This is a genomic window from Deltaproteobacteria bacterium, from assembly GCA_020848745.1.
Lineage (GTDB): Bacteria > Desulfobacterota > Binatia > UTPRO1 > UTPRO1 > UTPRO1.
The window spans coordinates 57,672-173,014 of record JADLHM010000098.1 but is presented as its reverse complement, the minus strand read 5'-3'; the positions used below and the strand labels follow the sequence as shown (position 1 = coordinate 173,014).

The window sequence follows — 115,343 nt, the reverse complement described above, 5'->3', positions numbered from 1 at the left end:
CGGCGACGCGCTCGGGGTCGCAACGCTCGCGACCGACGAGCGCGCGACCGCGGTGCTCGTGCTCGCGCGCGCACGCGCGACGGGTCCGTTCACGGCGGTCGATCTCCGACGGGCCGAGGCGTTGGCCGGCGACCTGCGACCCGCCTTCGCGACCGCGCGCCGGATCGAAGCGCTCACGCGCGAGCGGGACGCACTCGCCGCGGTGCTCGATCGGCTGCCACTCGGTGTCGCACTGCTCGCCCGCGACGGCCGCGTCACGCGATCGAATGCCGCGGCCCGGGCCATGACCGCCGCCGGCGACGGCATCCTGGTCGAGCGGGGTCTCCTCGCAGCAACGGGCGACGCCGATACGACGCGGCTGCGGCGCGCCGTTCGCGAAGTCACGTATGGGAACGCGCCGATCCTCATGCCGATCACGCGCCGCCGCGGCGGATCGCCGTACTTCGTCCGGCTCGCCCGGCTGCCGACCGAAGGGCCCGAGAGCACCGATGACGCGCCCGTGACCGTCGCGATCGTCGCCGACCCCGACGGGGACCTCGCGGAGGTCGCGCCCGTGCTACGCGAACTCTACGGCCTCACCCCGGCCGAGGCCGACGTCGCCCTGCGCCTCCTCGCCGGCGCTCGCGTCGAGACGATGGCCCGCGCGCTCGGCGTCTCGGTCAACACGATCCGCACCCACCTCAAGCGCACCTTCTCGAAGCTCGGCGTCGCGAGCCAGAACGAGCTGACGCGGGTGCTCGCAAGAGGGGCAGTTGCGCTCGTGATCACACCGGCCACGGGATCGAGTGCGTGATGGCCCGAAGCCGGCGCTCGCTCGGTGGATACTCGTAGCGCCAAAAGCCGTTGCGGCCGCAGTCGTCTCGCAGCTACGATCCTCGCCATGCGGCCCCGCAAACGTGACGGCAGGAGGTAACGCCATGGCCAGTCTCCCCCTCCCGGAGCCTCCGGGCTTCAGCAACCTCACCAAAGCCGACCAGATACGCTACCTCCAGGAGCTTTGGGACCGCATCGCCGATCAGCCGGGTGAGCTTCCCGTGCCGGAGAGCCATCTGGATCTCGCCGAGCAGCGCTTGGAGGCGTATCGGAAGGAACCGCACCTTGCTCGGCCAGCGCACGATCTCCTCGAGCGCCTGACGAAGACGTCATCGTGACCAGCTACCGGCTCGTCACGGAGCCGGCGGCCGATCTGGATGTCGAGTCTGCGTTCGTATGGTACCAGCACGAGCGTTCCGGCCTCGGGCTCGAGTTCCTCGACGAGCTGCGCCGCACCTACGAACGGATCATCACGAGCCCTTTCCGATACGGCGAGCTCAGGGCGGGGATTCGGAGAGCGCTGCTCCGTCGCTTTCCCTACGCCGTCTACTATGCCGCGGCGGGATCGGGGAGCGCGAGTAACGCGCCCTTCCCCTTCACTTGGATCTTGGCCTTGCCGTCGCCCCCCGCTCCGAGCTGCACTTCCATTGCAGCCGCCGCTTGGCGGGATCGGCCGGTGCGCGCAGCGGGAGCGTCCGACGAACCCTGGACCAGTGCGATCGCCTCCAAGGCGACGTTGCCAACGCCGGCATTGGACGCCGCCCAACTTCCGCCCGCATCGGAGCTGATCGCGATTCCCTGACCGCCCGTGCCGATGAGCGTTGATCGCATCCGAATCCGGGTCTAAGACTGGCCCCATGGACGACACCTCGATCGAGCCGATCACGGTTTTCAAGACCCGGAGCGCGCAACTGGTTCGACGCGCGCGTCAGGAGCGGAAGCCGATTCTCATCACGCAGAACGGCAAAGCCACGGCGGTCTTGCAAGACATCGACAGCTTCCGGGAGCAACGCCAGGCGCTCTTGCTGCTGCGGTTCATGGTGCAGGGCGACCAGGAGCTGAAGAGAGGGAAGGGCGTTTCGGCGGCGCGCGTGACGGCTCGCTTGCGTCGCAAGCTCGCCGAACTGGCGCGTGAGTGAGCTGCGGCGGGTCGAGTGGTCGCCCATTGCGATTACGGATCTCGAAGACATCCTCGAATTCATCGCCAGACGCGAAAGCCCCGAGAGAGCGAGGGACGTCTATGCGGGGATGGCCCGCCGCATCGCCTCTCTTACGACGCATCCCCGGCGCGGTCGCGTCGTGCCGGAGCTGAAGCGCATCGGGGTCACGGCCTATCGCGAGCTGGTCGTCGCTCCATACCGAATCTTCTTCAGGATCGACGGTCCAGTGATTGGAATCGTCGGCGTTCTGGACGGTCGAAGGGACATCGCCGAGGTGCTCGCGATGCGAGGATGGAAGGAATGAATGGCCTGATCAATTCGCCTTGTCGACGAAGCTCACGCCGTCGTTCTTGAGGAAGGGCGCGTCGTAGACGGCTTCCCAGCACATCTCTTGGGCGCCGCCGCCGCGCACGAGCTGCACGCGAATCGGGCCGGCCAACGCGGCGAGCGGGGGCACGTCCAAGAGGACGCCCTTGGCCTTGAAGCTCAGCTTGGTTTTGCCCTCGTCGCCTTGGGCGAGCTTCAGCTGCGCTTATCGGAACCCGACCGTGCAATCGTCACCCAAATGGTGACAGCCTCACGCTGCTGTTGATCATTCATGACGTGAATGATTGTCATTCACGCCCATCAAACCTCTGCCTCGGCTCGATGTGCTCGATGCCGCGCGCCACGACCCAGACGCACTGATCGGCGGTACCAATCCCGTCACGCTCGACGAAGTGCAACGCGAGCCCGCGCTCCTCCGCACCGTCAAGCGCGCGATCGATCGCGTCCATGTTCGTCGTGCCGTAGTCGAGCTCCGCGACGAAGGCGTTGTACGCGCGGCACGGTCGAGAACCGTGTTGCTGGGGTCGCCCAGTTGACCGTCAATTGGGTTCGTCATCGGTATTGAAAGACAAGACGGCTCAGTCCGCTTTGTCCTTGAAGGACACTGCGTCATTGCTGATCGCTGAGGGGAATGTGTACTCCGCTCCGAAGCAGACCCCGCCGCTCGCGGCATGAAGCTGGACCATGATGGGAGACACGAGTGCCGCTAGATTGAGGTCGGGGAGGTACGAACCCTTGCCTTTGATCTGGATCTTGGCTTTGCCGTCCACGCCTTCGGCGATCTGAAGCTGCGTAATCCCGCTCGGCGTCGCGTCCTTGTCTTTGTATTTGTAACCGTTCGGACTATCCTTCCAGCAGTCCTTCCCGGCGCAGATGCCCCCTGCCGACGCGGTAAGTTTCGCCCGTAGACCCGCACCGTCGTAGAGGCAGACGACATAGTTATCCATATGTAGAGGATCCCCAAGCTCCGCCTTCGTCGTTGCCGCACCGGTCAGCCATTTCCACTGAAACGCATCTTTATCGTCAGGGGTCTTGTTCGTGAGTGCAAGGTACGCCTTGCCACTGACGGTCGGCGTCCTACAGACCTGTGGCATCGCAGCACATTCAGTCGTTGCGAAGGTCCAATCACTGGCTGTCGTCGTGAGGACGGTGAGCATTGCGTCGTCCCCGACCAGGGTCCGGTTTGCAACACATGGGTCGGGGACGGCGCTGGGGGCGCCCGTACACGCGGGCACGGCGATCCCATCCTTGAACACAACGATCGTCGTCTCGTCCTGACCGCTGGGAATGATCGCGCCGTCCAAGCGAAAAACCAAGCTCAGCGGCGCCCCGACGCTCGCAGGTGGCGCCATGATCTGCACCTCTTCACCAAGGAGCGCAAATCCGGGTGGGGACGAGGTCTGCGATTCGCGCTCGGTGATGTCGATCGATCCTGGGTTCGGTGAGGTTACGGAGCTTTCTACTACGTCGTTCGCAGTCGCTCCATCGCCTTCGTTGTCCGTAGTGATGGTGGCGTTCGCCCCGACCACCCCGCTCGCGACGTCGTTGGTCTCATAGCGTGCGAACCCGAAGTTCTCGCCACCTGCCAGACCGGCCGCTACCAGTTTGTCGTCGTCTTGCAGGAGAAGGGCATTGGCGTACGCCTGCGATCCCGACGCGGTCGTCACGGTTCCGCCGCTGCCGAACGTGCCGTCGAGCGTACCGTCGGAGTTGTAGCGTACGAGCGCGAACTGAAGCACACCACTGACCTCGGCCAAACCACCCGCGATCAGCTTGCCGTCGCTCTGCGTGACGACCGCATTGGCACCTGCCGCCGACCCTATCGCGGTCGTCACGGTCCCGCCGCTGCCAAAATTCCCGTCGAGCGTGCCGTCGGGGTTGTACCGTGCAAGTGCGAACTCGTTCGTTGGGCCTACCGAGGCGTAACCCGCCGCAACCAGTTTGCCGTTGCTTTGGAGCACGAGCCCCAAAACACCCGCGTAAGATCCGAAGCTGGTTGTCACGATTCCGCCGCTGCCGAAGGTGCCGTCCAGCGTGCCGTCGGCATCGTAGCGCACGAGCGCAAAGGCGAGACCGTCGGAGGAGCGTCCGGCGGCGACGAGCTTGCCGTCGTTTTGCAGGACGAGCGCGAAAGCGGTCTGGGGCCCAACTGTCGTCACTGTGCCGCCGCTGCCGAACGTGCCGTCGAGGGTGCCGTTGGGATTGTAGCGCGCGAGCGCCATGTTGCTGCCGGACCCCCCAGCTACCACGAGCTTGCCGTCATTCTGCTGCACAATTGGAAATGCTCCACTATCTGTACCACCAATCACGGTTGTCGCTTTACCGCCGCTCCCGAACGTGCCGTCAAGGGTCCCATTGGTGTTGAAGCGCATGACGACGATGGGTCCGGGCGAAGGCGCGTAGTCAGTGCCTGCCACGACCAGCTTTCCGTCGCTTTGCAAGACAATCCCATGCCCTTCCATGTACGACCCGAATGTCGTTGTGACGGTGCCTCCGGATCCGAAACTGCCATCGAGCGTCCCATTGGTGTTGTAGCGAGCGAGCGCGAACTCCTGATCGGCTCCTACGTATGTGTACCCAGCCGCTACGAGCTTGCCGTCGTTTTGAATGACGAGGTCCACAATTCCGGAGAATGACCCGAGAACGGTCGTTACTTTCCCGCCGGTACCAAACGACAAATCCAGATCGCCTGGGTTCGCCGCGACCAGCGTGGGCCACCCCAAGAGCGCCAGAACACTCGCCCTGACGACACACCGTCTGGCTCCACGCCCCAGACGGATGAGGTTACAGACAACTTCGTCCATCACGCGTGCGCACGGTCCCATCGGTAGTCCTCCTCGCGTTGTGGTGACGCGGACTCATCCCGAGCGAAAAAGGGGGTCGAAATCCGCGTGAGAGTATTCAGCTTGAATCAACGCCCCCTTCGCGTTCGTCGTCGTGACATCCTCAGGCGCTGCCGTGAGCCGCGCCCGCACCAACCGATTCTCTTGCGCCGTCTTCCGTATTCGTCGCACCTGCTTCATGGGTGTGACCTCCTTGATGAGACATCGTTCCTCGCGAGAACGTCTCACCGTTGTGGGAGGTCACCACCCACTTTTCAACTGAGTCTGGCACTCACCCCTCCACCACTTGACCAACACGACCGCGACTCCGCACCGGCGGAAGCATCTTGACGGATGTCGGAATACTTGCCCTTGTCTCGCGCCGCCCAGCATTTGCGAAGCACCTTGGATCCCTGTGCGTGGTACTTCTGCATGGCCTGCACGAGCGCCTTCTGGCACGCACCGATCCCCTTACTGCCGGACGGGAGCACGAGGTCAGTCCATACCGAGTTGCCCAAAAGCTCGATGCCGGTGCGTTGGGTCTGCCGGAGACGACGGCATGTCGTCATTCGGGCTTCGCGCGGTCGTCGACGGGATTGGAAGGTCATGTTGCGATTCTCCGCGCTCTGGTGTCGTGGCGACTTCGTCTGCGGACGAACTCGAGGAACTGCCGATCAGCCCTCACAACGATCACGGCCACGCGCTCGCGACGGGCACGAGCGGCGTGCGCGCCCACGCGCTGCGCGTCGCGGCGTCCGCCGCGGTGAGCCCCGGCGCGTCGTAGTACAGCACGCGGATGCCGTTCAGGTAGTTGCCGAGCCCAAAAGGCTCGGTGTCCGCGATGCCGCCGTCGACGTAGGCGCCGCTCGCGCCGAACGACGACGTGTCGTCGCCGGTGCAATTCATCGAGCTCGCGTCGTCGCGGTAGAAGGACGTCAGCGTGACGGTGAGATTCGTTTCGACCCAGCCCGCGACCACGAGCGAGCCTTGCGGGCCGGTGACGAGCTCCCAATCGAGCTCACCCGGCGTCACCACGTCCGGCGTGCCGTCGATGGTGACGCCGCTCGGGTTGTTGTCGTTCGCGTAGGTCATGCCGGACGCAGCCGCGCTGTAGTCGTGGAAGACCATGATCGAGGGGATACCGTGCACGCGCAGGAAGCTCGTCTCGTCCTCCCGGCCGCGATAGTAGAGGTGCTGGCGTTGCGAGCGCGGCCCGCTGTTGGCGCCGACATAGGAACGGATGGCGCGCACGGGCCCGGCACGGTTCGCGACGAACGCGCCTTCGATGTCGGTCGAGCCGTCGCGGCCGGTGAACGAGTCCTCCGTTCGGAAGCAGTTGTCGGGCCAGAACTGCGTCTTGTGGCGGTCGAGGATGTCGACGCCGGTCGCGCCTCCCTTGACGATGTGCAGCTCGTCTTGCACCCAGCGGTCGATGAAGTGACGCGCGTAGACGTCGGTCGTGATGGTGGTGTCCTCGGGGTTCGGATCGGTCGTGAGGTTGTACGTCGTGAGATACGGCCCCGAGAGCAGGTCGAAATCGTAGGTCACGTACTGCTCGCCGGCCGAGGGATCGAGCGCGCCGGTTTGCTGGAAGAGGTAGACGTATCCGGTTCCGCAGCTCAGGGGGTCGACGATCGTGAGCTCGAGGCCGGTACCGGCGACGACGTCCGCCGGCGCGGGCGCCATGCCCGCCCTCGCCGCTCCCGCGTCGGCCGCCATGAAGACGATCTCGTCGTCGGCGTCGATGGTCGCGTCGGGATCGGGTCCCGTGAAGGTCCCGGCGTCCGTGTAGTCGAGCCGGGTGAAGCCGCCGCCGCAGTTGCCACCGCACCAGGGGCTGCCCCCGGCGTGGTCGTAGACGTCATCGAAGCTGACGACAGCGCGCTCGTCCACCTGCACGGGCACCTGTTCCCATCCGCCGTCGTAGCGGAAGGCCACGAGGTCGGCCGGCGCGATACCGTTCAGGCTCGCGATGTCGGCGCCGGTGAGCACGACGGGATCCTCGGGCCGCGCGAGCGCGCCCGCCGGATCGAGGATGCAAGCCTGGGTGTCGATGAAGACGTCGGCGGCGGCCTTGAGCGTCGTGCCCTGGGTGCCGGGGTTCGCGCAGTCACCGGCGGCGGCGCCCTTGTCGAGGCAGCCCTTGAGGCCATCGACGAGCTTCGCCGCGGTCTTGGCCGTACACCCGCCCGGCGCGTTGTCGACGGTGCCGGTCTTGCCGGCGGCCTTCGCGTAGCAGCCGGTGATGCCGGCGACGTACTTCCCGACGCACTTGTTCTTCGCGGCGTCGCACTTGCTGCCGCCCGGGGTGGACCCGACCACCGTTGCGACGGTGCCCCCGTACGCGAGCGTCCGGGCCGCGAACCCGGCGCCGTTCCCGGTGCCGCCGGTGCAGGACGGGTACTTCGTATCGAGCTTCGCGAAACCGTCCGTCAGCTTGGCGCTCGCCTTGGTCACGCACTCGCCGGCGAGCGGGTCGTCCTTCGCCGCCGCCTTGCTCTGGCACCCCGTCTGCGCGGCGGCGTCCTTGCCGAGCGTCTTGATTTTGCCCGCGAGGCATTTGTCGACGGTGAAGGTCGCCCGGTAGGCGTGCGCGCGCGGCGCGATGATCGCCGTTGCGAGCAGCATCACGGCAGCGAGGCGGCAGATGGTGACGCTCATCGTGTTCCTATTCATCTTGTTCATGTCCGAAGAGCCTTTCCTCGATCCGTTTCGTCATTGAATCGTGCGCCATCGTTCTCATCCAGTGTGACGGACTTTCGATTCCAGGCAGACTGGAACGGGAAGTGGTATGGCATGAAGCAGGTGCGGCCGATCTTCGTCGACGAGGCAGATGCGATCGTCGTCGTGACCGTGTACGTCTACTTCTTCTGAAGGAGCCATCGTGAAGATCACCTACGACCACGCCGTCGACGCGCTCTACATCCGCTTCAAGGACACCCCCGTCACGACGCAGCATCTCGCCGATGGCATCGCCGCCGACTACGACGCGGATGGGCATCTTGCGGGGATCGAGATCCTGGATGCCGCCAAACGCCTCGGCGACCCCGGGGTCTTCAAGGACGTGATCCTCGAGGAGGTATCTGTCGAGCGGTAGCATTCGCGTAGGCCTCGTTCCTCGAATCCTCAATCCGCCTTGGCCGCGAACGCAGCTGGATCGTTCTTGCTTGGGCTGCTGTATGTCGCGCCCCAGCAGGTGCCGTTCGAGGCGCGGAGCTGTACCGTGACCGGTGGCGTGATGGCGAGGGGTATCGGCAGCGCAAGGCCTCCGCCCTTCCCCTTCAGCTGGATCTTCGCCTTTCCAGCGGGGACGCCGGCCTTCAGCTGCAACTGCTGCACGCCGTCGGCGACGCCCGCCTTGTCCTTGTAGCTGAAACTCCCGGACTTGGCGGCCCAGCACGCCTTCCCGGCACAGGTGCCGGCGGACGGCACGGCCAAACGTAGATACAGGTCACCCGCATCGTAGACGCAGAGCGTGTAGTCGGTGATCGCCGTCGGATCGCCGAAATCGCCGCCGCTCGTCGCCGCGCCCTTCAGCCACTTCCATTGCAGCTGATCCTTGGCCGCATCGGCCGCGTTCTTGATTTGGAACGACGCCTTACCGCTCTGGATCGGTATCCGACAGTCGAGACGTGGAGCCGACCCGCAGACATCGACCGCGAAGGTCCAAGTGCTCGCCGCCGAGGTCAGCACGACGATCTCGATGTCCTCGCCGTTCGCGTGCAGGCCGCGGCTGGTCACGCAAGGATCGGGCGACGCTTCCCCGGCGGGACCGGTGCAGGCGAGCACCTCCGCGCCGTTGCGGAAGACCGGAATGTTCGCGGGCGTCAGGCCCGGCGCTAGCGACGGATCGATGGTGAAGGCGAAGCGTAGCGGTGCTGCGGCGGTCGACGGCGGCGCGGTGATGATCAGCTCCTGGCCGAGGAGCCCGAAGCCCGCACCACCAGTGCCGCTCGTCGGTTGACGCGTGATGCTGACGGTCCCGCCGGTCGGCGTCGTGACCCCGGTCTCCAGCGGATCGAGCGCGGTGGCCCCGTTCCCTTCGACGTCGCTGCTCACCGTACCCGCGGGCACGGCGGTATCCGTCGCGGTCTTCGGCGTCAGCGTGCAGTTGGCCTCACAGCCGTCTGCGTCGCCGTCGTCGGCGTCGCCCGCGTCGCATTGCTCGTTCCCGACCCGGAGGCCGTCGCCGCAGACCGCGGCGCAGACGCTCGGCGAACCGGGACAAGTCCAGCCCGGCTCGACCGTGCACGTTCCCGTGCAACCGTCGAGACTCCCGAGATCGCCGTCGTCGCAGGCTTCCCCCGCATCGAGGGTCCCGTTGCCGCAGATCGCAATGCACACCGACGGCGTCCCCGAGCAGGACCAGCCCGTCTCGACGTGACAGCCGGCCGAGCAACCGTTGCCGTCCGTCGTTCCGCCGTCGTCGCACTCTTCCAGGCACCCCGGCGAGATGTTGCCGTCACCACACAGGGAAGACGTACCGACGCACTGACCCACGACGCACTGATCGCTTGTCGTGCACGCGCTGCCGTCACTGCACGGGCCGCCATTTTGCGGCGCCGGCTCGCAAACATCCTGCGCCTCGTTGCACTCACCAGTCGCACACGTCCCCGAGGTCGCGGAACAGTCGCGCGGTCCGCCCGCCACACAAGCCGCCGAGGAGCACGTGTCGCTCGCCGTACAAAACAAGCCGTCCTCGCACGGACTCCCGTTGGCCTCGTCGGCGCACGACGGCGCACAGCAATCGCCGGTGAAGCCGTTGCCGTCGTCGCACGCTTCCCCGGGGTCGAGGAGACCGTCCTGACACACGGGAACCAGGCGCAGAACACCCGAGCCCGAGGTGGCGACGAAGAGCCGACCTCCCGGCGCATCGACCACCATGTCCAGCGCATGCGCACCCTCGAGCTCGTGTCGACTGGTCACGAAGCTCCCGCTGACGAGCCGCGCCACGACGACGGCGGTATCGGCGGCAGCGTACAGGCGATCGGGTGCGGCCGGATCGACCCACAGCGACCCCACGGTTCCCCCGCCCACGCTGAAGGCGAGGCTCCATATCGCGCCTCCATCACTGGTTCGGAAGACCGCGTTACCGCTTCCGGCGTACACCACGTTCGGTTGGGTCGGGTCGGGTGCGACGGCGAAAGAATCCCCCACGAACGCGGTAGGAGACCATGTCACGCCGCCGTCGACGGTCTTCTGCACGCCCGAGGAGCCATTGAAGACGGCTGCGTAGATCGTATTGGCGTCGATCACGGCGATGTCTTCGACGATGCCCGTTGGCGGAGCGATGTTCTGCGACGTCGCGCCACCATCCACGCTGCGCACGAGGGCGCCGCCATACCCGTAGAGCCCGCCCGGAGCGAGCTCGACCCGACGCCCGCCGAGATTGATTGGCCCCCAGGTCAGACCACCGTCGGTGGACTTGTTGGTGGCTCCCCATCCCGAAGCGTAAAGAGTGTCGCTGTCGTTGGGATCGATCGCGATGTCCCAGAAGACGTCGTCGGTGAGGCCACCGATCGGAAGGCGCTGCCACGTCACACCCTCGTCCGACGTTCGGTACAGTCCCCTCGCCGCCTCGCTGGCTGCGTACAGAATCGACGGGTTCGAGGGATCCAACGCCACACCCCTGGCGATCCACGGCGGCCCTTCGAGCCCCCATGACGCGCCGGCATCGTCGGTGATGGCGACGCCGAAGTTGTTGAGGCCAGCGATGAGACGCGCGGGATTGCCGGGCTCGAGCGCGATGGTGAACACGTAGCTTCCGTCGAAAACGAGGTTCCAGGAGTTGCCCCCATCGATGCTCTTCGCGACGCCGTCGTACCCGGCGACATAGACGGTGGTACCGACGGTCGGGTCGATCGCGATCGCCTTGACGATCCGGCCCGCGACCCCGGATCCCGTCAGCACCCAGCTCGACGCGCCATTACCCGATACGTAGACCCGGCCATCCGCCGTGCCCGCGTAGAGATGGGTGGGATCCGTCGCGTCCACGGCGACGGAAATCAGTTGGGTCGTCGCGACGCCGGTGTTCGCGGCGGTCCAATTCGCACCGCCATCGATGGACTTGATGATCCCGTTGTCGCCGGTCGCCGCGTACAGGACGGACGCGTTCATCGGATCGACGGCAACGCCGTAGATATACCCGATGTTGGACGCCTGAAGACTCCAGGTGGCGCCACCGTCGAGGCTGCGCCTGATGCCCCCGGTTCCACTTCCGAGACTGACGTACATCGTCCCTGGGCTCGACGGGGCCGCCGCCAACACGCGACACCCGGACACGCCGGCGTATTGCCACGTCGTTCCGCCGTTCGTCGATCGGTAAACGCTGCCATTGGCGGCAATGTCCGCCGCTACGCAAGCCACCATGACGCCCGGATTGCCGCTGTCGAACACGATCGAGAGGAAGACGCGTGCAGAGGACGCCTCCCAAGGGCCATCCACCCGAGTCCAATTGACGCCGGCGTTCGTGCTCTTGAAGAGACCATCGACTTCGGGACCGATGTAGATGGTGTCGGTATCGGCCGGGTCGAATGCGATGGACAGCACGCTACCGCTTGGTGGTCCATCGCCCTCCCAGACACCTCCCACAGCGATCGATGGCACCAGCATCGCGAGATACGCGAACGACAACACGACGACCAGAGCAGGAGCATTCGGGGTACGACGTTCGGTCATCGACTTCTCCCACGAGCAAGTGAACGTAGTTTGCGCACCCTCAGTCCGCCTTGTCCTTGAACGTGACCCCGTCGTTCTTGATGACCGGCGGGAACGAATACGTCGCCCCGAAGCAGACGCCGCCGCTCGCGGGCTTGAGCTGCACGGTCAACGGCGACGTCAGCGTCGAGAGATCCACGTCGGGCAGGTCGAGACCCTTGCCCTTCACCTGGATCTTCGCCTTGCCGGCGGCGCCTTCGCTGAGCTGGAGCTGCGTGATGCCGCTCGGCGTCGCCGCCTTGTCCTTGTACTGGTAGCCCTTCGGCTTCTCGGCCCAGCACGGCTTGGTCGGGCACACATCACCGGCCGGAGCAGTGAGCGTCGCGAGGAGACCCGTGCCGTCGTAGAGGCAGAGCACGTAGTCGTCGGTGGTCACGGGGTCGCCGAAGTCGGCCTTGCTCGTCGCGGAGCCGGCGGACCACTTCCACTGCAACTGATCCTTCTCGTCGGGCGTCTTGTCCGTGATCGCGAGGAATGCTTTGCCGCCGACGATGGGCGTCCGGCAGATCTCGGGCGCCGCCGCGCAGAGCGGGACGGTCGTCGGAGTGACGGTCGGCGTCGCGGTCGCGAGCGGCGTCGGCGTGACGGTGCCCGTCGGGGTCGGCGTCGGCGGCTCGGGCGTGCTCGTGATCGTCGCGGTCGGGGTTGCGACCGGGGTCGGCGTGACGGTGACGGTCGGGGTCGCGGTCGCCGTGGGCGTCGTCGTCGCGCTCACCGTAGGCGTCGGGTCGACCGGCGTCGCAGTCGTGGTCGGCGTCGGCGTGACCGTCGCCGTCGCGGTCACGGTCGGCGTCGGCGTCCCGACCTCCGGGCCTATCACGTCCCAATCGCTCGCCGCCGACGTGTACACACCGAGCTGGATGTCGTCGCCGGCGGACGTACGCTGGAAGACGCATGGATTCGGGCTGATCGGCGCCGGCGGCACGGCCGAGCAATCGGCGACCGTGACGCCGTTTCGCCGCACCACCACGGTTGCCGGCGTCTGACCCACGGCCGCGCTCGAGTCGACGCGGAAGGCCAGCGTCAGCGGATCGCTCACCGAGCCCGCCGGCGCCGTGATCTGCACCAGGTTGCCGAGCACCGTGAAGCCGGGAGGCGGCGCGCCTTGCGGCGTCGTCTCGAGAACGGTCACCTCGCCGCCGGCGCCGCCGGCGGGCGTCGTGACGGCGGTCTCTACGGGATCGGCGGCCGTCGCGCCGTCGCCCTCGCCCGTGTCGGTGCTCACTTCCGTCGCCGGCCCGACGTTCTGGATCTGGACCTCGTCGGCATAGGTCATCGTGCCGTTCAGGCTCATGCGCGCGAGACCGGGAAGTCCGACGACGTTGTTCACCGCCGACGCGCCCATCGCGCTCAGACAGAAGAGGCTGCCGAGGTTCGTCGGGGTCGAGGCGTTGCCCGAGCGCGCCGTCGCAGTGCCCGATACGGAGATCGACGAGCCGACGGCGCCGCCGCCCGTGTAGCATCGCTGGTTCGCGGCGATGCAGGTTCCCGTCAGCGGACAATCGGCGGGGCCGAGACACCCGCGATACTGCTCCGGCGCGGCGCACCGGGTTTCGATGGGGCCGATGACGCATTCGCCCTCGCCATCGACCGGCGCCGTGTCGATGCAGTCCGACCCGGGCGTGCTCGTATCGTCGTCGCATCGGTCCGGTTTCGCCGGCTCGCCGGGTCTCGCACAAGAGCCACCCGGGCATGCGCTGGGGGTGGTGCACGCCGCACCGTTGTTGGAACCACTGAGGCAACGTCTGCCGCCGCAGATCGGGCCGATCGGCCCGGCCGGATCGGGACAGTCGGCGTTGCTCGAGCAAGGCTCCGCATTCCCGTTGTTGCACGTATCGCAGTGACAGTACGCGCCGGGCTTCCCCGTGCACACCGGGCTCGCGGTCGAAAGCGTGCGCGAAGCGCCCGCCGTCGCGGCGACGACGGTCGGCGGCATCGTCCCCATGAGGTCGAATGCGCTCGGCGGACAATCGAAGCTCGTGCTGCCGAAATCGGGAATCGGCGAGGTCGCATTGGCATCGCAGGCGAGACCGTTCCGAGCGCCGCCGTTGCACGTCCCAGCGAGCACGTTGTCGTTCGGTGTGGCATCACCGACGCACTTCGGACAGGGCTGCGTCGTGCTGATGGCGGTGTAGATCTTCGAGCTCAGCCCGATCGACGCCGCGAGCGCTCCCGACTCGATGTTCACCGTACCGCTCACGCTGCCGTTCACCTCGTTCACGACGCACGCGCCGACACCGGCGCCCGCGATGGGATTCGGCGGCGTTGCGTAGAACCGGCACACACCGCCGCCGCCCGTACACGGCGTGTCGTCCGTGCACTTGATCGAGGTGTCGTTGCTGCACCGTCGATTGCTGCCGCCGGCGTTCGTGATCAGGCTGGTGATCGCGCACTCACCGCAGCTGCCGAGCGTGCTTCCCGCGCAGCCGCTGATCCCCATGCGGAGCGACCACCCAATGACCGGCAGGTCGTGCAAGCTTGCCGTCCAACCAGCGTCGAGCGTGCTCGTATTGTCCGCCTGGTAGACGAGGGCGCCGGGACATCCGGTTGCAGCCTCCGTATTGGGCAGACACATGCTGAGACTCAGCGCGATCACGACACAGCTGAGCACCGCACACGAAACGATACGCCTGACGGACATGTCTTCCTCCAGAAACGGCATGGATTCTCTATCGACGCGTGTGGGCGGGGGCATCGAGTGGCCCAAGTCGTCGCGTGGACGTTACAGCCGTGACGGCGATCTTTCGTCACTCATCTGGTGACGGCCGGGGCTATAACGCGGAGAATTCATGTCTCGCCGTCATGGCTCGGGCTAACCGATGTCATCTCGGTACGAGTCGCCTCGTCGAACGCCCAGCTTGGCGTTCTTCCGCCTCAGAGCCGAGGCAGGACGTCGAAGCCTTCCCGTCGGGCGGCATCGCCCAGGCGGCCGTCGAGCGTGACGAACGCCAAGACATCCGGCCGTTCGTCACAGGCCACCAACGCGGCAGCGAGCTGCAGCGCATCGGCGGCGCGGAGAGGATGCACGGCGAGAAGGCGTCGCGCCCGTCGATCGACGTGGGCAGCGTCTTCCACCGTGGTCCAGACCTTCTCGAGCACGGCCAGACTCATTTCGGCCGACACGCGAACGGCCTCGTCGATCTCGCCAGCCCGTCGACGATGCCAGAGTGCGGACACGACTTCGGTGCCAGCGAGTCGCCACGCGAGGATCGCGGAATCCTCATCCAGGAGCGAACGGACGCTGCCGCTCGCCGGCTCGTAGAGCAGCAGGGGAACGAGCGCCGAGCTATCCCAGAATCTCACCGGCCCTCGCGCCGCTCTTCGAGCAACGCTTCCACGACGCTCGTGCGGGCGCGGGGCAAGCGACGCGTCACGAAGTCCTTCGGAAGGCTTCCGGTCCCGCGACGGACGATGCCCTTGCGTTCCAAGTCGTCGAGGATGCCGTCGAGCTCGTCGCTGCCGCTCGCCGTGCCTTGCCCGATCGGCACCAGCTCGGCGACGGCACGATCGCGATCGAACACGCGGACGACACCTCCCCGTCGCACGTAGTGGAGATAGCGGCTCAGGTTGTTCTTTAGCTCGGACACCTTGGCCTGCTTCACATGGCCATGGTGGCCTCTAGTGCCGACGGGGTCAAATCTTGTCCGCCGCTACCCGAGTCGCAACGCCGCCGGCCCACTCAGCACTGCACGAATGAGCGCGCTCTGACTCGCCACCTCCACCTTGGAGTACACCCGTTTCAGGTGCGTACGGACGGTGTTCGTGCTGCTGCCAACCTCGGCCGCGATGCTCGCAACCGAGTGGCCGCGGACGAGCAGGGCCGCGATCCTCGCCTCCGCGCGCGTCAGGCGGTGCAGCGTGCGTAGGGTGGTTTCACAGACGGACACCGCGACGTCCGGCTGGTGGAGAAAGAGCACGAACCCGCTTGCGCTCGCCCCCGATCGTCCGTGCGTATCGGCGACCAGCACCGTCAGCTTCGGCCGGGGCGAATCGCGCGAAACGTGCATCGCGCCGCGCACGTGGAGGCCCTCGGCCGTCGCGCTCGGGCAGGCGTCCTCGAAGAAGCGCGCGAGCGCCATGGCATCCTGGCGGCGCGCCGCGACGATCCTGCCGCTCCTCAGCTCCAGGCCCTCACCCTCGGCGAGGATGCGCCGCGCCAGGCCATTGGCCGCTCGCAGGCGCCCCTCGACATCCAGCGTCACCACGCCCATCGGAAAGAGATCCAGCAACCGCCCGTCCGGCATCGCGCTCAGAGACCATGGCCGGGAGATCGGAGCGTCACCCATCTGGTGACGACAGACGGCGCGCCCGGGCCGACGCCTCCAACCGCCCGGTAGACACCCGGCAGACACGCGCCTTGACCGATCTCGATCCAACCGGGTAGCACCGACGCTCCTGTGCCGAGCCCCCTGGACGATCCTTCGCGGCACCCCGACCGGCATCCGTTTCCGAGGATCACGTGTGCCGTAGCGCTCCTCGTCATTGCGCTCCTGACGCACCCGTCCGCCGCCCACGCGACCTGCGACGTCATTCCCGGAACCCAGCAATCCTTCGCGAGCACCCTCGCCACCACCAACCGTCCGTTCGCGGAGCCGGGCGACTGGGTGCACTTGAGCCGCGACCCCGTGTGCCATGCAGCGTCGCCCGGGTTCGTGCCGCCGGCGGCGAACCAGGTCGTCACGCTCGTCTTCACGCCGCCCGGAGGCGCGCGCCACGTGGTCGTGCTGGCGACCGACTGTGCCGCACTCGAGAGTCGGCGCGTGAGCTGCGAGGCGCGGAGCGACGTCGCGACCGCGACCTGCGTCACGGCCAACGCAGGCGGCCAGCCGACCGACCTCGTCGTGCCCGACCCCGACCATCTGCGCTTCCGCTTCCCGGACACCGACGGGCTCTTCGCGGCCTGCACCGGCGGCGCGACGCCCGGCGCGCCGTGCCTACGCAGCAGCGAGTGCGGCGGCGGCGCCTGCACCGCCGGGCAGAACGATGACCGGACGCTCACGGGTCCCTTCACGCTCGCCGTGACGGGCGCGCCAGCCGATCTGCCTTGCGAGCTCGCGAGCGCAGCGTGCGGGGACGTCCCCGGCCTCCTCGCGTGCGTCGACCGCTTCTTCCGTCCGACCGGCGACGCGTGCGCGCCGATCCCGCACGACGTCTTCCCGAGCTTCACCGCGCTGCCGCCGCGGAACGACTTCCAGGCGCTCTGCACGACGCCGAGCCCGCCGTGCACGGGAACCGTCGACGAGCTCCGTTTCACGACCGACGCCGACGGCAATCTGCTGCTGCCGGTCGACATGCGCGGGGTGCTGGTGAACCGCGACCAGGTACCCGTCGCGCGCCTGCTGCGCGGCGCGACGCTCGCCGAAGCGTTCGCCACGAGCGGCCAACCGGTGCAATTGCCGGGCGACGCCTATCTGGGATCGTTCACGGCAACGGGCGCCCGCCTGCCGCCGGTCTTCGAGCCGCAGGCGGATCCGAGTGCCGGCGATGCGGTGACGCTCTTCGGCACCGCCGACGCTCCAGGCAGCGTGCTCCGCATCGCGCGCCGCAGCCCGACGATCCTCACCTGCGCCAGCGGCGACGCGGAAGGGCTGCCGTGCGCAACGGCCGGCGATTGCCCGAACGGCACGTGCGGGGCGTTCACCTGCGAGGGCGGCGGTAATGCGACGGGCCCATGCATGACCGGTGCGGATTGCCCGGGAGGCGTCTGCCGCGAGGGTCTCTTCGAGTTCCGCGATCGCCTCCTCGCCGCCGTCGGCCCGGTCGTGTTGCGGCTCGGCGCCTGCCTCGGCGGTGCGACGCCGCTCGCGTCGTGCGCGAGCGACGCCGAGTGCCCGCTCGGCCAGTGCGGCAGCTTCGCGCTCGCCGCGCTCGACCCGGTGCCGCTCGACGGCCTCGCCCAGACCACGGTTGCCAACGCCTTCGTCCTCAACGAGGCGATCGAGAACCAGGACCTGAACGGCGACGGCGACGCGGTCGACGACGTGCTGCGCCTCGGGGATCGGCAAACCGGCGCCCTATACCCGACTGGCGCCGGCGGCAGCCTCGGGCGAGCGGTGGCACGCATCCGCCAGCCGCCGTTCAGCTTCCCGGCGGTCGCCGCGGAAGGCGAGGTCGTCGCCGCGCTCGAGCCGGAGCCCTCTCAAGCGAACATCGACCAGAATGGCGATGGAGACGTCGCCGATCTTCTATTGCGAATATTTCGTGTGAGCGGCGCCGCCGTCGAGGTGCCGATTGCCGGGCTACGCGCGCTCGACGCCGCTCCGGTGATCGACGGGCGAAGCTTCACCGTCTCGAACGGACTGGCGTTTACACGGGCGCCCGAGTTCGCGAATGCCGCCATGACAACCATCCTCGTCAGCCGCAACCTGGGCGGCGTACCCGCGAATTCACAGAGCCGAATCCCTGCCGTATCGGCCGACGGGCGCTTCGTCGCCTTCGACGGCACCGCGAGCGATGTCGTTCCCGGCGACACGAACAACGCGCGCGACGTCTTCGTCATGGATCTGCAAACCGGGGCCATCGAACGTGCGAGCGTCGCCACGGGCGGGGGGCAGTCGAATGGAGACAGCGAACGTCCTGCCATTTCTTCCGATGGCCGGTTCGTTGCCTTCTACAGCAACGCGACGAATCTCGTCGCGGGATCGAACGGCATGCTGCAAGCCTTCGTGCGCGACCGCGCGACCGGCACGACCGAGCTCGTAAGCCAGAACTCCGGCGGCGCCGCGGGAGATCTGCCGTGCGAAAGTAGCCCCGCGATCTCCGGCGACGGCCGGTTCGTCGTATTCGCGAGCGATGCCCGCAATCTGGTTCCCGAGGATGTCGGGCTGGACAACGACGTCCAGGACATCTTCGTGCGCGACCGTGGTAGCGGAACGACGGAGCGCGTCAGCCGCGGCATTGGCGGCGCGCAGCCCGACAACAACAGCCAGCAGCCCGACCTTTCCGACGACGGGCGGTTCGTCACGTTCCTGAGCATCGCGTCGAACCTCGTCGCCGGCTCGTCCGGTTACAAGATCTACCTGTTCGACCGCGACACTGGATCGACCGATGTCGTTTCGGTCGATCCGAATGGCGGTGGGGCCAACCATGTGAGCGGGCAACCGCATATTTCGGCAGACGGGAACGTCGTCGCCTTCCTCAGCATGGCGAGCAATCTCACGCCGGGCGATACCAACCAGGTGTTCGACGTGTTCGTCCGCGACCGGCGGGTCAGCAAGACCGATCGGGTCAGCATCGGAACGGCGGGAGAGCAGGCGAATGGAATGAGCATTGACATCGCTCTCTCGCGCGATGGCCGATTCGTGTCCTTCCTGAGCACCGCCACGAACCTCGTTCCGAACGACACCAACGGCGTGCAGGATGCCTTCGTCCACGATCGCCAGACGCGCCTCACCCACCGGGTCGCCCTCACACCCACGCATGCCGAGTCCAATGGCGAATCGCACGCGACGACCGTGTCGAACGGCGGCCGCGTCGCCGGCTTCGGGAACGAGGCGACGAACCTGGTGGCAGGCGATACGAACGCATCCCAGGACGTGTTCGTTCGGACCGCAGCCCCCCTCGATCTCGCTCACGACGTCACCGGCGACGGGGTTCTCGACGACACGGTGCTGCAAGTGCTCGACGGCACCACCGGAATCGTCGTCGGTCCGCGGTGCCCGGCTACCCAGGTCACGACCCACGAGGGATCCGCCGCCTTCTTGCGCCCGGAGGCGGCGGGGCCCGCCGCGGGATGCCCCGCGGACACGCCGAGCCTGAACGGCGACGCGGATCAGCTGGACGACGTCGTCCATCTCTGGAGCGGCGGCACCGTCCAGAACCTGGGACGAGCGGCGACCGCCGTGGCCCTTTCGTCGGCGCACGTCGCCGCGCTCGTCAGCGAAGCCGGCTCGGGCGTGGCGCTGAACGGCGACGGCGATGCGAGCGACGCCGTCGTGCACGTGTGGGCGCGGTCGGGCGGCCCGTGGGTGAACGTCGGGCAAGCGGCCGACGAGCTCGCCGTGGCGGGTCCGCTCGTCCCGTTCCTGACGAGCGAGGCCTCGCAAGGAGCGGGATCGCTGAACGGCGACGCCGACACCGGCGACAGGGTACTGCAGATCTACGATGCCGCCGCCGCCGCGATGGTGGTGGCCGCAACCACGTCGCCACGCGCGGTCGCTGCGGAAGACATCGTCGTCGGTGGCGCCCCCGGCGCCGAGCTCGTCGCCTTTCGTACCAGCGAGGCCGCCGAGGGCGACACGATCCTCAATGCCGATGGCGATGCCGACGACGACGTCCTGCGGGTCTACGACGCCGCGACCGGTAGCATCATCGACACCGGCTCGGCGGTCACACCGTGTCGCCTGGAGGCTTGCGACCCGCGTGTCCCGTATCGCGTCGGCCGTGACACGGTGCGCTTCTTGACGCTCGAGGCCGACCAGGGAGCCGACCTGAACGACGACGGCGACACCCGCGACCTCGTGCTCCAGGTCCTCAACGTCCGCCAGGCGGCGGGCGCGGGCGGCGGTGCCATGCGCACGGGCGGGCGTACGATGCGCGTCGCGGCGGCCGGCGCGGAATCCGTGCTGCATCCCATTGCATCGGTCAGCGCCGGCATCTGCACCACCACCGGGGAATCGTGTGCCAGCGACGCCGACTGCGCCGGCGGCACCTGCTTCGTGCCACCCGGCGGCTGCACGCGAAGCCTGGGTATCCCGTGCGATCCGAATGCTCCCGGTTCCTGTGGAGCCGGCAACTTCTGCGAGCCGGGACCGAACGTCTGCAAGCGCGTCGAGGGGCCGTGTACGAGCGACGCGAGCTGCACGGCCCCTGCCGTCTGCGTGAGCGCAGGCAAGGATTTCCAGCGACTCGCCGCGCCGCTCGCCGACCCGACCGGTGACGGCGTCGCGCTCACGAGCGGCGGACGTTGCCTCGACCCGAGCCCGACGAGCTGCACGGACGACGCAGACTGCGGGGCCGGAGAGCTCTGTCGCGACGAGCTCTGCCGGCGTGATCACGGCGCGTGCCGCAGCGACGGCGATTGCCCGAACGGTGCGGCGTGTCACCAGGAGCTCGTCGTCACGGCCGCGGCCGACGCGGACGACGACGAGCTTCCGGACCACGTCGACAACTGCCCGGACGTCCCGAACATCGACCAGGAGGACGACGACCTCGACGGCCTCGGCGATGCCTGCGAGCCCGCGACGGGCCCGACGCCGACACCGGTTCGGACGCCGAATGGTGCCTGCGCCGCCACCCCGTTGGCTGGGTGCCGGCAACCCATCGCCATCGGCAAAGCGTTCCTGACGCTCAGGAACGCAGCGGAGGACCGCAAGGACGGCGTGCAATGGAAGTGGACCAAGGGAGCCGCAACGGCGGTCGCGGACTTCGGTGTACCGACCGCACCAGGGGGCACGTCCCATACCTTCTGCATCTACCGCGCCGATCACCCCATCCTCGAAATCCCCTTGCCCGCACATAGCGATTGCACGGGGGCACCGTGCTGGCGGGTGTCGTCGAGCGGCTTCCGCCATCGTGACCTGTCGTTCGGATCGGACGGGCGCCTGCAACTCGATCTCAGGGGCGGACCGGACGGCGGCGCGAAGATCGCACTCAAGGCCTCGGGCAGCGCGTTGGCCATGCCGGACCTGGCGCCGTTGAGCCCGGCGCTCACCGTGCAGTTGCAGGCGACCAATGGCCGGTGTTGGGGAGCCACGTACGGTGCGCCGTTCACGAAGCACGATACGAAGCAGCTCAAAGCTCGGTCGGATTGACGACTGCCCGTCCGCCGCAAGGTTCGGAGACCCCCCATGGATGAGCGGAACCCTCTCGACAGCAGCGCCTTTCGTCCGAGCTCACGCGCACGGATGGCCAAGGCTCACCGGCGTCGTGCAGTCGCCATCGCGGCACATGTCGTCCTCCTCGTGCTCGCCGCGCCATCCGCGCACGGGGCGTATCTGGGTTTCGTCGGCTTCGAGCAGGACGGCGTCGCGGGAGTCGACGGCATAGCGAACCCGTGCTCGGTGGCGCTCAGCCCCGACGGCGCCCACCTGTATGTCGCCGGACGCGGTGACCATGCCATCGGCGTCTTCTCCCGAGACGTAGCGACCGGCGCGCTCACCTTTCTCGAGCAGCAAAAGAACGGTGTGGCGGGCGTCGAGGGGCTCGCGGGTGTCCTTTCCGTCACCGTCAGCCCGGACGGCAAGAACGTGTACGCCGCCGGCCCGTTCGATCACTCCGTCGCGGTGTTCGGTCGCAACCTCGCCACGGGCACGCTGTCGTTCGTCGAACGCAAAGTAGACGGTATCGGCGCGGACGGTCTCTCGGGAGCGACGTGGGTGGTCGTCAGTCCCGACGGCGCGCACGTCTATGCCGCCGGCGAACTCGACAACGCGATCGCCGCTTTCACCCGGAATCCCGCGACCGGAGCGCTGACGTTCGCGGGCGAGTACCGCGATGGAGTAGCGGGCATCGATGGTCTCCAGCGGATCCGCGGGATCGCAACGAGCCCTGACGGCGCGCACGTGTATGCCGCGGGGTTCGGCGACGACGCGATCGCCGTCTTCGGCCGCAACCCCGCGACCGGTGTATTGACCTTCGTCGAACAGCAGAAGAACGGCGTCGGTGGCGTCGGCGGGCTCGATGGCGCCATCGCGGTCACCGTGAGCCCCGACGGCTTGCACGTCTACACCGCCGGGCGCTTCGACCAGGCGGTGTCCGTCTTCGCCCGCAACCCGACGACGGGCGCGCTCTCGTTCGTCGAGCAACACTCCGACGGCGTCGCCGGCGTCGACGGCCTCGGCGGGACCATTCTCGTCGCCGTCAGCCCGGATGGCAGCCACCTGTACGCCGCGAGCGAGCTCGACCACGCGGTCGCGGTCTTCGCTCGCAACGCGACGACCGGCGGCCTCACCTTCGTCGAGGCGCACACGGACGGCGTCGCCGGTGTGGACGGCCTCCGGACCGCTTTTTCGGTGACCGTGAGCCCCGACAACGCCTACGTTTACGCAGCGGGAGTCGCGGACAATGCCGTGGCGATCTTCCGGGCACTCGACGTCGTCCCCGGCACTCCGACCGCGACGCCCACGGCATCGGAGACCCCCGCGACACCCACTGAGACCGCCACCCCCACTGAAACGGCCACCGCCACCAGCACGCCGACTCCGACCCTCACTCCGTCAGCGACCCCGACGCCCGACACACCATCCCCGACGCCGACCGCATCCCCTGCCTGCGGCGATGCCATCCTGGGAACGGGCGAGCAGTGCGACGACGGCGACCTCCTCGCCGGAGACGGCTGCGATGCCGCGTGCCGATACGAGCAGCTCGTCCCGGGCAAGGGGGCATCGTCCACCGACTGCCTCGCCGAATGGGCCGTCGTGAATCCCGCCAATACCCCGTACCTCGACCACAAGGGCGTCCCGAGCTTCAAGCAGCGCTGCACCGACGGCGACGCCTCCTGCGACGCGGACGGCACGGCCGACGGCGCGTGTCGCTTCCGCGTCGCGGTGTGCCTGCACGTCGCCGACCCGAACCTGCCGCTGTGCGGTCCGCAGCCCGACCTCGGACGCTACACCGTCCAGAAGCCGCGGCCCGATGGCAGGCGGGCGATTGACGCAGCGAACGCCGTGGCGCTGTTGGGCGCATTCCAACGTTTGAGCGCCGCCATTCCTGCGGGCAAGCACGGCAACGAGCTGGCGTTCGATCCGGTGATCTCCGGCAGCGCGCCGAGCGTCTGCACCACGCCGGCGGAAATCACAGTCGCGCTCGCCGGGAAGCCCAAGGCACAGGTCACGTTGAAGGGCCGCGCCGAGAGCGTTCCGGCGCCGACGAAGGGCGTCCGAGACGACGACAAGCTCGTGCTGCGTTGCGAGGCGCCGTAGAGGCGCGCCACAGCGAGTGTCGCGACGGCCTCGCGGCCGCCGCGACGGAAACCGCCTACTTCGCGCCGAGGCTCCGGACCTTGGCGCGCAGCGCTTTCACGACGTCCGGCTTCGACTCGAGATCCGGGTTGCCGGCCATCATCGGGCTCAAGTTCACCGCCGGGCCGCCCTTCACGATCACGAGTTCGATGTGCTTGTCGTCGACCGACGCCTGCCACTTCTTGTCGCTCATGTCGCGCGGCTTCGGGTTGAGCGGCGCGGATGCCGGTCCGTCGCCCTTCCCGCCGGCGCCGTGACACAACGAGCAGCGCGTCGTCCACACCTGGTCCGCTTCCGTGACTGCAGCCGCCGGGATGTTCTCCGCCGCTTGGGCGGCGGTGGCCATTGCCAGCGCTGCTACGGCCATACCGAAGATCCGAACTCGCATTCGCTCCCTCCAATAGTTGATCGTTGAACGGCGTTGAGGTTCTACCCGGATCGCAAAGGTCGTGCCGCACCGCGGCCAACCCCGGCGTCCGGCGTTTCGATCCCTTACCTCATCCGACGAGTGGCGTCATCCGACGGCGGGGAATCGTTCCGACACGGAGCGCAGCCCATGCCCACGCGGCGTTCGGGGGCGCTCGGCACCATGACGCGGAGGGGCGCTCAACCAACCGCTACCAGTCCGTCGGTCGGTAGTTCCGCAGGAACTTCCCCCACACGTGCTCGCCCGTATTGAAGCCGGCGATGATGGGGTCGACGATGCGCGCCGCGCCATCGACGATGTCGAGCGGCGGGTGGAAGCGGTGCTCGGCGGTCTTGCGGGCGGCGACCTCGGCCGGGTCCTCGTCGGTCACCCAGCCCGTGTCGACGCTGTTCATGTGGATGCCGTCGTTCACGTAGTCGGTCGCCGAGGTGCGGGTCATCATGTTGAGGGCGGCCTTCGCCATGTTGGTGTGCGGATGGCGGGTCGTCTTGAAGCGGCGGTAGAACTGCCCCTCGACGGCCGACACGTTGACGACGTGCTTGTCGCGCTCGGGCGTCCGCAGCATGAGAGGCTTGAGGCGCGCGTTCAAGATGAACGGCGCGATCGCGTTCACGAGCTGCACCTCGAGGAGCTCGACCGCCGGCACGTCGGCGAGCAGCATGCGCCACGAGTTCCGGTCCCGCAGGTCGATCTGCTGCAGGTCCTGGTCGAGGCAGCCTTGCGGAAAGAGCGCCCGCTGTGCGGCGAGCTCCTCGGGGAGGAGCCGGACCTGCGAGAGCGCGGCCGCGTGCGTGAGGCCGACCGCCTCCGGCAGCTCGGCGCGGTCGACCGCGGGGAGATCGGCGCCGGCCTCGGGCAGCATGTGGTACTGGCGCACGCCCTCGTACGCGCCGAGAAGCCCGCGCACGTCCCCCGGCAGCGTGCGCAGGGCGGCGGCTTCGCCCGCCATCATGTGGCGATAGAAGTCGGGGGGACGCCGCACCGTCTGGCACGCGTTGTTGACGATGAAGTCGAGCCGGTCGCGGGTCGCGAGGAGGTGGCAGCAGAACGCCTCGACGCTCGGCGTGTGGCGGAGATCGAGCCCGAAGATCTCGAGCCGGTCGCCCCATTCGGCGAAATCGGGCTCACGGGCATAGCGCAGCGCCGAGTCGCGCGGGAAGCGCGTCGTCACGATCACCCGCGCGCCGGAGCGCAGGAGCTTGATGCCCGCCTGGTAGCCGATCTTCACGCGGCCGCCCGTCAGCAGCGCGACCCGGCCGCGGAGGTCGGCAAGCTCGCCGCGCTTCGTCCAGTTGAGCTCGGCGCAGGGCGGGCAGAGCTGGTCGTAGAAGCGGTGGAGCCGCGTGTAGTGCTCCTTGCAGACGTAGCAGTGCTTCGCGTCGACGTACGTCGCTCCCTCGTCGCCGGACGGAGGGAAGACGTTCGGGGTCGTGAAGACGACCTCGCGGCGGAGCTTCCGGATGCCCGTCTCCGAGAGCACGCGTTCCTGCCGCTCGATGTTCGCGCGGCGCCGCTCGCGCCGCGCCGCCTTGGCCACGTGTCGACGGACGTGCGCCTCGGGCCGAGACACGCGCCCCGCCGCCTCGAGGAGACGCACGCGCTCCGCCTCGGAAAGACACGCGAGCTTGGTGCGGTCGGCGACGAACGACTCGAGGACCTCGATCGCGGTACGCAGCCGCGCCTCGTCACCGGACGCCGGGTCGGCCGTGGGGTCCTCGCGGGGCTCGGAAGCGGGGGGACGGGTCATCCGGGCGAGTCTATGGTGCGCGGCGGCGCACGGCCAGCCGCCGGCCCGGGATGGCGCGAACCGTCATCGGGATGACGGCGCGTGACGCGTCGCACACGATGCGGCGCGGCGGCCGACGACGGATCGCCGGGTTGCGCGCCCACGCGACGGCCCCACCATCGGGCATGGCGTTTGCTCTCTTCGGAGCGTGCCGTCGGTCCCGGCCTCCCCTCGCAGCCTCGTGGCGCGCTTGAACGCGGGCATCTTCGACCTGCCGACGGAGGACCTGGTCGAGATCTCGGCCTGGCTCGACATCTCGCGCTGCCTGACGGCGGCAGTGCTGACGGCCGTCGCGATCGTGCTCGAGCGGACGCTCCTCCCCGACCTGCCGATCGGCGCGCTCGTCGGGCTCGCGACGGCCGAGATCCTCGTCACGGTGCCGTACCGGCGGTGGCTGCGGAGCGGGCGGCGGCTCGGCCTGCTGATCTACACGCAGTTCGCCGTCGACATCGTCGCCTTCAGCTACGGGCTCTCGCTCGCGCCCGAGCTCCCGAACGAGTTCCACTTCCTCTACCTGATGGTCATCGTCCCGTGCGCCATCTTCTCGCTCCTCTGCGGGCTCGTGATGGCCACGCTCTCGACGATCGCGCACCTCTGGCTCGCGCCCGCGCTCGAGTGGTCGCTGCCGGTGCTGATGCCGATCCTCGTCTTCTTCCTGGTGGCGCAGCAGAGCCGCTTCTACGGCGACCGGCTCGTCGCCAAGAACCGCGACGCCGAGGCCGGCGCCCGCATGACCGAGGGCCTGCTCACGGTCGTGCGGACCCTCGTGTCGACGCCGACGAGCAGCTCGCTCCTGCAGCGCGTAACCGAGATGACGCGCGACCTCACCGCGAGCCAGTGGGCCTGCGCGCTGGTCCGCGATCCGCAGCGCGCCACCTACCGGGTGATGGGCCTCGCCTCGCGGACCGGACTCTTCGACGAGGAGATCCGGAGCGTCGAGTTCCATTCGGCGGGCCTCGACGCGGTGCTCGCGCGGCACGCGCCCGAGGCCTGCCTCGCGGTGCGCGCGCCGGCGGAGTCGCCGATCCCGCCGACGCTGAGCGAGCGCTGGACGATCGGACCGTTCGTCGGCGCCGTTCTCCGGCGCGGCGACAAGGGCCTCGGCATGCTGCTCGTCGGACAAGACGACCCGGCCACCGCGTTCCTCCCGGCGACCGAGCGGCTGCTCCTCGGCATCGCGCACCAGACGGTCCTCGCGCTCGACAACGCCCGCCTCGTCGACGAGCTGCGCGCGGCGAGCTCGCTCAAGTCGGAGTTCATCTCGACGATGTCCCACGAGCTGCGCTCGCCGCTGAACGCGATCATCGGCTACACCGATCTCCTGCGCGACGAGGCACGCGCCGCGGGCGCGGCCGATCCGGAGGCGGCGGCGCGCGAGGACACGCTCGGCCGCGTCCGCTTCTACGCGCTCCAGCTGCTCGAGATGATCCAGGCGACGCTCGACGTGAGCCGCCTCGAGGCCGGACGCCTGCCCGTACACCCGGTGCTGGTCGCGCTCGACGATTTCGTCGCCGAGCTCCGCGCCGGCATCCCGGAGTACTGGAGAAAGGACGACGTCGCGCTCGCATGGACGGTCGCCGCGCACCTGCCGGTCGTCGAGGTCGACGCGCCGAAGCTGGTGACGGTCGTCCGCAACCTCGTGCACAACGCGCTCAAGTTCACCGAGCGCGGGCGGGTGGAAGTGCAGGTCCGTCTTGACACGTCGCTCCCCGAGCCGGGCGGCTCGCCCGCCGACACGCTGGTGCTCGCGGTGATCGACACCGGCATCGGCATCCCGCGCGAGCAGCTCGACGTCGTCTTCGAGATGTTCCGCCAGGCGGACGGCTCCGACAGCCGCCGCCACGGCGGCGTCGGCCTCGGCCTCTACATCGTGATGCGACTGACCCAGGCGCTCGGCGGCGCCGTGCGCGTCGACAGCATGCCCGGCCGGGGGAGCACCTTCAGCGTCACGGTGCCGGTGAAGCGCGCCGCGGCGGTCGAGCCGACCCGCGCCGCGAGTTGAGCGCCGGCGAACGAGGCGCATGCCCGCCGGCGAACGGGTCGCCTGCCCGTCAGCGCAGGCGGCGGAGGCGGACGGCCGTCCGCGGCGGCCTCCGCCGGAGCGCGCGCGCGCAGCCGCGCGCGAACTCGCGCGCCATCACGCGCCGCATGGCCCACTCGGCCGGCGGGCTGCCCAATGGAGCGCCCGGTCGAAGTCGAGGTAGTGCCCGCACGCCGTGCCCGGCGCCGCGAGCACGATCCCGGACATCCGCCTCGGCGCACCGCGCCGGGCGCGCCGCGCGGACGGCGACCCGGCGCGCGTCACCGCAGGAAGAGCCGCGCCGCCGGGTTGTCGGTCTCGTCCGCGCAGCGGAAGCCGAGCTCGGCGAGGGTCGACGCCAGCGCCGCGCGCTCCGCCGCCGGCGCTTCGAACCCGCAGAGCACGCGCCCGTACGCCGCGCCGTTGTTCCGGTAGTGGAAGAGCGAGATGTTCCACCGGCTGCCGAGGCTCGTGAGGAACTGCATGAGGGCGCCGGGACGCTCCGGGAACTCGAAGCTGAAGAGGATCTCGTCGTGCGCGAGCGGGCTCCGGCCGCCGACCATGTGCCGTACGTGCGTCTTCGCGAGATCGTCCTCGCCGAGATCGACGCATGCGTAGCCCCGCGCGCGCAAGCGCTCGGCGATGGCGGCGGCCTCCGGCCGCCCGCTCACCTCGAGCCCGACGAAGACGTGGGCTTCGGCACGCGTCGCGAGCCGATAGTTGAACTCGGTGACGCTGCGCTCGCCGATCGTGCGGCAGAACTCGAGGAACGATCCCGGCCGCTCGGAGATCGTGACGGCGAGGATGGCTTCGCGGTGCTCGCCGATCTCGGCGCGCTCGGTCACATACCCGAGGCGCGTGAAGTTCATGTTGGCGCCGGACGCGATCACGACCGCCGCGCCGGGCGCCAACGCCGCGTCCTCGCGGGCGCGCTTCAAGCCGGCGAGCGCGACCGCGCCGGAGGGCTCGAGCACCGTCCGCGTTTCTTCGAAGACGTCCTTGATGGCCGCGCAGATCTCGTCGGTCGACACGACGACCGTGCCGTCGAGGTGGCGGCGGCAGATCTCGAACGTGAGCGCGCCGACCTCCCGGACCGCGACGCCGTCGGCGAAGCGCCCGACGTGGTCGAGGACGATGCGCGTTCCGGCCGCGAGCGAGCGCGTCATCGCGTCGGAGTCGTCGGGCTCGACCCCGATCACGCGCACCTCGGGGCGCACCTCCTTCACGACCGCGGCGATTCCCGCGGCGAGGCCGCCGCCGCCGATCGGCACGAAGATGGCGCCGAGCTCGCGCGGCGCCTGGCGCAGGATCTCGAGGCCGACCGTCCCCTGCCCCGCGATCACGTCGAGATCGTCGAACGGCGGCACGACGGTCATGCCGGTCTCCGCGGCGATCGTCGCGGCGTGCACCGCGGCCGCGGCGTAGTCGTCGCCGACGAGCTCCACCTCGACGCCGTAGTGGCGGACGGCCGCGACCTTGATGGCGGGCGTGGTGCGCGGCATCACGATGCGGCAGCGCAGCCCGAGGCGCGTCGCCGCGTACGCGACGCCCTGAGCATGGTTGCCGGCCGACGCGGCGATTACGCCGGCGGCGCGCGCCGGCGCGTCGAGGTGCGCGATCCGGTTGTAGGCGCCGCGGAGCTTGAACGAGAAGATCGGCGTCAGGTCCTCGCGCTTCAGCAGCACGTCGCACCCGAGCCGCGTAGAGAGCCCGGGCGCCGGGTCGAGCGGGGTCGGCTCGGGCAGGACCTCGGCGACGCGCGCGTTCACGACCCGCTTCACCATCTCGTGCATCCGGAGAGCGTAGCGGATTCCGCGCGATCGCGCCGCCGCCGAAACGGCGGCGCCGTCGATTGACGGTCCCGTGGCGCACCGACATAAAGAAGCTCGAGGCGAGCGTCAGCGACGCTCCGCACGGGTCGGAAACGCGGCGGAATGCGGGGCGCGGCCCCGCGAGGAGGTGGAGATGCGGAGGATGTTGAGCATGCTGTTGGCGGCGCTCGTGCTCGCCGGCGCGGGGCGCGTGGAGGCCCGCGACTTCGAGACGATCGGCGCGCCGCTGGCGATCGGCGATCAGCTGATCTTCTTCTACGACGCGCGCCACGACTACACGACGTTCCTCGCCATCCGGAACGTGAGCGGCGACGAGGTCCGCGTGAGCGTCCTCTTCTACGGACCGACCTTCAGCACGCCGCTCTCGAAGGCCCTGACCCTACCGGGCGGCGCGCTCGAAATCCTGGACGTCGGGGCGCTCCGCGAGGACGGGCTCAACGCGCAACCAGGCGTCGCGATCGCGACGGCCGTGAACCTCGGCGGACAGCCGGTCGCGAGCCGCGCGCTCACCGGCAACTTCACGGTCGCCAACCTGTCGATCGGATCGGCGTTCGGGGCCGCCGCGGCGGCGCGCCTGGCATACCAGGACGACGGCGATCTCGCCGACATCGGCGACGTCATCGACGGCTCGAACAACGCCCGCCTGCAGAACATCCGCCCGAGCTCGGCGCTCCTCGCTGCCTACTACGATCCGCGCTCGCTCGGGCCGGTCGCCGACGGCGGCAATCAGCTCGTCTTCATCAATTTCGAGGACGACTACCAGCCACGCTACGGGGCGACGATCGGCTCGACCACGTGGAACCTCTCGGCGACGCGCAGCAACGGCGCGGGCATCAACTCCACGAGCTTCGTCGCGACGGGCGTCACCGTATCCGACCTCGCGTCGGTCGCGGGCGCGGGCGTGAACGGCTCGGCCGGCAGCATCACGTTCCTCGCCGAGAACGACACCCAGAACCTGAACCGCCTGGTCTACTTCACCGAGGCGCTCGGGACTTTCGGGACGGGCTATCTCCTGCCGCAGGTGACGCCGCGCTGACCGGCGCGGCCCTCCCGCGGGGACGCCGCGCCGGCCGCGGCGCCGGGAGCTCCAGCGTGGCCCCGACGTCGTAGATCACCCGGCCGTCCGCGACGCGCGCGAACTCGGGCAAACGGTGCGGAGCCGTGTGCCCGCCCGAGTCGATGTGGAGCACGCTCCAGCCGGCGACGACGAGGCGGTCGGCGATCATTCGCCGGTGGCACTGCCACCAGAGCGCCTCGGCGCAGAAAAAGGCCGTCCGCGCCAGGCCCGCCTCGCGCTCGAGCTCGACCAGCGCCGTCGCGAACTCGGGCGTGTCCATGTAGTCGGCGTAGGCCCGGAACGCCGGGACTTCCCAGGCGACGTGCGGCGACGGCGCGCCGGCGCGACGACGGCGACGGCCGCCGAGACCGGGCATCCAGTGGTACGCGATGTCGCGCGCCTCTGCGCTCAGATGGAGGGCTTCACGGCCGAACTGCGGGTGGCGTCGGGAGCCCGGGATCGACCGGACGTCGCAGAGCGTCCGGATCTCGTGCCACTCGAGGAAGCCGAAGAAGACCTCGGCGGAATGGGTCGAGTGGCCGATGGTCCAGATGGTGCGCCCGTCCGCCATCACCAGCACACCAAAGCAAACGGCGGCGCGCTACGCGAGCGCGCCGCCGCCTGTCTCCAACGAAGCCGTGCGGCTACGGCGCCGGGTGATCGCCGTTGTCGGTGAGCACGCGCACCTGGTTGGCGGCGGCCGTCACCGACGCGGGGTCCGTGAAATCCGTCGTCGCCACGAAGCGCGCCGCCGCGTCCTCCAGGTTCGCGATGCGCCGCGTGCCGAGGTCTCCGCCGTCGATCTCGCCGTCGATCACCGCCTGCACGCCGGCCTCGCACGCGATGTCGGTCTGGCCGTCGAGCTGCTTGTCGTCGTTGTTCTCGTCAGCCGCGAGGAGCCCGCTCACGCGCACGGGCTGTCCGTCGACCCGGCCCGAGACGATGACGGCGACGCTGATGGTCTTGCGGATGATGCCGAAGAAGCGGCCGACGTCGGTCGTCACGTCCGAGACCAGCGGGTCGTTCGGCCGGTCCGGATTGATGACGACGAAGTCGGAGTCGGCGGCCGCTCCGCCGCCGAGCGAGGCCGGGTAGTTCGCGTTGCCGCCGATCGACACGCGATTGCTGCTCCCGGATCCGCCTCCCCCGCAGCCGACGATCAGTCCGAGCGCCAGTGCTGCCCCAAGAACACGAGCCACGCGATGTGCCTTCATGGGCCCCCCTTTTCGTGGGGCGACATCTAGCGGCCGGAGCGAGGCGATTTCAAGCGGTGACGCCGGGTTGCGTGAGACGGGAGCGGCGGCTACGCGCTCGGTACCCAACCCCGGAACGTTCCGGAAGAAGGAGCCGCCGATGATCAAGGTCTACGGAGTCCCGATGTCGCGGGCGATGCGCGTCCTCTGGGCGCTGGAAGAGGTCGGACAGCCCTACGAGCTGGTCCCGACGCACTTCCTGACCGACGCCCATTCGCCCGAGTACCTGAAGATCAACCCGAACGGACGCATCCCCGCGCTCCGGGACGGCGACCTGACCCTCTTCGAGTCGCTCGCGATCAACCTGTACCTGGCCCGCAAGTACGGGGCGGCCGTCTGGCCGAAGACGGTCGCCGACGAGGGACGCGCCTATCAATGGAGCGTCTGGGCCATGACCGAGCTCGAGGAGCCGGTCATCACCACCCTCATGCACCGCATGTTCCTCCCCGCGGAGCAGCGCGACCCCAAGAAGGCCGACGACGCGGCCGAGCGCTTCAAGAAGCCGCTCGCGGTCCTCGACGGCGCGCTCGCCGGCACGCAGTGGCTCGCCGGTCCGGAGTTCACGATCGCCGACCTGAACGTGGCGGCGGTGCTCATGCTCGCGCCGATGGCGGGCCTCGACCTGTCGACGGCGCCGAACGCGGCCGCCTGGCTCGGCCGCTGCACGGCGCGTCCCGCGCTCGCGAAGGCGCAGGCGACGCCGGGCTGACCGCCGGGCCGGTTGCGTTGGCCTCGATCGTCGGGTCAAATCACCCGCTTCACACGTCCGTCGCCGCACAGGAGGAGGATCACACCATGGCCCAGACCGCTCAGCTCCGTCGTCTCGAGGTCGTCGAGAACGAGGCGCAACGCGTCTTCAACCTGCAGCGCGCCGCCTACCTGCGTCATCCCTACCCCTCGATCGACGAGCGCCGGACCAACCTCGAGACCGTCGAGCGCATCCTGGTCGACCACGCCGACGCGATCGCCGAGGCCATCAACGCCGACTTCGGCCACCGCGCCGCCGAGGAATCGAAGCTGCTCGAGCTCTTCAACTGCGTCGACGGCATCCGCAACGCCAAGAAGCAGCTCGGCAAGTGGATGAAGCCGCAGCACCGCCACGTCGGCATCCTCTTCGCGACCGCCAAGAACCGACTGATCCCGCAACCGAAGGGCGTGATCGGCGTGGTGTCGCCGTGGAACTACCCGCTCTTCCTGACCATCAGCCCGCTCACCAGCGTCCTCGCGGCCGGCAACCGCTGCATGATCAAGATGGCGAGCAACTCGCAGAACCTCTGCCGGCTCCTCGCCGAGAAGTTCAAGCAGGAGTTCCCCGAGGACATGGTCGCGATCCTGCCCGGCGTGAAGCCGCACGACTTCACGACCCTGCCCTTCGACCACGTCATCTTCACCGGCTCCGCCGACGCCGGGCGCACCGTCATGCGCTCGGCCGCCGAGAACCTGACGCCGGTGACGCTCGAGCTCGGCGGCAAGTCGCCGACCATCATCGCGCCCGACTACGACGTCGAGACCGCCGCCGGCCGCATCCTCTACGCGAAGTTCGTGAACGCCGGGCAGACCTGTCTCGCCCCGGACTATCTCTTCATCCCCGAAGGCAAGGTCGACACGTTCGTGAAGTGCGCCGAGAAGACGATGGCGGAGCGCTATCCCGACACGAACGATCGCAGCTACACGTCGGTGATCGACGAGAAGTCGTACCGGCGGCTCCGCAACACCCTCGACGATGCCCAGAAGAAGGGCGCGCAGATCGTACCGCTCGTGCCGGGCGCCACGTTCAACGATCAGTTGCGGAAGATCCCGCCGCACCTCGTACTGAATCCGACCGACGACATGATCATCATGAAGGAGGAGATCTTCGGTCCGCTCCTCCCGATCAGGACCTACAAGACGATCGACGAGGTGCTCGCGTACGTGAACGCCAAGGACCGCCCGCTCGGGCTCTACCTCTTCACCGACGACAAGGCGGTCGAGGACAAGGTACTCTACGGGACGATCTCGGGCGGCGTCACCATCAACAACTGCATGTTCCACATCGCCCAGCACGACCTCCCGTTCGGCGGCAGCGGCGCGAGCGGCATGGGCCATTACCACGGCTGGGAAGGCTTCCAGGAGTTCAGCAAGATGCGGCCGGTGCACACGAACCCGAAGCTCTCCGGGATCCAGATGTTCTACCCGCCGTACACGAAGCTGCACACGCGGCTCTTCGATCTCCTCCTGCGCTTCAAACGCTAGCGGCGGCCGAGCGGTTCCGGCGTCACGCGGAGCCGCTGCGGCATCAATGTCGACCTGGTCGCTCGACGATGCGGGCGCGGCGCTCTCAGGCGTCCGGAGGGCAGATCAGCGGGATGGCCTCACGCTTGTTGCGGCGATAAACCCGGAAGTCGCCACGATCGACGGTGATCACGCTATGACGGGGATGGAGCTCGCTCATCCGGATGAGACAGAGGTCCGCGAGATCGGGCTCACGGTCGGCATAGCGCTCGGCGAGCGCGTTCAGCTGGACCAGGTGGTCGTTCACGTCGAAGGCGAGAGAGACGAGTCCGTCCCGCAGCATGGCGAGCACGATCGCGACGCTGCGAAGATGAAACGCCGTCTCGGCGAGCACCGCTTCGCAGGTGAGGAGTGGCTCCGTCACGCGTTCCGCCACGCCGACTGCCCAGGAATGGTGGCGATCCATGCGATTGGCGAACGCGACGAGCATTCCCGTGTCGGCGATCCCCTTCACGAACGGGAGAAGCCTTTCCGAGTCGAGAGGTCGCGCGCCCCGCGAACGATGCCGGCGAGATGCATGAAAGGTCGACCTCGATCGCCCGCCTTCGCCTTCTCCAATTGATCGCGGACGATCCTGCCTTGCGAGACGCCGGTCTTGGCCGCCGCGTCCTCCAGCCAAGCGGCGAGTTCTGGTGTAAGACGAACTGTTATTGTGTGACTCACTTGCCAATTAGCTACTACGCCGTTGACTGCTCGGCAAGGGCAGGCCGGCCACTGTCCCCATCGGGCAGTCGTGATAGCCGCCGTCAGTTCACGGTCACGGTCGTCGGCATCACGAAAATATTGTCGGTCTCGTTGCTTTCGACGACCGCGGGTGGCCTGTCGGCGATCACGAGCACGTGGTACGTGCCCGCGGCCACCGGGAACTGGGGCGCGAACGTGGTGTCGAAGTTGCAGAAGCTCGACTGACCGGCGCCGAGCGGGACGGCGCGCTGGCAGCGCGTGAAGTAGACGTCCCCCCCGTCGAACTGGGTGTCGGCGGAAAGCCAGAACTCCTGGTAGTTCGGCGCGGCGTCGGCGGTGCCCGCGTTCAGCAGCGTGCGCGCGACGGTGACCGATTGCCCCGCCGTGAGCGGGCTCGAGACCGAGGCATCGGTGATCCGGAGGTTCGGGAGCGCAACGGTTCCGACCGCCGTGATCGGGAGGTGCAGCGAGCCCTTGCCCTTCAGCTGCAGCGTCGCGTGCGCGACGGTGCCGGGGGCGAGCCCGCTCTTGTCGACCGTGATCGGGAAGGTCGCGGTGCCCCCGGCGGGAAGCGTAATCTCGGCCGGCACCGAGATCGTGAGCCCGGCGGCCGGAACGACCGTCAGCTTCCACACGCTGTCCTTCTCGAGCTCGCTCTGGAGCGTCCGCTCGACCGTCAGGGATCCCGGGGTCGACGCCGGCAGGAACAGGCTCGGGTGGTTCACCTTCCAGAGCTCCGCCGCATGATCGCGATAGTCCTGTGCCGGTACGTCGAAGGTCGCGCCGGGGGCAAGCGCTCCTTTGAGTGCGATGCGGCCGGCGCCGGCGTCGAAGGGCGTGAACGGCGTGACGCCGTCCTCCCGTACGACGGTCTTGGTCCACGCGGTCGTCATGAGCGCCGACTTGATCCGTCCGGGGCTCCAGCTCGGGTGGAAGGCGCGAAGGAGCGCCGCCGCGCCCGCCACGTGCGGGCTCGCCATCGAGGTGCCCCCGATCGCCTGGAAGAGCTCGCCGTCGACGTGCTCGGGGAGGTAGCCGGCCGGCGTGTTGCCGGCGAGGATCTGGACCCCGGGCGCGGCGAGGTCGGGCTTCAGGATGCCGAGCGACAGATCCGGCCCGCCGCGCGAGCTGAAGGTGGCGATCGTATCCCCGCGGCTCCCGGCCGGCTTGCCCTGGGTGAAGGACGCGGTGAGATCGGCATGCGCGGCGGCGAACGCGACCAGTACGGCGCCCTCGGCGCCGTCGACCATGATGCTCGGGATCGCCATGTTGTCGGTCGCGAGGCCGAGGAGCGACGGGTCCGCGAGGTCGTTGTAGAGGACCATGCCGGCGGCGCCCCGCTGCGCGACGTTGAAGCTCTTGCGGGTGCGGCCGCTGCTGCCGCCGCGTTTGCAGCCGACGATCATGCCGGTGAACGCGCCGTCGGCGGTCGCGCTGTCGCAGTTCGCGTCGCCGGCGCTCGCCGCCAAGAGGAACGGTGCCGGCTCCTTGATTCCGGGCGTGATGCTCGCGCCGAGGAGCTTCAGCTTGGCGCCGTCCTCGGACTTCACCGTCAGCTTGCTGCGATAGCTCTTCTTCTTCGTGCTCGCGGCGACGCTCGTCACCCAGCCGCCGCGGTGGGCGACGGTGTTCGCCGCCGGGCCGTTGTTCCCCGCCGAGGCCGCGACGAAGATGCCGCTCGCGTACGCGTCGAGGAACGCGAGCTCGACCGCGTCGATGTACGGCTCGTCGCCGCCGCTGATCGAGAAGTTGACGACGTCGACGCCGTCGAGGATCGCCTGTTGGATCGCGGCGACGCTGTCGGAGCCGCGGCACCCGCCCGGAGCAGCGCCGCACACTTTGTAGGCGATGACGTGCGCGCGCGGGGCGACGCCCGAGACCTTGCCGCGCGGGATGTCGTAGAGGGTCGCGGGCACCATGCCGTTCCCGGCCGCGGTCGTCGCGGTGTGGGTGCCGTGGCCGTCGGCGTCGCGCGCGCTCGTGAAATCGTCAGCGGGGTGGGCGCACGTCGTGCAGGCATCGTGGCCCGCCATGAAGCGATACGCGCCGATCAGCTTGCCGTTGCAGGCGAAGGGCGGACCGGGGTTGGCGCCGCCCGAGAACTCGCACGCGCGTGTCCCCGGCGGGGCGACGTAGGGCTTGCCCTTCGGATCGGGGTCGGCGAGCGACGGGTGTTCGGGCCAGATGCCGGTGTCGAGGACGCCGACGATCACGCCCTCGCCGGCGCTCCCCTGGCCGCCGAGCTTCCCCCAGACGGCTTTCGCGCCGATGAACGCCGGCGTGAGGTCGGTATCGGGGTCTCCGAACGTTTCGCGATACACCGCGACGACGCCGGGCAGGGCCTGCACGCTCGCAAGCGCGCTCTCGGGAATCTGCACTGCGACACCGCCAATCACCATGTCGTAGCCGTAGAGAACGCGGGCGCCTGGGACGGCGCTTCGCGCGGCGCGCGCGAAGGCATCGTGCTTGCGCGCCAGGTGGGCGCGGTAGGCGCCGACCGCCGCGGAGCGCGGATCGAGGCGCACGGCACCCGTCACGCGCGGGCTCGTCGCCGCGAGACCCCGGATCGTGCCGCGGTAGGTCGCGACCGGCTCCTCGTCGAGCTTCACGATGACGGTCACGAGGTCGTTCGACCCCGTCGAGGGCCGCTGTATGCCTCCGACGTCGGCCGGCGCGGCGGCGGCTGGTGCGACGAGACCCGCGATCGACAGCGCGACGGCCGCGGCGCGGAGGATCAGGACGGACATGCGGATCTCCTTGGGAGCCGACGTCACGGGCGGGCCGCAGCGTGGCGGATGTCGTTGCGTGACGATGCTAAAGAGCGGGGCACCGAACGTCAATTCGCACAACGTGCACCCGGCGCGGGGCATTCGCCCTGGCTTTCGCTAGCGGGGGTCATCGTCCTCGAGATCGAGCGTTCGGCAGCTCGTCCTGCCCGCAGGACTGACGCGCCGCGCGACACCGGCGCGCGATCTTTCGATCCTCTTCCGACCTCGAGGACCGGAGGGTGGCGGCACGCGAAGCGCGCCAGTCTCGAAGTAGCTGCTCCGCGCTCACGCCAGATTGCGCTCGAGGATCTCCGTCACGTACGAGCGCCGCGCCGCCCACCGCGGGGAGTGCGCGACCGACGCGGACACCGCGCCCACCGCGGCCGAGGTCACCTCTCGCTTCGGCCAGAGTACGGGCTCGTGAACGCGCTGATCGGCCGATCGTGAAGCTGAGGAGAATCTGAAAATGATCTAATGACAGGTGATCGCCCCGCCGCCACGCGCGGCGGCGCACGCGGGGGACTCCGGCGCCGGCCCCGGGAATCGCAGGTCGGCGCAGAACCCGCCGTCGCCGACCGGTCCGAGCGCGAGCCGCGCGGCGAGGGGCAGGGCCGACGCGCCGACCGCGACGGCGCTCCGACCGCTCATCCGAAGATCGACCTCACGGCGTCCGTACGTCGGCTGGCCCGTCTTGACGCGCGCGCTGGTCACGCCGGCGACGCCGAACGGATCGACGAACGTGAAGCTCGTGCGCGCGCGGTTCGCCTTCCACCCGGCGCGCGTCGCACGGTCGTAGAGGCCCGGGGGCAAGATCGCGTCGAGCACGGCATTGCCGTCGCCGTCGTGAATCTCGATGCGCAGCCCGTCCTGGCTCGGGTCGAGCGGAGCGGCCGGCTGTGCGGTGACGGCGACCGTGCCCCGGAGCTTGATCCGCCGCTCGCCGGCAGCGCCGCGCGGGCCGCTCAGCGCGAGATCGCGCCGTGCGGCCGACGGGCAGGGCGGCGTGGCGAAGCGGCCCTGCGCCCAGCGGTGCATGCGATCGACCGTCGTGACGTCGACCGCCACCGGCAGGATGATCACCGCACCGAGGGTTCCTGCGTACCCCGTGTTCGCGACGCCCGCATAGCCGCCCGCGCCGATGCGGCTCCAACCGTGGAACGGCGTGTAGCCCACGTCGACCGGGCTGCCCACCGCGACTCCGTCGACCCAGCCCTGGACGCGTCCGTCGGTCGAATGCGTGAAGCCGGCGAATCGCACCTCGCCCTGATGCTGCTGCAACCCGGACCCGAAAGTGGCGAAGTCCCAGCCGACTGGGGCGGCAGAGCTCGTGTAGTGCAGGCGTCCGTCGGTGAGCCCGGCGGCGCAGTACTGCGCGTCCCCGTCCCCGACGACGGTCCACAGCGGATTCAGGACGGGCGGCGTTTGCCAGTCGGGCGGCGTCGGCATCCACGGGGCGCGCCCGACCCAGAACACGGAGCGCCCGCCGGGCTGCAACTCGGGAGTCGCGAGCTCGAGCACCGACGCCCAGCCGTCGAACTGGATTCCCGGGATACCAGGGCCGAGCGCGTCCGGATCGAGCACCGGCCGCGCGTCTCCGGTCGCCGACACGACGACGGCGCCGGCGCCGCGGTCGGTCCAGGAGTCGACGGCGACGCCGCGAAACGCCCGCATCCGCCACGCCGATCGGTCCGCGTCGCGGATCGTCGGCCCGACGCCGAAGGAGTAGTTGCCGCCCGCGTAGAGCAGGAAGTCGCCGCCGATCGCGACGCCCTGTGCGTGCGACTGGGGATGGATGTTGCGCTCGGGCGCGAAGGCGGTCCAGGTCTCGCCGTCCTCGGAGAACCAGGTCTCGTTGAGATTGCCGAATTCATCGCCGCCCGACAGCACCCAGAGCTTGCCGTCGAATACCCGCACGTCGTGCCAGATGCGCCCGCGCCAGGGCGGCGCTGCGTGCTGCTGCCAGGCGACGCCGTCGCTCGAGGACCAGACCTCGGGCAGGTAGGACGAACCCACCGCGTCGTCGCGGTAGCGGCCGCCGCCGATCAGCCACATGCGGCCGGCGAACTCGACCAGGTCGTTGAAGATGCCGCGCCCCGACCAGCGGGTCGCGCTCGGCGGTGCGTCGGCGGCGACCTGCACCCAGTGGACGCCGTCGTCGCTGCGCCAGACGTCGTTGTGGTAGACGAAGTCCTCGCGCGGTCCGTCGAGCGTCTGGCCGCCCACCACCCACAGCTTGTCGTCGTACACGCCGGCGACGAGGAGCGCGCGGTCCGCCCACGGCGTCTCGGCGACCTCGACGGTCCAGTTCACGCCGTCCGTGCTCGAGACGACGTCGTGGTTGTAGCGTTCGAGCCAGAAGTCTCCGCCGACGATCCAGAGCTTGTCGCGCCAGACGAGGGTCGCGTGCGCGTGGCGGCGGTCGAAGAGCGGGTGCCCGTCGGGCAGCTCCTCGCGCCAGCGCACGCCGTCGGCGGTCGACCAGACCTCGTTCGTCGTGGGACGCGGCGCCAGACCGGACGCCGGGTCGACGCCGTCGAAGCCGTCGGGGACGGGATATGGGTTCCATCCGCCGATCATCCAGAACCGGCCGGTCGCCGGAAGGTAGGCGAGTGTGTTGCCGTCGCGCGCGCGCCAGTCCGGCGCGATCTCGGTGGTCAGGCGCTGCCACTCGTAGCTGCTGGAGGGCGTGCTGCCCTGCACGCCGCTCGCCGCGTCGAACACGCGTGCGCCGGGAAGCTGGGCAGGGCTCCATGCCTCCACCGCCGCGCGCAGGGTCGCCTGCTCCGCGCCGCGCGTGAAGACGACGTCGAGTCCCTGGCCGGGAGCGACCGGTCCGGATCGCGCCGACAGCGTACCGTCGTCGAGCACGACCAGGTCGCCCGCCGGAGCGCCGCCGACTGTGAGTTCGGTCACGCCGGTGAGGCCGCTGCCGCGCACGAGGAGGCGCGTGCCGCCCTGGGGATCGACGAGGGTCGGGTGGATGGCGGAAAGCGCGGGCGCCGCCTCGGCCGTGCGGACGAGCCCGCACGGTGCGGCCGCGCCGCCGAGCAGCGCCGACAGGACGAGCAGCGAGCATGCGCGCGCAAACCGACGACCGTTGCTGGACCAGGAGCGCCCCATCCGCGACGGGTAGCAGACCCGTCCTGCCGCGGGCAATGCAACCGACGCGCTACGGGTTGCGCGCGACGTCGGCCGGAAGACACAGCACCTCGTCCTTCACGACATCCACGGTGAGCGCACCGAGCGCGTCGGCGACGTGGACACCGAGGCGCTTCACGTGCTTCGGCGCCTGTTTCGGGCCGCCGTCCTTGTCCATGACGTTGACCTTCTGGTCGAAGATGTCGATGCCCGTGTACGGCATCTCCCAGTCGCCCGGAACGAAGAGACTGATCCGACTCGTGCCGTTGGGAAACCAGCCGGAGTACTGTGAGCAGCTCCACCACGGTTCCGCGGCCGGACCGCCGCCCACCATTCCGTGCATGTGGATCTGGTCGCCATGGCGCGCGACGCGCGGGACCACCTGCACGATACCCCAGGTCTGGCCGCTCCAGAGGGCGGCCGTGGCAGCGAGCCTCTCCGACACTACGGCGTCGGCCAAGGCGATCGCGCCATCCGCCCCGGGAAAGACAGCCGGGCCCTGCCGCATCGGGACGAACAGCAGAGCGGCCGTGAGCGCTGCGCAGAGCAATAGCCGGAAGCGGTGGCGCACGAGCAGGTCTCCCAGAGCAAAAACAGCCAGCGTGCCAGGGACGGACCGCGCCACCACGCCGTGCGACAGCGCGAAGATCCTTTCGGGCGGGCGCTCGGACGCGCGTCTCACACGGGAATCGCGCACCGGCTTCCCGGGCATGAGAAGCCGAGCCGATCTTCCTCCTCAGCGCAGCGAACATCGCTACGCAACGGCGCAGCATTCCGGGATCGCGCAGATGGCGCGCCATCCTACGAATCGCGTTCCTCGCGCAGGATGCGGCCGTCCCTGGGATCGATGTGGAGGTCCACGGGCACACCCGCGGGCGAGATGGCGTCGGCTTCGTATTCGCCGTCGTCGTATTCGAGGTCGTGCACGTGGGTGTAGCCGGCCGCTTCGACGATGCGGGTGACTTCCGGAAACGACAGCAGGCTGTTGGCCTCGGAATGCGCCGCGGCCGGGATGACCCCGACCGAAACCGTGATGATGAACGCGACGAGGCTCGCGCCGGGGATGCCATACGTGGAAAACCTCAACATGGTAGCGCTCCTTTGTGTGGTGCTTGGGCGCCCGATTGCGCCGATGACCGAACCGTAGAGCGCGGGCCTGAACCCGTCGTGACTCCGCCGTTCATCTGACGTTTAATGCCGGGCGCTAACTCAGATCGTGATCGTGCCGAAGTTTCCAATCTTCCTGCCGTGGGTCCTCCTCGTGGCGCTGGCCGCCCCGCTCGGAGCGACCGACTCCGACTCCAACGACCACGTGCGCGCACGCCTCGCGCGCGAGGCCGGTGAGATCGTGCCCCTCGCGACGATCCTGGCGGCGGTCGACGCCGCCTACGAGGGCAAGATCGTCGAAGTGGAGCTCGAGTGGGAGAAGGAGCGCTGGGAGTACGAGATCGAACTCCTCACCGACAAGGGGCACGTCATCGAGCTCACCTACGACGCCGTGAATGGTCGCCTGCTCCGCACGGAGGGCATCGGCGCTGACCAAGCGCGGAAGCGATGAAGATCCTCGTAGTCGAAGACGAGCCGGCGCTTGCCCGAGCGCTCGCCGACGCGCTCGACGACGCCGGGTTCGTCGTGGAGCACGTATCGAACGGCGAAGAGGCGCTCCATCTCGGCGGCATCGAGCCCTATGACGCCGTGGTGCTGGATCTCGGGCTTCCGCTCCTCGACGGCGTCACGGTGCTGCAGCGCTGGCGTGCCGGTGGCGTGACGGTCCCCGTCCTCGTGTTGACCGCGCGTGGGCGCTGGCCGGAGAAGCTCGCGGCGTTCTCCGCCGGTGCCGACGACTACGTGACGAAGCCCTTCGAGATCCAGGAGGTGATCGTGCGCCTGCGCGCCCTCCTGCGGCGTGCCGGCGGCACGGCCGCGGCCGAGTTCGCGTGCGGACCCGTACGGCTCGATCCTTCGCGCGGCAGCGTCACCGTGAACGGCACGCCCGTCCGCCTCACCGAGCGCGAGCTCCGCATCCTGGAATACCTCCTGCATAGACGCGGCCACATCGTGAGCCGTCTCGACATCGTCGACCACGTCTACCATCGCGATCACGACCGCGACTCCAATGTCATCGACGTCCTGATCGGCCGCATCCGGAAAAAGCTCGGCGTGAACGTCATCGAGACCGTGCGCGGCCTCGGCTATCGAATCGATGAACCGGAGGAGGCCATGTCGTGATCGAGGCTCCCGGAGGAACGTCGCCCTGACGATCCACACGGAAACGACGCGCGGCACACGCTCGCTTCGAACCCGGCTCCTCGCCGCCACGACGGTGTGGATCGTTCTCGCATTCCTCGCCGGGGGCATTGCACTGTCGTGGGGGTTCCGGCGCGCCGTCGAGTCGGCGTTCGTCGCTCGTCTCGATTCGCTCCTCCTCGCCGTCGTCGCCGCGATCGAGGTGCCTCCTACCGGCGCGCCGACGCTCGCACGCGACATCCCCGATCCGGCTTTCGATCGCGTCTATTCGGGCTGGTACTGGCAGGTGAGCGACGGTACGCACCGCCTGACGTCCCGCTCGCTCTGGGATGCCGTGCTGGCGTCCGCCGCCACCCAGTCCGCGGAACCCGCCGCGCTCCGGCTCGTCGGGCCGCGGAACGAGGCGCTCCGCGTCGTCGAGCGGCGCTTGACCTACCCCGGCCGTCTCCAGCCGCTCGTCGTGACGGTCGCCGCGCCGCAAGCCGAGCTTCAGCGCGACATCGCGCGCTTCGATCGCCTGCTCGCGGCGGCCCTCGGCGCGCTCGCCGCCACCTTGCTTCTCGCCGTTGCCGTGCAGGTCGGCTACGGCCTCCGGCCGCTTCGCCGCCTCGGACGCGAGCTCCGCGACGTGCAGCACGGCCGCCAAGCACGGCTCGGCGTCCGCTACCCACACGAGATACAGACCCTGGTCGGCGCCATGAACGACGTTCTCGACCGCGACGCAGGCCGGATCGCACGCGCGCGCGAGCACGCGGGCAATCTCGCCCACGGCCTGAAGACGCCGCTCGCGGTGCTGGCCGTCGAGGCCACGCAGCCTGTCCCCGACCGCGCGCGCATCGCCGCCGAGGTGAAGCGCATGGCAAGCGTCATCGACCGCCATTTGACACGCGCCGCCGCGGCCGGGTCGCACCAGGCGGTCGGCCCGCGCGCCGAAATCGGTTCGGTCGTGGCGGAGATTCGCACAACGATCCAGCGCATCTATGCCGAGCGCCGCCTCGCGATCGACGTGCGCGTGCCTGCCGGCCTCGTCTTCGCAGGCGAGCGGCAAGATCTCGAAGAGATGCTCGGCAACCTGGTCGACAACGCCGGGAAGTGGGCGGCGAGCCGGGTCAGCATCTCCGCCGAGCGCCGCGACGACGCCCTCGAGATCGCCGTCGGCGACGACGGCCCCGGCTTGTCGTCGGCCGCGACGTCGCGCGCCGTCGAACGCGGGACGCGCCTCGATCACGACACGCCTGGCTCGGGCCTCGGACTCTCGATTACGAGCGACCTGGCCGCACTCTACGGCGGAACCTTGCGCTTCGATCGCGGGACGCTCGGCGGATTGCGCGCGACGCTCCGTCTGCCGATCGCGTAGCGACTCGAAGCGACAAGATGAACGAAGGGTGAATGCGGAATTCATGCCTCATTCAGCGTCGCGCGTGCATGCAACGGCATGCACGCGATCTCGTCGTCGCTGAACGCAAAGGACTCGCCGCGCACCTGGATGCTCCTCGGCGACAAGACCGGCGACAACGAGCAGCTCCGCACCCTCGGCCGCTCGCTCGGCTGGCCGATCGAGGAGAAACACCTGCACTATACTCGGGCGTTCCGCTTGCCGAACGTCCTGCTCGGCGCGACCCGCGTCAGCCTCGCCGCCTCGTCGCCGTCGCTCTCGCCGCCATGGCCCACCATCGTGTTGGCATCCGGCCGGCGCGCGGTACCCGTCGCCCGCTGGATCCGGAGGCGCAGTCTGAACCGCACCCGTCTGGTCCATCTCGGCCGGCCTCGGGCTCCGCTTCGATGGTTCGACGTCGTAATTGCTCCGCCCCACTACGGCATCCCAGCGGCCCCGAACCTTCTGACCGTCGATCTGCCTTTGAATGCCCTCGCGTCGGAACGCATCGATCGCGACGCCGCCCACTGGCGTTCGCGCGTCTGCGCGGCTGCGCCGCCTCATCTCGCGCTCGTGGTTGGCGGCGCAACGAAGTCGATCGCCTTCGATGCCGACGCAGCGACACGGCTCGGAAAGACCGTGAGCGCGCTCGCGCGCCGCGAAGGCATGTCGGTTCTGGCGACGACGAGTCGCCGGACTCCGCTTGACGCCGTAGAGGCACTGGCACGAAACCTCACCGTACCGCACGTCCTCCATCGCTGGGAGGCCGCCGGCACCGACAACCCCTATGCCGCCTTCCTCGGGTTGGCCGAGCGTATCGTCGTCACCGGCGACAGCGCCTCGATGATCGCCGAGGCTTGCCGGACCGGAAAGCCGGTCACGGTCGTCCCGCCTCGTCAGCTCGACGTCGCGGGATGGCTGGAGCGCCGCGTCCGCGGCACGGTACTCGCAACGCCGCTCCGCCGGATCGGCCTCTGCAACGGCCGGCCGGACATGAACATGCTGATCCGCCGCCTTGCGGATAAGGGACGGGTGTCGGTGCTCGGCGGCGCTGACAGCGCAGCCGCGTCGAAGCCGCCGCGCGACGAACTCCTGGCGATCGCCGACCGCGTCCGCTCCCTTGTCTTACGAGGATCCGGGTCTTTCATGGATACCGCGACGGCCGCCAGGTGAGACCATGTCGCAACGCTTCGGCGGGGAAGGCTGGATTGGGATGGTGAACGGCGTCCCGTCCTCGCCTTTCAGCGCGAGGATCATTCCGCCCGGCGCCTGAACCGTCGTTTCGGGGAGTTCTTTGACGAGACCTCCCGGAGGGGTATCCGTTCGGCGAAGTTCGGCGAATCGCGAGGCGCTCGGATGGAGGATGATCCGCGCACTGAAAGAAGCGCGGAATGGGTGCGGCCCGCGGCGTCGCGGCGAAGGCGCTGCGGACGCGAGCGCTACGAGTCGCCCGTAGCGAGATCCAGGTCAACCTTGCATTTGTGGAGTGAAACCCCATAATTGCGCGCATGCTTTCGCGCCGCCTCCTGCCGGACCTGACCGCTGCCCTGGCCGAATTCCCGGCCGTGGCCCTGCTCGGACCGCGCCAGGTCGGTAAGACCACCCTCGCCCTCGAGATCGCCAAGGAGCGACCCGCCGTCTACCTCGATCTCGAGTCCGAGGCCGACCGGGCGAAGCTCACCGAGCCGGAGCTCTATCTGCCGCAGCACGAGGACAAGCTCGTGATCCTCGACGAGGTCCAGCGCACGCCACAGCTCTTCCGCGGCCTGCGGGGACTGATCGACGCCGGCCGGCGGCGCGGTCGAGGCAAAGGGCGCTTTCTCATGCTCGGCTCGGCGTCGATCGACCTGCTCCGACAGTCGAGCGAGTCGCTCGCCGGGCGCATTCGCTACCTGGAGCTCGCGCCGCTCGACGCGGGCGAGGCCGGCCGGGAGCGTCTCGACGGCCTCTGGCTGCGGGGAGGATTCCCCGACAGCCTGCTCGCCGCGTCCGATGCGGCGAGCCTGCGCTGGCGCACCGGTTTCATCCGCACCTACCTCGAGCGCGACATCCCGCAGCTCGGGCCGCGCATCCCGGCGGAGACCCTGCGCCGCTTCTGGATCATGCTCGCGCACCAGCAAGGGGGACTGCTGAACGCCGCAGCACTCGCCCGTGCCCTGGCGGTAGATGGCAAGACGATTGCCACCTACCTCGACCTGATGGTGGACCTGCTGCTGGTGCGTCGGCTCCCTCCATGGCACGGCAACATCCGCAAGCGGCTGGTCAAGTCGCCCAAGGTCTACGTGCGCGACAGCGGCATCGTCCACGCGCTGCTCGGCGTCGCCGACCGCGAGGGGTTGCTCGCCCACCCCGTCGCAGGCGGGAGCTGGGAAGGTCTGGCGATCGAGTCGCTGATCGCGGCTGCCTCGGCTGGCACCGAAGCGTACTTCTTCCGCACCGCGGCCGGCGCGGAGATCGACTTGCTGCTGAAGATTCCGGGCCGACGCAAGCCGTGGGCGATCGAGGTGAAGCGCGGGCTCGCGCCGCAGCTCGAGCGCGGATTCCACCTGGCCTGCGATGACGTCCGGCCCGAACGGCGCCTCGTGGTCTACGGCGGAACGGAGCGCTTTCCACTCGCCGAAGGCGTGGAGGCCGCCTCGCTCGTCGACCTGTGCGAGGAGGTGTCGGCCGCATGAGCCAGTTCACCTTCCTCCAGCGCGAATGAGCCGCGGTCTTTGAGGCCGCGTCGAGAAGAAGGACGCCGACGCCGAGGACTCCGACGAGTACCGCGCGCTCTCGATCTTCAGGGTGCCGCCCGAAGCGCGCTGGCAGCACCTGAAGGCCCAGGCCTGCCAGAGCACCGTCGGCCAGCTCGTGGACGACGCGATGGCCGGGATCGAGCGCGACAATCCCGCGCTCAAGGGCGTGCTGCCCAGGGACTACGCCCGCCCCGCGCTCGACAAGACGCGCCTCGGCCAGTTGATCGACATGATCAGCAACATCAAGGTCGGCGACGAGGCTAGCACCCATGGCGGCGACGCGCGCGTACATGCCGAGCCCTTCGAGGCGATCGAGCTGGACCTCGGCCGCTGGTGGATGCCGTCCTGAGTCGGTGCCGGTGCCTTGTCCTCGGTCTCCGTCGCGGGCAAAGGCGACGAACAGGCCGTTGCTGGTCCCGGGACGGTCGTCACCGGCGCGAGCACCTGCGACGGCCAGCCGATCGTGGAACCCAGACCCCGTGGCGCGGACGGGTCAATCCGCGCGCTTCGTCGCGAGCCACTCCTCGACCTGGCTCCGCAGCACACCGAGCGACACCGTGCCGTTCCCGATCACGACGTCGTGGAACTCGCGGACGTCGAATGCCGCGCCGAGCCCCGTCTCCGCCCGCTGGCGGAGGGCGCGGATCTCGAGCTCACCGATCTTGTAGGCGAGCGCCTGGCCCGGCCAGACCGCGTAGCGATCGACCTCGACGGCGATGTCGCCCGGATCGTGCGCGAGGTTCCGGCGCATGTAGGCGCGGGCGCGCGCCCGCGACCAGCCGTACGCATGGATGCCGGTGTCCGCGACGAGGCGCACCGCGCGCAGCATCTCGTCGTTCAGGTTGCCGAGCCGCTGCATCGGCGTCCGGTAGACGCCCATCTCGCGCCCGAGCCTCTCGGCATAGAGCGCCCATCCCTCGACGAACGCGGTCGAGCCGAAGATCTTCCGCTGGTACTCGGACAGCCGGTCCTTCATCTCGAAGGCGAGCGCGATCTGGAAGTGATGTCCCGGGACCGCCTCGTGGAGCGAGAGCGTCGGCACGCGGTCCCTGGCGACGGCGGCGAGGTTCATCGTGTTGAGGACGAGACGGCCGCGCGGCACGGTGTCGGTCGGTCCGGAGTAGCTCGCGGCGGCGCTCCGCGGGTTGCTCGCCGACACGATCTCGTAGTCGCTCGTCGGGCGCAGGTGGAACCAGCGCGGCGTGAGCGCGTCCATCTCGCGCTTCACTCCGCGGAACGCCGCGAACATCTCGTCCGCGTCGCGGAAGCGGTTCGCGGGCGCCCGGCGCCACGCGGCGAGGAAGGCTGCGCGCGAGCCCGCGAAGCCGACCTCGCGCCGGATCGCGTCCATCTCTGCGCGGATGCGTGCCACCTCGCGGAGGCCGATCCGGTGTACGTCGGCCGCCGCGAGCGGCAGATCGGTATTGGCGAGGATCGCGTACGCGTACCACTCGCCCCCGCGCGGCAGGCCGCCGAGCCCGAGGCTGCGACGGCAACGCGGGCGGTACTCGTCGCGCAGGAACGCGTCGAGCTTCCGGTAGCCGGGCACGATCAGGTCGGCGATCGCGCGCCGGAAGCCGGCGCCGATCCGCGCCCGGTCGGCGGCAGCGAACTCCGCCGGCATCACCGTCATCGGACGCCAGAACGGATGGGCCTCGTCCGCCGCCGCGAGCGCCGCCGCGTAGGTCTTCCGCGAGGCGTCGACGATGCCGCACTCCTGGACGATCCCCGCGGCGATGCCGCGCCGAAGTGTCGCGATCTGCCGGTCGACGTACGCCGGGAAGCCGTCGGCGCGGGCGAGGAAGGCCTCGTAGTGCGCGACCGAGTCGAACGGAAAGTCGGTGAGCGCCGGATTGGTGTCGTCGAGGAAGCGGAGGGCGCGGTTGTCCATCTGGGTGAAGTCGAGAAGCTCGCTCGGGAAATCGAAGCCGAGGAGCGACACCTCCACATCCCCGCGAAAGAGTGAGAAGGTCCGGCGATCGCGAGGCGCGAGCCGCTCGGGCCGAACCGCGCCGAGGGCCGCGAGCGCGGTCTCGTACGTCCGGCGAGAGCGCTCGCGCTGCTCGGGGCTCGGATAGTCGCCGAACTTCGGGAGATCGTCCTCGATGCCGAAGTAGTAGGCCCAGTACGGGTCGACGCGCTTGCGCGCCTCGGTGAACGCGGCGACGACCGCGGTGAGCTTGCGCGCCTCGTCGACCGCGCCGTCGTCCGTGCACGGTCCATGCATGCGCGCCGCGGGCGTGCACGCGGCGAGGAGGAGCACGAGCGCGACGACTACCGCGCGGACCGGCGACGACCGCATCGCCGGACTTCCTACACGCGCGCCGCGACCCGCGCCACGCGCCGCGCGGGCCGCGCCCGGAGGTCGACCCGCGCGGCGCGCGCCATTGACCGTCACCCGGACGCATGGCACTGGCGAGCGACGACCGCTCACGAGGGAGGACGCGCGTGGAAACCTTGTTGGCCAATCCCGCCTTTCGGACCTACGCCTTCTGCACCGCCATCCTCGGCCTGAAGATGGTGTTCTCGGCCGTCTACACCGGCACGCAACGCTCGCGGACCCGAGGCTTCATCAACGCCGAGGACGCCGCCACGTTCGGACCGCCGGGCGCGACCGCCGGCGACCAGGAGCACCCCGAGGTCGCGCACGCGCTCCGCATCCAACGGAACGACCTCGAAGCCATTCCGATCTTCTTCGCGGTCGGCCTCGTCTACGTGCTGACGGGCGCGTCGCCCTTCGGCGCCAAGGTCTTCTGCTGGACCTTCACGCTCGCGCGCCTGGCGCACACCTACTGCTACATGCATCACATCCAGCCGTGGCGGGCGGTGAGCTTCGTCGTCGCGACGTCGGCGACCGTCCTCATGGCGCTCCGGGTGCTGTGGACGACGCTCTGAACGGGCACCGGCGACGCCGACCGATGCCCGGCCGCGAGCAATGACCGTCGATCCCAGGAACGCGCCCGAGGAGCTCTGGGCGCCGCTCAACGACCCCGCCTTCTGGGCCGGCGATCCGGGGCCGCACCTCACGCGCCTGCGTCGCGAGGCACCGGTCCTGTGGAACCCCGTGTTCCGCTATTGGGCTCTCGCCCATCACGCCGACGTCATGACGGTCTCGCGCGACCCCGCGACCTTCTGCTCCTCGCAGGGCGTCCTCGCGGTGGAGATCGGCGTCACCTACCCGTTCCCGCCCACGATGATGCACACCGACGCGCCGGAGCACTCCCGGTATCGGAACCTCGTCCAGCCCGGGTTCGCTCCGCGCGTGATGCGCGCGCTCGAGACGCGGGTGCGGACGCGCGCGGGCGCCTTCGTCGAGCGGCTCACCGCGGGCACGACCGTCGACTTCACCGAAGCGGTCGCGATCCCCTTCCCGGTGGCGATCATCCGCGAGCTCCTCGGACTCGACCACGTCGACGACGCGCGCGTCCTGCGCTGGTCGGACGCGGCGATCCCCGGATCGACGCCCATGACGCGGGAGGAGATCGAGGCGGCCCGCGCGGATCAGCGCACGACGCTCCTCGCCGCGACCATCGCCCGGCGCGGCGTCGACGGCGACGACCTCACGACCGCGCTCGCCAACGCCGCGATCGACGGCGACCGCCTCACCGACGACGAGATCCTCCTGTTCCAGGAGCAGCTCCTGATCGCCGGCAACGAGACCACCCGCAACATGATCTCGGGCGGGATGGCGGCGCTCGCGACGCGCCCGGAGGCGTGGGCGCGCCTACGCGCCGAGCCGGCGCTCGTGGCGCCGGCGGTCGAGGAGTGGCTGCGCTGGACGACCCCCGTCATCTCGTTCATGCGGACGGCGACGCGCGCGACCGAGCTCGGCGGCGTCGCGATCGCGGCCGGTGAGCCGGTCCTGATGCTCTACGCATCGGCCAACCGCGACGAGTCCGTGTTCGGCTCGAACGCCGGCGAGTTCCAGGTCGACCGCACCCCGAACCCGCACGTGGCGTTCGGCTTCGGCCCGCACGTCTGCCTCGGCGCCGCGCTCGCCCGCCTCGAAGGTCGGGCGCTCCTCGAGAAGCTCCTCGAACGCTTCGCGACGGTCGAGCTCGCGGGTGAGGTCGTGCGCACCGAGTCGTCGGTGATCGCGGGCATCCGCGCGCTGCCGCTCCTGCTGCGCTGAGCGGCGACGGCGTGCGCCCGCTTGCGGTCGCTCCGGCGCGCGCATATGCGAGCCCGATGACCGCGTCCCGCATCGCCCCGCTCTCCGGCATTCGCGTGCTCGAGGTCGCGAACTGGCTCGCGGCGCCCGCCGCGGGCGCGCTCATGGCGGATCTCGGCGCCGAGGTCGTCAAGATCGAGCCGCCCGAAGGCGACGTCTTTCGCGGCTACCGCATGACGTCGATGGGCTACTCGCGGCCCTTCGAGCACAACTACGCCTTCGAGTGCGACAACCGCGGCAAACGCTCCGTGACGGTCGCGCTCGATCGCCCCGGCGGTCCCGCGCTCGTGCGGCGGCTCGCCGCCACGTTCGACGTGTTCCTCACGAACCTCATCCAACCGCGCTGCGTACGCTACGGCCTCGACTTCGACGACGTGCGCACCGTGAACCCGCGCGTCGTCTACACCGCCTTCAGCGGCTACGGACGCCGCGGTCCCGACGCGGGCCGACCCGGCTTCGACTACGCGGCCTTCTGGGCGCGCACGGGCATCATGGGCCTCGTCGGCGAGCCGCCCTCGCCGCCCCCGCTCTGCCGCGCCGGACAAGGGGACCACACGACCGCGCTCAACGTCCTCGCCGCCGTACTCGCCGCGCTCCGCGTTCGCGACCGCACCGACGAAGCGCAGTACGTCGAGGTCACGTTGCAGGGCACGGGCATGTACACGCTCGCGACCGACTTCCAGGCCGCGCTCGTGCAGCGCGAGCAGCCGCGCCGGCACGACCGCTCACGCCCGGCGAACCCGATCTGGAACTCGTACCAATGCCGCGACGGCGAGTGGATCCTGCTCGTCATGCCGCAGCCCGATCCGTACTGGCCGCGCTTCTGCGCCGCGCTCGGAAAGCCGCAGTGGGGAAGCGATCCGCGCTACGATTCGCTCGCGAAGCGGCGCGACGAGACGGTCGAGCTGACGGCTGCGATCGCCGCGGCGTTCGCGACCAGGCCGCGCGCGGAGTGGGCGGCGCGGCTCGACGCCCACGGCCTCATCTGGGCGCCCGTCGCGACACTCCCCGACGTCATCGCCGACCCGCAGGCGCGCGCCATGGGGTGGATCACCGAGATCGACCATCCGACGTTCGGCCGCTTCGAGACGATCGGCACGCCGTTCCACATCGCGGGCGCCGACGTCGGTCCGCGCGGCGGCGCACCCGAGGCCGGCGCGCACACGTTCGAGGTGCTGGCGGAGCTCGGCGTCGATGACGAGGAGATCGCCCGCCTCGCCGCCGACGGCGTGCTCGGCTGAGGCCGGGGCGTGCGACCCGAAGTTCTTCGCGGTCGGGAACCGAGCGGCGCGTGACCGGACCCGCGCGCCCGCGCAGCGACCAGGATCTCCGCACGACCAACCAGCGGTTCTTCGACGACCTCTGGCGCGAGTCGCGCCTGATCGGCCCCGAGCGTTTCAACACCTGGCCGCTCGTCCGCGACCTCGCCGCCGGGGCAACGCGGCGGCTCGAGGTGGCGCCCGGGCTGCGGCCGCGCCTGCCGATCGCGGGCACGCACTTCGCCGACATCAGCGGCCCGGCGGTCGCCGCGCTCCGCGCGCACGGCGGTCACGCGACGCGCGCGTCGATCACGGCCCTGCCGTTTCCGAGCCGGCGCTTCCAGCTGGTCTGCGCGCTCGACATCGTCGAGCACGTCGAGGACGACGACGCGGCGCTCGGCGAGCTCACCCGGACCGCGGCGCCGGGCGCGACGTTCCTCCTCTCGATCCCCCTGCACCCCGAGCGCTGGACGATGCTCGACGAGCTGGTCGGGCACTGTCGCCGCTACGAGCCCGCACGCCTGCTCGCCATGCTCGACCGACACGGGCTGGTGGTCGAGCAGACGGCCGAGCACTCGATGCAGCCGAAGTCGTCCCGGCTCATCGACTGCGGGATGTGGTTCCTCGTGCACCGCCGCGGCCGGGCGATCTGGTGGTACAACCACGTCTTCATGCCGCTAGCGCTCCGCTTCGAACGCAAGCTCGTGTTGACCCGGGGCCTCGTCGATCTCGAGCGGGCCGACGAGATCCTGCTGGTCTGCCGCCTCGCCGGCTGACCCCGGCGCGTTTCCCGCGCGCGGGGAGGCGGCCCGCCCCGTCTCACGCAGGCCTGGGAAAACGGGACCGCCGGGACGAGGAGATTTCGTTGGCGCGGTTCTTGGGAGTAGGCTCGTGGGCGTTCGTTGGCCCAATTGAACCCAACCCGACAAGGAGGTGTCCCATGGCGGACAGCGTGTACAAGATCATCGAGCTCGTCGGCACCAGCCCCGATTCCTGGGAGAAGGCGGCCAAGGTCGCCGTCGAGCGCGCCGCGAAGACCCTGCGCGATCTCCGCGTTGCCGAGATCGTCCAACTGGACATGACGGTGGAGGACGGCAAGGTCACCCTCTACCGGGCGAAGGTCAAGGTCTCCTTCAAGTACGAGGACTAGCGCATCACGCGCCGCTTCCGGAGGTACGGACGCGCTCCGTATCCCGGGGGCGGCGCGCCGCCTCCTGCATGGCGCCTACGGCGCGCACGATGCCCTCGGCGAGCTTGGCCGGGTCCGGCACCGCGCGCGGGCAGGTGGCCAACCCGACGTGGATCGTGTCGATGTAGCTCACCACGCTGATGTTGACGCCCGCACCTTCGAGCACGGGACCGATCGGATATGCCGCGACGAGCCGGGCGTTCCCGACCGACAGTGAGAACGGCGGCCCCGGAACGTTCGAGATCACCACGCTATGGGGCGGCGGCAAGCGGTCCGCGAGCCGCCAGCGCGAGTAGAGCCCCATCGCCGCGGCGAACAGCGCCGGCGGCGCGAGATCGACCCATTCGGCGAGCATCGTCGCGCCGAACGACCCGTGGATCTTCTTGGCGCCGCTCGTCTGCCCGTGCACGAACGCCAGAACGTCCTCCACGCGCGTGAGGTGCACCGGCAGGCCGACGAACATCACGGAGACGCGGTTGGTCGCCGGCCCGGCCCCGGGGGCGCCGTGCTCGGAGACGGGCACGCTGGCGACCAGCGGTCGGCCCGGCGTTTCACCGTGCGCGCGCAGGTACTCGCCGAGCGCCAGCGCGGAGCCGGCGAGCACCACGTCGTTCACCGTCACGCCGAAGGCGGCCTTCACCTCCTTCACCGCGGCGAGAGGCACGCTTCCGAACGCGACCCGGCGCTCCGCGGTGAGCGCCCGGTTCAGGAGGGTGCGCGGCGCCGAAAACGGCAGCGTCGGCGCCGCGTCGGCATTGGCGTTCTCGATCGCGGTGCGCATCACGGGTCCGAGAGCGGCAACGGTTCGCGCCAGCGTGCGGTACACCCGCAGCGGCAGCGCCAACGCCGACGATAGCACCGACGCGGCGAGCTCGGGGAGCGACGGCTCGGTCGGCCCGGCGGCGGGCGCCTCGGGCGCGCCGCTCAGGTAGGCGTCGGCGAAGAGGCGTCCCAAGAGCTCGACGCCGGAGACGCCGTCGACCATGGAATGATGGACCTTCAGCACGATGCCCACCAGGCCGCCTTCCACTCCGGCCAGGGCCCACAGCTCCCAGAGCGGCCGCTCGCGGGCGAGCGGCGTGCCGGCGATGCGGCCGACGTGCTCCAGCAGCTGCTCGCGCGATCCCGGCGGCGGCAGCGTCACCAGACGCAAGTGGTCGCGGAGATCGAACTCGGAGGCCTGCACCCAGGCGGGATGGGTGATCGTGAGCGGCGCCTCGACGAGCCGCTTGCGAAAGGTCGGCTCCGACGCGAGGCGACGCGCGAGGCGCTCGGCCGTGGATGCGGCGACCATCTGCGCGTCGGGAGCCTCGCCGTCCGGCAGGCGAACGCCCGGCGGCTCGAACAACATGGTCGCCGTCACGTGCATGTGCTGGCTCGGCGTCTCCAGGTAGAAATACGCCGCGTCCGCCGCACGGAGCTGCTCGACGCTCATGGGTACGACCTTACCGAGTCGCCGGGAGACCTCAAGCCCGACGCTCGCCACGACGGGTGTTACGCGCTCGCTTCTTCGTGCTCGAACTTCAGGATGTCGAGCTCGTGGAACCGCTCGCGCACCCACGGGGTGAGAAGCCCGAGCCGTTTGCAGTTCGGCACCACCTTCGAGAACAGCATCTTCTGGAACTCGCGCATGATCTCGGACTGCATCACGATCTGGTGCGTCTCCTCGATCGGCAGCCCCATCTCCTGCCACACCTCCACCGCGTAGAGGCGGTCGCGCATGAGGCGGCAGCCCTCGTAGGTGAACTCCTCGCGCTCGCGGAGCTCGCGCTCGTTGAAGTCCTTGTACACGCCCTCGAGGGACAGCACGCCGAATGCCACGTGGCGCGACTCGTCGCGCATGATGTACTGCGTGAGCTGCTTCAAGAGCGGCTCGTTCGAGAACTTCTCCATGAGCCCGAAGGCCGCCATGGCGAGGCCTTCCACCAGGATCTGCATGCCGAGGTACTTCATGTCCCAGCGCGAGTCGGTGAGGATCTGGTCGAGCAGCGTCTTCAAGTGCGGGTTGATCGGGTATTCCTTCTTGACCTTGTCGCGCAGGTAGTGGTCGTAGGTCTCGACGTGGCGCGCCTCGTCCATCACCTGCGTCGCTGCGTAGTACTTGGCGTCCATCCACGGCACCGCGTCGACGATCTGCGCGGTCGCGAGGAGCGCCCCCTGCTCGCCGTGCAGGAACTGCGAGAGGCTCCACGAGAGCTGCTCCTGGCGGAACTTCCGGATCTCGCGCTCGGTGAGCTTCGCCCAGAGGCGCGTCCCGAAGAGCGGGTTGTTCATGTCGGGAAGGTTCTCGGCCTCGGGATCGACGTCGATCGACCAGTCGAGCGCGGTCGCCTGGTCCCACTGATTCTGCTTGGCCTTGTCGTAGAGGGCGCGGAGACCGGCTTTGAACGAGTCGTACGACCACGTGTAGCAGGTGTCGAAGGTGGTCGAGAGGCGCTCGGTGAAGTCCTCGACGGCGTCGAGGTCGCTCGCGGCGACGGCGGGCTCGGTCATGGGTGTTCTCCTTGCACCGTCGTGCCCTGCGTGAGCATGCGGTGAGTCATGGACGTGATCTCTTCGATGGAGACGTCCCGGCGGTCGATCCACCAGGACACGACTTGCGTGAGCAACCCGACGATCGCCTGGGCGGCGAACGCCGGGGGGAGGTCGCGGAACGCGCCGGCGGCGACGCCGGCGGCGAAATCCTGCTCGATGTCGGCCACGAAGATCTGATGGACCTCGCGCAAGAGCTCGTTGAAATGCGCGCTGTGGCCGAAGAGGATCTTGAAGACGTCGCGGTTCTCGGCGGCGAACCGGAAGAAGGTCTCGCCGCCGACGCGGGCACGCTCCACCGGATTCGCGTGCGCGGCCTTGGCGGCGTCCATCGCCTCCTTGGCGGCGAGCGCGGTTTCGCGCACGAGGTCGGCGAAGAGCGCATCCTTGGTGGGGAAGTACAGGTAGAACGTGCCGGTGCCGACGTCGGCGGCGGCCGCGATGTCCGCGATCTTGGTGCCGTGGAATCCCTTGGTCGCGAGCATCCGCTTGGCCGCCGCGAGGAGCCGGCTCCGGGTGCGGGCGCGGCGGCGGTCCTGCCGGCTCCGATCATCGAGGTTGGCGAGGGTCGCTGTACGTGTCGGCATGGGGCTGGTGAGCTTCAATTCAGAAATGAACGGCCGTTCAGAAGTAGGCGGATGACCCTGTAATGTCAAGCACCTTTCTCATTCCTCCACCCCTCTGGACGCGCCGGATCGCCAGCGAGCTCTGGAGCGGGCCGGTGACGCCGCTCACCTATTCCCTCCTCGCGGAGCCGATGGCGGAGCACATGATGCGCCGCCCCTTGCAAGCCGCGGGGTTGGACGCGCTCGCCGCGATGCCGGCGCTCCGGCACCACGCGAGCCACGTCTACGTGAACGGGGCGCTCGTCGCCGAGACGCTCCGCCTCCTGCCCGCCGGGCTCCGCAGCGAGGGGCTTCTCGGCCTCCTTCCGGGCGTCGCGCGCGCCGGGCTCGGATCGGGCGCGTCGTGGATCGGCGGCGGCCTCCGGGCGCTCGCGATCGCCGAGCGTGCCTGGCGGAACGAGCCCGCCTGGGCGCCCTGGGAGCGCGCCGCCGCCTTCGACCGCGAGTGCATCGAGGTCCGGCGCGGGTTCCAGAACCGAGGCACGTTCGGCGCCGAACCATCGCCGCGCAACCTCCGCGACGAGCTCGTCCACGTCGCCGAGCGTCTCGGTCGCTTCCTCGACGTGGTGAGCTGGGGGATGGTCTTCGCCTACGTCTTCTTCCATCTCGTGCACGAGCTCGGCCGGCGCTGGGCGCCAGGGCGTCCCGAGGATCTGGCGGCCCTCACGGTCGGCGTCCCCGGCGTCGCGTCCCTGGAGGCGCACTACGACCTCCACACGCTCGCGCGCCTGTTCCGCGCCGAGCCGCGTGTCGGCGCCGCGGTATCCGCCCACGACCTCGAGACCGCCGCCGCGCTCCTCCTCCGTGACGACGGCGGCGCCGCCGCGCGGGCGTTTCGCCGCTTCCTCGACCAGCACGGGCATCGCCTGACCGGCCGCGACCTCTCGTGCCCGACCTGGGCCGAATCGCCCGCGATGGTCGTCGAGCTCGCGCTCGCCGCCGGGACGGACGCCGCGCTCGATCGCGCCGCGTTGGTCGAGCGCCGGCTCGCGGCGACCGCGCGCTTCCTCGCCGCCTTCGGCGGAGGCCCGACCGGCGCCGCCCGCCGCGCTGCGTTCGGCTGGCTCCTCGACTACGCGCAGCGCTACTACGCGCTCCGCGAGAACATGCGGTATCACGCCGACTTCTTCCTCGCGCGACTCCGCCAGGTCGTACGCGCCCTCGGAGCGACCCTCGTCGCACGCGGCAGGGTCGCGGCCGCCGACGACGTCTTCTGGCTCGACGTCGAAGAGCTCGTGCTCGCCCTCGACGATCCGGCTCCGCTCGCGGCGCGGATCGCGGCGCGGCGCGAGGCGGCGGCGCGCGACGCGGCGGCCCCCCCGCCCGAGACGCTCGACGTCGCGACGCCGCCGGCGCGGGTGGGCGCGAACGACGACCGCGTCCTCGCCGGCGAGCTCGGCGCGCCCGGACGCTGCGTCGGCCCGGCCCGGATCGTCCGCGATCCACGCGACTTCGAGCGCGTCGCCGCCGGCGACGTGCTCGTCGCCGTCTACACCGATCCGGGATGGACCTCGGTCCTCGAACGCGCCGCCGGTCTCGTGCTCGAGGCCGGCGGCATCCTCTCGCACGGAGCGATCGTGGCTCGCGAACTCGGCATCCCGGCGCTCGTCGGGGTGCTCGACGCCACCCGCCGCCTCCGCGACGGCGAGCGCCTCGTCCTCGACGCGGGCGCGGGCACGGTCACGCGGGAGGGATGAAAAGCGCGGTCGGACCGCGACCTCGGAGCACGCCCGCGCGCCGCGCTCAGCGCACCCGCACCGAGTATTCGAGGCCGTGCCCGAGCGGAATCGTCGTGGACTCGAAGCCGTTGGCCGGATCGCGCACGAAGGCGACGTACGACGCGAGCTCCTTCGGGAAGGTGAAGATGTTGTCGGCGAACACGGCGGTACCCTTGCGGAGCTTCGGCTGCAGGAGCCGCAGCATGGGCAGATAGAGGTCCTTCCAGCCGTCGAGGAGCACGAGGTCGACCGGCGGCGGCAGGTCGGCGAACGTCTCCATGGCGTCGCCCTCGCGCACCTCGGCGACGTCGGCGAGCCCCGCCTCGGCGAGGTTGGCGCGCGCGGAGGCGATCTTGTTCGGCTCGCGCTCGCTGCCGAAGAAGCGCCCGCCGTTCGCCCGCGCCGCTGCCGCAAGGTAGAGCGCCGAGATGCCGAACGACGTGCCGAACTCGACGATCGTGCGCGCGTCGATCAGGCGCGCGGTGAGGTAGAGGAGCTCGCCTTGCTCGGGCGAGATCGGAATGTAGGCATCCTTCAAGTACGGCAGGACGCCGTCGAGCATCGAGCGGCCGGTCAGCACAGACCAGAGCCCGGCCGGCGCCGCGCGCAGGAACACCCAACGGTCGCCCTTCGCGGCGGCGTGCAGCCGATCCAACGTCGCCGTCACCTTCGGATCCCTCAGCGCTTCGTGCAGTGCGGCCTCCTTCGCGACCGCGTAGGGATACGAGCGCGCGCTCGTGTTTACAACTCGCGTTCGACCATGCGCCCTCCCACCGCCTCGTGACCGCGCGAATTGCCCTCGCAAGCGCGCTCGCAGGCGACGGTCGCCGCGATCCTCGCAGCCGCGCGCGCTTTCTCGTCGCCGACGGCTACGGCGCGTTCACGACGAACCGCATGGCCGCGGCGCCGCGTCCGGGCCTCACCAGCGCTCGACGGCCTCGGCGCGGCCGCTCGCGATCGAGCGATAGCACGCTTCGGCGATGGCGACGGACTTGGCGCCGTCGGCGAGCGTGATCGCGGGGGTCCGGCGCTGCACGAGGGCCGCCGCCATCTCCGCGAGGACCGCCTCGACGGTCATCGCCGGCGCGCCGATGGCGAGCTCCATGCGCGTCGTGCCGACGAGGCGCGCCGCGATGCCGTGGACGTGATCGCCGACGAGCTGGCCCGCGCGCCCCGCGAGCTCGATCGCGCCGCCGCGACCGACGGTGGCGCGCGAGCCCGCGACCTGCGCCAGGATCCCGTCGTCGAGCGCAATCGTCGCCGCGAAATTGTCCTCGGTGTCGCGCGTCGCGACCCGCCCGGCCGCCGCGCTCACACGCATCGCCTCGCGGCCGGTGAGGAAGCGGAGGGCGTCGAAGCCGTGGACACCCGTGTGGAGGACGATGCCGCCGCCCGACTCGGCGCGGCGATCGAGCCACCCGAGCTCCGACGGCTCGAAGCGCTGGGTCAGCACCGCGGCATGGAGCCGGCCGATCGACGGCAGCGCCTCGCGGAGCGCGCGCACCACCCCGTTGAAGCGGAGGGTGTGCGCGACCATCGCGGTCACGCCGGCGCGCGTGGCCTCCTCCGCGATGACGCGGCACTCGGCGACCGTGGGGGCGAGCGGCTTCTCGATGAGCAGCGCCTTCCCGGAGCGGGCGGCGGCGGTCGCGAGCCGCACGTTCAGGGTCGGAGGGACGACGAGCACCACGAGATCGACGGCGGGGTCGGCGACGAGCGCTTCGGGGTCGGCATGGAAGCGGGCGCCGACGGCCGCCGCTTGCCGCTCCCCCGCGACCCGGTCGCGGCGGCAGAGCGCCGCCACCCGGAGGCGCGGCACGTCCGCGACGTGCCGCAGGTAGCGCCCCCCGTGCTTGCCCGTCCCGATGATGCCGACTCCGATCGCCAACGGCGCCTCCCGCGAGTCAGGCCGCCGGCAAAAGGACCCGGCGACCGACAGTTTCTTGCCGGCCTCGCCCGCTCCAGGTAGCGAAAACCCCTCGATTTGCCTACTGCTCGTCCATGGCATCGGTCATGCAGCTTCGCGGCGCCTATGCTGGACGCACGCGAGAAGCCCCAAGCCACCCTCCTCCGCAAAGCCCGCGTCCGCGCCGGTGACTACGGCGCCTGGCGTGTGGCCCCCGAGCACAACGGAGCGGAGATCTGGATCGTCGCCGAGCCGCCGCGCCGCCGCCGCTTCCGCAATCCGCGGGGCCAGGTCGCCGAAGGCCTCGTCTACCGGAGGCTCGACGGCCTGGTCGCGCGCGCCGAGTACCTCGAGCTGACGCCCGAGTATTGCCTGGTCGATCTCGAAGGCGCGGGGCACGCGTAGCCGCGCGGCGCGCGGTCACTCGCGCGGGCTGAGCAGTCCCGTGCGGAAGGCGTAGCGCGTGAGCTCGACGCGGTCGCGGACGTCGAGCTTCGCGAAGATGTTGTTGATGTGCGTCTTCACGGTCGCTTCGCTGATCTGACAGCGCTCGGCGATCTCGGCGTTGCGCATGCCGAGCGCGACGCAGCGGACGACCTCGCCCTCGCGCGTCGTGAGCTTCACGGCGGGCGCGCCCCGGAGCTGCGAGGCAAGCTCGGCCTGGAGCGTCGCCGGCATCCAGACGAGCCCTTCCTGTACGGCGCGGATCGCCTCCATGAGCGTTTCGACGCCGAAACGCTTCTGGACGATGGCGCGCGCGCCGAGCCGGATGGCGGCGAGCCCGTCCTCGATCCGCTCGCTCGCCGTGAGCACGATGACGCGTGTCACGCTCGAGAGGTGCTCGATGTCGTTCATCATCCAGCGCTCCATCTGCAGGTCGAGCAGCAGGAGATCGCAGGGCGTGACGGCGAGCGTGCCGAGGAGATCGGCCGCGCGTTCGACCTCGGCCACGACCTCGACGTCGGGCTGCTGACGCAGGAGCGAGCGCAGTCCCTGCCGGAAGATCGCGTGGTCATCCGCGAGAACGATGCGCGTCGCCATGCTTCTCGTCACTCGTCAACGGCAGCGCGCTCTCGAGGCGCGCGCCGGCCGCGCATCGCGAGTAGACGAATGACGGCGCGCGCGCAACCGAGGCCGCTCGGTCGCGCGCGCGCCGGATCATGGCGATGCGGACGGCGCCGCGATCAGCTGGTGTAGGCCTGCTCGCTGTGCTGCGAGAGGTCGAGCCCCATGCTCTCGTCGTCGGCGATCGGACGGAGCGGCGTGATGGCGTTCACGACGACGAGGATGACGAGGGTGCCGACGCCGCAGAAGATGTAGGTCGCCGCGACGGCGATGACCTGCTTCAGCACCATCTCCGGGTGGCCGTAGAGGAGACCACCGTCGAGGCCGAGGCTGAGCGTCGGCACCGCGGAGTTCACGGCCTTGGTCGCGAAGACGCCGGTGAGGATGGCGCCGAGCGTTCCGCCCACCATGTGGACGCCGACCACGTCGAGCGCGTCGTCGTAGCCGAAGGTGGGCTTCAGGCTGACGGCGTAGTAGCAGACCACGCCGCCCGCGAGGCCGATGAGGATCGACGCCATCGGCGTCACGAAACCCGCGCCCGGCGTGATGCAGACGAGACCGGCGACCGCGCCGGACGCGGCGCCGAGCAGCGTCGGCTTGCCCGAGCGCATCCACTCCGCGGCCATCCAGCCGAGGGTCGCCGCGGCGGCCGCGGTGTTGGTGTTGAGGAAGGCCGTCGCCGCGAGCTCCCCCGACGCGACCGCGCTGCCCGCATTGAAGCCGAACCACCCGACCCAGAGGAGCGAGGCGCCGATCGCCGAGAAGACGAGGTTGTGGGGCGGCATCGGCTGCTGCGGATAACCCATGCGCTTGCCGAGGTAGAGCGCGGTCACGAGCGCCGAGATGCCGCTCGAGATGTGAACGACGGTGCCGCCCGCGAAGTCGAGCGCACCGATCTGGGCGCCGATCCAGCCGCCGCCCCACACCCAGTGGGCGATCGGGCTGTAGATGAACGTCGACCAGAGCAGCATGTAGAGCGCGAAGGCCGGGAAGCTGATGCGCTCGGCGAACGTGCCGGAGATCAGCGCGGGAGTGATGACCGCGAAGGTCGCCTGGTAGACCACGAACAGGATGTGCGGGATCGTCGGCGCCAGCGCCTGCGCCGTCCCGAGCACGCCGTTCATGCCGGCGTAGTCGAGGCCGCCGATGAACCCGCCCTTGTCCGGGCCGAACGCGAGCGAGTAGCCGTAGACCACCCAGGTCACGCTGACCAGCGCCGCGCAGAAGAAGCTGTGCATGACGGTCGAGAGCACGTTCTTCGACCGCACGAGGCCGCCGTAGAAGAGGAAGAGGCCGGGAATCGTCATCATCAGCACGAGCGCCGTGCTGGTGAGCATCCAGGCCGTGTCGCCGGTGTCGAAGGTGGGAGGGGCGGCGGCCGCCGCCCCGGCGGCCTCCTCGGCGCCCGCCGAGCTCGCCATGGCGAGCACGGCGCCCAGGGCGGCGTACCCGATTCTCCGAATGGTCCGATTCATCAAACGCTCCTCCTCCGGCGTGAAGCCGCGGCTGGGGTGTGGTGCAACCGATCGGAAAGGAGCGATCAGCAACCGACATGCCGTGCGATTGCGGGTCTATGATCCACCCCCGAGGGTGGAGATCAATCTCCACCTCAATTTGATGATCTCCGGGGATTCGGATGGACGGAGAACCACCCACTGGATGTAGAGCAATCGATGTGCGCGAGGATCCCGACGGCCGGCGGCAAGGGAACGGGTCCACGAATCGCTGCTTGGAAATTGGACCGCGACTGCCCATCCCGCAGGCAGAGAGGCTCGGTGCCGGGACGATTCAGCGGGCGGAGGGGGGACCGGGAGGAGTGACTTCCTTGAGGCCGCTCGGAACGCGCAGGTCCTCGGCGGGCATCGACTCGGTGGTGATGCTGTCGATCACGAAGCGGTCGGTGACCACCCCGTCCCGCAGCTCCTTGCGCTCGAGCGGGAGGCCTTCGTACCCGCGCTCCGCGGCTCCGCCCCCTGGTCCGGACTCGCCGGCCATCCGCTCGGACAGGTCCAGGAAGCCCTCGAAGACGGCCACGTCGTCGGGCGGGATGTTCAGAGCGTCGGCCTCTGCGGTGCAGACCTCGACCTTCCGGCCGTCCCCCGACGCTCGGTAACGCGCGCACGGCCAGGCGCCGATCGTGTCCTCGCTGACCTTGAGGAAGTCGAGGGGCTTCCGGGCGCCGGTCGGGCGGCCGCCGCCCTGCTCCTTCATCATCTTCTCGACCATGGCGCGCTGCTCGGGGGGCAGATCCTTGAGCTTCGCCTCCATCATCTTCTGGGCCTCGTCGAGCTGGGCGCTGATCTGTTTGGCGCGCGCTTCGTCGACGGCGAAGGAGGTCTTCTTCTCCATGTCGACGATGTAGGCCGTGCGCTTGCCGTGGTCGTAGTAGATGAACTGGCCCGGCTGGCTCGAGATCCGTCCGCGACCGTCCTGGATGCGGAACTCGACGGTGCGGCCCTTCGGCGTCTTCGTGCCGGTGTACGTGCCGACGATCACGACGCCGGCCGACGCGGTGTCGGCGACGGCGGCCAGGACGAGCATCTGCGACACGAGACGACTCAACATGGGGCCTCCTCCCGGGACTCGCGCGGCACATTCGCAACCCCCATCGCGGCTGACAAGGGGGGTGCGAGCCGCAGCAGCCCCATGCCGCAGACGACGCACGCCGACGCGGCCGCGAACGCGAGCGGGTAGCCGAAGCGCTCGATGATGCCGCCGAAGACGAACGCGCTGATCGCGACCCCGACGCTGAACGACCCGGAGAAGAGGGTCTGCACCCGTCCGAGGTTCCCGGCATGGCTGAGGTCGACCATGAGCGCGTTCGCGGTCGGATAGACCATGCCCTGTCCCGCGCCGAAGGCGAGGCCGACCGCGACGAGCGCCGGCACGCTCGCGACCAGGCCGAGGGTCGCGATCGCCGCGGCGAGCACGGCCATGGCGGGGAAGAGCACCGGCCGGCGCCCGACGCGGTCCGAGAGGCCGCCGAGGACGATGCGCACCGCGATCGCGGCGAGCGAGTACGACAGGAAGAAGGGCGCGACGCGCTCGATGCCGGCGGCGCGCACGAACGTCGGCACGAAGGTCAGCACCGTGCCGAAGCCCATGCCGCACGCCGTCATCGTCGCCGCCGCGAGCCAGAGCACGGGCTCGCGGCGGAGCGAGCCCTCGCCCGCCGGCGCGCTACGGTCCGGGCCGTGCGCCCGCGGAGCGCGCACCATCGCGCTCAAGCCGACCGAGCCGAGCCCGAGTGTTCCCGCGAACGCGAACAGCGCCGAGAAGCCGAACCGGCTCGCGATCACCTCGCCGATCGCCGGCGCGATCGCGTGCGTGAGCAGCGTCGAGATGCCGAAGATCCCGAGCGCTCGACCGCGGATCGCGCGCGGCGCGAGCTCGGCCGCGAGCGTCGACGCCGTCACGAAGGCCGCCGTGAACGCCACGCCCTGCACGACCCGCACCCCGTAGATCAGCGGGCTCGCGCCCGGCACCAGGAGGTACGCGTAGGACGCGGTCGCCATGATCGCCCCGCCCGCGATCACGAACCGGCGCCGGTCGACGCGGTCGAGGAGCACGCCGAGGAACGGCAGGACGACGATGCCGGCGAAGCCCGCCGTCCCCATGACGTAGCCGATGGTCTCGGCGCTCGCGCCGAGGTCGTGGAGATGCACGGGCAGCAGGAAGAACGAGGCGAAGTTCAGGAAGAAGACGAAGTTCGCGGCGGTGACCAGATGGAAGTCGCGCGGCAGGCGCTCGTTGGACGACATCGCGATTCGGCTCGTGGCGCTGGGATGCGACGTGCGCGCGGCGCGCGTCGTTAGACCGCATCCCCCGGACCCACGCAACGCGCGCCGGCGATTGCCGGCGCGCCACGCGCGCGGCATACAGCCCGGATGGCACGGCGACCGGCGGCGAGCACGCGGACGGCGGCGAAGGCGGCGACGCGGGCCGGGACGCGCGGCAGGCGCACGGCAACGGAGCGCACCGTCGCGACCGGTCCCCGGCGGCGGCGCGCGCTCCGGCGCGACGAGATAGGGATCGTCATGGACGTCCTGCGCCGGGCGGCGCCGGGATGGGGATCCCCGGCCGTCACGCTGATCGCGGAGACGACCGGCGATCCCTTCCGCGTGCTGATCTCGACCATTCTGAGCCTCCGTACGCAGGACGAGACGACGGCGGTCGCGTCGCGTCGGCTCTTCGCGCGCGCCGCCGACCCCGCCGCCATGTCGAAGCTCCCGGCGGCGACCATCGCGAAGCTCATCTACCCCGTCGGCTTCTACCGCACGAAGGCGCGCGCCATCCGCGACGTCTGCCGCGCCCTCCTCGATCGCTTCGGCGGCCACGTGCCGAACGACCTCGACGCGCTCCTCACGCTGAACGGCGTCGGCCGCAAGACCGCCAACCTCGTGCTGACGCTCGGCTTCCGTTCGCAGGGGATCTGCGTCGACACCCACGTGCATCGCATCACGAACCGCTGGGGCTACGTCCGCACCACGACGCCGAACGACACCGAACAGGCGCTCCGCCGGATCCTGCCGGCCGAGCACTGGATCGAGATCAACGACCTGCTGGTCGCGTTCGGACAGAAGCTCTGCCGACCGATCTCCCCGCACTGCTCGCGCTGTCCGATCGCGACCTACTGCCCGCGTCGCGGCGTCGAGAGCCAGCGATGACGGGCGGGGCGCGCTGAGGCCGCCATGGAACTCGACCGCATCCGCATCGTGCTCGTCCGCCCGCGCGAAGCGGGGAACGTCGGCGCGGTCGCGCGCGCCATGAAGAACATGGGGCTCGCCCGGCTCGTGCTCGTCGACGCGCCCGCCGTCGACCAGGCGCGGGCCGCGACCCTCGCCGTGCACGCGCAGGACGTGCTCGCGGCGCGGCGGCACGTGGCGTCGCTCGCGGAGGCGCTCGCCGGCTGCGGGCTCGTCGTCGGCACGAGCGGCCGCGCGACCGCGGCGCGCGACGCCGCGACGACGCCGCGCGCCCTCGCGCCGATCGTGCTCGCGGCGGCGGCCGCGAACGACGTCGCGCTCGTGTTCGGACCCGAGGATCACGGGCTCGCGCTCGAGGAGCTGAAGCTCTGCCAACACGTGCTCGCGATTCCGACCTCGGACGCCTACGCGTCGCTGAACCTCGCGCAGGCGGTCGTGCTCTGCGCGTACGAGCTCTGGACGGCCGCCGCACCGCCCGCGCCGGCGCGCGAGCTCGCGTCGCACGAACGGCTCGAGCTCCTCTGGTCGAAGCTCGAGGCGGGCCTCTCGGCCGTGAGCTTCCTCCACGGCGAGGAGGCGCCGGCGATCATGCGGCGTCTGCGGACGATGCTCGGGCGCGCGGCGCTCGACGACGGCGAGGTGCAGATGCTGCTCGGGGTCGCGCGGCAGATGACGTGGGCGGGAACGCGGGCCCGACGCCGAGTCCGGAATTGACCGGCCTGCGGGCCTTCACTATCGTCGATCCGGTCGCGCGACGATCCATGCCGGAACTCACGCCCACCGGTGCCGTCGATGTGGTCGAACGGCAGGTTCGCCGCGTGCGCCGGCGCAAGAACCTCTACGAGCTGCAGCGAGCGTTCTACCTGTCGATCGCGGTCGCGGGCGGCGCCGGCGTCGTGCTGCTGCCGATCGCGTTGTTCGCGCGCGTCGAGGTCTTCGCCATCGCCGCGTGGAGCATGCTCGTGGCGCTGGTCGTGGCCGGGGTGCGGCTCGCGGGAACGGCGGTGCGCCGCTGGCTCTCGCGGCCCGACGCAATCGCCTGGATCGAGCGCGAAGGCGTCCTCGCCGGCCGCGTGCGTACGCTCCTCGAGCTCGGCGCGGCGCCCGGACTCGCGGCGGGCTTCTTCCACCCGCTCCTCGTCTCGGAGGTCGGCGCGACGTTGCCGGCCTGGACGCCGCGACGGCTCGTGCCGCGGCGCGTACCACGGAGCGCCTGCGCGTCGGCGCTCGCCGCGCTGCTCCTGCTCGCCGCGGCGGTGCGCCTGGCGTCGCTCGTGTCGCCGGCGGCGGCGGGGCCCGTCGCGACCCCCGGCACGCGCACCGCGCGCGCGCCCGAAACGGCGGTCGGCGACCGGGTGATCGTCGCGCCGAACGCGCCGGGAGCGGCGCCGCGCGACGCCGGTCGGCCGGACTCGCGCGGCCCGGCGCGCGCCGACTCCCGCCTGACGCAGCTCTCGAGCGCGCTGCAGGAAAACGTCCGCGAGCAGGTCTGGGGCACGGCCTGGGAGCGCGTCCGCGACGCCCTGGCGCGGGCCGGAGCGAGCGGAGCGGAGCCTGTGGCCGGCGAGGACGCCATCGACGACGCCGAGCTCGACGTCGTTGGCGCGGACGACGCGCGCCTCGCGCAACGCGAGCGGCGCGGCGGCGAGGGCCGGGGCGGGCGCGAGGCCGGCGACGACCGGGAAGACAGCGACCCGACGGCCGCCGCGGCCGACGGCAATGAGCCGCGCGACGGAAGCGACGGCGTGAGCGGCGCCGGCAACGACACCTCCCCCGGCGATCTCTTCACCGGCGCGAGCGTCGACACCTCGGACACCAACGCTTCCTTCGAGCTGTCGCTCGCGGCGCGCATGCGCAACGACCAGGCCGGCCGCCGTCAAGCCGGCGGCGCCGCGCCCGACGCGGACCCCGACGCGCACCCCGCCCTCGCCGCCGATCAGCGGCGCGAAGCGGCGGCGCACCGCATGCCCATCCCCGCCGCATACGAGCAGGTGGTGCGCGAAGTGTTCGCCCACCGCGAGGAGCCATGACACCCGCGATCGCCGCCGCCGCCATCGAGGACTTCCAACAGACCTTCGCCGCCGTCCGCGCCGAGATCGCACGCGTCGTGATCGGGCACGAGCGGGCCATCGAGACGATCCTGACCGCCTTCTTCGCGGGCGGCCACGTCCTCATCGAGGGCGTACCCGGAATCGGCAAGACGTTGATCGTGCGCTCGCTGGCCGAGGCCCTGAACCTGAGCTTCAACCGCATCCAGTTCACGGTCGACCTCATGCCGGCGGACATCACCGGCACGCGCATCATCACGGAGCACCCCGACGGGCGCCGCGAGCTGGTGTTCGTCGCGGGGCCGATCTTCGCGCACCTGCTCCTCGGCGACGAGATCAACCGCGCGACGCCGAAGACGCAGTCGGCGCTGCTGGAAGCGATGGCCGAGCAGCAGGTGACCGTGGCCGGCTCGAGCTATCGCCTCGCGGCGCCGTTCTTCGTGCTCGCCACGCTGAACCCGATCGAGATGGAGGGCACCTACCAGCTGCCCGAGGCGCAGCTCGACCGGTTCATCTTCAAGGTGCTGCTCGAGTATCCGAGCGAGCCGGAGCTCACGCGCATCCTCGCCGCGACGACCGTCGCCGATCCGCCGACGATTCGCCCCGTGCTGTCCGCGGACCGCGCGGCGGCGCGCGCCGAGGAGCTGAAGCGGCTCGTGCGCGAGGTGCTGGTGGCGCCGCACGTCGAGCAGTACGTCGCCGGGCTCGTACGCCTGACGACGCCCGCCGGCGCGCGCGGCGACAGCGAGGCGGAAAACGACGTGCGGCGCTACGTCACCTACGGCGCGAGTCCGCGCGGCGCCCAGGCGATCGTGCTCGGGGCGAAGGTCATGGCGCTCCTCGACGGCCGTCCGCACGTCACCTACGACGACGTCGACAAGGTCGCCGTGGCCGCGCTCCGGCACCGGCTGGTCATGAGCTTCGCCGCCGAGGCAGCCGGCGTCGCGCCCGCCGAGATCGTCGAGCGCGTGCTGGTCGCGGCGCGCCGCCTGCGCACGTGAGCCCGCCGGCGACGCCCGGCGTGCTCGATTTCGGCGGGCTCGCGCGTTTCGACGGTCTGACCCTGCACGTCCGCCGCGGCATGGGCGAGCGCCCGGGAGAGCGCCGCTTCCCGGGGCGCGCGCAGGCCTCGGGCGTCGAGATCGAAGCCTACAGTCCGTACACGCCGGGCGACGACCTCCGCCATCTCGACTGGTCGGCGATGGCGCGCCTCGATCAGCTCCTGGTCCGCCGCTTCACCGCCGAGCGCGAAGTGCGGTTTCACGTACTGCTCGACGCGAGCGCCTCGATGGACGCCCCGCCCGAGGACGCAAAGCGCGCCGGCGCGCACGCGCTCGCCGTGGCGCTCGCGTACGTCGGGCTCGCGGCGAACGACGCGGTGCAGGTCGCGTGCCTCCGCGGCGACGGCGCCGTCGCGACCTCGCCCGTCTATCGCCACCGCCGCGGCACCCTCGCGCTCGCCGAGCTGCTGGCCGCGTCGGAGGTCGGGGGTGCGGTTCGGCTCGGCGCCGCGTGCGAGGACTACGCACGGCGCCATCCCGAGGCCGGCGCCGCCCTCCTCGTCTCCGACTTCATGACCGATTCCGCGGAGGTCGAGCGCGGGATCCTCGCGCTCCAGGCACGACGCTTCGAGGTGCATCTCCTGCACGTGATCGGTGCGAGCGAGCTGGATCCGGCGGGCCACTTCACGCGCGGGATCCTGGTCGACGTCGAGACCGGCGCGACCCATCCCATGGTGCTGACGTCCGCGGTGGCCGGGCGCTATCGCGAAGTGCTCGAAGCGCATCTCGCCGCGCTCCGGGAGGTCGCCGCGCGCACGCGCTGCACCTACGCGCGGTGGACGGCTGGAACGGACCTCGCCACCTTCGTCACGGTCGATCTCGCGCAGACCGGACTCGTCCGGCGGCGATGACGGAGCGCGCGTGAGACTCGGGAATCCCGCCGGCCTCGCCGCGCTCGGCGCCGTCGCCGTCCTCGTGGTGCTCTACCTCTACGACCGGCGGCGGCGCACCATCCCGGTCGGCAACCTCTTCCTGTGGCAGCGCGTCGAGAGCCCGCCGCGCGAGCGCGAACGCTTCCGACCCGACCGGCTCTTCTTCGCGCAGCTCGCGATCGTGCTCGCGCTGGTCGCCGCCTACGTCCGACCGGTGCTCGAACGCGCGGCGCCGCCCGCGCCGGGCGCGCCGCTCGTGCTGGTGCTCGACGTGTCCGCGAGCATGCAGACGCGAGAGGACGATGGAACACGCTTCGCGGAGGCGCGCGGGCGCGCGCTCGCCCGCGTCGGCGAGGCGGCCGCCGACGACGAGGTCATGATCCTCACCGCCGCCACGCGACCGCGCGTCGTCCTCGACTGGAGCCGCGACCGCGCGCGCGTCCGCGCGTCGCTGGAAGCGCTCGCGCCGACCGACGCCCCGACCGACCTGGCGCCGGCCCTCGAGCTCGCCCGCGCCATCGCCGCCGACCGACCCGGCGCGAGTATCGCGGTCTTCACGGATCTCCCGCCCGAAGCGAGCGGCCTGACACCCGAGGCGCGCGCCGCGCTCGACTACGTGCAGCTCGGACGGAGCGACGACAACGTCGGAATCGCCGGTATCACCGTCACCACCCCGCCGTTCCACGGATCGAGCGATGCGACCGCGACCATCGACGTCCGGAACTACTCGCGTACGAGCCGCGAGGCGGTGCTCGAGGCCCGCGTCGCCGGCACACCGTGGGCGCGGCGCGCCTTCACGATCGCACCGCGGGCCACCGAACACGTGCTGCTGACGCGGCCGCCCGGGAGCGGCCCGCTCGAGGTGCGGCTCGGCGGCGACGACGCCCTTGCCGTCGACGACCACGCGACCGCGTGGATCGGAGCAGGCGCGCCCCTCGACCTGCTTCTGGTGACGGACTCGCGCGCTCTCGCCGACGCCTTCGCCGGCGTGGCAAGCGCGCTCGCCGGCAGCCGCGTCGAGGTGACCTCGCGCGAGCGCTTCGAAGCGGCGCCGCCGGCCGGGCGACGCGTCGCGCTCTTCGACGGATTCGTGCCGGCGACGCTGCCGCTCGCCGTGAATGCGCTCTACGTGGCTCCGCCCCCCGGCAACGACGTCTGCCCGAGCGGCGCGCGACGTGACGGCGCCACCGTGGTCGACTGGGACGAATCGCATCCGGCGCTCGCGGGACTCGACGCGCTGCACGCGCTCGGCGTCGACGGCGTCGTCGAGCTCGGCGACGTGTCGTGGGGAACGCCGATCGTGCTCGCGGCGGCGCACCGCGCCGCGTTTCCGCTGCTCGTCGCCGGCGAGCGGAACGGTCGCCGCACGGCTTGCCTCGGCGCAGAGCTCGGCGGCTCGCTCGGGTCGTCGGATCGCCTGCCGCTCCTCTTGCTGACGCTCGCGACGTTGCGCTGGCTCGCGGAGCCGTTCGGCCCGCGCGCGCTCCTCGTCGAGACCGGCCGTCCGATGCTCGCCGGCTCCGCTCCGATCGCGGCGGGCGGAGGCGACGGGCTCGAGATCGCGGGAGATCCGCCCGTCGTGGTCGCCGAGCGCGCGGGCGTCTACACGCTCGGGCCGCCGGGCGGCGAGCGCCTCGTGCTCGCGAACCTCTTCGACGACCGCGAATCCGACGTCGGCCGGAGCGGCGCGGCCGAATGGCGGGCGAGCGCGCGCCCGGCCTCGCCCGCACCGACGGCGAGCGGCCGCCCGCTCGCGCCCTGGCTGTACGTCGCCGCGCTCGCCGCGATGGCCGGTGAATGGGCGCTCTGGCGTGCGGCGCAGGTCCGGCGCGCGAAGCCGCCGGCCCTCGCGGAACGACCGGGGAGCGGACGGCGTTGAGCGTCCGCATCGACGCGCCCGCGGTCCTGCTGCTGCTCGGGCTCCTTCCCCTGCTCTTCGCGCGCAAGCGCGGCGTCCGCACGGGGTGGGCACCGCTTCTCGCAGCGCTGACGCGCGCCGCGGCCGCGGCGGCGGCGATCGCGAGCCTCGCGGGCGCGCACCTCGAGCGCCCGCGACCCGAGGCGGGCACGTGCCTCGTCGCCGCGATCGACGTATCGGCGAGCGTGCAGGACGCCGCCGTCGCGCGGGCGCGCGAAGTCCTCGACGCCGTCATCGGCCGGCTCGGACCCGAGGACATGCTCGGCTCCCTGGCGTTCGCCGCGCGAGCGCGGGTGGTCGCCCATCCGCGGCACGACGTACGCGACGTCGCCACGCTCCTGCCGGCGCCGGCCAGCGACCTGACCGGCTTCGAAAGCGGGGACACCGACCTCGCCGCCGCCTTCACCCTGGCGAGCGCGCTCTGTCCGGCCGGGAAGGAGCGCGCGCTCCTCCTCTTCTCCGACGGCAACGAGACGAGCGGCAGCCTCGCCGCCGAGGCCGCGCGCGCCGGAACCCGCGTTCCCGTCTACGCCTTCGCGCCGAACGGCGCGGCGCTGCCGTCGGCGGTGATCCGGCGCGTGCTCGCGCCGAGCTTCGCGCCCGAGCGCTCGGTGCTGCCGCTCGAGCTCGTCGTCGAGAGCCGCGCGCCCGTGCCGATGTCCGCCGAGCTGCGCCTGCTCGCCAACGGCGAGCTCCTCACGCGAGAGCGGGCGCGTCTGGCGCCGGGACTCAACGTGATCGGCATGCCGTATCGCCTGCGCGGCGTCGGACAGTACGCGCTCGAGGCGGAGCTCGCGCTCGCGAGCGACGGCGCGGCGCTTCCCGGACGAAGGCGCGCGGCGATCGCCGTCACCGAGCCGCTGCGCGTGCTCGTCGTGAGCGAGCGCCCGTCGCCGATCGTCGCGACGGCGCTCGCCGAGCGCGGCATGCACGTCGAGCTGGCGTCGCCGCGCGCGCTCGCCGAGCGCATCGACGGGCTCGCGCGCCAGCACCTCGTGATCTTCGACGACGTGGCGCGCGCCGACCTGAGCGACGCGACCCTGGAAGCGCTCGCCGCCTGGGTCGCGCGGGGCGGCGGCCTCATCGCGACGGGCGGCGAGCATCTCTTCGGCGACGCCGCGTACACCGGGAGCGCGTTCGAGCGCGTGCTGCCGGTCGCGGTGCGGGCGCAGACGGCGTCGCCGCAGGAGCGCGAGCCCATCGCGATCTACCTGGTCATCGACCGATCCAACAGCATGGGCTACGCGAGCCATCAACCCGCGCTGCACAACGGCGAGAAGATGGCGTACGCCAAGCGCGCCGCGCTCGCCGTGCTCGACCAGCTCGGCGAGCGCGACCTCGTCGCGACCATCGCCTTCGACTCGCAGCCGTACGAGCTCGGCCCGCTCCTACCCGCGGGCGAGAGCCGCGCCGCGCTCGCCGCGCGGATCCAGCAGATCCAGTACGGCGGCGGCACCGATTTCAAGGAAGCGCTCGAGATCGCGCGCCGGAACCTGATCGCCTCGGGACGCCCGGTCCGCCACATCATCCTGCTCACCGACGGCGACAGCAATCGCTCGGCGGAGGACCACGCGGCCGTGATCGCGGCGCTCGCGCGCGCCGAAATCACCGTGACGAGCATCCGCATCGGAAGCGACACCGTCAACCTCGACCTGCTCGACGCGATCTCGCGGGCGACCGGCGGCAGCTTCCACCACGTCGAGGACGCGCAGCAGTTGCCGCAGCTCATGATCCGCGACGCGCAGCGCCTGATGGGCCGCTCGACCGAGCGCCGCGAGACGCCCGCCCGCGCCGCGGAGGGCGGCGCCATCCTCGCGGGCATCCCCGAGCGGGACGTGCCGCCGGTCGCGCGCTGGGCCGTCGTGGAGGCCAAGCGCGGCGCGGAGGTGCGCCTCTTCGTCGAAGACGGCCAGGCGCGCGACCCGTTGCTCGCCACCTGGCAGTACGAGCTCGGCCGCGTCGCCGTCGTGCCGCTCGACTTCCAGGGCGGAGCATCCGCGTGGCCCGCGTGGCGCGGCTTCGCGAAGCTCTGGACCCAGCTCGCCGAATGGACGGCGGCGCGCGGACTCGCGGATGACCACCACGTCGAGGCGACGCGGCGCCGGGACGGAACCCGCATCGCGCTCGACACGGTGGCGGACGACGCGGGCCCCTTCACGCTCCGCCTCGACGATGCCGAAGACGTCGTGCTACGGCAGGTCGGACCGCGGAGCTTCGCCGCGACCGTTCCGAACCTCCGTCCGGGAGTCCATCCCGCGGCGCTCGCGCGCGCCGGGTCGCGAAGCCCGGAACGCTTCGACCTGCTCGTACCCGCGAGCGCCGACACGGACCGCGAGTTGCGCACCGTCGCAACCAACGCGGCGCTGTTGAGCGCAGTCGCCGCGGCGACCGGCGGCGCCGTCGATCCCGAACCGGCGCGCGTCTTCGCGGCCCGTCCCGGCGTGCGGCACGAGACCCTGCCCCTCGATGGGGTACTGGCGCCGCTCGCGCTCGCGCTGGTGCTCGCCGACGTCGCGATCCGGCGGCTGATGCTGCTTTGACACGGCTACTCGGAATCGGCAAAAGCCGCGCCCATGGCTTACATCATCACGCGCCTCTGCCGCGACTGCGTGGACACCGCGTGCGTCACCGTCTGCCCCGTCGACTGCATCTACGAGTACAAGGGCGCGGATCACGCGACGTTTCCGAACCAGCTCTACATCCATCCCGACGAGTGCATCGACTGCGGCGCGTGCGAGCCGGAGTGTCCGTGGCAGGCCATCTTCGAGGAGGCGGCGGTACCGGCGATCTTCGCCGACGACACGCAGCTCAACTACAAGATGATGGAGGCCAAGGACGACTTCGCGGTGAGTCCCACCGAGAAGAAGGAACATCCGACGGCGGTCGAGATCGAGGCGAACAAGCGCAAGTGGGGCCTCGACACGTAGCGGATCGCAGAAACAGGCCGATCTGTTTCCTTAGATCGGCTTCGCGAACTTCAGGACGAAGCGGTCGCTGGTGCCGCGCCTGTCGCCGGCCTTGCGGGGCGAGGCGTTCCAGTCGCGAACGTCGGCAGGGTTGCGCAGGAAGTCGGCGGCGGCCACGAGGCGGAAGCCGGCGGCTTCGATCTCCTGCCGGACGACCCGCTCTTCGATACGGTGTAGGGACTCGGTCTCCGTGACGCCCGTGCCCGGGCGTCCGGAGTGGTCGACGACCACGTAGACGCCGCCCGGTCTGAGCGCCCCGTAGATCGCGTGATTCATCTTCGCGCGGTTCGTCTTCATCCACACGGTATCGTGATAGAGGAGCACGTTGACCACCGCGTCGAGATTCCCGGCGTCCGGAGGCAGCGGGTCGTCGAACTCGCGGTCGACTCGCACCACGTTCTTCATGACCGGCTTCGCGAGACGCGCGGTCCAGGGCGCCTCGGCGAAACGCTCGCGGATGAACGCGTTGTTCTGGCCGTAGACGACGCCGGTCGGCGCGACCGCACGGGCGAGCAGCTCGGCCGTATAGCCGAATCCCGCGCCGATCTCGGCGACCCGCATGCCGGACCGGGCGCCGATGAACGCGAGCAACTGCTCGGGACGGCGGCCCGCATCGAGGGCGCGATCGGCGGCGGAGCGGTCCGGCGCGCCGACCACGGCCCGTGCCATGTCGAGCAGGGCGGGATCGATGCTCGTCGGCGAGTTGACGTGGGTCTGCCGCTTGACGCACCCCGCGCTCGCGAGAAGCGCGGCCAGCAGCAGGAGCTTCGTCTTCGTCGTGGGTGAACGCATGAGGCGCCGACTATCCCAGGGCCCGGGCTCGTTCAACGGAGGACGCGCGCGCCGACGCGAATCCGAGCCGCGCGCGCCACGCCCCGCCGGGCCCGGGCGACGGCGACGCGCTCGTCCCGGCATTCCGGGACGCTACGCGCGTCCGGCGCGCGCCCGGTGCCGCGCCGAATCCGAGTAGCCGAATCCGAGTAATTACTCGTATCCTGCCGGCGCCAACACGGAGGTCGCCCATGCCGTTCGTCGCGCTCGTCGGATACGCCGTCTTTCTCCTCCTCGCCTTCGGCCTCCGCGCCGTCATCCACTGGCGCCGGACCGGCTCGACGGGCTGGGTCGGGCTCTCCGGTCGTCCGCTCTCGCTCGAATGGTGGGCCGGCGTGCTGTTCGGCGGCGCCGTGCTCGGCAGCGGTCTCGCTCCGGTGGGGCAGCTCGCGGGCGTCGTACAGGCGTGGGCCGCGATCGACGGCGGGATCGCCCGCGGCCTCGGGCTCGTCTGCAGCGCGCTCGGCATCACCGGTACCCTCTGGGCGCAGCTCGCGATGGGCGCGTCGTGGCGCATCGGCGTCGACCAGACGGCGCGAACGAGGCTCGTGTCCGGTGGTCCGTTCCGCTTCGTGCGCAACCCGATCTTCACGTGGATGACATTCGCGAGCGCGGGTCTCGCGCTCCTCGCTCCGAACGCGCTCGCGCTCGCGGCGTTCGCGGCGCTCGTCCTGGCGCTCGAACTCCAGGTGCGCGGGGTCGAGGAGCCGTACCTCCTGCGCGTCCACGGCGACCACTATCGGCGCTACGCCGCCGCGACCGGCCGTTTCCTGCCCGGCATCGGGCGGTTGACGTGATCCAGGGCCGACGTCACCCTCCCCGTCGGCCCGCGCGGGACGCTCACTCCCCGAGCGTCTCGACGTAGAGGTTCCGGATCTCCTCGATGTGGCGGTCGACGTCCTCGACCTTCCAGCCGGTCGTGGGCACCGGCGGGTGCACCACGACCTCGATCGTCGCCGGCCGTACGATGATCCCGTGCTTCGGCAACGCGTCGAGCGTATTGCGGAGCACGATCGGCACGATCGGCACGCCGGCCGCCATCGCCATGTGGAACGCGCCCTTCTTGAATCGACCGAGGTGTCCGGTGGCGCTGCGGGTCCCCTCCGGCGCGAGAACCAGCGAGAGCCCCCGGCGGATCGACTCGACGGCGGGCTTCAGCGCGGCGACGGCCTTGTCATGGTTGAAGCGGTCGATGAACACCGTCCCCACCGCGGCGAACACCGGTCCGAAGATGGGGTTCCGTCGCACCTCCTGCTTCGCGACGGCGATGATGTCGCGGCGGAGCAACCGGCAGAGCACCAGCATGTCGATGCCGCTCTGGTGGTTGAAGATGAAGACGGCCGGGCGATGCGACCAGAGATGCTCCTCGCCGACGACCGAGACGTCGACGCCGGCCAGCGCCGTTCCGAGCTCACCCCACGTCGTGATCGCGATGTTGATGGCACGCCGCCAGCTCCAGCCGAGCACCGCGGCCGGCACTCCCAGCATGAGCGACGGAAACAGCGCGCCGACCGCGAGCGAGGTGCGCACCACCTCGAGCGGTCCCGGCGTGCCGCGGCTCGTGAAGCGGTTCACCGGCCAGCCGCGCTTGGCGGCAATCTCGGCGAGCCGGTTCGAGGGGTTCGTCGGCCGCGGATTTCCGACGATCTCGAGCAGGGGAAGGTCCTCGTCGCTGTCGGTGTAGAAGTAGCTCGCGCCGAGGTCGATGCCGCGGGCCGCGGCGAACTCGAGGGCCGCCGAGGCCTTCCCCGGGCCGTAGCACGCCGGCTCGACGACGCGCCCGGTGAGCTTGCCGTCCTGCACCTCGAGCTGCGTGCAGAGCACGTGCTCGATGCCGAAGTCGCGGGCGAGCGGATCGATCTGGTAGCGCGTCGCCGACGAGACGACCGCGATCGTGTGGCCCCGGCGGCGGTGCGCCTGCACGAGCGCCCGCCCCTCCGGATACACGTCGGCCGCGAGATGCTCGATGAACATGTGCTCCGCGTGCGAGGCGAGCTCGGCCTCGTCCACGCCGCGGAGACGCTCCATGGTGCTCGCCACGAAGCCGGAGAACCCGATCTGCCGCAGCTGAAAGAGCGTCGCCGCGAGCATCGTTTGCGCGAAGTGCTTGACGCCCATGCGGCCGGCGAGCAGGTCCTCGCGGATGAAATGCGCCGCCGAGAAGCCCGCGAGCAGCGTGCGATCGAGATCGAAGAACGCCGCGACCTGCGGTCCCGGGGGCCCGTCGTCGATCTCGCGCGTGAGCTCGGCGTGCAGCGCCATGGGGGATGCTCTTTAGCAACGAAGCCCCCGGGACGCACGGCCGACCCGGGCCGCCGCGGTAGGCCTACGGCTTCGGCGTACGGGGCTTGTGCGCCCGCGAGCGGGGTCCGGAGCCGTAGTCCCCGAAGGGGTCGTCGCGCTCGCGAACGGCCGAGCGGAATCCGACTTCCTGCGCGCGGCTCACGAAGGCGAGCCCCTCCTGCGTGTGGCGGGCGATCCCGTCGAAGAGCGTGCCGAGCGTACGGCTCGAGGTGAGCCCCATGTTCTCCGCGGTCTGATTGCAGAGGAGCTTCAGCATCACGAGCTGATTGGCCGGGAGCCGGGCCATGCGGCGCGCGAACGCCATCGCATGGGTCTGGAGCTCGGCGTCGGGAACGGCTTCGAGGATGAGGCCGATGCGCGCCGCCTCCGCCGCCGGGATCTCGTCGCCCGTGAGCAGGTAGCGTTTCGCCTTCTCGAGGCCCATCCGGTAGACCCACATCGCCGTCGTCGGCGTGCCCCACACCCGCGCCGGCGGGTACCCGAACGTCGCGCCCTCGCCCGCGATCACGATGTCGGCGCACAGCACCATGTCGGTGCCCCCGCCGATGCACCATCCCTGAACGGCGGCGATCGTCGGCTTCGCCGCGTACCAGAGCTTCATGTAGACCTCGACGAAGCGGCCCATCATGCGGAGGTCGCTCACGGAGTCCCAGCGCCGCTCGCGCTCCTCCTCGGTCGCTTGCGCGACCGTCGACCAGTCGAGGCCGTAGCCGGCGCAGAAGGCGGGCCCCTCGGCGCGCAGCAGGATCACCCGCACGGCGCGGTCCGCGTCGGCGTCGTCGATGGCCGCCGCGAGCTCGTCGCGGAACGCCGGCGTGATGGTGTTGTACTCGCTGGGACGAGCGAAGACGATCGAGCGGACCCCGTCCGCGGTCTCGGTCCGGATGGCGCTCATGGCGTCGCCCGCGTCGCCGTCGCCGCGCCGCGCTCCGCCTCGGCGGTGAGCCGCTCGCGACGATCTTCAGGCAAGGAGCGTCCTCCAGGCCGCCGCGACGACCGTGCGCAGGCTCGCCAGATCGCCGTCGTTCTCGATGACGACGTCGGCGTGGCGGCGCCGTTCGGCGTCGTCGAGCTGGGCCGCGACGCGCGCGCCGATCTCGGCGCGGCTCATGGAGCGATCGGCCGCGAGACGGGCGCGCACGGCGTCGGGCGGGGCGGCCACCACCCAGATCTGATCGACGAGTCCGGTCCCCTTCGCCTCGACCAGGATCGGCGCCTCGAGCACGATGGGGCCCGTGAAGCCCGCGTTCCGGCGCTCGGCGATCTCGCGCATGATCTCGCCGAAGATGAGCGGGTGTACGATCGCATTCAGCGCCGCCCGCCGCTCCGCATCGGCGAAGACGATCCCTCCGAGCTTCTTGCGGTCGATCGTGCCGTCCGGGGCGACGATCGAACGACCGAATGCCTCGACGATGCGCGCGAATCCCTCGCTGCCGGGCGCGTAGACGCGATGGCCGACCTTGTCGGTATCGATGACGTGGGCGCCGAGCTCCGCCAGCATGCGGCCAACGACGCTCTTGCCCGATCCGATGCCGCCGGTGAGCCCGATGATCACCAGGCTCTTGTTGCGCAGGCGCAACCGCTCTGCAACAACGCCCGCCCATGACGGCCGAGGTCGTGCCCGTCGACGAGCGCGTCGAAGGCGACGTGCGGGTACGGCGCGTCCGCTACGCGGGCGCGGGCGGGATACGGGTCCCGGCGATCCTGTGGCAGCCGGCGAACGCGACGGCGTCCGCGCCCGCCGTCGTCCTCCAGCACGGAGCCAACACCAGCAAGGAAGACTACTACATCCAGGCGCCGGCCCGACGCTGGGCGAAACACGGATGGACGGTATTCGCGATCGACCTCGCCGAGCACGGTGAGCGCGCCACGGCGACGCCGGGCGATCCGCTGGTGCGCCGGAGGTTGATCGGCAAGCCTGCCTTCGTCGAGCAGAGCGTCGGCGACCTCGCCGCGGGCATCGACGTGCTGACGGCGGCCCCGGGCGTCGACGCCGCGCGCATCGGCTACGTCGGCTTCAGTCTCGGTGGCATGCTCGGCACGGTCTTCGCGGCCCGCGAGCCGCGGATCGCGGCGGCGGCGATCGTGATCGCCGGGAGCTTCGCGCACACGCGCTACTGGGAGCGCGGCGCCACCGAGGAGGATCGGCGACGCCGGCTGGCCGCCGCGGAAGCGACCGACCCCGCCTTCTTCGCCGCCGCGATCGCGCCCCGTCCGTTCCTCATGGTGAACACGCTCGACGACCCGGTCTTCCCGCGCGACGCCGTCGAGACGCTCTTCGCGGCGGCCCGCGAGCCGAAAGAGCTGCGCTGGCGGCCCGGCACCCACCATCAATGGGGCGCGGGAATCTACCGCGAGGTGTTCGACTTCCTGCGGGCGACATTCGAGCCGCCGAGCGCCTGATCCGCCGCCCGTCCGCGGCCGCTCGCAGGGATGCAACTCGCCCCGACGGTCTCGCAGTTTTGCCGCCGGACGCCTCGACCCGGGGTGCGGGGGAACGCGCGGATTCCCGAGGGCTCGGGATTCCGACGCTGGCATCGTTCTTGTTAACCGCGTTGAGCGATGGTCATCGACACCAGCACGTTCAGCGACATCACGCGACACCTCCACGGCATCTCCGAAGGGCTGCTCGACGGGATGCGCAAGGTCGTGAGCCTGAATCCCGACGCGCCCCCGGTCGGCGGGAACGAACGGCGCGACGAGTGGCTGAAGGCCGTCGAGGCCTTCGTACGGGCGAACGCCGAAGTCCTGACCCTGGCCGAGCTGCTGCGCGCGCTCCTCGCCGCCAACGGCGAGCTCGCGGACGAGAAGCCGGCGCTCAGCTGAGCGCCGGACCGCTCACACCAATCCGCCTTCGGCCGTGTGTTGCGGCGGGGCGAGCACCGTCGGCTCGGGCCCGGCTCGATTGATGAAGTCGATCATCGCCCGCAACCGGCCAAACCGCATGCGATTGAAGCGGAACACCAGCCGGGGGAGATGCGTGATCTCGGGCTCGCCGCGCTCCTCGGGCAACGCCTCGGCGACCTCGAAGGCCCCCTCCTGCAAGACGTCCCGGAACTCCGCGTTCAGCCGGTCGACCAGGGCGAGCGGAAGCGCCGCGTTCAGCCGGATCACGAAGCGATCCCCGACGTATCGCGACGAGTGGTACACGCGATAGAAGGACCGGATCTCGGCGACGGCTTCGTCGATGTCGTCGGTCACCTTGAAGAGGTGAAGATCCTCGGCGGAGATGAGCCCCGGCCGGAGCAGGTGGTCGTCGACGTACCGCTTCCACGTCTTCCAGGAGGTCGCACGGGGGGCGTCGAGGAAGACGATCGGCAGCGGCCGTGACTTGCCCGTCTGCACGAGGGTGAGCGACTCGAAGCCCTCGTCGTGGGTGCCGAAGCCGCCGGCGAAGAGGACGATCGCGTCGGCTTCCTTGATGAACATGAGCTTGCGGGTGAAGAAATACTTGAAGGTGATGAGCTTCGGGTCACGGGCGATGAACTCGTTCGCGCCCTGCTCCCACGGCAGCCGGATGTTGACCCCGAAGCTGCGCTCGCGCCCCGAGCCTTCCTGGCAGGCGCGCATGATGCCGCCCCCGGCCCCGGTCAGCACCATGAACCCTTCGCGGCAGATGCGCTCCGCGAACTCCTTGGCCTGCCGGTAGGCCGCCGAGGTGTCCTTGGTGCGCGCCGACCCGAACGCGCTGACCTTCCGGATGTGCCGGTACGGCGCGAACACCTTGAAGGCCTGGCGCATCTCCTTGAGGGCGGTGTTGATGATCTTGAGGTCGCCGGTCGAGGCGTTGTCGCGCATCAATCGGACGACGGTCGTCAGGATCTCCCGCAGGTACCGTTCCTGTTGCGGCGTGCCGAGGGGACCGGCCTCGGCGAGGACCTGGGCGACGATCTCCTGGACTTGGGTCGAGGGCGTGGGGACTGGTTGCATGGGTCGATGATACCGGACCTTCCGGGCACGCGACCACTAGGCTCTCTCTCGGGAGGCGCCCCCGCGTGATAAGGGGCGGGCGCATGTCCCGACGCTGGCCGCTGCACTGGCGCATCCTCTTCGGGCTCGCGGTCGGCGTCGCGACGGGCATCGCCGCGAACGTCGCGGCCGGCGGAGCGCCCTGGCTCACCTGGACGATCGACCACGTGACGGAGCCGTTCGGGCGCATCTTCCTGCGCCTCATCTTCATGGTCGTCCTGCCGCTCGTGTTCTCGGCGCTCGTGCTCGGCGTCGCCGGCCTCGGCGACATCGGCCGCCTCGGCCGGATCGGCGCCAAGACCTTCGCCTACACGATCCTCGCGACCGGTCTCTCGGTCGCCCTCGGCCTGACCCTCGTGAACGTCCTCCGTCCCGGGGCCGGACTTCCCGAGGCGACGCGCGCCGCCCTCGCGGCGAACGCGAGCCGCGGCGCGATCGTCGCGCCGGCGGACGCCCCGGTCGGGTTGCAGGCGGTGCTGGCGATCGTCCCCGACAACCCGCTCCGCGCCGCGGTGAACGGCGACATGCTGGCGGTGATGTTCTTCTCGTTGATGCTCGGGCTCGGGCTCGCGCTCGCGCCGCGCGCGACCGTCGCCCCGCTGATCGCCGTGCTCGAGGCCCTCTACGCCGTCGTGATGCAGGTGATCGACCTCGCGATGCGGCTCGCGCCCTACGGGGTCGCCTGCCTTCTCTTCACGCTCACCGCGCGGCTCGGCGCGGGCGTGCTCCGCCAGCTCGCGAGCTACGTCGCGGTCGTGCTGCTCGGGCTGGCGATCCACCAGTTCGGGACGTACGCCCTCATCGTCCGCTTCCTCGGCGGCATGTCGCCGCGCCTCTTCTTCCAACGCATCCGCACCGTGATGATCACGGCGTTCTCGACGAGCTCCTCGAACGCGACCCTGCCGCTCGCGCTCGCCGTCACCGAGCGCAACCTCGGCGTGCCGCGGGAGATCGCCAACTTCGTGCTCACCCTCGGCTCGACGGCGAACCAGAACGGCACCGCGCTGTTCGAGGGGGTGACCGTGCTGTTCCTGGCCCAATTCTACGGCGTCGAGCTGAGCCTGCAGTCGCAGCTGGTCGTGGTGCTGATGTCGATCCTCGCGGGGGTGGGGACCGCCGGAGTCCCGGGCGGCTCGCTGCCCCTGATCGTGCCGGTCCTCGTGACGGTCGGCGTACCGGCCGAAGGCATCGGCGTCATCTTCGGCGTGGACCGCCTGCTCGACATGTGCCGCACGGTGCTCAACGTCAGCGGCGACATCACCGCGGCCGTGGTGGTGGCGAGATCCGAGGGCGCGCTCGAAGTGCCGTTGATGGTCCCGGACGTCGAGTGACGGACGCGACGCCGCGGGCCATCGGCGTCCTCAGAGGTTGTGAAGAAATCCCCGGACCGAGCCGGGCGAAGATCGCCGAGCAGCGCAAGGAGCAACCCGCAGGAATACCTGGAAGGTATTCCGAGGACTTGCGACGCCGCGATGCGACGGCGCTCTGAAGCCCGGCGACGGGAGGGGATTTCTTCACAGCCTCTCAGCGCGGCGCGCGCAGGCGCGCCACCATCACCGGATCGCTCGCGAGGTCGATCGCCGTCCACGCCATCGCCAGCGCCCCGTCCATGACGGCGCGGTCCGCGACCGGCGTCGCGCAGTGCGCGGTGAACTCCGGCTGGTGGTTCACCGCGGGCAGCGACTCGATGCCGATCATCGGATGGATCGACGGCAGCGCGAGCGACACGTTGCCCATGTCGGTCGATCCCGCCATGCGCTCGAGCATCGGGCCGAGATCCGGGAGGACGCGGCCGAGCGCGATCACGTTCCGGCGATACGCGGCGGCGATGTCGGCGTCGGGCTTCACCTCCGCGTACGGCAGGTGATCCTCCTTGATCTCGAGCGTGGAGCCCGTGGCGAGCGCTCCCGCCTCGAAGCAGCGCACGACCTTGCCGTGGATCTCGTCGAGCTCGGCGAGCGTCCGGGCGCGGACGATGTAGTGCGCGGCGGTATGCGCCGGCACGATGTTCGGCGCGTCGCCGCCGTGCGTGACGATGCCGTGGACGCGGTCCGTCTGGCGGATGTGCTGGCGGAGACAACCGATCGCGGTCTGCGCCACGGTGAGCGCGTCGGCCGCGTTGATGCCGCGCTCGGGGAACGCGGAGGCGTGCGCCTCCTTGCCCGTGTACCGGACCTCGAACTGCGCGCAGGCGAGAAACGGCTGCTCGACGACGTCCATCGGCGCGGGGTGCACCATCATGGCCGCATGGACGCCGGCGAAGGCGCCGCGGTCGAGGAGCAGGATCTTGCCGCCGCCACCCTCCTCGGCGGGCGTCCCGATCACGCTCACCGTCAAGCCGACATCGTCGGCGATCCGCGCGGCCGCCGACGCGGCGCCGACCGCCATCGCGGCGATCATGTTGTGGCCGCAGGCATGGCCGATGCCGGGAAGCGCATCGTACTCCGCGCAGAATGCGACGTGCAGCGGACCGCTTCCCGCGCGCGCCACGAACGCGGTCGGCAGCTCCCCGACGCCGCGCGTGACCTCGAAGCCGGCCGCGGCGAGGTCGTCGCAAAGCCAACCGGCCGCGCGCTCCTCCTCGAACCCCACCTCGGGGTGCGCGTGGATGCGATGGCTGAGCGCGATCAACGCCTCGCGCCGGGTCTCGAGACGCTCACGCGCGCCGGTCTTCGCGTCCATGGGATGTCTCCTCTCGCAATGGCTGCCTCTTCGCGCCCCCCAACGAAAAAGCCCCGGGAGCCGAAGCTCCCGGGGCCGTACTGGATTGGTCAGCGCGTGGGCGCGAGCGCCTTACGCAGCCTTGGTGACGTTGGAGGCCTGCAGACCCTTCGGGCCCTTGGTGATCTCGAACTCGACCTTCTGACCCTCTTCGAGCGTCCGGAACCCCTCGCCCGAGATCGCCGAGTAGTGCACGAACACGTCCTCGCCGTTCTCTTGGCGGATGAACCCGAAGCCCTTCTCGGGGTTGAACCACTTCACGTGACCGATTGCCATAATCTCCCCTCCTTTCGTCCGTTAAACTCGTCATCGAGGGAAGATTCGCTGCCATAAGACAAAGCCGCGGCAAGTTTCGCCACGGCCGCTCCACGGACGTACTACCTTCACCTCACGACTGCGCGCCCTCCTAGCAACTCGATTTTCGCATTGCAAGCGATACTTGCAGCTACGAACGCCGCGCTACGAGAGACTGTGATGCGGTCTCGATGGCCTCCCGACGAGCGTCGACGGACGCTCGTTCCGCGTGGCCGCTGGTCGCGGCGTCAAACGGAAAATCTTGCGCGCGGGGGCCGCGGGCGCCGTCGCCGCGAGTGCCGCGCGTACCGCCTCGACGTCCTGCTCGCTGAGCGACGTCGGTGTGGCGACGCTTTCGATCAGGCGCGCGAGCCGCGGCACCTGGACGATCTTCACGCCCCGGATCTCCTGCCCGACGGCGACGAGGGCGCGCGTGAAGCACAACACCGCATGCACCGGCACCGGCCGTCCGAGCGCGCGTTGCGCTCGATCGGCGACGCGCAGCGCCTCGACGCGACAATCCTCCACGAGGTTCCGCCACGGGAGACGCGCGTTCACGAAGAGCCGCTGGTCGGACGCAGTCACCCGTCCGCCGTCGTCGCTCGACAAGATGAGGAACACGCCGTTCGGCCCGATCGCGACGTGGCGATCGCGTTCGACGAGCGTCGGTCCGCGCGTCACGACACGGTACGCGGGACGCAGCGCCGCGAGCGCGCGCTTGACGTTCACGCCGAGCTCGTACGCCCGCCAGTCCCGCCAGACCGTCGTCGTCGTGCGCGTCGCATCGGCGAGCGCGGCCACGAAGATCGGCAGGAGCAGCAAGGTCGCCCAGGGCACCCAGGCGCCTCGTACCGCGAGCGCAACGAGCGCGATCGCCACCGCGAGGGTCACGTAGACGGCGGCCGCGCAGCGCGCCTCGGTGCGCTCGAGCGGCGGTTTGCGCGGGGCAGGCTCGGCCATCTCCCATGCCCGGCAGCAACTGCCATGCCAGGCGGGAGACCGGCCCCTGGCGATCGGAACCACGCGAACAATCGACGGTCCCACGCCGGCGACGACGGGACGGCGTACTCGCGAGCGGTACAAAACTGCCACGGCAACGACGGGGGGACGTCAGCGCCGATCGTACGCCTCGGCGAGCAGGTCGACGACGTGACGCACGGGGATCGCGAGGCCGGCCGCACGCAAACCGGCCGCGAGCTGGAGCGCACACCCCGCGTTCGCCGTCGCGACGAGGTCGACGCCGCTCGCCCGGATGGCGGCCACCTTGCGCGCCACGAGCGTCCGGGCCATCGCCGGCTGTATGACGTTGTAGTGGCCGGCGCTCCCGCAGCAGAGGTCCTCGTCGTCCATCGGCACGAGCGTGAGCCCGGGGATCGCGGCGAGCAGCGCGCGCGGCGCGGCGCGGACGCCCTGCGCGTGCGCGAGGTGACACGGATCGTGGTAGGCGACCCGCCGCGACGGGCGCGACGTGGGATCCCGGAGCGGCCGTTCCGTCAGGAGCTCCGTCGCGTCACGGACGCGCCGCGCGACGCTCGCCGCGGCCGCCGCGCGCGCCGGGTCGTCCGCGAAGAGGTCGTCCCACCCCTTCATCATCGCGCCGCACCCGGCCGCGGTCGCGACGATCGGCGGGCCATCGTCCGTCGGGGTCGCCGCGGCGAGCGCGTCGAGGGTCCGGCGGGCGGCCGTCAGCGCGGCCGCGCGATCGCCGGCGTGCAACGCGAGCGCGCCGCAGCACCCGACGCCCGCGGGGACGGTCACGCGCCATCCGTTCGCCGCGAGCACACGGGCCGTGCTCCGCACGGTATCGCCACAAAGCTCCGGCATCACGCAGCCGGGCACGAGATGGACGGGCGTTCCGCGCGCGTCGCCTGCCGCGACCGCCGGTGCCGGCGGCATCACGGCACGCGGCGGGATCGACGCCGGCAGCAGATGCAGCCCGGGAGACACCCGCGGGGCGAACGCGCGGACGAGCCTGAGCACGCCGAGCCGATCGAGCACGCGCAGCGGCGTCACGAGCGCACGCAGCAGCCGCGGCCTCGTGAGCGCGCGCACGACGATGCGCCGCCGCCAACGCTCCGGGAGCGGCCGTCGGTACCGCGCTTCGATCCACGGCCGCGCGGCCTCGATGAGCTCGCCGTAGGCGACCCCGGACGGACAGGCCGTCTCGCAGCCGCGGCACCCCAGGCAGAGGTCGAGATGGCGGACGGCGCCGGCATCGAGCGCGAGCCGCCCTTCCTGGAGCGCCCGCATGAGATGGATGCGGCCGCGCGGCGAGTCCGCCTCGGCGCCGAGCGCGAGGTAGGTCGGGCACGCGTTCTGGCAGAGACCGCAATGCACGCACTCGAGAAAGCGTTCGGTCGGCGCGAAGCCGCCGCGCGGCGGGGCGGCGGAGCGGGCGGGCGCCATCAGAGTCGCCCCAGGCAGCGGCCCGGCGCGAGCACGCCGGCGGGGTCGAGCGCGGCCTTCATCCGGCGCATGAGCGGAAGCGCGGGCGGCATCGGGTGCCATACCTCGACGCTCGACGCGAGCGCGGGCGGCCACCGCTCGACGACCAGATGCGCGGCGTGCGCGTCAGCGACGCGCGTGAGGTCGGCGGGCGTCGCCGCCGGCGCCCCGGAGGTCGCGAGCTCGACGAGCGCGATTCCGCGGCGGGGATCGGCTTGCCACGCGCCGCGCGCACCCGCGACGGCGGCGATCGCATCGGCGACGACCGCGTGGAGGCGCGACGGTAGACAGGCGAACCGGACCGCCAGCCGCCCGGCGCCAGACGCCGGGAAGTCCCGCAGCGTCGAGAATCGCGCGGCGACGGCGGGATCGGCGGCGTCGGCGTCGAGCTCGACCTCGGCGCCGTGGCGCCGTGCGAGCTCCCGCACGCGAGCGCGCTGCGCGGCGACGTCGGCGTCGGCGCCGCCGAGGCGCACGACGACCGCCGCGCCGTCCGTTCCGCCGCCGAGCGCGCCCGCGACGGCCACGGCGAGCGCGCCTTCCACGGTCGCCCCGCACGCGAGCGCGGCCATCGTCGTGCCGAAGCGGAGCACGAGACCGTGCTGGCGCTCGGGGACGGGTCGCACCTTGAACGTGACGTCGGTGAGCACGGCGAGCGACCCGAGCGAGCCGATGCAGAGCTTCATGAGATCGTAGCCGGCGACGTTCTTCACCACGCGACCGCCCCCCCGCGCGCGCACGCCCTCCGCGGTCACGACGCCGATCCCGATGACGACGTCGCGCACCCGCCCCTGCGAAGCCGCGAGCCATCCGGAGCGGTCGGCCGCGAGGAGGCCACCGACGGTCGTGCACGCCGGCAGCGGGGGCTCGAGCGCCAGCCACTGGCCTTCGCGCGCGAGCAGCGCGAACAGCTCCGCCATCGTGACGCCCGCTTCGACCGTGACCGTCATGTCGGCGGGCGTGTAGTCGAGGATCCGCGCGAGACGGTCGGTCACGAGTGCGACGTCGTAGCGTGCGGGAGGGTGGCCGAGGTCGCGGTGCGCACCCCGCCCGAGCGGCACGAGCGCGCCGCCCGCGGCGGCGACCACGCCAACCGCCGCCGCGACCTCGTCCACGTCGGCGGGACGCGCGACGAGCGCCGGCGTCACGCCGCCGACGACCCACGCGGCGCGCGCCTCATCCGCCGCGTCGACCGAGCGGCCGAGGCGGGCGGCGATGGCCGCCGCGGCGTCCGACGGCGGGTGCCCCGTCGTCACAGGGCGGCCCGCCGGCGCGGGGCGCGCTGCTCGACGCACCCGCCCGGGGTCGGGAAGATCTTCCCCGGGTTGGCGCGCTCCTCGGGATCGAAGACGCCGCGCACGCGCCGCATGAGCGCGAGATCGTCGGGGCCGAACGCGAGGGCGAGCTCGGTCATCTTCTCGACCCCGATGCCGTGCTCGCCCGTCACGCTGCCGCCGAGCTCGAGACATGCGCGCAGGATGTCGCGTCCCGCCGCGAGGGCGCGCGCTGCCTCCTCCGGGTCGCGTTCGTCGTAGAGCACGATCGGATGGATGTTGCCGTCGCCGGCGTGGAACACGTTGCCGATGCGGAGGCCGTAGCGCGCCGCCACGGCCGCGATGCGGACGAGGATCTCCGGCAGCCGCGTCCGCGGCACGACGCCGTCCTGCGTGCAATAGCTCGGGGACAAGCGACCGACCGCGCCGAACGCGCGCTTGCGGCTCTTCCAGAGGACGGCGCGCTCCGCTTCGCCGGCCGCCCGCCGGACCTCGCGCGCGCCGTGTCGGCGGCAGAGACCCTCGATCCGCTCCGCCGCCGCGGGGAGCCCGGCGGCGTCGCCGTCGATCTCGATGATGAGCACGGCTCCGGCATCGGTCGGAAACCCGACGCGAAAGGCCGCTTCTACGGCCGCGACGATCGTCCGGTCCATCATCTCGAGGGCGGCGGGAACGATGCCGGCCGCGATGATCGCCGACACCGTCGCGGTCGCTTCGGCCACCGTCGCGAAGACCGCGAGCATCGTCACGACGGACTCCGGCAGCGGCATCAACCGCAGCGTCGCCGCCGTCACGATCCCCATCGTACCCTCGGCGCCGCACACGACGCCGGTCAGGTCGTAGCCGAGGCCGTCGTCGACGCCGTCGCCGAGCGGCACGACCTCGCCGTCCGGCAGCACGAGCTCCACGGCCAGGACGTGATTGGTCGTCACGCCGTACTTCAAGGTGTGTGGTCCGCCCGAGTTCTCGGCGACGTTGCCCCCGATCGTACACGCGTTCTGGCTCGACGGATCGGGCGCGTAGTACAGACCGGCCTCCCGCACGGCGCGCGACACCTCCGCGTTCACGACGCCGGCCTCCACGGTCATGCGCCGGTTCGGGACGTCGATCGCGCGGACGGTCCGCATCCGGCTCGTGCAGACGACGAGCCGCGCCGGAGCCGCGAGGCATCCCCCCGAGAGCCCGGTGCCCGCGCCGCGCGGCACGAACGGCACGCCCGCCCGCCACGCAGCCCGCAGCACGCGCGCGGTCTCGTCGGTCGACCGCGGGAGCACGACGAGATCCGGAACGGCGCGCGCGAGGGTGTATCCATCGCACTCGTAGACGGTTCGCGCCGCGAGGTCGGCGACCACGCCCTCGGGGCCCACGATCGCGGCGAGCTCCCGCGCCAACACGGGCGATGGCGCGATCGACGTTGACACCACGCGACGATACCACAATAAGCACCGAACGTGCCGCCCGGCGCGCGCGAGTCGCGACGCCCCACGAGGTCCATGATGTCCCTCATCCCGCCCTCCAAGGTCTTTCCGCCGCCCGAGCGCTTGCTGCTCGGCCCTGGTCCGAGCCAGGTCCATCCGCGCGTCCTGGCCGCCCTCGGCCTACCGCTTGTCGGCCACCTCGACCCGGCGTTCGTGGCCCTCATGGACGAGACCAAGCGCATGCTGCGCGAGGTCTTCGGCACGACGAACGGGCTCACGATCCCGATCTCGGGAACCGGCAGCGCCGGGCTCGAAGCGGCGATCGTGAACCTGGTCGAGCCCGGCGACGAGGTCGTGGTCGGCGTGAACGGCGTGTTCGGCACGCGCCTCACCGACGTCGCGGAGCGCGCGGGCGCGACCGTCGTGCGCGCGGAGGCTCCCTGGGGCGAGGTCGTGCCGGCCGGGACGATCGCGGCGGCGCTCGGCCGCGCGAGAAAGCCGCGGCTCTTGGTCCTCGTGCACGCCGAGACGTCGACCGGCGCATGGCAGCCGCTGGAAGAGGCGAGCCGGCTCGCGCACGAGCACGGCGCGCTGTTCGTGATCGACTGCGTGACGTCGCTCGGCGGATGCCCCGTCGACGTCGACCGGATGGGAGTCGATGCGGCCTACTCGGGCACGCAGAAGTGCCTGAGCTGCCCGCCGGGACTCTCACCGGTCACGTTCGGCCCGCGCGCCGTCGAGCGCCTGCGCGCCCGCACGCACAAGGTCCAGAGCTGGTACCTCGACCTCACGATGCTCGAGAAATACTGGGGCGAGGAGCGCGTGTACCATCACACGGCGCCCATCAGCATGAACTACGCGCTCTACGAAGCACTGCGCGTCGTGCTGGAGGAAGGGCTCGACGCGCGCTTCGCGCGCCACCGCCGCAACCACGAGGCGCTGGTGGCCGGTCTCGAAGCGCTCGGCCTCGCGATGGCGGTCGCGCCGGAGCGGCGGCTCTGGATGTTGAGCAGCGTCCGCATTCCGGCCGGCGTCGACGACGCGGCCGTGCGCCGCGCGCTGCTCGAGGAGGATCGCATCGAGATCGGCGGCGGGCTCGGTCCGCTGAAGGGCCAGACCTGGCGCATCGGCCTCATGGGCGAGTCGAGCACCGACGCGAGCGTGCGGCGGTTGCTGACCGCTCTCGGACGCGTGCTGCCCCGACACGGATTCGGGTGCGATGCCGGGGTCGCTCTGGCGGCCGCCGACCGGGTCTACGGAGCGGCGTAGTCGGAGCCGGGGCTCAGTAGGTCTGAACGGGGCGGGTCTCGTATCGCGCACCGTCGCCCTGGGCGACGGTCTTCATCTTGCGACCCATCTCGATCAGCCAATCGCCGCCGCGGTCGCCGTAGTACGTGATGAATCCCATACACGCGACGATGCCGAACACGAACCCGAGCATGAAGCTGCGAACGCCGGGACTCATCTTCCCCTCCTCACCCGCAGGGCGCCCGCCCTGCTCTCCGCACACCATCCCGCGCGCCGACGGTGCCCGTAGAGGCGCGCAACCACGGGGAAGTTGACATGGATGTTTTCTCGCTGTCAACGCGCGTGCAGCGGGTCGTCCCGTGGGTCGCGACCGTGCTGCTGTTGAGCGTCGCCGCCTGCGGGCCGACCGGGCGCGCTCCGGGCGCGTCGCTTCGCCGCCTTGCGGCGGCCCCGGCCTTCGTGGACGACGGGGATCGGGCGAGCCTCGCGGCGGCGGTCGGAGAAAGCGTCCGCTACTTCGCCCGCCTGCCGGCGGACCGTCCGCTCGCCTTCGGGCCGACGACCTACACCGCCGGGGAGATGCGCGCCGCGTTGGAAGGCGTCGCCGAGCTCTTGACCCGCGCGCCCTCGGCCGCCGAGCTCGCCGTCGAGCTCGGACGGCGATTCGACGTCTACCGGGTGGCGCCGCCCGGCGGCGTGACCTTCACCGGCTACTACCTCCCGATCCTGCCGGCGCGCGCGACTCGCGACGCGCGCTTCCGCGTACCGGTGCTCGGACGCCCCTCGGATCTCGTGACGGCGTCGCTCGCCGACTTCGGGGCCCCGTGCGCCTGTCGCGAGCAGGTCGTCGGCCGCGTCGTCGGCGGGGCGCTCGCGCCCTATTTCACGCGCGCCGAGATCGACGCCGGCGCCGCCCGCGGCGGATCCGTGCTGGCGTGGATCGACGACCCGGTCGGGCTCTTCTTCCTCCAGATCCAGGGATCGGGGGTGCTCGTCTTCCCCGACGGGACCCGTCGCACGATCGGCTTCGCGGCCTCGAACGGTCGGCCGTACACGAGCATCGGACGCGTCCTGGTCGACCGCGGCGAGCTCACGCTCGATCAAGCGTCCATGGCGGGCATCCGCGAATGGCTCCGCATCCACCCCGAGGAGGAGGCGAGACTGCTCCAGACGAACGCGCGCTACGTCTTCTTCCGCACGCTCGACGGGCCGCCGCTCGGGAGTCTCGGTGTCCCGGTCACGACCGGCCGCACGATCGCCACCGACCCGATGGTCTTCCCGCCGGGCGCGCTCGCCTTCATCTCCGTCCCCGAAGCGGGGCCGGGCGTCGCCTTGTCCCGGTTGGTCCTGAACCAGGACGCCGGCGCCGCAATCCGCGGCGCCGGCCGCGTCGACGTCTATTTCGGCGACGCCACCGACGCGGCGGCGATCGCCGGGCGCCTGCGTTCGGCAGGCGACCTCTATTTCTTCGCCCCGCGAGCTCCGCGCGCGCGCTGATGCGCGCGCGAGGTTGATGCTGGAAGACGAAGTTGCGACAATTCGCGGCGCTCGCGAGCATCGTCCATGGGTGACGCCTACCTACTGAGCGCCGTGCGAACGCCGATCGGAGGTTTCCGCGGCACGCTCTCACAACGTACCGCCCCCGAACTCGGCGCCGTCGTCCTCCGTGCGGCCGTCGAGCGCGCGCAGGTTCCGCCCGAGGACGTCGAGCAGGTGATCATGGGCAACGTGATCGCGGCCGGCCTCGGACAGGCGCCGGCGCGACAAGCCGGCCTCGGTGCCGGGCTGCCGCGCGGCCATGGAGCGCTCACCGTGAACAAGGTATGCGGCTCGGGCCTGATGGCGGTGGCGCTGGCGGCGCAGTCGATCCGCCTCGGCGAAGCCGACGTCGTCGCGGCCGGCGGCATGGAGAGCATGTCGCGCGCGCCCTACCTCGTTCCGCGGGCGCGCGACGGCCAGCGTCTCGGCCACGGGGCGCTCCTCGACGCGATGATCCTCGACGGTCTGTGGGATCCGTACAACGACTTCCACATGGGGAGCGCGGCGGAGGGGTGCGCCCGCGATCGAGCCATCGACCGCGAAGCCCAGGACGGCTACGCGGTCGAGAGCTACCGACGGGCGCAAGCCGCGGTCGCCGCCGGCGCGTTCGCCGACGAGATCGTCCCGGTCGAGGTGCCGGGTCGCGGCGGGCCGGTCTCCGTCCGCGAGGACGAGGAGCCGAGCCGCGTCGCCTTCGACCGCATCGCGAGCCTCCGCCCGAGCTTCGCGAGAGACGGGACGATCACCGCCGCGAACGCGTCGACGCTCGCCGACGGCGCGGCCGCCCTCGTGGTCGCGAGCGAGTCGGCAGCGGCCCGCTACGGTGGCCGAGCGCGTGCCCGCATCGTCGCGACGGCGGTCGCGGGGCGCGCGCCCGCCGAGTTCCCGATCGCACCCGTCGACGCCATCCGCAAGGTCGTCGATCGTGCGGGCCTTCGCCTTTCGGACATCGACCTCTTCGAGATCAACGAAGCGTTCGCGGTCGTCGCGCTCGCCGCCATCCGCGCGCTCGATCTCGACCCCGCGGCCGTCAACGTCCACGGCGGCGCGATCGCCCTCGGGCATCCGATCGGCGCGAGCGGCGCGCGCGTGCTGGCGACGCTGCTCGGCGCGCTCGACGAGCGTCATGCCCGTTTCGGGCTCGCGACGCTCTGCCTCGGCGGCGGCGAAGCGATCGCCATGATCGTCGAAGGCCAGCGCTGAGCACCGTGCGGCCAGCATGACCGAGCCGCCGCGCGAGCCGCGCGTTCCTCCGCGCGACCACCGCCGGACGAATCGCGACGCCATGACGGTCCTCGACGCGGAAGCCCCGCCAAGCGCCCTGCGTCGCACGGCCGCGTGGGGTGTCCACGCCTATACGGCGAGCGGGGCGGTGATCGCGTACCTGGCGCTCGCGGCCGCGGCCGAGCAGCGCTTTCCCGACGTGTTCCGTTGGCTCGCGGTGGCCCTCGCGATCGATTGCACCGACGGCGCCCTCGCACGCGCGGTCGGCGTGAAACGGGTGCTGCCCTATTACGACGGCGCCCGGCTCGACGACATCGTCGACTATTTGACCTACGTCCTGGTGCCGATCGTCATGCTGTACCTCGGCGGCTTCTTCCCCGCACCCTACGCCCATTGGGTCGCGGCCGCGCCGCTCCTCGCGAGTGCGTATGGGTTTTGCCGTAGCGACGCGAAGACCGAGGACCACTACTTCCGCGGCTTTCCCTCGTACTGGAACGTCGTCGCGCTCTACGCCTACGGGCTGCGCGTCTCCCCGGAGGCGACGGCACTCTGGATCGTCGGACTGGCCGCGCTCGTGTTCGCGCCCCTCAAGTTCCTCTATCCGTCGCGGGCCTCCCGGTTTCGGCGCTCGTCGATCGGCCTCGGCGCGGTGTGGGGCTTGATCATGCTCTACGCGATCTGGACGTTGCCCGATGCGCCGGCACTTCTGCTCTGGGCGAGCCTCGCCTACCCGGCGTATTATTGCGGCGTGTCGTTCTGGCTTCAGGCGACCGGCCGATCATGAGCGAGGAATCCTCCGACCGCCTCCGCCGCGCGCACCAGCTCTTCGTCGAAGCGTACCGCCTGCACATGGCGGGCGACCTCGAGGCTGCGATCGGCCGCTACCAGGAATCGATCGCGAGCCGACCGACTGCCGAGGCTCACACGTTCCTCGGCTGGGCGTTGAGCTTCCTCGACCGACTCGAGGACGCGATCGCGGAGTGCAAGAAGGCGATCGCGGTCGATCCGGACTTCGGGAACCCCTACAACGACATCGGGTCGTACCTGCTGAAACAGGGGAAGCTCGACGATGCGATCCCCTGGCTCGACAAGGCGGTGCACGCGAGGCGCTACGAGGCGCGTCACTATCCGCACTGCAACCTCGGACGGATCTACTGGGCCAAGGGCATGCTCAATCGAGCGATCGCCGAGTTCGAGCGCGCGCTCGAGCTCGACGCGACGTCCCGCTTCGCGCAGGGCGCGCTCGCGGCGATTCGCCTGCAGCTGAACTAGCCTCGAGTCGCTAGCTGACCAGCCACTCGATCAGCTGTTGGACGTCCTTCTCGGTGAGCGGCGCACCCCCGCCGCCGTCGGGGGATTTGCGCAGCCACGCGCCATCTTCACGCAGCGACAGATCGAACCAATCGGCCGCGGACGGATCGGAGCGGTCGTATTGGATGACCGACGCCGTCGCGAGCGGTCCGAGCGGTGCCGGCTTTCCCCCGATCGAGGCGAGCGGCTGCACGACGACTTCCAACCGGCGCTCCAGAAACTCGAGCGCCAGCCGCGCCCCGTCGGGCACCTCGATGCCTCCGAGGTTCTTCGGGTTGAGCGCGCGATGCAGCTTGATCGCCTGCTCGGCGAGCTCCTTGTTGACGGCGCTCGCGAGCCCTTCGACGTCCGCGAACAGCTGCTTCACATGCCGCGCGCGGAGCGTGAAGAGATCCTTCTCGCGGTTGACGCGACGGCCGACCCGGCCGTTCGACGCCATCTTGCGCTCGGCCTTCTCGGCGACGGTACGCACCCAGTCGCGCATTCCGGCGGCTGCCATATGTGAAAGAAAATTGCTTTGCAAATTACGCGGTTCGCACGAGCAACCGTTCGGCGAGACCGGTCTTCATGTGCTCCAGTAGAGGCTTGGAGTCCGCCTGCAGGCTGCTCGCGGCGAATCCCTGGACGAGGATGCCGTTCAGGGTCGCCATGATCAGCGTCGCATCCGCCTCGGGAACAACGGTAGCGCGGAACACGCCCTTCTCCCGGCCCGTCCGCAGGATATCGGCGAGAAGATTGCGATAGATGCGGAAAAGCTCGGTCGTGCGATCGAGGACGTCGTCGAGGTTCTTCTCCTCCCGCACGACGAGCGAGAGCAGGAACCGCACCGAGTAGACGTTCTGGCTGACGAATTCGAAGTAGACGTCGATCAGCTTGCCGATCTGCTCGAACTCGCCGAGACCGGAGAGCGCCTCGAGCACGTCGATCGAGTACGGCGCGAGGGACTCGGTGAGCGCGGTGCGGAACAGGTCTTCCTTGCTCGCGAAATGCCAGAAGATGAGCGCTTTCGAGACGTGCGCTTCCTTGGCGACCTGCGCGAGCGACGTCGTCGCGTAACCTTGTGTCGAGAAGAGCCTGGTAGCCGAGGAGAGAATCTTCTGGCGCGTGTCCATACGGAGACCGAGCGGCGCAACGCTACGAAACCCGACCTCCGCGCGCAAGGGTCGCGGAACGCGACCGCCCGGTCACTCCGCTCCCGGTGCCGCGACGGCGGAGAACGAAAGCTCGCCCCCCGGCGTCGCGTCCACGACGACGCGCGACCCCTCGCTCACCTCGCCCGCCAGGATCTTGCGCGCGAGGGTCGTCTCGATCTCCCGCTGCAGCAGACGCTTGAGGGGACGCGCCCCGTAGACCGGATCGTATCCCGCGTTCGCAAAATGCTGCCGGGCCGCCTCGGTGAGCTCGAGCGTGACCTTCCGCTCGACCAGCCGTTGCCGCAGCCGACCGAGCTGGATCTCGACGATGATCGCGAGCTGCTCCCGCGACAGGCCGTGGAACACGACGATCTCGTCGACGCGATTCAGGAACTCGGGCCGGAAGTGGCCCCGCAGGGCCTCGAGAACCTCGCGCTTCATCGCCTCGTAGGCCTCGGGATCCGCGCCGCCACGGTAGCCGAGGATGACGGGGCTTCCGATGTTGCTCGTCATGATGACGACGCTGTTCTTGAAGTCGACCGTCCGGCCGTGGCCGTCCGTGAGGCGGCCGTCGTCCAGGATCTGCAGCATCACGTTGAAGACGTCGCCGTGCGCCTTCTCGATCTCGTCGAAGAGGATCACGCAGTACGGACGACGGCGCACCGCCTCCGTGAGCTGACCGCCCTCGTCGTAGCCGACGTAGCCCGGAGGCGCACCGATCAGCCGAGCAACCGTGTGCTTCTCCATGTACTCGGACATGTCGATGCGGATCATCGCGTGCTCGTCGTCGAACAGGAACTCCGCCAGCGCGCGGGCGAGCTCGGTCTTCCCGACGCCGGTCGGACCGAGGAAGATGAACGATCCGATCGGCCGGTTCGGATCCTTGAGGCCCGAGCGAGCGCGGACGACGGCGTCCGCGACGGCGCGTACCGCCTCGTCCTGACCGACGACGCGCTCGTGGAGATGCGCCTCGAGCCCGAGGAGCTTCTCGACCTCGCCCTGCATGAGCTTCGCGACCGGAATGTGCGTCCAGCGCGCCACCACCTCGGCGATGTCCTCCTCGTCCACCTCCTCCTTGAGCAGGCGCGACCCCGAGGGCTGCTCCTTGGCCTGCTCCAGGACCTGCTCTTCGGCGGCGAGCTCCCGCTCGAGGCCCGCGAGCTTTCCGTACTTGAGCTCGGCCACCTTGTTGAGGTCGTAGGCCCGCTCGGCCTTCTCGATCTCGACACGCGTCGCCTCGATCTGCTCGCGCAGCTGACGATGGCGTGCGACTCCGCCCTTCTCGCGCTCCCACTGCGCCCGCAAGCGGTCGCTCTCGGTCCGCAGATCCGCGAGCTCCTTCTCGAGCCGCTCGAGCCGCTCCTTCGAGGCGCGGTCGGTCTCCTTGCGCAGAGCCTCGCGCTCGATCTCCAATTGCATCACGCGTCGCGACACCTCGTCGAGTTCGGCGGGCAGCGAGTCGATCTCGGTCCGGAGCTTCGCCGCGGCCTCGTCGACGAGGTCGATCGCCTTGTCCGGCAGGAAGCGGTCGCTGATGTAGCGGTCCGAGAGGACGGCCGCCGTCACCAGGGCGGCGTCCTTGATGCGTACGCCGTGGTGCAGCTCATAGCGCTCCCGCAATCCGCGCAGGATGGAGATGGTCTCCTCGACGCTCGGTTGGTCGACCAGCACCGGCTGGAACCGCCGCTCGAGCGCGGCGTCCTTCTCGATGTGCTTGCGGTACTCGTTGAGGGTGGTCGCGCCGATGCAATGGAGCTCGCCGCGGGCCAGGGCCGGCTTCAGGAGGTTGCTCGCGTCCATCGCCCCCTCGGCCGCCCCCGCGCCGACCACCGTGTGCAGCTCGTCGATGAAGAGGATCACCTCGCCCTCGGCGGCCTGGACCTCCTTGAGGACGGCCTTCAGCCGCTCCTCGAACTCGCCGCGATACTTGGCCCCGGCGACGAGCGCGCCCATATCGAGGGTGATCACGCGCTTGTTCTTGAGACCTTCGGGAACGTCGCCGCGCACGATGCGCTGGGCGAGGCCCTCGACGATCGCGGTCTTCCCCACACCCGGCTCGCCGATCAGGACGGGGTTGTTCTTGGTGCGACGCGACAGCACCTGCACGACCCGACGCACCTCCTCGTCGCGACCGATCACCGGATCGAGCTTGCCTTGGCCGGCGAGCGCCGTGAGATCACGGCCGAACTTCTCGAGCGACTGATAGGTCGACTCGGGATCCTGGCTCGTCACGCGCTGGTTGCCGCGCACGCTGCGGAGCGCCTCCATCAGCTTGTCGCGGGTAAGGCCGACGTGCTTCAGCGTTCGTCCCGCGGCCCCCGACTCGTCGAGCATGGCGAGCACCAGGTGCTCGACGCTCACATACTCGTCCTTCAGGTTCGCGGCCTCCGTCTCGGCCTGCGCCAGGAGCTTGGCGAGACGTTGCGTGAGATACGGCGTTCCGCCGGATCCCTGCCCCGTCACCTGGGGGATGCGGGCGAGCTCGCGTTCGACGCGCTCGCGGAGATCGCCGACCGGCGCGCCCGCGCGTTCGAGGAGGACGGAGGCGACCCCCTCGGGTTGGGCGAGCAACGCCGCGAGGAGATGCTCGACGTCCACACCTTGATGGTTCCGACGAACCGCCAGGGTCTGTGCGTCGCGGAGGGCCTCTTGCGACTTTTGCGTGAGCCGTTCGACGTTCATGGCCCTCAGAGGTAATCATCGATCGACGCACCGCAAGAGCACGCGCCACCCGCCGGCGGGACCTCACCCCCGCAGCGGCGCAATCCGCCAAAGTGGCGCACAAGGTGGCGCCGTAATTGACGATCCGCGGCATCGGCCGCTACAATCGACGGGACGTGACGGAGCGATGACGCGACACATCTGGAGGGCTGGAAAGATCTCGCTCGGGGTCCTGCTCCTGATCCTCGGCGTCATCGGATTGATGCTGCCGGTCATGCCTCAGATCCCCTTCTTGCTCGGAGGTCTGACGTTGCTGTCCTCGGAGAATCGTCACTGCAAGGCGCTGCTCGAGTACGTCGAAAGGCGCGTCGGCTGGCGGCGATCGAACCCCCACGAACCGCAGTCCATGACGCCCATGGAGGCCGATGATGCCAGACGATGAAAAAGATCGCTTCGGCGACAAGCTGCGCGACGTCGAAAAGGCGCGCGAGGACAAGTTCTTCGCGGATCGCGACCGCGAGTTGCTTCAGAAGCTGAAGGCCCAGACCGGCGCCCAGGAAGAACAGGCGGCCCGCGAGCTCGCGCGCATGCGCTGCCCGAAATGCGGCGAGTCGCTCGTCGTACGCCACAAGCTCGACGTCGAGCTCGACGAGTGTCCGCAAGGGCACGGCGTATGGCTCGACTCGGGGGAGATCCCCAAGCTCTCCGAGCGCGAGAGCTCGGGTTGGTTGTCGCGCTTTCTCGGACGCTCGGACTGACCGCGGCGCGGCGTACGGGTGTTCAGCGGTATCATCGAGTGCGTCGGTACCGTGGCGGCCGTTCGCCGGGCGCGGAGCGACGCCGAGTTGACGCTCACGAGCCGGTTCCGCGGCCTCGTGCTCGGGGAGAGCATCGCGGTGAACGGCGCCTGCATGACCGTGACGTCGCGCCGCGGCTCCACCTTCACGGTCCTCGTGTCGGCCGAAAGCCTGCGCCGGACCACCCTCGGGGCACTGCGCCGCGACGATCCGGTCAACCTCGAGCGCTCCCTCCGCCTCTCGGATCGCCTGAGTGGACATTTCGTGTTCGGCCACGTCGACGGGATCGGCACCGTCGAGGCGATCGAACCCGAGGGCGGGAGCGCCCTCTACCGCTTCTCTCTCCCGAGGGGGTTCGCGCGGTTTCTCGTCGAGAAAGGCTCGATCGCGGTCGACGGCGTGAGCCTCACGGTCTTCGACTGCGGCCGCCGGTCGTTCACCGTGGCGGTCATCCCGCACACGGCGGCGGCGACCACCCTCGGCCGGAAACGGCCCGGGGACCGGGTCAATCTGGAAACGGACATGCTCGCGCGCTACGTCGATCGCGCCGTGGCGCATCGTCTGCGCCGATCGTAGTCCGCTGTAGCGTCTGCGGGCTCGCCGCCGCAGATGCGCATTGTTACCCGGCCATGCCCTCCGTATACTCCGCGTCATGCGCAAGCAGGTCCCCGTGCTGACGCCCGGCTGGATCACGATCGGGGCGGGCGTGGCGCTCGGTGCGGCGACCGCCGTCTCGCTCGCGCTCGCCGGCGGCGTCGTCTACGGCGAAGGCGACAGCGTGGGGCCCCTTCTCGCGATCGTGGGGGCCGCGGGTGCTCTCGCCCTGATCTACGACGAATCGCCCAAACGCTGGGTGCTCGCGCTGTACGCGGCGTTGATCGTCTCGAGCTTCTTCGTCCTCTCGAGCCATCTCCGCGGCGATGTCGACGGCGCGATGGTGCTCGCGGTCGCCGTGGTCGCGGTGGCGCTGCCGATCGGCTCGGATCTCGTGCTCTCGGACCTGGGGCGGCACCTCGAGGTCAACCGACGCATGGGCTTCGGCACCCTCGCGAGCTTCGTGACCCTGGTGTTGCCGCTCACGGTCCTGATGCTCACCCAGGCCCACCAGCGCGCCCGCACCGAGGACGAGGATCTCCTGCAGGAGGTCGCGCAGAAGATCCGGCGCGAGCAGGACACCCTGGTCGTGAGCGAGATCGATCCGAGCAAGCGTACCCGCCTCGCGAACAGGATCGCGATCCGCAGCGGCGATCAGCTCTACCGGCTGTCGGACGCGGAGTTCGAGAAAGAAGTCCGCGAGTACACCGTCCGGAAAGACGTCGAGAAGCGCGGCGTGCGAACGAGCGACGTGTCCCGGGAAGCCGAGGAGCGGATGCGCGTCATCCTGAAGCTGCAGGGCACCGAGCTGCCGACCGACGTCGTGCTCGTCTCGCATCGCGGCCCGATGACCATCGTCGAGAAGCGCGTGGCGCTCCAGAAGGACGACGACGGAGCGAGTTGAGCGTGGGCCGTGCCCGACGGGCGCGCACCCCGACGATCGATGCCTCAGCGGCGCGCGGACGAGCGGCGCGGCGGCTCTTCGTGCTTGCAGACATTCTCGGCGGTCGTGCGCGCGGCGACGAGCAGCTCGTACCACGCCCACACCTCGGGAAACGACGAGCGCAGACGCCGCTCGGCGCCGGGAACAACGCGGCGCGCCTTCCTGGTCGACGATTGCTTTGCGCCGAGATTCATCATGCGACACCATATCGCCCCTCCGTGTCGCGTGGATAGTCGGAAACGTCGCCGAGGAGCACGCGACGATCGTCACGGCAACGCACGCGCACGATCGTGATCCACTTGCAACGCGCATCGCGGCGCGCGACGTGCACGGACGCAATGTCCGTTGCGTTCGTGCGCCATGGGCCGTAGCATCGCGCGCCGCCCGAGCGTCTGAGCCATGACGTCCCCTCCGAGCGACGAGTCCTCCGCGACCTTCACGCCCTACGTGCGGGCCGACGACGAGCCCGCGGAGCTCACCCCGCTCGCCGTGGCTCTCGGGATCGTACTGTCGCTCACGTTCGGAATGGTGAACGCCTATCTCGGCCTCAAGATCGGACTCACGGTCTCGGCCTCGATCCCGTCGGCGGTCCTCTCGATGGCCGTGCTCCGGGGTATCCTGCGGCGCGGTACGGTTCTCGAGAACAACGTCGTGCACGCGATCGCCTCGACCGGCGAATCCCTCGCCGCCGGGGTCATCTTCACGATCCCCGCCCTCATCTTCCTCGAGCTGCATCCGAGCGCGCTCGAGGTATTCCTGATCGGGGTCTGCGCCGGGATCCTCGGCATCCTGTTGATGATCCCCTTCCGCCACGCGCTGACGATCGAAGAGCACGGCACCCTGCCGTTTCCGGAGGGCACGGCGTGTGCCCAGGTCTTGATCGCGGGGGATCGCGGCGGCGTGACCGCCCGACCGGTCTTCGCCGGGATCGCGCTCGGCGCGCTCTACCAGCTCGCGATGCGGGGCTGCTCGCTCTGGCGGGACAGCGTCGGCATCACGCTGCACCGCTTCCACAAGGCGACGTTCGGCATGGAGCTGTCTCCGCTCTTCCTCGGGGTCGGCTTCCTCATCGGACCGCGGATCGCGGCGACGATGCTCGCGGGCGGGGTGCTCGGCTGGACCGTTCTCTTGCCATGGTTCGACGCGATCGGCGGGCCCGGGGTCGGGGCGTGGCTCGGCATCCCCGCCACCGTCCGGGATCTCGCCGCGACCGACATCTGGAGCCGCTACGTCCGCTACGTGGGGGCCGGCGCCGTGACGGCCGGGGGCGTGTCCGCGGTCGTCCGCGCCGTCCCGGTGATGATCGCGGCGCTGGCCCGCCTGCGGCCCGCGAACCGCGCGGCGGTGCGGAGCGTCGCGCGCACCGAGCGCGACCTTCCGACGTCCGTCGTGGCGGCCGGCGTCGCGACCCTCACGCTCGCCTTCTGGCTGGTCCCCGCGTTCCACCTGTCGCTTCCCGCGACCGTCCTGGCCGTAGGGTTCAGCTTCTTCTTCGTCGTCGTCTCCGGCCGCATCGTGGGGCTCGTCGGGACGACCTCGCAGCCGGTGTCGGGCATGACGATCACGGCGCTCCTCGGAACCACGCTCAGCCTCGCCGCGCTCGGCGAACGCGGTCCCGCCGGAGTCACCGCGTGCATCACGGTCGGCGCCCTCGTGGCGATCTCGATCGCGCTCGCCGGGGACCTCGCGCAGGACTTGAAGACCGGAGCCTTGCTCGGCGCCACTCCGTACCGCCTCCAGATCGGGCAGATGATCGGGGTCGTCGCGGCGGCGCTGCGCGCGGGCTCGGTTCTGTTGCTGCTGCACGCGGCGTACACCCTCGGTTCACCCGCCCTCCCCGCGCCGCAAGCCAAGCTGATGGCGACCCTCGTGACCGGCGTCATGGACGGCAATCTCCCCTGGGCCCTCATGGCGCTCGGGGCGGGAATCGCGCTCGCAGCCGAGGCCTGCGGCGTCATCCCGCTCGCCTTCGCGATCGGCATCTACCTCCCGATCACGACCACCGCCCCGTTGATCCTCGGCGGCCTCCTCCGTGCCTTCCTGTCCCGGGACTCGCGACCGCTCGAGGACCGCCCGGTGCTGTTCGCCTCGGGTCTGATCGCCGGCGATGCCCTGATGGGGATCGGCGTCGCGGCGCTCACCGTCGGCGGACTCGCGAGCACGCTGGCGCTTCGAGCGCCGGGGTCCGGGGGCGCCACGACGGAAGCCGTGCTGACCGTCGCTCCGTTCCTGGCGCTCATGGGGTTGCTCGCCCGACAGGCGTGCGCCGGACGGAAATGAACGCGATGCCGACTGACGAGGCGACTGCGCGCGACGAGGCCGCGGTCCGGCGGCCATGACGTCCTGCGCGCCCGCCGCCGCGTGCATGTTCCACGGCGTCCGGCCGCGTCGCCTCGCGAGAGCGACGCGATGAGGCTCGAACGCATCGCCTGGGGCGACGGCGATCCGCCGCGCGAGTCGGCGCTGCGCGCGCGGCTCGCCGCCGACGGCTTCGAGGTCGTGGCGTGGAGCGACCCTCCGGGCCGCATCTACACCCCGCATCGACACGCCCACCACGAGTCGCTCTGGTGCGTGCGCGGCTCCATCACGTTCCACGTCGACGGGCACGACTACCGTCTGGATCCCGGCGACCGCCTCATGCTGCCGCGCGACACGCTGCACGGCGCAACGGTCGGCTCCGCGGGCGCGGCCTACCTGATCGGCGAGAAGCCGTAGGCGGGCGGGCGGACGGCTGATCGTCCCGCGCGCCGAAGCGAGCGTCTCCGAAAACGGCGAGGGCCCACGGCTCGTCCGCCGCAGGCCCTCGCTTCGGTCGCCGCGCTCGCGCGGCGAGCCGTCGGATCAGAACTGGTAGCTGAAGCGGATGCCGGTCTCCGAGCGGCCGCGGTTCAGGCCGGCGAGGCCCCAGGGCTCGAAGTTGATCTCGCGCGTGGGGTTGATGATGAACCGTTGCGAGAGGTTCACGGCGAAGTTCGGCGTCACGAAGTAGTCGACCCCCCAGATGGCCGACTGGCTGTAGCTGTTGACCGGATCGAGCAGGTAGATGAAGGCTGGCGCCACGCTGCCGCCGCGGTAGAAGCCGATGATCGCGAACGTCATCAGCATCTCCCAGCGGTGGATGTCGTCGCGGTAGGCAATCGGCTTCGCCTGGCCGATGGTCTTCGTCTTGGTCGGAAGGTCGAGACCGCCGATCGTGCTGTTCGCCTTCTGGATCATGTAGGTGTGGAACAGCTGGCCGGTGATGAAAAAGGTCGTCTTCTTGTTGAGCGGGCGGATCCACGTCGGGCGATCGAAGGCGATCAGCCCCGACCACACGTCGTGGTTGCGGATGCCGGGCAGGAACGGCGCGAACGTCGTGTCGCGCGTACACGCGCGCTGACCGGCGTCCAGGCGCCGGTTCACCTGGTCCGCGTCGTGCGCGCACGAGTAGAACGGGATGCCGAAGTCGTAGGCCTGCTCCGTACGCCACACGATCTTGGTCCATTCGTCGAAGTAGTTGGCCGCGATGCCGATCGTGTGGATGTACGGCGTGTAGAACTCCACCGGCAGCGTGCCGCGGCTCACGAGCTCCTGGGTGCGGATCTGACCGGCCTCGGTCGGCGGGATGCCGCGCGCGAGAGCCGCGCTGCTGGTCGCACCGCCGCTCGGGGCGAAACGCTGGTAGAGATAGCCGATCTGGATCTGGAGCCCTTCGGGCAGGATCGGCGTATCCGGACCGGTCACGCCGTTGAACCGGATGCCGAACTGGCTGTTGTCGATCGGGTTCCGGTCGTAGTTGCCCTGGCGGAGGCTCGTGCCGTTGTTGAGGCGCTCGATGCCCGAGAAGACGGCGTAGAAGGCGCCGCTCCGGGGATTGGTGAGCGGATTGCCGAGCCGGACGCCCCAGGGGTTCGGCAGGAAGCTGAGCTTGCTCGGGCTCCAGTCACCCGGGTTCCAGTAGGCCTCGGCGAACACGTTGCTCCAGGAGCCGACACTCCCGAAATCGTAGAGACCCTTGATCATCCAGAACGGCATGCGCAGATCGTCGAGACCGAAGGCCGGGGGCGGCAGCTCGTAGAAGAAGTGCCACGACAGATCGAGGGCGTTGGCGCGGTCGAGGAGGCGAAAGCCGTCGGACTCGCCCCAGATGACCTGCTGCTTGCCAGCCCGTAAGCTGAAGTTGCCGCGGAACTTGATGTCGACGTACGCCTCGCGGAGGTCGTTCTCGTACTTCATGGCGTTCCGCCAGCCATGATTCATGTCGTCGAGATGCTGATAGCGCTTGTCGATCTTCTCGCCGGTGAACTCGAACTCGTCGGTGAATCCGGGCGTCAGATCGTAGATGCTGTCGTAGACGCCGCGGTACAGCAGGAAGAGGTGCGAACTCTCGATCCAGTCGGAGAGGTCGTAGCGGTCGAGGAACTTGCCGCCCCGCTTCATCCATTCGTAGTCGACGCGCACTCGCAACGTGTTGCGCTGTTGGATGAAGTAGTACTGGTCGATGTCGGGATGACGGATGAGTTGCTGCGACTGCACGTTCCCCGACAGCTCGAGCGGGCCGAACTTTTGCGTCGCCTCCGCGCGGCCGGCGACTCCGATCAGCACCGCGAGGACCAGCCACGCCAGCATCCGCTGCGTGCGCTTCACCATGACGTCCCTCCTCCGCGCGCGCGCTGCCCCACGCGTCCGTTTCGAGAATGGCGCACCGCCGGACGGCGATGCGTATGGCGCTCTACCGCAGCTCCCCGCTCGCGCGCAAGCTGCGGCCGCCGATCACGACCTGCACGCGCGCGCGGCGATGCGACCGACGACGCACTCCGCGTCGCGGCGCGTCAGGCCGAGAGCTTCTCGAGGGGCGGCGCGCCCGCCGAGCTCGTGCCGCACGGTCGCAGCGGCAGCCGGATCTCGAAGCGCGAGCCCTTGCCGACCTCGCTTTCGACGCCGATCGTCCCGCCGAGGAGCGCGGTGAGCCGCCGGACGATGTAGAGGCCGAGCCCGACGCCGTCGTGTCGACGACGGTCGCTCCCGTCCACCTGCCTGAACATGTCGAAGATGATGCCCTGCCCCTCGGGGCTGATCCCGATGCCGGTGTCGGCCACCGCGATGAGCAGCGCGTCGTGACCCGCGTCGACCGCCGACCGGACCGTGACCGAGCCCGCGTCGGTGAACTTGAGAGCGTTGTGGACCAGATTCCGCACCACCATCTTGAGCTTGGGATGATCGCTCTGCACGATCGGGACACCCACCGGCGGCTCGATCGACACGACGACCCCGGGCTTGACCCACGCCGCCGGGATCTCGGCCTCGACCTCCGCGAGCAGGCGCCTGACGTCGACCGGCTCGAGGGTCACGGGGAGCGCCCCCGATTCCATACGGCTCACGTCCAGGGTCGCCTGGATGAGCTCGAGGAGCTGCCGCGAGTACTGCAGGACCTTGCAGCAGACCTCCCGCTGCTCCGGCCCGACCGGTCCGAACTCGCCGTCCGAGAGGAGCTCGTTGTAGCCGATGATCGCGTTCAACGGCGTGCGGAGCTCGTGCGACATCGTGCCGATGAACTCGGATTTCAGGTTGTTGGCGGCGCGCAGGTTGGCGAGCAGTCGACCGTTCTCGATCGCGGTCACGGTCTGCTGCGCGATGCCGGCGAGGAGACGGCGGGCCTTCGGGTGGAAGGCCCCCGACTGCGTGTGCGAGCCGGCCGTCAGGTATCCGATGATCTCGCCGCGCAGGCGCAGGGGAACTGCGGCCCACGACCGCAGCGACCAGCGCTGCATCCAGGACACCTCGGTGTCCGTGCCCGCGATCTCCGACCAGCCGTGGTGGTCGGCGCGGGTCAGCTCGGGAAAGTCCCGCAGCTCGAAGTCGATCTGCTTGACCTCGAGGAGCATGCTCGGCGCGACGCGATCCGTGCCGGCCGTCACCCGGCAGGTCTGCAGCTTCGGATCGCAGAGGACGATGTTGATGAACTCGCAGCCGACCAGGTCGCAGGTGAGCCCCGTGAGGCGCTCGAGCCGGTCGTCGGCGTCGGGGTTCGCGTTCAGCAGCTCGGAGACGCGGAGGAGCGCCGCCGAGATCTCCGCTTCCTCGCGCTGCCGGGCATGCAAGGTCGCGTTCTCGATCGCAAACGCCGCCTGGGTCGCGATCCCGGCGACCAGCTCGCGCTGCAGCGGCGAGAACGCCCCGGGCGTCGACCGGCTTCCGGTCGCGAAGATCCCGACCGTCCGATTGCCGCAGCGCATGCCCGTGAAGATTCCCGAGGCGACGTTCCACTCGCGAACGGCGCGCGCTCCGGAGCCCTCCGCGGCGTTCGGCATCTCCACCACGCCCTCGGCGAGCACGACGGCGCCGAAGTCCCAGAAGGCCGTGTTGATGATCGGCGACCCGCCGAGACCGCGGCTCGCCATCAGACAGTATCCCGAGGGGCTGCTGGGATCCGTGAGGATCGTCGCGCACCAATCCGTCTTGAGGCGTTCGGCCGCGACCGCGTGCAGGCGATCGATCACGATGCCGAGGTCGAGCGACGTTCCGAGCGCGCGAGTCACCTGAAAGAGACCGAGCGCCGTCTCCGCGGCGACCGTCAGCTCGACGTTCGTCGCGGCCAGCCGCTCGCCGGTCGCGGCGAGGCACCGGTTCTTGTCGCGAAGGTTCCGCTTGTAGAAGTAGCACTGCGAGGCGACGACGGCGAAGACGAACACCGCGACGACGACCAGCGTGCCCACGTGGACCTCGCGGATCGCGGCCGGAGATCCGAGCGCGACGACGAGCCCGTACCCGAGGGCCGCGGACGACGTGATCACCACGCCGCAGAGCGCCGAGACCATCGTGGCCGGAACGATCGTCATGAGGAAGAAGTAGCCGAAGAGCACCCCCGTCGGCCCGAGCAGCAGGAGGCCGGCGGCGATCGCGATCGTGTCGAGGATCAGCTGGGTGTAGACGACCGCGCGGAGATCGGCGCCGCGCGCCATCATCCGCCGATAGACCGGGCTGAGGCAGGCGGTCGCGACGCATACGAGGGTCACGGGCAACCACCGCATCGCGACCCCGCCGAGGTATCCGATGGCCGGCATCGCGATCGCGACGGTCAGCCCGGTGCGCCAGCGTGTCTCGCAGAGCCAGTGATTGATGGCCTGGAGGTCGGAGGCTTCGAGCTCGGCAACCGCGGTCGGTTGGTCCGGAGAGGCATCCGCCGACCGGAGGCCTCGAGACACGACGCGCCGCACGGCCGGTATTCAGCAAGCGACATGCCAGTGGCCTGGCAACGCGCCTCGGAATCGCGATCCGAAACCACCGGGAAACCTCACGAAGGTCGGCGCGCGCGCCCCCTGGGCGCGCGCGCGCGCACCCGGCAACGCGCTTGCACTGTCATTCGCGTAACGGTCGCCGATTTCGTCGCATGCGGTCCGTCGGGACCGCGGCGGGAACTCGTCAGAGCGCGGATCGTGGGGGCACCCGGGACTCGAGGTCCCGCAACTCCCGTTCGAGCGCCCGATGGCGGCGGCCGAGGTGCATCAGGAACACCGCCAGCAGGATCCAGATCGCGCCGTAGGCGGCGAACAGGAACCAGAACCGATCCGTAGCGCTCATCGGGCGACCTCCTCCACGCGATCCTCCAGATCGTGCAACTCGTCGCGCAAGCGCAGGCCCTCGCAGCGCAGCCGCAGAAGCCACACGAACAGCAACATGAACGCGACCATCGTGACCAGCAGCGCGACCACCATGCGTGGATCCTCGAGACCACCCTTGTTCGCGGGCGCGGAGATCACCGACGGGTGCATGCCGCGCCACAGACGCACGGAGACCTGGATGAGCGGCACGTCGAGCACCCCGACCACCGCGAGCACGGCGGCATAGCGCGCGATCTGCGGATCCTCGCGGGCACTCGATCGCAGCACCAGATACACGGCGTAGATCGTCCACAGAATGACCGTCATCGTGAGTCGCGGATCCCAGGTCCACCACGCGCCCCAGATCGGCCGCGCCCAGATCGGACCGGTGACGAGGACCATCGTACAGAACAGCATGCCGACCTCGACCGCCGCCACCGCCACCCGGTCGTGCTCGAGGCGGCCTCGCCACAGAAAGAGACCGCTCGCGCCCGCGGCCACGAAGAAGCCGAGGAAGGCAGCCCACGCCGAGTTCACGTGGAAGTAGAAGATGCGCTGCACGGCGCCCTGCATGCGCTCGTTCGGCACGTACACGAAGACGCACCAGAGCGCCGCCAGCATGGCGAGCGTGCTGGCGATCGGCAGCACGCGATCGACGACCGGCACGGAGGAAGCTGGCGCGCTCATTCCTGCACCACATGTTCGAAGACCATCCATCCGGCGACGCTGAAGATGACGTCGAAGGCCGCGAGCACGCGGAGCCACGCGCCGGCACTCGCGAGGCTGCCGCCGCTCATGACGACGCGGCTCGCCTCCACGGCGCAGATCACGAGCGGGACCAGGAGCGGCAACACCAAGAGCGGCAGCATCATCTCGCGTGCCCGCAGACGCACCGAGATCGCCGCGAACAACGTCGCGAGCGCCGCGAAGCCGATGAGCCCGAGAAGGTTCACGAAGAGCACGGCGGCGGGCGCCGCGAGGACCGACGCGCCGAGCAGCAAGGCCAGCAAGGCCATCAGCACGACCTGCGCGAGGCCGAGCACGATCACGTTGCTCGCCATCTTCGCGACGAAGATGGCGCCGCGGTCGATGGGACAGAGCAGGAGGCCGTACCACGCGCCGTTCTCGCGCTCGAGGAGGAACGCGCGCTGGATCGCCATGAGGCCGGCGAAGACGAACGTCACCCACTGAACGGCGGGAGCGGCGTTGGCCGCGCCTTCGGGATCCATCGCGAAGGTGAACGTCAGCAGCACGAGCAGCATGAGGACCACGAGACCGGAAAGCGCCTCGCGCGTCCGAAGCTCGAGTACGAGATCCTTGTGCAGGATCCGCCATGCGGCGCTCATGCGGCGACCGCCCCCGTCACCTGCCGATAGACCCCGTCGAGCGCGGCCACGGTCGGGACCGGACCGTCCCACGCGACCCGTCCCCGGTGCACGATCAACACGCGCGTCGCGACGTCGACGCCGCGCCGGAAGTCGTGCGTGGCGACCACGATGGTGCGGCCGCGATCGCGGAGCTCGCGGAGCAGGTCGGCGAGCCAGTCCGCGGCCGCGGCGTCGAGTCCGGTCCACGGCTCGTCGAGGATCACGAGATCCGGATCGTGGATGAGCGCGCGCGCGAGCGCGAGCCGCTGCTCCATGCCGCGCGAGAAGAGTCGGACCGGCCGCGCACCCGCCTCCGTGAGCGCCACGCGCTCGAGCCAGATCCGGACGCGCTCGTCCGCATCGCCGAGCCCGAACATGCGGGCGTAGAAGCGCAGGTTCTCCCGCGCCGTGAGGTCCGGATAGAGGAAGCTCTGGTGGGCGACCAGGCCGACCCGACGCCGTACGGCCGGATCCGGACCCGTCACGTCGAACACCCGCAGCCTCCCGCTCGTGGGCGCCATGAGGCCGGCGAACAGGCGGAGCATGGTGCTCTTTCCCGCGCCGTTCGGTCCGAAGACCGCGACCGCGTCGCCCGCGTCGATCCGAAGGGTCACGTCGCGCAGCACGACGGTCCGACCGAACGCCTTGCCGACGGCATCCGCGGCGATCACCGCGGCACGATCGGCATCGGTCACCCGAACCTCTCGAGCGCCGCGAGGGCCGCGAGCGCGCGGGCCTCGTACGTGTCGCGTATCGCCGCGTGGTCCTCGGTCGAGAGCTTTCCCATCTGCAGGTCGAAGTCCGCCTCCTTGATGGCGGCGTACGCGAGCTCCTTCTCCTTCTCCCACCGATAGCGCTCGGGATCGCCGACGGGCCCCGCCGAACCCGCAACGGAAGGACGCAGCAGCGGCCAGGCGATCGCCGCCGCGACGCTCGCGATCACGACCAGTCCGACGAGGTAGACCAACGCGCTCACGGCCGTCGGCTCACGCGTCGAACCGGCCGAGCTCGGCCTCGAGGCGCGCGCGGCGCGCCTCGTCGATCGGCGCCGGCCTGGAGGGCGGAGGCACGGTCGGCGGTCGCCGCCATCGCCGCGACACGACCACGATCACGGCCCCGGCGACCAGCACCGCCGCGAACGGCGTGACCCACGCGACGAGATTGAAGCCCGTCGTGGTCGGCGCCGAGAGGATCTTCTCGCCGTACTTCGTGGAGAAGTACGCCAGCACCTCGGCGCGCGTCCTTCCTTCGCCGAGCTGCGCCGCGATCTCCCGCTTCAGCGGAATGCCGGACGGGCATTGCACGTGGTTGCAGCTGTGCACGGTGAGCCCGCAACCGCACTGGCAGGTCAGTGCCTCCTCGATCTCGGTTTGCGTGGCGTTCTTCACCGCAGCGCGGCCTCGAGGCCGCGATCCTCGACCGCGAGCGCCGCCGCAAGCGCGCGCCGCTCAGCGGCCGTCGGCGACATCACGATGACGGTGCCGAGGACCATGACCAGGCCCCCGATCCACAACCAGTTCACCAGCGGATTGACGAAGACGATCATCGTCATGAGCCCGGTCGCCTCGTCGTAGCTGCCGAGCACGAGATAGAGATCCTCCACGAGCGTACTGCGAAGGGCGACCTCCGTCGTCGGTTGCTGCTGCTTCTTGTAGAAGCGCTTCTCCGGGAAGAGCGTCCCGACCGGCGCGCCGTCCTTGGCGACCGCGATCTCCGCCAGCATCGAGGAATAGTGGGGATCGTCCGTGAAGTGGATGTCCTTGTACGTCAGCGTGAACGACCCCACCTGCACGACGTCGCCCTTGCGGATCGTCTCCTGCTCCTCGAGCCGGAACGCCGACGACGCCGCGACACCGATGAACACCATCACGACGCCGACGTGGATCACGTAGCCGCCGTAGCGTCGGCGGTTCTTCCCGACCAGGTTCGCGAGCGCCCGCGGCGCGGGCTCGCCCATCAACGCCTGGCGCGCTCGCGTCCCGCGATAGAACTCCATGAGGATCGTCGCCAGCACGAAAGCCGCCAGCGAAAAGCACACGACGGCGTAGTAGTTGCGCCATCCGGCGGCGAAGATCACCGCGCCCGTGACGAATCCGACGCCGAGCGGAGCCGCGAAGCTCCGGCGCAGCTTGCGGGCGCTCGCGCGGCGCCACGCGATGACCGGTCCGACCCCGGTCATGAAGAGGAGCGCGAGCCCGAGGGGCGCGTTCACCTTGTTGAAGAAGGGGGGCCCGACCGTGATCTTGATGCCGCGCACGGCCTCCGAGATCACGGGAAAGATCGTGCCCCAGAAGGTCGCGAAGGCGATCCCGACGAGCAGGAGATTGTTGAAGAGGAAGGACGCCTCGCGCGACAGGAACGAGTCGATCTCGTTCTCGCCGCGGAGCAGCGGGCGGCGCCAGATCACGAGTCCGCTCACGACCACGATGACGCCCAGCAGGAACGCGACGAAGAACGGCCCGAGACCCGATTGCGTGAACGAGTGCACCGACGAGACGACGCCGCTGCGCGTGAGGAACGTGCCGAAGATCGTGAGGCAGAAGGTGAGGAGCACGAGCACCATGTTCCACATCTTCAGCATGTTCTTCTTTTCCTGGATCATCACCGAGTGCAGGAACGCGGTGCACGAGAGCCATGGCATGAACGCCGCGTTCTCCACGGGATCCCATGCCCAATACCCGCCCCAACCGAGCTCTTCGTACGCCCACCGCGCACCGAGCATGTTGCCGAGCGTGAGGAAGAACCACGCGAAGAGCGTCCACCGGCGCGTGGTCCTGATCCACACGTCGCCGAGCCGTCCCGTCACGAGCGCCGCGATCGCGAAGGCGAACGGCACCGAGCAACCGACGTACCCGAGATACAACGACGGCGGATGGATGAGCATCCAGTAGTTCTGCAGGAGCGGGTTCAGGTCGGCGCCCTCGGCCGCCGGCACCGGCAGCCGCTCGAACGGGCTCGTGACGAAAACGAGGAGCGCCAGGAAGAACACGGCGATCGTCATCAACGTGGCCGTGACGTACGGCATGAGCGCGGCGTTGCGGTCGCGATTCTGGAGATGCACCACCGTGCTCATCGTCGTCAGGATGAGCACCCAGAAGAGCAACGATCCCGCCTGACCGCCCCACAGGGCCGCGATCCGATAGGGCAGCGAGAGCGTCGAGGACGCGTACGACGCGACGTACTCGAGCGAGAAGTTGGCCGTGAGGAGCGCGTGCCAGAGCACGGCCGCCGCGACGGCGACGAGTGCGTGAACCGCGTACGCCGCGTGCCGGGCCGAGCGGGCATATGCCGGACGCCGCGCCCACGCGCCGTAGACCGCGGTCAGTACGGCGTAGAGTCCGCCGACGAACGCCAGGCGGAGCGCTAGCAGGCCGAGGTCGACCATGATGCCTTCGTCACTCCTTTGCGACTCCGGCGCCCGCCTCGGCTTCGTATTTCGACGGGCAGGCCGTCAGCAGCGTGCGGGCATGGAAGGAACCGTCACGGGCATAGGTCCCCTCGACGATCACGTCGCGGCCCTCGGCGAACATGTCGGGGAGGACGCCAGTGTAGGCGACCGGGACGCCGTCGCTGTCCTCGAAGTTCGCGAGACGGAACTTGAGGTCGAGGGTCGCCGGGTTCCACTGCACGCTCTTGGTTCCTACACGACCCGCGACGCGAAGCCCTTCGCCCGCGACCGCCTCACGACGCGACAGGAGCTCGTCGATCGTGAGGTAGTATACGGAGGTCTCGCGAATACCGGTGTACACGAGATAGGCGACGGCTGCGACGATGATGCTCGCGCCGACGATGAAACGGCGATTTCTCTCCATCAGAGGGCGACCCGGGTGAATCTACTCGGCTTCCGAGCGGCTTTGCAACTCGGGGGTGGTGATCACCCGTCGTCGCCGGATGCCGATCCGCGCGCGCGCGGCGCGACGCAGACTCCGCGCTTCGACGCGCGTACGAACGCGACCAGCTCCCGCACCTCGTCCGTCGTCGCGCCCGCCTCGACCTCGTCGAGCGCGCGGCCGAGATGCGTCGGTCGGCCGAACAGACGGGCGAACGCGCGCCGGATCGCGGTCACGCGCGCGGGCTCGAATCCGGCGCGGCGGAGGCCCACGACGTTCACGCCGCGGACCGTGTGCGTCCCGTCCATCAGACAGAACGGCGGAACGTCTCGGCTCGTGCGCGACGAGCCGCGCAACAACGCGAAGCGTCCGATCCGCACGTGCTGATGCACGACGCAGTTCCCCGATACGAACGCGCGGTCCGCAAGATCGACATGGCCCGCCAGGAGGGCGCCGCCCGCGACGATCGTCCCGTCGCCGACGCGGCA

Annotated in this window: 103 protein-coding genes and 1 pseudogene (2 of these 104 cut by a window edge); 48 read left to right on the top strand and 56 right to left on the bottom strand. The window is 70.3% G+C overall.

Going from position 1 to position 115,343, the window contains the following annotated elements; translation table 11 throughout:
- From IT293_14665 to IT293_14645, 5 genes are all read left to right on the top strand, one after another.
- Positions 1-793, top strand: partial view of a helix-turn-helix transcriptional regulator gene (locus IT293_14665; protein ID MCC6765897.1) — the 3' portion only. The gene continues 329 nt to the left of window position 1, outside the view; the window shows 793 of its 1,122 coding nt (coding positions 330-1,122); its start codon lies off the left edge, out of view; its stop codon occupies positions 791-793.
- 124 nt (positions 794-917) lie between these two features.
- Positions 918-1,151, top strand: coding sequence for an addiction module protein (locus IT293_14660; protein ID MCC6765896.1), 234 nt, complete (start codon positions 918-920; stop codon positions 1,149-1,151).
- Complete coding sequence (locus tag IT293_14655; protein ID MCC6765895.1) at positions 1,148-1,615, top strand: hypothetical protein; 468 nt, start codon at positions 1,148-1,150, stop codon at positions 1,613-1,615. Before IT293_14660 ends, IT293_14655 begins: the two co-directional genes overlap by 4 nt.
- A gap of 55 nt (positions 1,616-1,670) precedes the next feature.
- Complete coding sequence (locus IT293_14650; protein MCC6765894.1) at positions 1,671-1,952, top strand: type II toxin-antitoxin system Phd/YefM family antitoxin; 282 nt, start codon at positions 1,671-1,673, stop codon at positions 1,950-1,952.
- On the top strand, positions 1,945-2,277 hold the full coding sequence (locus IT293_14645; protein ID MCC6765893.1) for a type II toxin-antitoxin system RelE/ParE family toxin: 333 nt from the start codon (positions 1,945-1,947) through the stop codon (positions 2,275-2,277). The genes IT293_14650 and IT293_14645 overlap by 8 nt, the downstream gene beginning before the upstream one ends.
- 9 nt (positions 2,278-2,286) lie before the next feature.
- Here IT293_14645 and IT293_14640 read toward each other — a convergent pair whose 3' ends face one another.
- From IT293_14640 to IT293_14625, 4 genes are all read right to left on the bottom strand, one after another.
- On the bottom strand, positions 2,287-2,436 hold the full coding sequence (locus tag IT293_14640) for a hypothetical protein (GenBank protein ID MCC6765892.1): 150 nt from the start codon (positions 2,434-2,436) through the stop codon (positions 2,287-2,289).
- 151 nt (positions 2,437-2,587) lie between these two features.
- Positions 2,588-2,749 (bottom strand): hypothetical protein, encoded by a 162-nt coding sequence (locus tag IT293_14635; GenBank protein MCC6765891.1) that lies wholly within the window; start codon positions 2,747-2,749, stop codon positions 2,588-2,590.
- A gap of 129 nt (positions 2,750-2,878) precedes the next feature.
- The gene (locus IT293_14630; GenBank protein MCC6765890.1) at positions 2,879-4,921 is read right to left on the bottom strand and encodes a hypothetical protein; all 2,043 of its coding nucleotides are present in this window, start codon (positions 4,919-4,921) and stop codon (positions 2,879-2,881) included.
- Positions 4,922-5,812: 891 nt separating this feature from the next.
- Positions 5,813-7,807: a hypothetical protein gene (locus IT293_14625; protein ID MCC6765889.1), complete on the bottom strand. Its 1,995-nt coding sequence runs from the start codon at positions 7,805-7,807 to the stop codon at positions 5,813-5,815.
- 199 nt (positions 7,808-8,006) lie between these two features.
- Between IT293_14625 and IT293_14620 the strand changes: the two genes are divergently transcribed.
- Positions 8,007-8,219 (top strand): DUF2283 domain-containing protein, encoded by a 213-nt coding sequence (locus IT293_14620; protein MCC6765888.1) that lies wholly within the window; start codon positions 8,007-8,009, stop codon positions 8,217-8,219.
- 29 nt (positions 8,220-8,248) lie between these two features.
- On the opposite strand, the gene IT293_14615 is transcribed toward IT293_14620, so the two are convergent.
- The 5 genes from IT293_14615 to IT293_14595 all read right to left on the bottom strand — a co-directional run bounded on the left by IT293_14615 (position 8,249) and on the right by IT293_14595 (position 16,083).
- Positions 8,249-11,800 (bottom strand): hypothetical protein, encoded by a 3,552-nt coding sequence (locus tag IT293_14615; protein MCC6765887.1) that lies wholly within the window; start codon positions 11,798-11,800, stop codon positions 8,249-8,251.
- A gap of 40 nt (positions 11,801-11,840) precedes the next feature.
- Positions 11,841-14,480 carry a hypothetical protein gene (locus tag IT293_14610; protein ID MCC6765886.1) on the bottom strand — a complete coding sequence of 880 codons (2,640 nt, stop codon included), beginning with the start codon at positions 14,478-14,480 and terminating at the stop codon, positions 11,841-11,843.
- A 233-nt stretch (positions 14,481-14,713) separates the two neighbouring features.
- The gene (locus tag IT293_14605) at positions 14,714-15,016 is read right to left on the bottom strand and encodes a hypothetical protein (protein ID MCC6765885.1); all 303 of its coding nucleotides are present in this window, start codon (positions 15,014-15,016) and stop codon (positions 14,714-14,716) included.
- Positions 15,017-15,138: 122 nt separating this feature from the next.
- A complete protein-coding gene (locus IT293_14600; protein MCC6765884.1) occupies positions 15,139-15,426 on the bottom strand; it encodes a hypothetical protein in 288 nt (95 codons plus the stop codon).
- A gap of 63 nt (positions 15,427-15,489) precedes the next feature.
- Positions 15,490-16,083 (bottom strand): hypothetical protein, encoded by a 594-nt coding sequence (locus IT293_14595; protein ID MCC6765883.1) that lies wholly within the window; start codon positions 16,081-16,083, stop codon positions 15,490-15,492.
- A 153-nt stretch (positions 16,084-16,236) separates the two neighbouring features.
- On the opposite strand from IT293_14595, the gene IT293_14590 reads away from it, so the two are divergent.
- Both IT293_14590 and IT293_14585 read left to right on the top strand, forming a co-directional pair.
- Entirely contained in the window at positions 16,237-21,591 is a 5,355-nt protein-coding gene (locus tag IT293_14590; protein ID MCC6765882.1) for a PD40 domain-containing protein, read from the top strand.
- Between the two features lie 93 nt (positions 21,592-21,684).
- Positions 21,685-23,700 carry a beta-propeller fold lactonase family protein gene (locus IT293_14585; protein MCC6765881.1) on the top strand — a complete coding sequence of 672 codons (2,016 nt, stop codon included), beginning with the start codon at positions 21,685-21,687 and terminating at the stop codon, positions 23,698-23,700.
- A gap of 55 nt (positions 23,701-23,755) precedes the next feature.
- On the opposite strand, the gene IT293_14580 is transcribed toward IT293_14585, so the two are convergent.
- A complete protein-coding gene (locus IT293_14580) occupies positions 23,756-24,085 on the bottom strand; it encodes a c-type cytochrome (protein ID MCC6765880.1) in 330 nt (109 codons plus the stop codon).
- Positions 24,086-24,356: 271 nt separating this feature from the next.
- Positions 24,357-25,913, bottom strand: a complete 1,557-nt coding sequence (locus IT293_14575) for an SDR family oxidoreductase (GenBank protein ID MCC6765879.1) — start codon at positions 25,911-25,913, stop codon at positions 24,357-24,359.
- A 220-nt stretch (positions 25,914-26,133) separates the two neighbouring features.
- Here IT293_14575 and IT293_14570 point away from each other — a divergent pair, with 220 nt between their 5' ends.
- A complete protein-coding gene (locus IT293_14570) occupies positions 26,134-27,954 on the top strand; it encodes a HAMP domain-containing histidine kinase (GenBank protein ID MCC6765878.1) in 1,821 nt (606 codons plus the stop codon).
- A gap of 299 nt (positions 27,955-28,253) precedes the next feature.
- On the opposite strand, the gene ilvA is transcribed toward IT293_14570, so the two are convergent.
- The gene (gene ilvA / locus IT293_14565; GenBank protein ID MCC6765877.1) at positions 28,254-29,765 is read right to left on the bottom strand and encodes a threonine ammonia-lyase, biosynthetic; all 1,512 of its coding nucleotides are present in this window, start codon (positions 29,763-29,765) and stop codon (positions 28,254-28,256) included.
- Between the two features lie 172 nt (positions 29,766-29,937).
- Here ilvA and IT293_14560 point away from each other — a divergent pair, with 172 nt between their 5' ends.
- Positions 29,938-30,840 (top strand): hypothetical protein, encoded by a 903-nt coding sequence (locus IT293_14560; protein ID MCC6765876.1) that lies wholly within the window; start codon positions 29,938-29,940, stop codon positions 30,838-30,840.
- On the opposite strand, the gene IT293_14555 is transcribed toward IT293_14560, so the two are convergent.
- Positions 30,779-31,432, bottom strand: coding sequence for a DUF488 domain-containing protein (locus IT293_14555; protein MCC6765875.1), 654 nt, complete (start codon positions 31,430-31,432; stop codon positions 30,779-30,781). The genes IT293_14560 and IT293_14555 overlap by 62 nt on opposite strands.
- A gap of 73 nt (positions 31,433-31,505) precedes the next feature.
- Positions 31,506-32,075, bottom strand: coding sequence for a hypothetical protein (locus tag IT293_14550; GenBank protein ID MCC6765874.1), 570 nt, complete (start codon positions 32,073-32,075; stop codon positions 31,506-31,508).
- A 139-nt stretch (positions 32,076-32,214) separates the two neighbouring features.
- Between IT293_14550 and IT293_14545 the strand changes: the two genes are divergently transcribed.
- The gene (locus IT293_14545) at positions 32,215-32,823 is read left to right on the top strand and encodes a glutathione S-transferase family protein (GenBank protein MCC6765873.1); all 609 of its coding nucleotides are present in this window, start codon (positions 32,215-32,217) and stop codon (positions 32,821-32,823) included.
- A gap of 86 nt (positions 32,824-32,909) precedes the next feature.
- A complete protein-coding gene (locus tag IT293_14540; protein MCC6765872.1) occupies positions 32,910-34,346 on the top strand; it encodes a coniferyl aldehyde dehydrogenase in 1,437 nt (478 codons plus the stop codon).
- 85 nt (positions 34,347-34,431) lie between these two features.
- On the opposite strand, the gene IT293_14535 is transcribed toward IT293_14540, so the two are convergent.
- The 5 genes from IT293_14535 to IT293_14515 all read right to left on the bottom strand — a co-directional run bounded on the left by IT293_14535 (position 34,432) and on the right by IT293_14515 (position 42,064).
- On the bottom strand, positions 34,432-34,839 hold the full coding sequence (locus IT293_14535; protein MCC6765871.1) for a pilus assembly protein: 408 nt from the start codon (positions 34,837-34,839) through the stop codon (positions 34,432-34,434).
- A gap of 292 nt (positions 34,840-35,131) precedes the next feature.
- Positions 35,132-37,816, bottom strand: coding sequence for a S8 family serine peptidase (locus tag IT293_14530; GenBank protein MCC6765870.1), 2,685 nt, complete (start codon positions 37,814-37,816; stop codon positions 35,132-35,134).
- A gap of 492 nt (positions 37,817-38,308) precedes the next feature.
- On the bottom strand, positions 38,309-40,957 hold the full coding sequence (locus tag IT293_14525; protein MCC6765869.1) for an IPT/TIG domain-containing protein: 2,649 nt from the start codon (positions 40,955-40,957) through the stop codon (positions 38,309-38,311).
- Between the two features lie 49 nt (positions 40,958-41,006).
- The gene (locus IT293_14520; protein MCC6765868.1) at positions 41,007-41,546 is read right to left on the bottom strand and encodes a hypothetical protein; all 540 of its coding nucleotides are present in this window, start codon (positions 41,544-41,546) and stop codon (positions 41,007-41,009) included.
- Between the two features lie 230 nt (positions 41,547-41,776).
- Positions 41,777-42,064, bottom strand: a complete 288-nt coding sequence (locus IT293_14515; protein MCC6765867.1) for a PepSY domain-containing protein — start codon at positions 42,062-42,064, stop codon at positions 41,777-41,779.
- Between the two features lie 148 nt (positions 42,065-42,212).
- Here IT293_14515 and IT293_14510 point away from each other — a divergent pair, with 148 nt between their 5' ends.
- From IT293_14510 to IT293_14485, 6 genes and pseudogenes are all read left to right on the top strand, one after another.
- Positions 42,213-42,533: a PepSY domain-containing protein gene (locus tag IT293_14510; GenBank protein ID MCC6765866.1), complete on the top strand. Its 321-nt coding sequence runs from the start codon at positions 42,213-42,215 to the stop codon at positions 42,531-42,533.
- Positions 42,530-43,204 carry a response regulator transcription factor gene (locus IT293_14505; protein ID MCC6765865.1) on the top strand — a complete coding sequence of 225 codons (675 nt, stop codon included), beginning with the start codon at positions 42,530-42,532 and terminating at the stop codon, positions 43,202-43,204. Before IT293_14510 ends, IT293_14505 begins: the two co-directional genes overlap by 4 nt.
- Before the next feature lie 94 nt (positions 43,205-43,298).
- Positions 43,299-44,579 (top strand): sensor histidine kinase, encoded by a 1,281-nt coding sequence (locus IT293_14500; GenBank protein MCC6765864.1) that lies wholly within the window; start codon positions 43,299-43,301, stop codon positions 44,577-44,579.
- Positions 44,580-44,657: 78 nt separating this feature from the next.
- Positions 44,658-45,770: a mitochondrial fission ELM1 family protein gene (locus IT293_14495; protein ID MCC6765863.1), complete on the top strand. Its 1,113-nt coding sequence runs from the start codon at positions 44,658-44,660 to the stop codon at positions 45,768-45,770.
- Between the two features lie 335 nt (positions 45,771-46,105).
- Entirely contained in the window at positions 46,106-47,272 is a 1,167-nt protein-coding gene (locus IT293_14490; protein MCC6765862.1) for an ATP-binding protein, read from the top strand.
- A 103-nt stretch (positions 47,273-47,375) separates the two neighbouring features.
- Positions 47,376-47,600 (top strand): annotated as a pseudogene (locus tag IT293_14485) (SAM-dependent DNA methyltransferase).
- A gap of 228 nt (positions 47,601-47,828) precedes the next feature.
- On the opposite strand, the gene IT293_14480 reads toward IT293_14485, so the two are convergent.
- Positions 47,829-49,637 carry a DUF885 domain-containing protein gene (locus IT293_14480; GenBank protein MCC6765861.1) on the bottom strand — a complete coding sequence of 603 codons (1,809 nt, stop codon included), beginning with the start codon at positions 49,635-49,637 and terminating at the stop codon, positions 47,829-47,831.
- 146 nt (positions 49,638-49,783) lie between these two features.
- Here IT293_14480 and IT293_14475 point away from each other — a divergent pair, with 146 nt between their 5' ends.
- The 5 genes from IT293_14475 to IT293_14455 all read left to right on the top strand — a co-directional run bounded on the left by IT293_14475 (position 49,784) and on the right by IT293_14455 (position 53,915).
- On the top strand, positions 49,784-50,230 hold the full coding sequence (locus IT293_14475) for an MAPEG family protein (GenBank protein ID MCC6765860.1): 447 nt from the start codon (positions 49,784-49,786) through the stop codon (positions 50,228-50,230).
- Between the two features lie 40 nt (positions 50,231-50,270).
- Positions 50,271-51,467 (top strand): cytochrome P450, encoded by a 1,197-nt coding sequence (locus IT293_14470; GenBank protein ID MCC6765859.1) that lies wholly within the window; start codon positions 50,271-50,273, stop codon positions 51,465-51,467.
- Positions 51,468-51,523: 56 nt separating this feature from the next.
- On the top strand, positions 51,524-52,747 hold the full coding sequence (locus IT293_14465; GenBank protein MCC6765858.1) for a CoA transferase: 1,224 nt from the start codon (positions 51,524-51,526) through the stop codon (positions 52,745-52,747).
- 50 nt (positions 52,748-52,797) lie between these two features.
- A complete protein-coding gene (locus tag IT293_14460; protein MCC6765857.1) occupies positions 52,798-53,541 on the top strand; it encodes a methyltransferase domain-containing protein in 744 nt (247 codons plus the stop codon).
- Between the two features lie 164 nt (positions 53,542-53,705).
- Positions 53,706-53,915, top strand: coding sequence for a dodecin domain-containing protein (locus IT293_14455; protein ID MCC6765856.1), 210 nt, complete (start codon positions 53,706-53,708; stop codon positions 53,913-53,915).
- A gap of 4 nt (positions 53,916-53,919) precedes the next feature.
- On the opposite strand, the gene IT293_14450 is transcribed toward IT293_14455, so the two are convergent.
- From IT293_14450 to IT293_14440, 3 genes are read right to left on the bottom strand one after another with little or no spacing between them, the layout of a single operon-like run.
- Positions 53,920-55,389 (bottom strand): wax ester/triacylglycerol synthase family O-acyltransferase, encoded by a 1,470-nt coding sequence (locus IT293_14450; GenBank protein ID MCC6765855.1) that lies wholly within the window; start codon positions 55,387-55,389, stop codon positions 53,920-53,922.
- Between the two features lie 59 nt (positions 55,390-55,448).
- Positions 55,449-56,447, bottom strand: coding sequence for a ferritin-like domain-containing protein (locus tag IT293_14445; protein MCC6765854.1), 999 nt, complete (start codon positions 56,445-56,447; stop codon positions 55,449-55,451).
- Positions 56,444-57,073 (bottom strand): TetR/AcrR family transcriptional regulator, encoded by a 630-nt coding sequence (locus IT293_14440; GenBank protein ID MCC6765853.1) that lies wholly within the window; start codon positions 57,071-57,073, stop codon positions 56,444-56,446. Before IT293_14440 ends, IT293_14445 begins: the two co-directional genes overlap by 4 nt.
- Positions 57,074-57,135: 62 nt before the next feature.
- Between IT293_14440 and IT293_14435 the strand changes: the two genes are divergently transcribed.
- On the top strand, positions 57,136-58,809 hold the full coding sequence (locus tag IT293_14435; GenBank protein MCC6765852.1) for a hypothetical protein: 1,674 nt from the start codon (positions 57,136-57,138) through the stop codon (positions 58,807-58,809).
- 46 nt (positions 58,810-58,855) lie between these two features.
- On the opposite strand, the gene IT293_14430 is transcribed toward IT293_14435, so the two are convergent.
- Positions 58,856-59,524: a class I SAM-dependent methyltransferase gene (locus IT293_14430; protein MCC6765851.1), complete on the bottom strand. Its 669-nt coding sequence runs from the start codon at positions 59,522-59,524 to the stop codon at positions 58,856-58,858.
- Positions 59,525-59,749: 225 nt separating this feature from the next.
- A complete protein-coding gene (locus IT293_14425; protein MCC6765850.1) occupies positions 59,750-60,718 on the bottom strand; it encodes a Gfo/Idh/MocA family oxidoreductase in 969 nt (322 codons plus the stop codon).
- Between the two features lie 144 nt (positions 60,719-60,862).
- Here IT293_14425 and IT293_14420 point away from each other — a divergent pair, with 144 nt between their 5' ends.
- The gene (locus IT293_14420; protein ID MCC6765849.1) at positions 60,863-61,141 is read left to right on the top strand and encodes a hypothetical protein; all 279 of its coding nucleotides are present in this window, start codon (positions 60,863-60,865) and stop codon (positions 61,139-61,141) included.
- Between the two features lie 15 nt (positions 61,142-61,156).
- On the opposite strand, the gene IT293_14415 is transcribed toward IT293_14420, so the two are convergent.
- The 4 genes from IT293_14415 to IT293_14400 form a co-directional block, all read right to left on the bottom strand.
- Positions 61,157-61,777 carry a response regulator transcription factor gene (locus IT293_14415; protein MCC6765848.1) on the bottom strand — a complete coding sequence of 207 codons (621 nt, stop codon included), beginning with the start codon at positions 61,775-61,777 and terminating at the stop codon, positions 61,157-61,159.
- Between the two features lie 143 nt (positions 61,778-61,920).
- The gene (locus tag IT293_14410) at positions 61,921-63,222 is read right to left on the bottom strand and encodes an ammonium transporter (protein ID MCC6765847.1); all 1,302 of its coding nucleotides are present in this window, start codon (positions 63,220-63,222) and stop codon (positions 61,921-61,923) included.
- Positions 63,223-63,589: 367 nt separating this feature from the next.
- Positions 63,590-64,366 (bottom strand): hypothetical protein, encoded by a 777-nt coding sequence (locus IT293_14405; protein ID MCC6765846.1) that lies wholly within the window; start codon positions 64,364-64,366, stop codon positions 63,590-63,592.
- Positions 64,360-65,562: an MFS transporter gene (locus IT293_14400; GenBank protein MCC6765845.1), complete on the bottom strand. Its 1,203-nt coding sequence runs from the start codon at positions 65,560-65,562 to the stop codon at positions 64,360-64,362. Before IT293_14400 ends, IT293_14405 begins: the two co-directional genes overlap by 7 nt.
- 276 nt (positions 65,563-65,838) lie before the next feature.
- Between IT293_14400 and IT293_14395 the strand changes: the two genes are divergently transcribed.
- From IT293_14395 to IT293_14360, 8 genes are read left to right on the top strand one after another with little or no spacing between them, the layout of a single operon-like run.
- Positions 65,839-66,468 carry an endonuclease III gene (locus IT293_14395; protein MCC6765844.1) on the top strand — a complete coding sequence of 210 codons (630 nt, stop codon included), beginning with the start codon at positions 65,839-65,841 and terminating at the stop codon, positions 66,466-66,468.
- A 24-nt stretch (positions 66,469-66,492) separates the two neighbouring features.
- Entirely contained in the window at positions 66,493-67,221 is a 729-nt protein-coding gene (locus IT293_14390; protein ID MCC6765843.1) for an RNA methyltransferase, read from the top strand.
- Positions 67,222-67,268: 47 nt separating this feature from the next.
- Positions 67,269-68,537, top strand: a complete 1,269-nt coding sequence (locus IT293_14385) for a hypothetical protein (GenBank protein ID MCC6765842.1) — start codon at positions 67,269-67,271, stop codon at positions 68,535-68,537.
- On the top strand, positions 68,534-69,556 hold the full coding sequence (locus IT293_14380; protein MCC6765841.1) for an AAA family ATPase: 1,023 nt from the start codon (positions 68,534-68,536) through the stop codon (positions 69,554-69,556). Before IT293_14385 ends, IT293_14380 begins: the two co-directional genes overlap by 4 nt.
- Positions 69,553-70,467 (top strand): DUF58 domain-containing protein, encoded by a 915-nt coding sequence (locus IT293_14375; protein MCC6765840.1) that lies wholly within the window; start codon positions 69,553-69,555, stop codon positions 70,465-70,467. The genes IT293_14380 and IT293_14375 overlap by 4 nt, the downstream gene beginning before the upstream one ends.
- 10 nt (positions 70,468-70,477) lie before the next feature.
- Complete coding sequence (locus IT293_14370; protein MCC6765839.1) at positions 70,478-72,367, top strand: BatA and WFA domain-containing protein; 1,890 nt, start codon at positions 70,478-70,480, stop codon at positions 72,365-72,367.
- Entirely contained in the window at positions 72,364-74,946 is a 2,583-nt protein-coding gene (locus IT293_14365; GenBank protein MCC6765838.1) for a VWA domain-containing protein, read from the top strand. Before IT293_14370 ends, IT293_14365 begins: the two co-directional genes overlap by 4 nt.
- Before the next feature lie 33 nt (positions 74,947-74,979).
- Entirely contained in the window at positions 74,980-75,333 is a 354-nt protein-coding gene (locus tag IT293_14360) for a 4Fe-4S dicluster domain-containing protein (protein MCC6765837.1), read from the top strand.
- A 30-nt stretch (positions 75,334-75,363) separates the two neighbouring features.
- Here IT293_14360 and IT293_14355 read toward each other — a convergent pair whose 3' ends face one another.
- Positions 75,364-76,041 (bottom strand): class I SAM-dependent methyltransferase, encoded by a 678-nt coding sequence (locus IT293_14355; protein MCC6765836.1) that lies wholly within the window; start codon positions 76,039-76,041, stop codon positions 75,364-75,366.
- A gap of 353 nt (positions 76,042-76,394) precedes the next feature.
- Here IT293_14355 and IT293_14350 point away from each other — a divergent pair, with 353 nt between their 5' ends.
- A complete protein-coding gene (locus tag IT293_14350) occupies positions 76,395-77,000 on the top strand; it encodes an isoprenylcysteine carboxylmethyltransferase family protein (protein ID MCC6765835.1) in 606 nt (201 codons plus the stop codon).
- Between the two features lie 43 nt (positions 77,001-77,043).
- On the opposite strand, the gene IT293_14345 is transcribed toward IT293_14350, so the two are convergent.
- From IT293_14345 to IT293_14335, 3 genes are all read right to left on the bottom strand, one after another.
- Entirely contained in the window at positions 77,044-78,465 is a 1,422-nt protein-coding gene (locus IT293_14345) for an HAD-IB family hydrolase (protein ID MCC6765834.1), read from the bottom strand.
- 64 nt (positions 78,466-78,529) lie between these two features.
- The gene (locus IT293_14340) at positions 78,530-79,402 is read right to left on the bottom strand and encodes a crotonase/enoyl-CoA hydratase family protein (protein MCC6765833.1); all 873 of its coding nucleotides are present in this window, start codon (positions 79,400-79,402) and stop codon (positions 78,530-78,532) included.
- Positions 79,403-79,468: 66 nt separating this feature from the next.
- Positions 79,469-80,062 (bottom strand): dephospho-CoA kinase, encoded by a 594-nt coding sequence (locus IT293_14335; protein MCC6765832.1) that lies wholly within the window; start codon positions 80,060-80,062, stop codon positions 79,469-79,471.
- 47 nt (positions 80,063-80,109) lie between these two features.
- Between IT293_14335 and IT293_14330 the strand changes: the two genes are divergently transcribed.
- Together IT293_14330 and IT293_14325 are read left to right on the top strand one after the other, a co-directional pair.
- Positions 80,110-80,910, top strand: coding sequence for an alpha/beta fold hydrolase (locus IT293_14330; GenBank protein ID MCC6765831.1), 801 nt, complete (start codon positions 80,110-80,112; stop codon positions 80,908-80,910).
- A 159-nt stretch (positions 80,911-81,069) separates the two neighbouring features.
- On the top strand, positions 81,070-81,333 hold the full coding sequence (locus tag IT293_14325) for a hypothetical protein (protein ID MCC6765830.1): 264 nt from the start codon (positions 81,070-81,072) through the stop codon (positions 81,331-81,333).
- A 12-nt stretch (positions 81,334-81,345) separates the two neighbouring features.
- Here the strand turns inward: IT293_14325 and IT293_14320 are convergent, their stop codons facing one another.
- On the bottom strand, positions 81,346-82,437 hold the full coding sequence (locus tag IT293_14320; protein MCC6765829.1) for an LOG family protein: 1,092 nt from the start codon (positions 82,435-82,437) through the stop codon (positions 81,346-81,348).
- Between the two features lie 83 nt (positions 82,438-82,520).
- Here IT293_14320 and IT293_14315 point away from each other — a divergent pair, with 83 nt between their 5' ends.
- Positions 82,521-83,807 (top strand): dicarboxylate/amino acid:cation symporter, encoded by a 1,287-nt coding sequence (locus IT293_14315; GenBank protein MCC6765828.1) that lies wholly within the window; start codon positions 82,521-82,523, stop codon positions 83,805-83,807.
- A gap of 193 nt (positions 83,808-84,000) precedes the next feature.
- Here IT293_14315 and IT293_14310 read toward each other — a convergent pair whose 3' ends face one another.
- From IT293_14310 to IT293_14285, 6 genes are all read right to left on the bottom strand, one after another.
- Positions 84,001-85,158 carry a M20 family metallopeptidase gene (locus IT293_14310; protein ID MCC6765827.1) on the bottom strand — a complete coding sequence of 386 codons (1,158 nt, stop codon included), beginning with the start codon at positions 85,156-85,158 and terminating at the stop codon, positions 84,001-84,003.
- 111 nt (positions 85,159-85,269) lie between these two features.
- Positions 85,270-85,473 (bottom strand): cold-shock protein, encoded by a 204-nt coding sequence (locus IT293_14305; protein ID MCC6765826.1) that lies wholly within the window; start codon positions 85,471-85,473, stop codon positions 85,270-85,272.
- A gap of 183 nt (positions 85,474-85,656) precedes the next feature.
- Positions 85,657-86,451 (bottom strand): hypothetical protein, encoded by a 795-nt coding sequence (locus IT293_14300; protein MCC6765825.1) that lies wholly within the window; start codon positions 86,449-86,451, stop codon positions 85,657-85,659.
- Positions 86,452-86,601: 150 nt separating this feature from the next.
- Positions 86,602-87,897, bottom strand: coding sequence for a 4Fe-4S dicluster domain-containing protein (locus IT293_14295; protein ID MCC6765824.1), 1,296 nt, complete (start codon positions 87,895-87,897; stop codon positions 86,602-86,604).
- Complete coding sequence (locus IT293_14290) at positions 87,897-89,192, bottom strand: FAD-binding oxidoreductase (GenBank protein MCC6765823.1); 1,296 nt, start codon at positions 89,190-89,192, stop codon at positions 87,897-87,899. The genes IT293_14295 and IT293_14290 overlap by 1 nt, the downstream gene beginning before the upstream one ends.
- Positions 89,189-90,784 (bottom strand): FAD-binding protein, encoded by a 1,596-nt coding sequence (locus IT293_14285; GenBank protein MCC6765822.1) that lies wholly within the window; start codon positions 90,782-90,784, stop codon positions 89,189-89,191. Before IT293_14285 ends, IT293_14290 begins: the two co-directional genes overlap by 4 nt.
- Between IT293_14285 and IT293_14280 the strand changes: the two genes are divergently transcribed.
- Positions 90,707-91,897 (top strand): alanine--glyoxylate aminotransferase family protein, encoded by a 1,191-nt coding sequence (locus IT293_14280; protein ID MCC6765821.1) that lies wholly within the window; start codon positions 90,707-90,709, stop codon positions 91,895-91,897. The genes IT293_14285 and IT293_14280 overlap by 78 nt on opposite strands.
- Before the next feature lie 13 nt (positions 91,898-91,910).
- Here the strand turns inward: IT293_14280 and IT293_14275 are convergent, their stop codons facing one another.
- Positions 91,911-92,093 (bottom strand): hypothetical protein, encoded by a 183-nt coding sequence (locus tag IT293_14275; protein MCC6765820.1) that lies wholly within the window; start codon positions 92,091-92,093, stop codon positions 91,911-91,913.
- A gap of 125 nt (positions 92,094-92,218) precedes the next feature.
- On the opposite strand from IT293_14275, the gene IT293_14270 reads away from it, so the two are divergent.
- The 4 genes from IT293_14270 to IT293_14255 all read left to right on the top strand — a co-directional run bounded on the left by IT293_14270 (position 92,219) and on the right by IT293_14255 (position 95,911).
- The gene (locus IT293_14270) at positions 92,219-93,373 is read left to right on the top strand and encodes a murein transglycosylase A (GenBank protein ID MCC6765819.1); all 1,155 of its coding nucleotides are present in this window, start codon (positions 92,219-92,221) and stop codon (positions 93,371-93,373) included.
- Positions 93,374-93,439: 66 nt separating this feature from the next.
- Positions 93,440-94,618 carry a thiolase family protein gene (locus IT293_14265; GenBank protein MCC6765818.1) on the top strand — a complete coding sequence of 393 codons (1,179 nt, stop codon included), beginning with the start codon at positions 93,440-93,442 and terminating at the stop codon, positions 94,616-94,618.
- Positions 94,619-94,634: 16 nt separating this feature from the next.
- Entirely contained in the window at positions 94,635-95,423 is a 789-nt protein-coding gene (locus IT293_14260; GenBank protein MCC6765817.1) for a CDP-diacylglycerol O-phosphatidyltransferase, read from the top strand.
- Positions 95,420-95,911, top strand: coding sequence for a tetratricopeptide repeat protein (locus tag IT293_14255; protein MCC6765816.1), 492 nt, complete (start codon positions 95,420-95,422; stop codon positions 95,909-95,911). The genes IT293_14260 and IT293_14255 overlap by 4 nt, the downstream gene beginning before the upstream one ends.
- Before the next feature lie 10 nt (positions 95,912-95,921).
- Here IT293_14255 and IT293_14250 read toward each other — a convergent pair whose 3' ends face one another.
- From IT293_14250 to clpB, 3 genes are all read right to left on the bottom strand, one after another.
- Positions 95,922-96,434: a hypothetical protein gene (locus IT293_14250; protein ID MCC6765815.1), complete on the bottom strand. Its 513-nt coding sequence runs from the start codon at positions 96,432-96,434 to the stop codon at positions 95,922-95,924.
- Positions 96,435-96,474: 40 nt separating this feature from the next.
- Positions 96,475-97,062 carry a TetR/AcrR family transcriptional regulator gene (locus tag IT293_14245; GenBank protein ID MCC6765814.1) on the bottom strand — a complete coding sequence of 196 codons (588 nt, stop codon included), beginning with the start codon at positions 97,060-97,062 and terminating at the stop codon, positions 96,475-96,477.
- Positions 97,063-97,134: 72 nt separating this feature from the next.
- Positions 97,135-99,765, bottom strand: a complete 2,631-nt coding sequence (gene clpB / locus IT293_14240) for an ATP-dependent chaperone ClpB (GenBank protein MCC6765813.1) — start codon at positions 99,763-99,765, stop codon at positions 97,135-97,137.
- A 166-nt stretch (positions 99,766-99,931) separates the two neighbouring features.
- Between clpB and IT293_14235 the strand changes: the two genes are divergently transcribed.
- From IT293_14235 to IT293_14220, 4 genes are all read left to right on the top strand, one after another.
- Positions 99,932-100,186, top strand: coding sequence for a DUF454 family protein (locus IT293_14235; protein MCC6765812.1), 255 nt, complete (start codon positions 99,932-99,934; stop codon positions 100,184-100,186).
- Positions 100,173-100,502, top strand: a complete 330-nt coding sequence (locus tag IT293_14230) for a zf-TFIIB domain-containing protein (protein ID MCC6765811.1) — start codon at positions 100,173-100,175, stop codon at positions 100,500-100,502. Before IT293_14235 ends, IT293_14230 begins: the two co-directional genes overlap by 14 nt.
- A gap of 18 nt (positions 100,503-100,520) precedes the next feature.
- Positions 100,521-101,117 carry a riboflavin synthase gene (locus IT293_14225; protein ID MCC6765810.1) on the top strand — a complete coding sequence of 199 codons (597 nt, stop codon included), beginning with the start codon at positions 100,521-100,523 and terminating at the stop codon, positions 101,115-101,117.
- Between the two features lie 76 nt (positions 101,118-101,193).
- On the top strand, positions 101,194-102,039 hold the full coding sequence (locus IT293_14220; GenBank protein MCC6765809.1) for a hypothetical protein: 846 nt from the start codon (positions 101,194-101,196) through the stop codon (positions 102,037-102,039).
- 44 nt (positions 102,040-102,083) lie between these two features.
- Here the strand turns inward: IT293_14220 and IT293_14215 are convergent, their stop codons facing one another.
- On the bottom strand, positions 102,084-102,275 hold the full coding sequence (locus IT293_14215) for a hypothetical protein (GenBank protein MCC6765808.1): 192 nt from the start codon (positions 102,273-102,275) through the stop codon (positions 102,084-102,086).
- Positions 102,276-102,477: 202 nt separating this feature from the next.
- Here IT293_14215 and IT293_14210 point away from each other — a divergent pair, with 202 nt between their 5' ends.
- Both IT293_14210 and IT293_14205 read left to right on the top strand, forming a co-directional pair.
- Positions 102,478-104,358, top strand: coding sequence for an oligopeptide transporter, OPT family (locus tag IT293_14210; GenBank protein MCC6765807.1), 1,881 nt, complete (start codon positions 102,478-102,480; stop codon positions 104,356-104,358).
- 129 nt (positions 104,359-104,487) lie between these two features.
- Positions 104,488-104,793 carry a cupin domain-containing protein gene (locus IT293_14205; GenBank protein MCC6765806.1) on the top strand — a complete coding sequence of 102 codons (306 nt, stop codon included), beginning with the start codon at positions 104,488-104,490 and terminating at the stop codon, positions 104,791-104,793.
- A gap of 126 nt (positions 104,794-104,919) precedes the next feature.
- Here the strand turns inward: IT293_14205 and IT293_14200 are convergent, their stop codons facing one another.
- The 11 genes from IT293_14200 to lpxA all read right to left on the bottom strand — a co-directional run.
- On the bottom strand, positions 104,920-106,707 hold the full coding sequence (locus IT293_14200; GenBank protein ID MCC6765805.1) for a hypothetical protein: 1,788 nt from the start codon (positions 106,705-106,707) through the stop codon (positions 104,920-104,922).
- 182 nt (positions 106,708-106,889) lie between these two features.
- The gene (locus IT293_14195) at positions 106,890-109,262 is read right to left on the bottom strand and encodes a GAF domain-containing sensor histidine kinase (GenBank protein MCC6765804.1); all 2,373 of its coding nucleotides are present in this window, start codon (positions 109,260-109,262) and stop codon (positions 106,890-106,892) included.
- A gap of 217 nt (positions 109,263-109,479) precedes the next feature.
- Positions 109,480-109,638 (bottom strand): heme exporter protein CcmD, encoded by a 159-nt coding sequence (gene ccmD / locus IT293_14190; GenBank protein ID MCC6765803.1) that lies wholly within the window; start codon positions 109,636-109,638, stop codon positions 109,480-109,482.
- Positions 109,635-110,345: a cytochrome c biogenesis protein CcsA gene (gene ccsA, locus IT293_14185; GenBank protein MCC6765802.1), complete on the bottom strand. Its 711-nt coding sequence runs from the start codon at positions 110,343-110,345 to the stop codon at positions 109,635-109,637. The genes ccmD and ccsA overlap by 4 nt, the downstream gene beginning before the upstream one ends.
- A complete protein-coding gene (locus IT293_14180; GenBank protein ID MCC6765801.1) occupies positions 110,342-111,004 on the bottom strand; it encodes a heme exporter protein CcmB in 663 nt (220 codons plus the stop codon). The genes ccsA and IT293_14180 overlap by 4 nt, the downstream gene beginning before the upstream one ends.
- Positions 111,001-111,720, bottom strand: coding sequence for a heme ABC exporter ATP-binding protein CcmA (gene ccmA / locus IT293_14175; GenBank protein MCC6765800.1), 720 nt, complete (start codon positions 111,718-111,720; stop codon positions 111,001-111,003). Before ccmA ends, IT293_14180 begins: the two co-directional genes overlap by 4 nt.
- Entirely contained in the window at positions 111,717-112,001 is a 285-nt protein-coding gene (locus IT293_14170; GenBank protein ID MCC6765799.1) for a hypothetical protein, read from the bottom strand. The genes ccmA and IT293_14170 overlap by 4 nt, the downstream gene beginning before the upstream one ends.
- A 10-nt stretch (positions 112,002-112,011) precedes the next feature.
- Positions 112,012-112,413 carry a cytochrome c-type biogenesis protein CcmH gene (locus IT293_14165; GenBank protein ID MCC6765798.1) on the bottom strand — a complete coding sequence of 134 codons (402 nt, stop codon included), beginning with the start codon at positions 112,411-112,413 and terminating at the stop codon, positions 112,012-112,014.
- A complete protein-coding gene (locus tag IT293_14160; GenBank protein MCC6765797.1) occupies positions 112,410-114,410 on the bottom strand; it encodes a heme lyase CcmF/NrfE family subunit in 2,001 nt (666 codons plus the stop codon). The genes IT293_14165 and IT293_14160 overlap by 4 nt, the downstream gene beginning before the upstream one ends.
- A gap of 10 nt (positions 114,411-114,420) precedes the next feature.
- Positions 114,421-114,837, bottom strand: a complete 417-nt coding sequence (locus IT293_14155) for a cytochrome c maturation protein CcmE (protein MCC6765796.1) — start codon at positions 114,835-114,837, stop codon at positions 114,421-114,423.
- Positions 114,838-114,899: 62 nt separating this feature from the next.
- On the bottom strand, positions 114,900-115,343 hold the 3' portion of the coding sequence (gene lpxA, locus IT293_14150) for an acyl-ACP--UDP-N-acetylglucosamine O-acyltransferase (protein ID MCC6765795.1). 357 nt of this gene lie beyond the right edge of the window; the window shows 444 of its 801 coding nt (coding positions 358-801); its start codon lies beyond the right edge, outside the window — the gene reads right to left on this strand; the stop codon is at positions 114,900-114,902.

What these genes read in the sequence shown, in the direction of transcription:
- IT293_14660 (MCC6765896.1), top strand. Translation starts at nt 918, where the DNA reads ATGGCCAGTCTCCCCCTCCCGGAGCCTCCGGGCTTCAGCAACCTCACC.
- IT293_14650 (MCC6765894.1), top strand. Translation starts at nt 1,671, where the DNA reads ATGGACGACACCTCGATCGAGCCGATCACGGTTTTCAAGACCCGGAGC.
- IT293_14635 (MCC6765891.1), bottom strand. Translation starts at nt 2,749, where the DNA reads ATGGACGCGATCGATCGCGCGCTTGACGGTGCGGAGGAGCGCGGGCTC.
- IT293_14625 (MCC6765889.1), bottom strand. Translation starts at nt 7,807, where the DNA reads ATGAACAAGATGAATAGGAACACGATGAGCGTCACCATCTGCCGCCTC.
- IT293_14615 (MCC6765887.1), bottom strand. Translation starts at nt 11,800, where the DNA reads ATGACCGAACGTCGTACCCCGAATGCTCCTGCTCTGGTCGTCGTGTTG.
- IT293_14610 (MCC6765886.1), bottom strand. Translation starts at nt 14,480, where the DNA reads ATGTCCGTCAGGCGTATCGTTTCGTGTGCGGTGCTCAGCTGTGTCGTG.
- IT293_14595 (MCC6765883.1), bottom strand. Translation starts at nt 16,083, where the DNA reads ATGCCGGACGGGCGGTTGCTGGATCTCTTTCCGATGGGCGTGGTGACG.
- IT293_14585 (MCC6765881.1), top strand. Translation starts at nt 21,685, where the DNA reads ATGGCCAAGGCTCACCGGCGTCGTGCAGTCGCCATCGCGGCACATGTC.
- IT293_14580 (MCC6765880.1), bottom strand. Translation starts at nt 24,085, where the DNA reads ATGGCCACCGCCGCCCAAGCGGCGGAGAACATCCCGGCGGCTGCAGTC.
- IT293_14575 (MCC6765879.1), bottom strand. Translation starts at nt 25,913, where the DNA reads ATGACCCGTCCCCCCGCTTCCGAGCCCCGCGAGGACCCCACGGCCGAC.
- ilvA (MCC6765877.1), bottom strand. Translation starts at nt 29,765, where the DNA reads ATGCACGAGATGGTGAAGCGGGTCGTGAACGCGCGCGTCGCCGAGGTC.
- IT293_14560 (MCC6765876.1), top strand. Translation starts at nt 29,938, where the DNA reads ATGCGGAGGATGTTGAGCATGCTGTTGGCGGCGCTCGTGCTCGCCGGC.
- IT293_14555 (MCC6765875.1), bottom strand. Translation starts at nt 31,432, where the DNA reads ATGGCGGACGGGCGCACCATCTGGACCATCGGCCACTCGACCCATTCC.
- IT293_14550 (MCC6765874.1), bottom strand. Translation starts at nt 32,075, where the DNA reads ATGAAGGCACATCGCGTGGCTCGTGTTCTTGGGGCAGCACTGGCGCTC.
- IT293_14545 (MCC6765873.1), top strand. Translation starts at nt 32,215, where the DNA reads ATGATCAAGGTCTACGGAGTCCCGATGTCGCGGGCGATGCGCGTCCTC.
- IT293_14540 (MCC6765872.1), top strand. Translation starts at nt 32,910, where the DNA reads ATGGCCCAGACCGCTCAGCTCCGTCGTCTCGAGGTCGTCGAGAACGAG.
- IT293_14530 (MCC6765870.1), bottom strand. Translation starts at nt 37,816, where the DNA reads ATGTCCGTCCTGATCCTCCGCGCCGCGGCCGTCGCGCTGTCGATCGCG.
- IT293_14525 (MCC6765869.1), bottom strand. Translation starts at nt 40,957, where the DNA reads ATGGGGCGCTCCTGGTCCAGCAACGGTCGTCGGTTTGCGCGCGCATGC.
- IT293_14515 (MCC6765867.1), bottom strand. Translation starts at nt 42,064, where the DNA reads ATGTTGAGGTTTTCCACGTATGGCATCCCCGGCGCGAGCCTCGTCGCG.
- IT293_14505 (MCC6765865.1), top strand. Translation starts at nt 42,530, where the DNA reads ATGAAGATCCTCGTAGTCGAAGACGAGCCGGCGCTTGCCCGAGCGCTC.
- IT293_14495 (MCC6765863.1), top strand. Translation starts at nt 44,658, where the DNA reads ATGCACGCGATCTCGTCGTCGCTGAACGCAAAGGACTCGCCGCGCACC.
- IT293_14490 (MCC6765862.1), top strand. Translation starts at nt 46,106, where the DNA reads ATGCTTTCGCGCCGCCTCCTGCCGGACCTGACCGCTGCCCTGGCCGAA.
- IT293_14480 (MCC6765861.1), bottom strand. Translation starts at nt 49,637, where the DNA reads ATGCGGTCGTCGCCGGTCCGCGCGGTAGTCGTCGCGCTCGTGCTCCTC.
- IT293_14470 (MCC6765859.1), top strand. Translation starts at nt 50,271, where the DNA reads ATGACCGTCGATCCCAGGAACGCGCCCGAGGAGCTCTGGGCGCCGCTC.
- IT293_14465 (MCC6765858.1), top strand. Translation starts at nt 51,524, where the DNA reads ATGACCGCGTCCCGCATCGCCCCGCTCTCCGGCATTCGCGTGCTCGAG.
- IT293_14455 (MCC6765856.1), top strand. Translation starts at nt 53,706, where the DNA reads ATGGCGGACAGCGTGTACAAGATCATCGAGCTCGTCGGCACCAGCCCC.
- IT293_14450 (MCC6765855.1), bottom strand. Translation starts at nt 55,389, where the DNA reads ATGAGCGTCGAGCAGCTCCGTGCGGCGGACGCGGCGTATTTCTACCTG.
- IT293_14445 (MCC6765854.1), bottom strand. Translation starts at nt 56,447, where the DNA reads ATGACCGAGCCCGCCGTCGCCGCGAGCGACCTCGACGCCGTCGAGGAC.
- IT293_14440 (MCC6765853.1), bottom strand. Translation starts at nt 57,073, where the DNA reads ATGCCGACACGTACAGCGACCCTCGCCAACCTCGATGATCGGAGCCGG.
- IT293_14435 (MCC6765852.1), top strand. Translation starts at nt 57,136, where the DNA reads ATGTCAAGCACCTTTCTCATTCCTCCACCCCTCTGGACGCGCCGGATC.
- IT293_14420 (MCC6765849.1), top strand. Translation starts at nt 60,863, where the DNA reads ATGCTGGACGCACGCGAGAAGCCCCAAGCCACCCTCCTCCGCAAAGCC.
- IT293_14415 (MCC6765848.1), bottom strand. Translation starts at nt 61,777, where the DNA reads ATGGCGACGCGCATCGTTCTCGCGGATGACCACGCGATCTTCCGGCAG.
- IT293_14410 (MCC6765847.1), bottom strand. Translation starts at nt 63,222, where the DNA reads ATGGCGAGCTCGGCGGGCGCCGAGGAGGCCGCCGGGGCGGCGGCCGCC.
- IT293_14405 (MCC6765846.1), bottom strand. Translation starts at nt 64,366, where the DNA reads ATGTTGAGTCGTCTCGTGTCGCAGATGCTCGTCCTGGCCGCCGTCGCC.
- IT293_14400 (MCC6765845.1), bottom strand. Translation starts at nt 65,562, where the DNA reads ATGTCGTCCAACGAGCGCCTGCCGCGCGACTTCCATCTGGTCACCGCC.
- IT293_14395 (MCC6765844.1), top strand. Translation starts at nt 65,839, where the DNA reads ATGGACGTCCTGCGCCGGGCGGCGCCGGGATGGGGATCCCCGGCCGTC.
- IT293_14390 (MCC6765843.1), top strand. Translation starts at nt 66,493, where the DNA reads ATGGAACTCGACCGCATCCGCATCGTGCTCGTCCGCCCGCGCGAAGCG.
- IT293_14385 (MCC6765842.1), top strand. Translation starts at nt 67,269, where the DNA reads ATGCCGGAACTCACGCCCACCGGTGCCGTCGATGTGGTCGAACGGCAG.
- IT293_14380 (MCC6765841.1), top strand. Translation starts at nt 68,534, where the DNA reads ATGACACCCGCGATCGCCGCCGCCGCCATCGAGGACTTCCAACAGACC.
- IT293_14360 (MCC6765837.1), top strand. Translation starts at nt 74,980, where the DNA reads ATGGCTTACATCATCACGCGCCTCTGCCGCGACTGCGTGGACACCGCG.
- IT293_14355 (MCC6765836.1), bottom strand. Translation starts at nt 76,041, where the DNA reads ATGGCACGGGCCGTGGTCGGCGCGCCGGACCGCTCCGCCGCCGATCGC.
- IT293_14350 (MCC6765835.1), top strand. Translation starts at nt 76,395, where the DNA reads ATGCCGTTCGTCGCGCTCGTCGGATACGCCGTCTTTCTCCTCCTCGCC.
- IT293_14345 (MCC6765834.1), bottom strand. Translation starts at nt 78,465, where the DNA reads ATGGCGCTGCACGCCGAGCTCACGCGCGAGATCGACGACGGGCCCCCG.
- IT293_14340 (MCC6765833.1), bottom strand. Translation starts at nt 79,402, where the DNA reads ATGAGCGCCATCCGGACCGAGACCGCGGACGGGGTCCGCTCGATCGTC.
- IT293_14330 (MCC6765831.1), top strand. Translation starts at nt 80,110, where the DNA reads ATGACGGCCGAGGTCGTGCCCGTCGACGAGCGCGTCGAAGGCGACGTG.
- IT293_14325 (MCC6765830.1), top strand. Translation starts at nt 81,070, where the DNA reads ATGGTCATCGACACCAGCACGTTCAGCGACATCACGCGACACCTCCAC.
- IT293_14320 (MCC6765829.1), bottom strand. Translation starts at nt 82,437, where the DNA reads ATGCAACCAGTCCCCACGCCCTCGACCCAAGTCCAGGAGATCGTCGCC.
- IT293_14315 (MCC6765828.1), top strand. Translation starts at nt 82,521, where the DNA reads ATGTCCCGACGCTGGCCGCTGCACTGGCGCATCCTCTTCGGGCTCGCG.
- IT293_14310 (MCC6765827.1), bottom strand. Translation starts at nt 85,158, where the DNA reads ATGGACGCGAAGACCGGCGCGCGTGAGCGTCTCGAGACCCGGCGCGAG.
- IT293_14305 (MCC6765826.1), bottom strand. Translation starts at nt 85,473, where the DNA reads ATGGCAATCGGTCACGTGAAGTGGTTCAACCCCGAGAAGGGCTTCGGG.
- IT293_14300 (MCC6765825.1), bottom strand. Translation starts at nt 86,451, where the DNA reads ATGGCCGAGCCTGCCCCGCGCAAACCGCCGCTCGAGCGCACCGAGGCG.
- IT293_14295 (MCC6765824.1), bottom strand. Translation starts at nt 87,897, where the DNA reads ATGGCGCCCGCCCGCTCCGCCGCCCCGCCGCGCGGCGGCTTCGCGCCG.
- IT293_14280 (MCC6765821.1), top strand. Translation starts at nt 90,707, where the DNA reads ATGTCCCTCATCCCGCCCTCCAAGGTCTTTCCGCCGCCCGAGCGCTTG.
- IT293_14285 (MCC6765822.1), bottom strand. Translation starts at nt 90,784, where the DNA reads ATGGACCTGGCTCGGACCAGGGCCGAGCAGCAAGCGCTCGGGCGGCGG.
- IT293_14275 (MCC6765820.1), bottom strand. Translation starts at nt 92,093, where the DNA reads ATGAGTCCCGGCGTTCGCAGCTTCATGCTCGGGTTCGTGTTCGGCATC.
- IT293_14265 (MCC6765818.1), top strand. Translation starts at nt 93,440, where the DNA reads ATGGGTGACGCCTACCTACTGAGCGCCGTGCGAACGCCGATCGGAGGT.
- IT293_14260 (MCC6765817.1), top strand. Translation starts at nt 94,635, where the DNA reads ATGACCGAGCCGCCGCGCGAGCCGCGCGTTCCTCCGCGCGACCACCGC.
- IT293_14255 (MCC6765816.1), top strand. Translation starts at nt 95,420, where the DNA reads ATGAGCGAGGAATCCTCCGACCGCCTCCGCCGCGCGCACCAGCTCTTC.
- IT293_14250 (MCC6765815.1), bottom strand. Translation starts at nt 96,434, where the DNA reads ATGCGCGACTGGGTGCGTACCGTCGCCGAGAAGGCCGAGCGCAAGATG.
- IT293_14245 (MCC6765814.1), bottom strand. Translation starts at nt 97,062, where the DNA reads ATGGACACGCGCCAGAAGATTCTCTCCTCGGCTACCAGGCTCTTCTCG.
- clpB (MCC6765813.1), bottom strand. Translation starts at nt 99,765, where the DNA reads ATGAACGTCGAACGGCTCACGCAAAAGTCGCAAGAGGCCCTCCGCGAC.
- IT293_14235 (MCC6765812.1), top strand. Translation starts at nt 99,932, where the DNA reads ATGACGCGACACATCTGGAGGGCTGGAAAGATCTCGCTCGGGGTCCTG.
- IT293_14230 (MCC6765811.1), top strand. Translation starts at nt 100,173, where the DNA reads ATGCCAGACGATGAAAAAGATCGCTTCGGCGACAAGCTGCGCGACGTC.
- IT293_14220 (MCC6765809.1), top strand. Translation starts at nt 101,194, where the DNA reads ATGCGCAAGCAGGTCCCCGTGCTGACGCCCGGCTGGATCACGATCGGG.
- IT293_14215 (MCC6765808.1), bottom strand. Translation starts at nt 102,275, where the DNA reads ATGATGAATCTCGGCGCAAAGCAATCGTCGACCAGGAAGGCGCGCCGC.
- IT293_14210 (MCC6765807.1), top strand. Translation starts at nt 102,478, where the DNA reads ATGACGTCCCCTCCGAGCGACGAGTCCTCCGCGACCTTCACGCCCTAC.
- IT293_14205 (MCC6765806.1), top strand. Translation starts at nt 104,488, where the DNA reads ATGAGGCTCGAACGCATCGCCTGGGGCGACGGCGATCCGCCGCGCGAG.
- IT293_14200 (MCC6765805.1), bottom strand. Translation starts at nt 106,707, where the DNA reads ATGGTGAAGCGCACGCAGCGGATGCTGGCGTGGCTGGTCCTCGCGGTG.
- ccmD (MCC6765803.1), bottom strand. Translation starts at nt 109,638, where the DNA reads ATGAGCGCTACGGATCGGTTCTGGTTCCTGTTCGCCGCCTACGGCGCG.
- ccsA (MCC6765802.1), bottom strand. Translation starts at nt 110,345, where the DNA reads ATGAGCGCGCCAGCTTCCTCCGTGCCGGTCGTCGATCGCGTGCTGCCG.
- IT293_14180 (MCC6765801.1), bottom strand. Translation starts at nt 111,004, where the DNA reads ATGAGCGCCGCATGGCGGATCCTGCACAAGGATCTCGTACTCGAGCTT.
- IT293_14160 (MCC6765797.1), bottom strand. Translation starts at nt 114,410, where the DNA reads ATGGTCGACCTCGGCCTGCTAGCGCTCCGCCTGGCGTTCGTCGGCGGA.
- IT293_14155 (MCC6765796.1), bottom strand. Translation starts at nt 114,837, where the DNA reads ATGGAGAGAAATCGCCGTTTCATCGTCGGCGCGAGCATCATCGTCGCA.